At 58.2% G+C, this 115,343-nt stretch carries 104 protein-coding genes, 1 tRNA gene, 1 pseudogene and 2 riboswitches; of the genes and pseudogenes, 66 read left to right on the top strand and 40 right to left on the bottom strand.

Annotated features, from left to right (window positions below):
* Window positions 1–298 precede the first annotated feature (298 nt).
* The 7 genes from CR155_RS16850 to CR155_RS16820 all read left to right on the top strand — a co-directional run bounded on the left by CR155_RS16850 (window position 299) and on the right by CR155_RS16820 (window position 7,815).
* Complete coding sequence (locus CR155_RS16850) at window positions 299–499, top strand: heavy-metal-associated domain-containing protein (protein WP_011633156.1); 201 nt, start codon at window positions 299–301, stop codon at window positions 497–499.
* A gap of 385 nt (window positions 500–884) precedes the next feature.
* On the top strand, window positions 885–1,568 hold the full coding sequence (locus tag CR155_RS16845; protein WP_011633155.1) for a heavy metal response regulator transcription factor: 684 nt from the start codon (window positions 885–887) through the stop codon (window positions 1,566–1,568).
* Between the two features lie 5 nt (window positions 1,569–1,573).
* Window positions 1,574–2,986, top strand: coding sequence for a Cu(+)/Ag(+) sensor histidine kinase (locus CR155_RS16840; protein WP_102071240.1), 1,413 nt, complete (start codon window positions 1,574–1,576; stop codon window positions 2,984–2,986).
* A gap of 98 nt (window positions 2,987–3,084) precedes the next feature.
* Complete coding sequence (locus CR155_RS16835; RefSeq protein WP_233214381.1) at window positions 3,085–3,336, top strand: DUF805 domain-containing protein; 252 nt, start codon at window positions 3,085–3,087, stop codon at window positions 3,334–3,336.
* 121 nt (window positions 3,337–3,457) lie between these two features.
* Window positions 3,458–5,080 (top strand): multicopper oxidase family protein, encoded by a 1,623-nt coding sequence (locus CR155_RS16830; RefSeq protein ID WP_102071196.1) that lies wholly within the window; start codon window positions 3,458–3,460, stop codon window positions 5,078–5,080.
* A gap of 705 nt (window positions 5,081–5,785) precedes the next feature.
* The gene (locus CR155_RS16825) at window positions 5,786–6,694 is read left to right on the top strand and encodes a LysR family transcriptional regulator (protein WP_102071195.1); all 909 of its coding nucleotides are present in this window, start codon (window positions 5,786–5,788) and stop codon (window positions 6,692–6,694) included.
* Between the two features lie 287 nt (window positions 6,695–6,981).
* Window positions 6,982–7,815, top strand: a complete 834-nt coding sequence (locus CR155_RS16820; protein ID WP_011633148.1) for a TlpA disulfide reductase family protein — start codon at window positions 6,982–6,984, stop codon at window positions 7,813–7,815.
* A gap of 568 nt (window positions 7,816–8,383) precedes the next feature.
* Here the strand turns inward: CR155_RS16820 and CR155_RS16815 are convergent.
* On the bottom strand, window positions 8,384–8,686 hold the full coding sequence (locus CR155_RS16815) for a helix-turn-helix domain-containing protein (RefSeq protein WP_011633147.1): 303 nt from the start codon (window positions 8,684–8,686) through the stop codon (window positions 8,384–8,386).
* 368 nt (window positions 8,687–9,054) lie between these two features.
* Between CR155_RS16815 and CR155_RS16810 the strand changes: the two genes are divergently transcribed.
* The gene (locus tag CR155_RS16810; RefSeq protein WP_011633146.1) at window positions 9,055–9,714 is read left to right on the top strand and encodes a LysR family substrate-binding domain-containing protein; all 660 of its coding nucleotides are present in this window, start codon (window positions 9,055–9,057) and stop codon (window positions 9,712–9,714) included.
* Between the two features lie 307 nt (window positions 9,715–10,021).
* Here CR155_RS16810 and CR155_RS16805 read toward each other — a convergent pair whose 3' ends face one another.
* Window positions 10,022–11,470 (bottom strand): aminotransferase-like domain-containing protein, encoded by a 1,449-nt coding sequence (locus CR155_RS16805; RefSeq protein ID WP_102071194.1) that lies wholly within the window; start codon window positions 11,468–11,470, stop codon window positions 10,022–10,024.
* A 108-nt stretch (window positions 11,471–11,578) separates the two neighbouring features.
* On the opposite strand from CR155_RS16805, the gene CR155_RS16800 reads away from it, so the two are divergent.
* Window positions 11,579–12,187: a LysE family translocator gene (locus tag CR155_RS16800; RefSeq protein ID WP_233214380.1), complete on the top strand. Its 609-nt coding sequence runs from the start codon at window positions 11,579–11,581 to the stop codon at window positions 12,185–12,187.
* A gap of 23 nt (window positions 12,188–12,210) precedes the next feature.
* Here the strand turns inward: CR155_RS16800 and CR155_RS16795 are convergent, their stop codons facing one another.
* Together CR155_RS16795 and CR155_RS16790 are read right to left on the bottom strand one after the other, a co-directional pair.
* A complete protein-coding gene (locus CR155_RS16795; RefSeq protein WP_102071192.1) occupies window positions 12,211–13,182 on the bottom strand; it encodes a DUF6282 family protein in 972 nt (323 codons plus the stop codon).
* 138 nt (window positions 13,183–13,320) lie between these two features.
* Window positions 13,321–14,247 carry a LysR family transcriptional regulator gene (locus CR155_RS16790; RefSeq protein WP_102071191.1) on the bottom strand — a complete coding sequence of 309 codons (927 nt, stop codon included), beginning with the start codon at window positions 14,245–14,247 and terminating at the stop codon, window positions 13,321–13,323.
* 128 nt (window positions 14,248–14,375) lie between these two features.
* On the opposite strand from CR155_RS16790, the gene CR155_RS16785 reads away from it, so the two are divergent.
* The gene (locus tag CR155_RS16785) at window positions 14,376–15,926 is read left to right on the top strand and encodes a CoA-acylating methylmalonate-semialdehyde dehydrogenase (RefSeq protein ID WP_102071190.1); all 1,551 of its coding nucleotides are present in this window, start codon (window positions 14,376–14,378) and stop codon (window positions 15,924–15,926) included.
* A 50-nt stretch (window positions 15,927–15,976) separates the two neighbouring features.
* Here the strand turns inward: CR155_RS16785 and CR155_RS16780 are convergent, their stop codons facing one another.
* The 5 genes from CR155_RS16780 to CR155_RS16760 form a co-directional block, all read right to left on the bottom strand.
* The gene (locus CR155_RS16780; protein WP_102071189.1) at window positions 15,977–17,275 is read right to left on the bottom strand and encodes a PQQ-dependent sugar dehydrogenase; all 1,299 of its coding nucleotides are present in this window, start codon (window positions 17,273–17,275) and stop codon (window positions 15,977–15,979) included.
* The gene (locus CR155_RS16775; protein ID WP_102071188.1) at window positions 17,272–17,700 is read right to left on the bottom strand and encodes a DUF2231 domain-containing protein; all 429 of its coding nucleotides are present in this window, start codon (window positions 17,698–17,700) and stop codon (window positions 17,272–17,274) included. The genes CR155_RS16780 and CR155_RS16775 overlap by 4 nt, the downstream gene beginning before the upstream one ends.
* A gap of 91 nt (window positions 17,701–17,791) precedes the next feature.
* Window positions 17,792–18,703, bottom strand: coding sequence for a cation diffusion facilitator family transporter (locus CR155_RS16770; protein WP_102071187.1), 912 nt, complete (start codon window positions 18,701–18,703; stop codon window positions 17,792–17,794).
* Window positions 18,704–18,712: 9 nt separating this feature from the next.
* A complete protein-coding gene (metG, locus tag CR155_RS16765; protein WP_102071186.1) occupies window positions 18,713–20,785 on the bottom strand; it encodes a methionine--tRNA ligase in 2,073 nt (690 codons plus the stop codon).
* 187 nt (window positions 20,786–20,972) lie between these two features.
* Complete coding sequence (locus CR155_RS16760; RefSeq protein ID WP_102071185.1) at window positions 20,973–21,221, bottom strand: hypothetical protein; 249 nt, start codon at window positions 21,219–21,221, stop codon at window positions 20,973–20,975.
* A 92-nt stretch (window positions 21,222–21,313) separates the two neighbouring features.
* Here CR155_RS16760 and apbC point away from each other — a divergent pair, with 92 nt between their 5' ends.
* The 6 genes from apbC (at window position 21,314) to CR155_RS16730 (ending at window position 32,003) form a co-directional block, all read left to right on the top strand.
* Complete coding sequence (gene apbC, locus CR155_RS16755; protein ID WP_102071184.1) at window positions 21,314–22,399, top strand: iron-sulfur cluster carrier protein ApbC; 1,086 nt, start codon at window positions 21,314–21,316, stop codon at window positions 22,397–22,399.
* 4 nt (window positions 22,400–22,403) lie between these two features.
* On the top strand, window positions 22,404–24,176 hold the full coding sequence (locus CR155_RS16750) for an autotransporter assembly complex protein TamA (protein WP_102071183.1): 1,773 nt from the start codon (window positions 22,404–22,406) through the stop codon (window positions 24,174–24,176).
* A 5-nt stretch (window positions 24,177–24,181) separates the two neighbouring features.
* The gene (locus CR155_RS16745) at window positions 24,182–27,832 is read left to right on the top strand and encodes a translocation/assembly module TamB domain-containing protein (RefSeq protein ID WP_233214388.1); all 3,651 of its coding nucleotides are present in this window, start codon (window positions 24,182–24,184) and stop codon (window positions 27,830–27,832) included.
* A gap of 79 nt (window positions 27,833–27,911) precedes the next feature.
* Window positions 27,912–28,475 (top strand): dCTP deaminase, encoded by a 564-nt coding sequence (gene dcd, locus CR155_RS16740; protein ID WP_102071182.1) that lies wholly within the window; start codon window positions 27,912–27,914, stop codon window positions 28,473–28,475.
* A gap of 13 nt (window positions 28,476–28,488) precedes the next feature.
* Window positions 28,489–30,753: an arginine/lysine/ornithine decarboxylase gene (locus CR155_RS16735; protein WP_102071181.1), complete on the top strand. Its 2,265-nt coding sequence runs from the start codon at window positions 28,489–28,491 to the stop codon at window positions 30,751–30,753.
* A gap of 5 nt (window positions 30,754–30,758) precedes the next feature.
* The gene (locus CR155_RS16730; protein WP_199171800.1) at window positions 30,759–32,003 is read left to right on the top strand and encodes a BaiN/RdsA family NAD(P)/FAD-dependent oxidoreductase; all 1,245 of its coding nucleotides are present in this window, start codon (window positions 30,759–30,761) and stop codon (window positions 32,001–32,003) included.
* A gap of 57 nt (window positions 32,004–32,060) precedes the next feature.
* Here CR155_RS16730 and CR155_RS16725 read toward each other — a convergent pair whose 3' ends face one another.
* A complete protein-coding gene (locus CR155_RS16725; protein ID WP_102071180.1) occupies window positions 32,061–32,906 on the bottom strand; it encodes a hypothetical protein in 846 nt (281 codons plus the stop codon).
* A 99-nt stretch (window positions 32,907–33,005) separates the two neighbouring features.
* Window positions 33,006–33,096: riboswitch (glycine riboswitch) on the top strand.
* A 21-nt stretch (window positions 33,097–33,117) separates the two neighbouring features.
* Window positions 33,118–33,227: riboswitch (glycine riboswitch) on the top strand.
* Window positions 33,228–33,283: 56 nt separating this feature from the next.
* Here CR155_RS16725 and gcvT point away from each other — a divergent pair.
* The 11 genes from gcvT to CR155_RS16670 all read left to right on the top strand — a co-directional run bounded on the left by gcvT (window position 33,284) and on the right by CR155_RS16670 (window position 44,576).
* The gene (gcvT, locus tag CR155_RS16720) at window positions 33,284–34,378 is read left to right on the top strand and encodes a glycine cleavage system aminomethyltransferase GcvT (protein WP_102071179.1); all 1,095 of its coding nucleotides are present in this window, start codon (window positions 33,284–33,286) and stop codon (window positions 34,376–34,378) included.
* Between the two features lie 45 nt (window positions 34,379–34,423).
* Window positions 34,424–34,804: a glycine cleavage system protein GcvH gene (gene gcvH / locus CR155_RS16715; RefSeq protein WP_102071178.1), complete on the top strand. Its 381-nt coding sequence runs from the start codon at window positions 34,424–34,426 to the stop codon at window positions 34,802–34,804.
* A gap of 45 nt (window positions 34,805–34,849) precedes the next feature.
* Window positions 34,850–37,741, top strand: a complete 2,892-nt coding sequence (gene gcvP / locus CR155_RS16710) for an aminomethyl-transferring glycine dehydrogenase (protein ID WP_102071177.1) — start codon at window positions 34,850–34,852, stop codon at window positions 37,739–37,741.
* 228 nt (window positions 37,742–37,969) lie between these two features.
* Window positions 37,970–38,353, top strand: coding sequence for a hypothetical protein (locus CR155_RS16705; RefSeq protein WP_102071176.1), 384 nt, complete (start codon window positions 37,970–37,972; stop codon window positions 38,351–38,353).
* The gene (locus CR155_RS16700) at window positions 38,350–39,228 is read left to right on the top strand and encodes an alpha/beta fold hydrolase (protein ID WP_102071175.1); all 879 of its coding nucleotides are present in this window, start codon (window positions 38,350–38,352) and stop codon (window positions 39,226–39,228) included. Before CR155_RS16705 ends, CR155_RS16700 begins: the two co-directional genes overlap by 4 nt.
* A 16-nt stretch (window positions 39,229–39,244) precedes the next feature.
* Window positions 39,245–40,414 (top strand): ABC transporter substrate-binding protein, encoded by a 1,170-nt coding sequence (locus tag CR155_RS16695; RefSeq protein ID WP_102071174.1) that lies wholly within the window; start codon window positions 39,245–39,247, stop codon window positions 40,412–40,414.
* A 15-nt stretch (window positions 40,415–40,429) separates the two neighbouring features.
* A complete protein-coding gene (locus tag CR155_RS16690) occupies window positions 40,430–41,299 on the top strand; it encodes a branched-chain amino acid ABC transporter permease (protein ID WP_102071173.1) in 870 nt (289 codons plus the stop codon).
* 2 nt (window positions 41,300–41,301) lie between these two features.
* A complete protein-coding gene (locus tag CR155_RS16685) occupies window positions 41,302–42,276 on the top strand; it encodes a branched-chain amino acid ABC transporter permease (protein ID WP_102071172.1) in 975 nt (324 codons plus the stop codon).
* Window positions 42,273–43,055: an ABC transporter ATP-binding protein gene (locus CR155_RS16680; protein WP_102071171.1), complete on the top strand. Its 783-nt coding sequence runs from the start codon at window positions 42,273–42,275 to the stop codon at window positions 43,053–43,055. The genes CR155_RS16685 and CR155_RS16680 overlap by 4 nt, the downstream gene beginning before the upstream one ends.
* Window positions 43,042–43,755: an ABC transporter ATP-binding protein gene (locus CR155_RS16675; protein WP_102071170.1), complete on the top strand. Its 714-nt coding sequence runs from the start codon at window positions 43,042–43,044 to the stop codon at window positions 43,753–43,755. Before CR155_RS16680 ends, CR155_RS16675 begins: the two co-directional genes overlap by 14 nt.
* A 5-nt stretch (window positions 43,756–43,760) precedes the next feature.
* The gene (locus CR155_RS16670; RefSeq protein WP_102071169.1) at window positions 43,761–44,576 is read left to right on the top strand and encodes an N-acyl homoserine lactonase family protein; all 816 of its coding nucleotides are present in this window, start codon (window positions 43,761–43,763) and stop codon (window positions 44,574–44,576) included.
* Here the strand turns inward: CR155_RS16670 and CR155_RS16665 are convergent.
* Window positions 44,573–45,547: a Bug family tripartite tricarboxylate transporter substrate binding protein gene (locus CR155_RS16665; RefSeq protein WP_233214379.1), complete on the bottom strand. Its 975-nt coding sequence runs from the start codon at window positions 45,545–45,547 to the stop codon at window positions 44,573–44,575. The genes CR155_RS16670 and CR155_RS16665 overlap by 4 nt on opposite strands.
* Before the next feature lie 290 nt (window positions 45,548–45,837).
* Between CR155_RS16665 and CR155_RS16660 the strand changes: the two genes are divergently transcribed.
* The 3 genes from CR155_RS16660 to CR155_RS16650 all read left to right on the top strand — a co-directional run bounded on the left by CR155_RS16660 (window position 45,838) and on the right by CR155_RS16650 (window position 49,106).
* Window positions 45,838–47,319, top strand: a complete 1,482-nt coding sequence (locus CR155_RS16660) for an aldehyde dehydrogenase (RefSeq protein WP_102071168.1) — start codon at window positions 45,838–45,840, stop codon at window positions 47,317–47,319.
* A 71-nt stretch (window positions 47,320–47,390) separates the two neighbouring features.
* Entirely contained in the window at window positions 47,391–48,284 is an 894-nt protein-coding gene (locus tag CR155_RS16655; protein WP_102071167.1) for an NAD(P)-dependent oxidoreductase, read from the top strand.
* A 111-nt stretch (window positions 48,285–48,395) separates the two neighbouring features.
* A complete protein-coding gene (locus tag CR155_RS16650) occupies window positions 48,396–49,106 on the top strand; it encodes an IclR family transcriptional regulator (RefSeq protein ID WP_102071166.1) in 711 nt (236 codons plus the stop codon).
* Window positions 49,107–49,141: 35 nt separating this feature from the next.
* On the opposite strand, the gene aptA is transcribed toward CR155_RS16650, so the two are convergent.
* On the bottom strand, window positions 49,142–50,467 hold the full coding sequence (gene aptA / locus CR155_RS16645) for an omega-aminotransferase AptA (protein WP_500796514.1): 1,326 nt from the start codon (window positions 50,465–50,467) through the stop codon (window positions 49,142–49,144).
* Window positions 50,468–50,690: 223 nt separating this feature from the next.
* Here aptA and CR155_RS16640 point away from each other — a divergent pair, with 223 nt between their 5' ends.
* Entirely contained in the window at window positions 50,691–52,112 is a 1,422-nt protein-coding gene (locus CR155_RS16640; RefSeq protein ID WP_102071234.1) for an aminotransferase-like domain-containing protein, read from the top strand.
* A gap of 36 nt (window positions 52,113–52,148) precedes the next feature.
* Here CR155_RS16640 and CR155_RS16635 read toward each other — a convergent pair whose 3' ends face one another.
* The 3 genes from CR155_RS16635 to CR155_RS16625 are packed head-to-tail and all read right to left on the bottom strand — an operon-like array spanning window position 52,149 to window position 53,902.
* Window positions 52,149–52,643, bottom strand: a complete 495-nt coding sequence (locus CR155_RS16635; RefSeq protein WP_102071165.1) for a dihydrofolate reductase — start codon at window positions 52,641–52,643, stop codon at window positions 52,149–52,151.
* 28 nt (window positions 52,644–52,671) lie between these two features.
* The gene (locus CR155_RS16630; RefSeq protein WP_102071164.1) at window positions 52,672–53,466 is read right to left on the bottom strand and encodes a thymidylate synthase; all 795 of its coding nucleotides are present in this window, start codon (window positions 53,464–53,466) and stop codon (window positions 52,672–52,674) included.
* Window positions 53,467–53,479: 13 nt separating this feature from the next.
* On the bottom strand, window positions 53,480–53,902 hold the full coding sequence (locus CR155_RS16625; protein WP_199171799.1) for an OsmC family protein: 423 nt from the start codon (window positions 53,900–53,902) through the stop codon (window positions 53,480–53,482).
* Between the two features lie 221 nt (window positions 53,903–54,123).
* Here CR155_RS16625 and CR155_RS16620 point away from each other — a divergent pair, with 221 nt between their 5' ends.
* The 15 genes and pseudogenes from CR155_RS16620 to CR155_RS21395 all read left to right on the top strand — a co-directional run bounded on the left by CR155_RS16620 (window position 54,124) and on the right by CR155_RS21395 (window position 70,963).
* Window positions 54,124–55,791, top strand: coding sequence for a cbb3-type cytochrome c oxidase subunit I (locus CR155_RS16620; RefSeq protein WP_102071163.1), 1,668 nt, complete (start codon window positions 54,124–54,126; stop codon window positions 55,789–55,791).
* A gap of 2 nt (window positions 55,792–55,793) precedes the next feature.
* Window positions 55,794–56,387 (top strand): cbb3-type cytochrome c oxidase subunit II, encoded by a 594-nt coding sequence (locus CR155_RS16615; RefSeq protein ID WP_102071162.1) that lies wholly within the window; start codon window positions 55,794–55,796, stop codon window positions 56,385–56,387.
* A 56-nt stretch (window positions 56,388–56,443) separates the two neighbouring features.
* On the top strand, window positions 56,444–57,040 hold the full coding sequence (locus CR155_RS16610) for a c-type cytochrome (protein WP_102071161.1): 597 nt from the start codon (window positions 56,444–56,446) through the stop codon (window positions 57,038–57,040).
* 9 nt (window positions 57,041–57,049) lie between these two features.
* Window positions 57,050–57,679 carry an SCO family protein gene (locus tag CR155_RS16605; protein ID WP_102071160.1) on the top strand — a complete coding sequence of 210 codons (630 nt, stop codon included), beginning with the start codon at window positions 57,050–57,052 and terminating at the stop codon, window positions 57,677–57,679.
* Window positions 57,672–58,325, top strand: coding sequence for a hypothetical protein (locus tag CR155_RS16600; RefSeq protein WP_199171798.1), 654 nt, complete (start codon window positions 57,672–57,674; stop codon window positions 58,323–58,325). Before CR155_RS16605 ends, CR155_RS16600 begins: the two co-directional genes overlap by 8 nt.
* A 7-nt stretch (window positions 58,326–58,332) precedes the next feature.
* The gene (gene coq7 / locus CR155_RS16595) at window positions 58,333–59,031 is read left to right on the top strand and encodes a 2-polyprenyl-3-methyl-6-methoxy-1,4-benzoquinone monooxygenase (RefSeq protein ID WP_102071159.1); all 699 of its coding nucleotides are present in this window, start codon (window positions 58,333–58,335) and stop codon (window positions 59,029–59,031) included.
* A gap of 497 nt (window positions 59,032–59,528) precedes the next feature.
* Window positions 59,529–60,668, top strand: a complete 1,140-nt coding sequence (locus tag CR155_RS16590; protein WP_199171797.1) for an MraY family glycosyltransferase — start codon at window positions 59,529–59,531, stop codon at window positions 60,666–60,668.
* 60 nt (window positions 60,669–60,728) lie between these two features.
* Entirely contained in the window at window positions 60,729–62,003 is a 1,275-nt protein-coding gene (gene tviB / locus CR155_RS16585; protein WP_102071158.1) for a Vi polysaccharide biosynthesis UDP-N-acetylglucosamine C-6 dehydrogenase TviB, read from the top strand.
* Window positions 62,004–62,026: 23 nt separating this feature from the next.
* Complete coding sequence (locus tag CR155_RS16580) at window positions 62,027–63,052, top strand: SDR family oxidoreductase (RefSeq protein ID WP_102071157.1); 1,026 nt, start codon at window positions 62,027–62,029, stop codon at window positions 63,050–63,052.
* Window position 63,053: 1 nt separating this feature from the next.
* The gene (gene murJ, locus CR155_RS16575; protein WP_102071156.1) at window positions 63,054–64,403 is read left to right on the top strand and encodes a murein biosynthesis integral membrane protein MurJ; all 1,350 of its coding nucleotides are present in this window, start codon (window positions 63,054–63,056) and stop codon (window positions 64,401–64,403) included.
* Between the two features lie 50 nt (window positions 64,404–64,453).
* Complete coding sequence (locus CR155_RS16570) at window positions 64,454–65,548, top strand: glycosyltransferase family 4 protein (RefSeq protein ID WP_102071155.1); 1,095 nt, start codon at window positions 64,454–64,456, stop codon at window positions 65,546–65,548.
* A gap of 2 nt (window positions 65,549–65,550) precedes the next feature.
* On the top strand, window positions 65,551–67,467 hold the full coding sequence (asnB, locus tag CR155_RS16565) for an asparagine synthase (glutamine-hydrolyzing) (RefSeq protein ID WP_102071154.1): 1,917 nt from the start codon (window positions 65,551–65,553) through the stop codon (window positions 67,465–67,467).
* On the top strand, window positions 67,464–68,609 hold the full coding sequence (locus tag CR155_RS16560; RefSeq protein WP_102071153.1) for a glycosyltransferase family 4 protein: 1,146 nt from the start codon (window positions 67,464–67,466) through the stop codon (window positions 68,607–68,609). Before asnB ends, CR155_RS16560 begins: the two co-directional genes overlap by 4 nt.
* Window positions 68,552–69,631: pseudogene (locus CR155_RS21400) on the top strand (glycosyltransferase); the annotation flags it as partial. The gene CR155_RS16560 and the pseudogene CR155_RS21400, both read left to right, overlap by 58 nt.
* Before the next feature lie 213 nt (window positions 69,632–69,844).
* Entirely contained in the window at window positions 69,845–70,963 is a 1,119-nt protein-coding gene (locus CR155_RS21395) for a glycosyltransferase family 4 protein (RefSeq protein WP_369406186.1), read from the top strand.
* A gap of 20 nt (window positions 70,964–70,983) precedes the next feature.
* On the opposite strand, the gene CR155_RS16550 is transcribed toward CR155_RS21395, so the two are convergent.
* Window positions 70,984–72,378: a phosphomannomutase/phosphoglucomutase gene (locus CR155_RS16550; RefSeq protein WP_102071151.1), complete on the bottom strand. Its 1,395-nt coding sequence runs from the start codon at window positions 72,376–72,378 to the stop codon at window positions 70,984–70,986.
* A 144-nt stretch (window positions 72,379–72,522) separates the two neighbouring features.
* On the opposite strand from CR155_RS16550, the gene CR155_RS16545 reads away from it, so the two are divergent.
* Window positions 72,523–73,938 carry an FAD-binding oxidoreductase gene (locus CR155_RS16545; protein WP_102071231.1) on the top strand — a complete coding sequence of 472 codons (1,416 nt, stop codon included), beginning with the start codon at window positions 72,523–72,525 and terminating at the stop codon, window positions 73,936–73,938.
* Between the two features lie 890 nt (window positions 73,939–74,828).
* Here the strand turns inward: CR155_RS16545 and fahA are convergent.
* The 6 genes from fahA to mutM form a co-directional block, all read right to left on the bottom strand.
* Window positions 74,829–76,148, bottom strand: a complete 1,320-nt coding sequence (fahA, locus tag CR155_RS16540; protein ID WP_102071150.1) for a fumarylacetoacetase — start codon at window positions 76,146–76,148, stop codon at window positions 74,829–74,831.
* 22 nt (window positions 76,149–76,170) lie between these two features.
* Entirely contained in the window at window positions 76,171–77,472 is a 1,302-nt protein-coding gene (gene hmgA / locus CR155_RS16535) for a homogentisate 1,2-dioxygenase (protein WP_102071149.1), read from the bottom strand.
* Window positions 77,473–77,494: 22 nt separating this feature from the next.
* Window positions 77,495–77,701, bottom strand: coding sequence for a DUF2783 domain-containing protein (locus tag CR155_RS16530; protein ID WP_102071148.1), 207 nt, complete (start codon window positions 77,699–77,701; stop codon window positions 77,495–77,497).
* Window positions 77,698–79,395, bottom strand: coding sequence for an FAD-dependent oxidoreductase (locus CR155_RS16525; protein WP_102071230.1), 1,698 nt, complete (start codon window positions 79,393–79,395; stop codon window positions 77,698–77,700). The genes CR155_RS16530 and CR155_RS16525 overlap by 4 nt, the downstream gene beginning before the upstream one ends.
* Before the next feature lie 56 nt (window positions 79,396–79,451).
* A complete protein-coding gene (locus CR155_RS16520) occupies window positions 79,452–80,405 on the bottom strand; it encodes an MBL fold metallo-hydrolase (protein WP_102071147.1) in 954 nt (317 codons plus the stop codon).
* A gap of 87 nt (window positions 80,406–80,492) precedes the next feature.
* Complete coding sequence (mutM, locus tag CR155_RS16515) at window positions 80,493–81,320, bottom strand: bifunctional DNA-formamidopyrimidine glycosylase/DNA-(apurinic or apyrimidinic site) lyase (protein ID WP_102071146.1); 828 nt, start codon at window positions 81,318–81,320, stop codon at window positions 80,493–80,495.
* An 86-nt stretch (window positions 81,321–81,406) separates the two neighbouring features.
* On the opposite strand from mutM, the gene CR155_RS16510 reads away from it, so the two are divergent.
* The 12 genes from CR155_RS16510 to CR155_RS16455 all read left to right on the top strand — a co-directional run bounded on the left by CR155_RS16510 (window position 81,407) and on the right by CR155_RS16455 (window position 93,126).
* On the top strand, window positions 81,407–83,185 hold the full coding sequence (locus CR155_RS16510; protein ID WP_102071145.1) for a tetratricopeptide repeat protein: 1,779 nt from the start codon (window positions 81,407–81,409) through the stop codon (window positions 83,183–83,185).
* On the top strand, window positions 83,182–83,769 hold the full coding sequence (gene lolB / locus CR155_RS16505; protein WP_102071144.1) for a lipoprotein insertase outer membrane protein LolB: 588 nt from the start codon (window positions 83,182–83,184) through the stop codon (window positions 83,767–83,769). The genes CR155_RS16510 and lolB overlap by 4 nt, the downstream gene beginning before the upstream one ends.
* A 12-nt stretch (window positions 83,770–83,781) precedes the next feature.
* Window positions 83,782–84,705, top strand: a complete 924-nt coding sequence (gene ispE / locus CR155_RS16500; protein WP_102071143.1) for a 4-(cytidine 5'-diphospho)-2-C-methyl-D-erythritol kinase — start codon at window positions 83,782–83,784, stop codon at window positions 84,703–84,705.
* Window positions 84,706–84,707: 2 nt separating this feature from the next.
* Window positions 84,708–84,784: transfer RNA gene (locus CR155_RS16495), tRNA-Gln, on the top strand.
* Between the two features lie 113 nt (window positions 84,785–84,897).
* Window positions 84,898–85,848 (top strand): ribose-phosphate pyrophosphokinase, encoded by a 951-nt coding sequence (locus tag CR155_RS16490; RefSeq protein ID WP_199171796.1) that lies wholly within the window; start codon window positions 84,898–84,900, stop codon window positions 85,846–85,848.
* 101 nt (window positions 85,849–85,949) lie between these two features.
* Window positions 85,950–86,555: a 50S ribosomal protein L25/general stress protein Ctc gene (locus tag CR155_RS16485; protein WP_102071141.1), complete on the top strand. Its 606-nt coding sequence runs from the start codon at window positions 85,950–85,952 to the stop codon at window positions 86,553–86,555.
* Window positions 86,556–86,664: 109 nt separating this feature from the next.
* Window positions 86,665–87,261, top strand: coding sequence for an aminoacyl-tRNA hydrolase (gene pth, locus CR155_RS16480; protein WP_102071140.1), 597 nt, complete (start codon window positions 86,665–86,667; stop codon window positions 87,259–87,261).
* Window positions 87,251–88,006, top strand: a complete 756-nt coding sequence (locus tag CR155_RS16475) for a CPBP family glutamic-type intramembrane protease (protein ID WP_102071139.1) — start codon at window positions 87,251–87,253, stop codon at window positions 88,004–88,006. Before pth ends, CR155_RS16475 begins: the two co-directional genes overlap by 11 nt.
* Window positions 88,007–88,074: 68 nt before the next feature.
* Entirely contained in the window at window positions 88,075–89,166 is a 1,092-nt protein-coding gene (ychF, locus tag CR155_RS16470) for a redox-regulated ATPase YchF (protein WP_102071138.1), read from the top strand.
* 277 nt (window positions 89,167–89,443) lie between these two features.
* The gene (locus tag CR155_RS21290) at window positions 89,444–91,420 is read left to right on the top strand and encodes a methyl-accepting chemotaxis protein (RefSeq protein WP_304528521.1); all 1,977 of its coding nucleotides are present in this window, start codon (window positions 89,444–89,446) and stop codon (window positions 91,418–91,420) included.
* A gap of 53 nt (window positions 91,421–91,473) precedes the next feature.
* Window positions 91,474–92,673: a phosphoglycerate dehydrogenase gene (serA, locus tag CR155_RS16460; RefSeq protein ID WP_102071137.1), complete on the top strand. Its 1,200-nt coding sequence runs from the start codon at window positions 91,474–91,476 to the stop codon at window positions 92,671–92,673.
* Window positions 92,674–92,688: 15 nt separating this feature from the next.
* Entirely contained in the window at window positions 92,689–93,126 is a 438-nt protein-coding gene (locus CR155_RS16455; protein ID WP_102071136.1) for a MarR family transcriptional regulator, read from the top strand.
* Window positions 93,127–93,147: 21 nt separating this feature from the next.
* On the opposite strand, the gene CR155_RS16450 is transcribed toward CR155_RS16455, so the two are convergent.
* From CR155_RS16450 to CR155_RS16435, 4 genes are all read right to left on the bottom strand, one after another.
* Window positions 93,148–93,603 (bottom strand): RrF2 family transcriptional regulator, encoded by a 456-nt coding sequence (locus tag CR155_RS16450; RefSeq protein WP_102071135.1) that lies wholly within the window; start codon window positions 93,601–93,603, stop codon window positions 93,148–93,150.
* Between the two features lie 20 nt (window positions 93,604–93,623).
* Complete coding sequence (locus CR155_RS16445; RefSeq protein ID WP_102071134.1) at window positions 93,624–94,871, bottom strand: NnrS family protein; 1,248 nt, start codon at window positions 94,869–94,871, stop codon at window positions 93,624–93,626.
* Window positions 94,864–95,295, bottom strand: a complete 432-nt coding sequence (locus tag CR155_RS16440; protein ID WP_439650455.1) for a group III truncated hemoglobin — start codon at window positions 95,293–95,295, stop codon at window positions 94,864–94,866. Before CR155_RS16440 ends, CR155_RS16445 begins: the two co-directional genes overlap by 8 nt.
* A 153-nt stretch (window positions 95,296–95,448) precedes the next feature.
* Window positions 95,449–96,042, bottom strand: coding sequence for a GNAT family N-acetyltransferase (locus CR155_RS16435; RefSeq protein ID WP_102071132.1), 594 nt, complete (start codon window positions 96,040–96,042; stop codon window positions 95,449–95,451).
* 130 nt (window positions 96,043–96,172) lie between these two features.
* Here CR155_RS16435 and CR155_RS16430 point away from each other — a divergent pair, with 130 nt between their 5' ends.
* A complete protein-coding gene (locus CR155_RS16430; RefSeq protein WP_102071131.1) occupies window positions 96,173–96,514 on the top strand; it encodes a protein tyrosine phosphatase family protein in 342 nt (113 codons plus the stop codon).
* An 86-nt stretch (window positions 96,515–96,600) separates the two neighbouring features.
* Complete coding sequence (locus CR155_RS16425; RefSeq protein WP_102071130.1) at window positions 96,601–97,068, top strand: universal stress protein; 468 nt, start codon at window positions 96,601–96,603, stop codon at window positions 97,066–97,068.
* A 281-nt stretch (window positions 97,069–97,349) separates the two neighbouring features.
* Here the strand turns inward: CR155_RS16425 and CR155_RS16420 are convergent, their stop codons facing one another.
* The 5 genes from CR155_RS16420 to CR155_RS16400 are packed head-to-tail and all read right to left on the bottom strand — an operon-like array spanning window position 97,350 to window position 103,505.
* A complete protein-coding gene (locus CR155_RS16420; RefSeq protein WP_102071129.1) occupies window positions 97,350–97,613 on the bottom strand; it encodes a formate dehydrogenase subunit delta in 264 nt (87 codons plus the stop codon).
* Window positions 97,610–98,470 carry a formate dehydrogenase accessory sulfurtransferase FdhD gene (gene fdhD, locus CR155_RS16415; RefSeq protein ID WP_233214377.1) on the bottom strand — a complete coding sequence of 287 codons (861 nt, stop codon included), beginning with the start codon at window positions 98,468–98,470 and terminating at the stop codon, window positions 97,610–97,612. Before fdhD ends, CR155_RS16420 begins: the two co-directional genes overlap by 4 nt.
* Before the next feature lie 6 nt (window positions 98,471–98,476).
* A complete protein-coding gene (fdhF, locus tag CR155_RS16410) occupies window positions 98,477–101,419 on the bottom strand; it encodes a formate dehydrogenase subunit alpha (RefSeq protein ID WP_102071128.1) in 2,943 nt (980 codons plus the stop codon).
* Between the two features lie 11 nt (window positions 101,420–101,430).
* Window positions 101,431–103,002, bottom strand: a complete 1,572-nt coding sequence (locus CR155_RS16405; protein WP_102071127.1) for a formate dehydrogenase beta subunit — start codon at window positions 103,000–103,002, stop codon at window positions 101,431–101,433.
* Window positions 102,999–103,505 (bottom strand): formate dehydrogenase subunit gamma, encoded by a 507-nt coding sequence (locus tag CR155_RS16400; RefSeq protein ID WP_102071126.1) that lies wholly within the window; start codon window positions 103,503–103,505, stop codon window positions 102,999–103,001. The genes CR155_RS16405 and CR155_RS16400 overlap by 4 nt, the downstream gene beginning before the upstream one ends.
* 195 nt (window positions 103,506–103,700) lie before the next feature.
* On the opposite strand from CR155_RS16400, the gene CR155_RS16395 reads away from it, so the two are divergent.
* From CR155_RS16395 to mobA, 3 genes are read left to right on the top strand one after another with little or no spacing between them, the layout of a single operon-like run.
* Window positions 103,701–104,846: a substrate-binding domain-containing protein gene (locus tag CR155_RS16395; protein ID WP_102071125.1), complete on the top strand. Its 1,146-nt coding sequence runs from the start codon at window positions 103,701–103,703 to the stop codon at window positions 104,844–104,846.
* The gene (gene moaA / locus CR155_RS16390) at window positions 104,843–105,934 is read left to right on the top strand and encodes a GTP 3',8-cyclase MoaA (RefSeq protein WP_102071124.1); all 1,092 of its coding nucleotides are present in this window, start codon (window positions 104,843–104,845) and stop codon (window positions 105,932–105,934) included. The genes CR155_RS16395 and moaA overlap by 4 nt, the downstream gene beginning before the upstream one ends.
* Window positions 105,931–106,548: a molybdenum cofactor guanylyltransferase MobA gene (mobA, locus tag CR155_RS16385; RefSeq protein WP_102071123.1), complete on the top strand. Its 618-nt coding sequence runs from the start codon at window positions 105,931–105,933 to the stop codon at window positions 106,546–106,548. Before moaA ends, mobA begins: the two co-directional genes overlap by 4 nt.
* A gap of 6 nt (window positions 106,549–106,554) precedes the next feature.
* Here mobA and pcaD read toward each other — a convergent pair whose 3' ends face one another.
* The 7 genes from pcaD to moaC form a co-directional block, all read right to left on the bottom strand.
* The gene (pcaD, locus tag CR155_RS16380; RefSeq protein ID WP_102071122.1) at window positions 106,555–107,343 is read right to left on the bottom strand and encodes a 3-oxoadipate enol-lactonase; all 789 of its coding nucleotides are present in this window, start codon (window positions 107,341–107,343) and stop codon (window positions 106,555–106,557) included.
* A gap of 44 nt (window positions 107,344–107,387) precedes the next feature.
* Window positions 107,388–107,672 (bottom strand): muconolactone Delta-isomerase, encoded by a 285-nt coding sequence (catC, locus tag CR155_RS16375; RefSeq protein WP_102071121.1) that lies wholly within the window; start codon window positions 107,670–107,672, stop codon window positions 107,388–107,390.
* Between the two features lie 101 nt (window positions 107,673–107,773).
* A complete protein-coding gene (locus CR155_RS16370; RefSeq protein WP_102071227.1) occupies window positions 107,774–108,979 on the bottom strand; it encodes a molybdopterin molybdotransferase MoeA in 1,206 nt (401 codons plus the stop codon).
* Window positions 108,980–108,993: 14 nt separating this feature from the next.
* Window positions 108,994–109,518, bottom strand: coding sequence for a molybdenum cofactor biosynthesis protein B (gene moaB / locus CR155_RS16365; RefSeq protein WP_102071120.1), 525 nt, complete (start codon window positions 109,516–109,518; stop codon window positions 108,994–108,996).
* Window positions 109,515–110,003, bottom strand: a complete 489-nt coding sequence (locus CR155_RS16360) for a molybdenum cofactor biosynthesis protein MoaE (RefSeq protein WP_102071119.1) — start codon at window positions 110,001–110,003, stop codon at window positions 109,515–109,517. The genes moaB and CR155_RS16360 overlap by 4 nt, the downstream gene beginning before the upstream one ends.
* Window positions 110,004–110,006: 3 nt before the next feature.
* Window positions 110,007–110,258, bottom strand: coding sequence for a MoaD/ThiS family protein (locus CR155_RS16355; RefSeq protein ID WP_102071118.1), 252 nt, complete (start codon window positions 110,256–110,258; stop codon window positions 110,007–110,009).
* Window positions 110,239–110,736 carry a cyclic pyranopterin monophosphate synthase MoaC gene (gene moaC / locus CR155_RS16350; protein ID WP_102071117.1) on the bottom strand — a complete coding sequence of 166 codons (498 nt, stop codon included), beginning with the start codon at window positions 110,734–110,736 and terminating at the stop codon, window positions 110,239–110,241. Before moaC ends, CR155_RS16355 begins: the two co-directional genes overlap by 20 nt.
* Before the next feature lie 145 nt (window positions 110,737–110,881).
* Here moaC and CR155_RS16345 point away from each other — a divergent pair, with 145 nt between their 5' ends.
* Complete coding sequence (locus CR155_RS16345; RefSeq protein WP_102071116.1) at window positions 110,882–111,388, top strand: peroxiredoxin; 507 nt, start codon at window positions 110,882–110,884, stop codon at window positions 111,386–111,388.
* 25 nt (window positions 111,389–111,413) lie between these two features.
* On the top strand, window positions 111,414–112,844 hold the full coding sequence (locus CR155_RS16340; protein WP_102071115.1) for an MFS transporter: 1,431 nt from the start codon (window positions 111,414–111,416) through the stop codon (window positions 112,842–112,844).
* Here the strand turns inward: CR155_RS16340 and CR155_RS16335 are convergent.
* Together CR155_RS16335 and bioB are read right to left on the bottom strand one after the other, a co-directional pair.
* Window positions 112,841–113,704 carry a hypothetical protein gene (locus tag CR155_RS16335; RefSeq protein WP_102071114.1) on the bottom strand — a complete coding sequence of 288 codons (864 nt, stop codon included), beginning with the start codon at window positions 113,702–113,704 and terminating at the stop codon, window positions 112,841–112,843. The two genes, CR155_RS16340 and CR155_RS16335, sit on opposite strands and share 4 nt — an antisense overlap.
* A gap of 13 nt (window positions 113,705–113,717) precedes the next feature.
* Window positions 113,718–114,713, bottom strand: a complete 996-nt coding sequence (bioB, locus tag CR155_RS16330) for a biotin synthase BioB (protein ID WP_102071113.1) — start codon at window positions 114,711–114,713, stop codon at window positions 113,718–113,720.
* Window positions 114,714–115,343: the final 630 nt, after the last annotated feature.

Genomic DNA, 115,343 nt, shown 5'->3' with positions numbered 1-115,343 from the left:
TTATATCCGCCCGGCAGTGATGAGTAGGCGGTGACAAATACACTGTAGCCAACTAGGGCTGTCAGTTCGATTACGTTGTCATTACATTTTTGTCATGTCCGTGCCAAGTTTCACGGTAGTCAAGCAACTGGCTGTTACTTAAAGGAAAAAAGAGATAGCAACTGCGGTCGCTCGAGTGGCGCAAGTATTTGATCTTAATGCAGAAAATGCTCGGTAAATGCGACGTTGGGCCAGCTTGACATTGTCGTCGTGGGAAGGTTTAGTATTGTCATGCTGCACTACCTAAGGAGATAGCAGAATGATTGAATTTGAAGTGAAAGATATGACTTGTGGCCACTGTGTGGATACCATCACGCGCGTGATCAAAGAAACGGCACCGGCGGCCAGCGTTGGCATTGATCTTCCCGCTCATTTGATTCGGATCGATGGAGTTCTCAATGCAGATACCATTGAACGCGCCATTCGAGAAGTTGGATATACGCCGAAACGTGTATCTTAGAGGGCCCGGCACCGTTAAACTGCTGAGCCCTAGCCCATTTTTTGACATGCTTTAGGGATTTTTCGGCACAATACTCGTGATAGATCATCTGAGGCCAGCGATATTATTGGTCACGTGCTTGGCAGATGTTCATAACTATCTGGTAAAACGCTTGGGTAAAATCACTGCCGTGCGCCAAGTAACTGGCCGCGCAGACGGAACGTCTGCGCGCTGTTCATAAAAGAATTCCTTCGAATTATCGGTATATTACAATTTTGTAATTCATCCGTCATCGTGCTGTCAGCTTGCCACGGGTAGAGTCTCGTCATGAGTTCTGACGCTTCTAGGTCAGGGGGCAATCCCTTAAGTCAGGCACAAAACAGAAGCCTATCGCAGGAGCGATCCCATGAAATTGCTCGTCGTTGAAGATGAGATAAAAACTGGCGAATACGTACGCCAAGGGCTGGTTGAGTCCGGTTTTATAGTCGATCTGGCCCGTACGGGTCTGGATGGGCACCACCTCGCCCTGACAGAGGACTATGATTTAATCATCCTAGATGTCATGCTGCCAGATGTTGACGGTTGGCGTATTGTTCAAGCCTTGCGTGAAGCGAAATCGGCGACACCGGTATTGTTTTTGACGGCGCGCGATAGCGTGGAGGACCGGGTTAAGGGTTTGGAACTAGGCGCCGATGATTATTTGATTAAACCTTTTGCATTTTCGGAGCTGCTCGCACGAGTGCGTACACTGCTGCGCCGAGGCGCAGCGCCCGCTCTGAGTGATCAATTGCAAGTGGCCGACCTGGTGCTGGACATTCCACGTCGGCGGGCGAGGCGGCAAGAGGTACGCATTAACCTGACAAACAAAGAGTTTGCGCTTCTGGAGCTTTTGGTGCGCCGCCAAGGTGAGGTGTTACCGCGCTCTCTGATTGCCTCACAGGTGTGGGACATGAATTTTGACAGCGACACCAACGTCATTGACGTGGCGATTCGGCGCCTGCGCGCCAAAATCGATGATGCCTTTGAACCCAAGCTGATCCATACCGTTCGCGGTATGGGATATATGCTTGATGTCAGCAGCGTAGGTTGAAAAGAGTGGCACGCCGCCCTGCGTCGCTGGCCCTGCGTCTGACCGTATCCATTGGAGCGGTCATCACAGTGGTGCTTCTCACGTTTGGATGGATGGTCCAACGATCCATTAATAGTCACTTCGTTCAGCAGGATGTCGATGAGCTTAATGCTGTTGTTCAATCGCTGACGCAGTCGCTCTCTGAGCCGTCAGCCAGTCAAGAGCCGGATGTATTGAAGCGTCGGCTGGCGGCTGCGATCTCAGGCCATCGTAATGCACAATTTCGAGTGTCGGATAGTCATGGCAATGTGATTTACGCTACGCCTAATTCGGATCTGGATGGTTTTACACGGTTGGTTCCCTTTACCGGCGTAATCACCATTGACTCGGTGAAAATCTGGCGGGATAAGGGAGAGACCTATCGAGGTGCTGTTGTGCAGCTAATGAACAAAGGTCTTCAAGGCGCCGAGCCTTTAACCTTAGCCGTTGCCACTGGCATCAATTTTCACTTGCACTATCTTGAAAGCTTTCGCAGTTACCTGAGAGTTATTACGACCGCAGCCTGTCTGATTGCTATTCTGGCGACATGGTTTGCTGTGTATCAGGGTCATGCGCCGATACGGCGCATCAGCCGAGAGATTCGTCGAATCAAATCTGATCAGCTTTTTATTCGGCTCGCACCTGGTACCGTTCCGGTGGAGTTAACTGAACTGGCCGTGTCATTCAACGACATGCTGGATCGCATCGAAGATGGTTTTCAACGCCTGTCGAACTTTTCGGCTGATATCGCTCATGAGCTGCGTACGCCCATAACGAATCTGAAAACGCAGACGGAAGTGGCACTCTCTCAATCGCGCGATGTCGAGCAGTATCGAGAAATTTTATATTCGAATCTGGAAGAATACGAACGTATGGCCAAAATGGTCGGCGATATGCTGTTTTTGGCGCAAGCCGATAATAATCAGCTCAAACCGGAACTGGTCAGCGTGAATTTGGTTACTGAAGTCCAGGAGCTATTTGATTACTTCGAGGCATGGGCCGAAGAACGCTCCGTTTCATTGATATGTAAAGGTCCAGTTATATGTGTTCAGGGTGATAGATTGATGATGCGCCGCGCGCTAAGCAATCTTTTATCCAATGCCATACGTTACACCCCTCCAGGGAGAGCAGTTACAGTCTCGCTAGCTGCTAACAGCAACGACACGATTGCTATTAGTGTAGAAAACCCGGGACATACGATCAATTCCGAGCATCTACCAAGATTGTTTGACCGGTTTTACCGCGCGGATCCTTCACGTCAACGTAAAGGGGACGGAGCTGGTTTAGGTCTAGCTATTGTCAAGTCAATTATTGACGCACATGGCGGCACCATTACTGCAAAAGAGGTGGATGGACATATGATTTTTGAGGTCGCTCTTCCTAAAGCGACGGCCAAGTAAATTTTTAACTAGGTATCGCTGATTAACAATGTGCTACACGCTGTAGCGGCTCTGGTTATAGCGGTGGGTACAGAAATAATTTGGCTGAGGAATACAACATGATGCACGGAATGTATATGAATGGGATGGCGTGGGGGTTTGGTCTCCATTGGTTAGTTATGCTGCTCGTGGCAGCTCTCATTTTGCCGCCCTTTTGGAAAATATTTTCTAAGGCTGGTTTTTCGGGCTGGCTCAGTCTGCTGATGCTAATTCCAATGCTCAATTTGATTGTTCTTTATGTGATTGCGTTTTCAGACTGGTCTTCCCTTGGGCACGGGCATCAAAAGAGATACAGCGACCGGAGGGAGTAGGGTAGAGATGCTTTATAGCTCCTACCTCGCCGGTACCTCTTATTGTTTGCACTGAGCCCGACCGGCGAGCTCTTGAGGGTTACTTTCACATTGCGACAAAAAATGACGTCAGGAGATTACAGTGACAACCAATCATTTAATTAACCGACGCAGCTTTCTGCGTTATGCAGGTTTGGGATCGACTGCATTGCTGCTTGGACTTCCAGAGCCAAGTACTGCCACCCAGATACACAACAGCTTCGAACCGGATCTTTGGATCGAATTGACGGCCGCACCGAATAGCGCTGCGCTACGCCCTGGGTTGGCCACTAATGTGTGGTCCTATCGAGCCCGCGTACTCAAGGGAGATCCCGCAAGTGTCCAGGTGTTGCATGGCAGTTACCTTGGGCCGACCTTACACGTCCAACGCGGACAGAAACTGCGCATCGATTTCTTAAATCAACTCGACCAAGCCAGCAACGTACACTGGCACGGTTTGCATGTGCCAGACACCATGGACGGGCATCCACGCTTCGCGATTGGACCGGGCGAACGTTATCGCTACGAATTTGAAGTGCGCAATCGTGCCGGCACTTATTGGTATCACCCACATCCCCATGGTCAAACGGGTGAGCAGGTGTACTTTGGGCTCGCTGGCTTACTTCTGGTGAGTGACGATGAGGAACAGGTGCTACAGCTGCCACGCGGCGAATATGATGTTCCGATCATCATTCAGGATCGGAGCTTCGATGACGATAACCAATTCCGTTATCTGAGCGGCACCGGCCCTGCTGCCGCAGCGAGTAGCGCCTTCGGCGCGCGGCAGGCGTTGGGTGGCATGATGGGTGGTGGAGGAATGATGTCGGGCGGTATGATGACGTCAATGATGGGGTTCTTTGGTGACACCATTCTGGTTAATGGTCGCTCTGATGCATCACTGGAAGTTGCTAGGCACCCTTATCGATTGCGTATTCTTAATGGCTCTAATTCGCGGATCTATAAGCTAGCATGGCAGGACGGACGGCCGCTCACTGTAATTGGAACGGATGGTGGATTGCTTGAGCGTCCTGTGCATAAGAACTACGTGATGTTGGCCCCCGCTGAACGTATTGAGTTGTGGGCCGATTTCAGCAACGATGATGTTGGCACAAAGATCACACTCATGAGCCTTGCGTTCGAGGGGTCGATGAGAGGCATGATGGGGGGCGGCATGGGGCGGATGATGGGCACATCATCGATGGCTGCTGGAGCGCAGTTTCCGATCTTTATGATCGAAGTGACGCGCGAGTCGAATGGATCGCTTGAGCTACCCGAGCAGTTGTCCAAAATCACCTGGCTACCAGTTGAGGATGCCGTCAATCGTACAGCGCCGAGAACATTCCGAATTACGATGGGGCATATGCAATGGGGATTTAACGGACGCACCTTTGAAATGACGGCCGTGGCGCCCGATGAGCTTGTCAAGCTGAATACCACAGAAGTCTGGGAGTTCGTTAACGATAGCGGCATGATGGCGATGGCACATCCGATACATGTCCACGATCAGCAGTTTCAAGTGTTGGAGCGGCGTAATGGAAAAGGTAGCGATGATGTGCGTGATGGTTATGTCGATCAGGGCTGGAAGGACACGGTACTGGTGATGCCAGGTGAGCGCGTGAAACTTCTGATGCGTTTTAGTGACTATACGGGACTTTATCTCTATCACTGTCACATGCTGGAGCATGAGGACTTTGGGTTAATGCGTAACTACCGGATAGTGGCGTAGTGACTACATCGAAGAGGGCATCTTCAATCTAGTGTCTGCATGGTCAAAGATTCTGACCGAAGATGCATGTACGAGAAATAATGCCGAAAAATGATGTGGCCTGAGTTAGCTTCTTTAGATGTTTTATGTCTCTTTATTGATGGTATAAAAAACTCATGAAAAGCTCGTCTCAGCAGTTTAGGGATACTTCGAATGAGCTCATTACATTTTTGTAATTGATGCGTCATCAAACTGTCATCATCGTGTGGGTAGAGTCTTGAAGTTAACATTGCCCGTCTTTAATCAGGGCATTGTAACTTTGAAGAGCCGAGTAAATAGTATATGGGCGAATGCACAGTTGATGAGGTTTTGTGGATATCTCCCTCCTTCCCTTATAAGCAGATACACATTATTTGGTCTTAGTGTCAGGACCTGTTGCTTACGCTATTTCACTGCATTGACTGAGAACCTACTCCTTTCAGCAAGTGGCAAATTATTTTGATATCGAATATCACTCAGATAGTGGGTTTGTTGTTATTTCTCGAAGCTATTCAGCATAAGCGTGCTGTTATAGCCTTTGCTAGGAATTCATGGTTTTGAATCGTTTGTTTTATCCTCTATTTGTTTACTATAAAGATGGTTGGGTGCGTGATTGGTATCGGCGTAGTGCTAGTGCGGCGTTAGATCAACGTATCATGCGGGATCAGCAGCTGGAGGCGGTCTAGAATGGAATTACGCCATTTACGTCGCTTTATCGTACTGGCTGAGGAGTTACACTTCACTCGCGCAGCTGAGCGGCTGCACATTGAGCAGTCGCCGCTGTCGCGTTCCATCAAGGAGCTGGAGGGCGAGTTGGGTGTCGCGTTGTTTAAACGTGATCGAAGTGGCACGTCCTTGACTCCTGCAGGTGAGGTTTATTTGCTGAATCTGCGTCGGGTATTTGACAGTCTTGACCAAGCTGCGGTGAGTGCTAAGGCCGCAGCAGCAGGTTATCGCGGTATGCTGCGTATTGCAGTCTCTGATGGAGCAGCCGAACCCCGATTAGCAACATTGCTGGCGCACTGCCGTGAGGAAGATCCTGAAGTAGAGATCCACTTGTTTGACGTACCACTAGCCGAGCAGTTGAGGGGGCTGCGAGAAGGCGTGTTTGACGCTGGCTTTGCTCACTCGTGCGATACGGGAAACGATATCGTTGCTGGTTTTGTCTGGAGTGATCCGCTGGTAGTGGTTATGGCCGCACGTCATCCCTTGTTGGTGCACGCACAAATCCCGCTGGATAAATTGCTGCGTTACCCGCTGGTGATGGGTCATCCTTATGAGTGTGAAGGTTACCTACAGCAGATTGTCAAATTGTTGAGTGAGGTTAATGCCGAACCTATTGTGGTCGGACAGGCTAGCTCCTTGGGGATGGCCTTGACACTGGTGGCAGCAGGCTATGGCCTGTGCTTTGTCACCGCCTCCCAGATCGGCATGTACGGACACCCGGATGTGGTTGCCCGAGAATTGCAAATGCCTCAGGGAGAAGCGAAATTGATGACTTACCTTCTATATCCTCGGACTGGCGTTTCTGAACCGTTAAGTCGATTTATTAAACGAATTCAACCTAGAGGGTCTGACAACACGCAGTTTCTGTAGCCGGTTTCGAGCGCTGCAGCATTGTCTATTGGCGGTGTCTTGGTGAAAAAACAGCCTGGGGCGTCTCAACTCAAATTGGCTTAAGAGAATGAGTGTTATTTGGCTAGTAGATTTTTGGGTGTCAGTGTAGACGGATATATAGCGCTACTTAAAATATATTGAAGCATCATGGAGTTGCTTATGCTTATACAGGTGGAATCGGATGGCACGAAACGCCAAAGTCTGCACGTGGTGGGTGAGATTGGTGCGTACGGATTACTGGAGCGCTTGGACGGGAAGAGTGTGTCATGATCGGTGTAGGTCCATTTCCCATACAAGTTTTCACCATTATCGGTGCTGTGCTGCTGGGCTGGATGACAGCTCGCTTCGTGGCTCGGCGAATGCCTGAAGTGTCTTATAAGACTGCAGGATCAATGATTCTCGATGCCGTAGTTTGGGGTTTGTTGGCGGCTCGTTTGATATACATTGCTCAATGGTGGGATGAGTACTCGGCAAAGCCCATGTCCATGCTTGCAATTGGCGATCGTGGGTTCTCTTGGTGGGCTGGCATTGTAGTAGCGGTTGCTTACATTTGGTGGCGAACCCGTTTGACCCAGGCGTTGCGTGGTCCTGTGTTGGCGGGCGTCATGGTCGGGGTTGTAGCCTGGGCTGTCGCGGGTGGTGTGTTGAACCTGATGCAAAGCTCCGCACCACCTTTGCCAGACTTGCAGTTGGCCACACTGGATGAGCGTTCCATTTCACTGAGTGCGTATGCGGGGCGCCCGATTGTGCTAAATCTTTGGGCGAGCTGGTGTCCACCATGTCGCCGTGAGATGCCAGTATTCGAACAGGCTCAGACGGAGTTTCCTGGCGTTGCTTTTGTTTTGGTCAATCAGGGGGAAAACCCGAAGCAGGCGCAGGCGTTTCTTGAGAGTGAGGGTCTGAAGTTAACGGACATCTTACTTGACCCCGCTTCTGAGCTCATGCGACTAATGGGGTCGCGCGGCTTGCCAACCACATTGTTTTTTGATGCACAAGGGCGCATGGTTGACTCGCATTTAGGTGAAATTACAATGCCCAGCCTAAAGGATAAGATATTGCGTCGTTTTGATCGATCATCCGTATCTGGTACAGGTAAGTAATAACCGTATTTGCACAGTCCTTACGTTTTTCCCCCATTGTTGCCGTCAGTCATCTTGCTGATGATTGGCGGCAATCAAGTGGGCAGCTTAGAGGGTCTATCAGTAGTCTACGCACCGTAAATTGACAAGATGATGCAGCGTCCCAAATTTTGACCACCGACACGCTTTTCGAATTGGAGAGTTTGCTAAAGTGGCGGGAGGTTGTGAGGTTGGCCCTGGGTACAAGTGGCTACGGATGAAGGTTTGATGGCTGTACAAGTTGTCTGACTCAGCTTGTGTGGAGAGCAGTGACAGGTCGTATTTTGCCAATGTTTCTTTATGTTTCTACTAGAATGAACGTTACTGTTCGCCAATGTGCATGGTTACGTGCCACTGCAATACTGGTGCTCGCAGGCGGCATGCATGCCTGATATTCTCGCTATCGTCTCGTGGAAAAGAAGCTGATTGATGACTGGATTAATCATCACACTGGAAATGAACTATATATTTAGTTGTGGAAGCGGTTCAGCCAACTGATCGGCTTTAGCTCCCAAAGGCTCTTCAGACATTGTCGCAAATTGTTCACGAACTATCCTTTGGATGTGATCGCTGCAGCCTGGAGGTTTTGCTCGGTGACCGCTATCAGTTCACTCGCGCTTTTGTTCAGTGCCCTGGCGATACGCAGAATAATCGCGAGGTTCGGCATATGCTCTCCACGTTCGATCTTCCCCATATGCGAACGTTCGATGCCTGCTAGGTGGGCGAGTGTCTCTTGCGCGATGCCCAGCTCTGTTCTTGCTGCCCGAACGGCCATGCCAAACGCAATGGCTGGTCCTGCTTCATAGGTGGTGGTGCCGGTTGGCCGGCCTCGTTGGATAGTACGTTTCTGCATTAGCAAAAGCTTCGTACGACACCACAAATTAAACCACGTTAAATTTAACTCATGATAAGATTTAAGGCTTGTTTTGGAAGTTGCGCTGCCGTTTTCAGCTAATTCTTGGGCCGTTGCCGTTAAGTGTGGGGTCGTCCGTTAAATCCCAAACTCGGGAATTGAGCGGAGAGGATACGAGCGAAGTGTTGAACCAGACTCTTGTTTTGAAGAGAAGGTATTAAGCAGTAGTTGAAGGCGTGAGCTTTGATGCAATACACGCAGTTCTATCAGCCAGGTAGCCGTTCGGCTAGTTCAGCCATAGCGAAAACTTTGGCATGATTCCGGCTTTTAGCGAAGAGCGATAGTCCTTTGCAAATAAGGAGAACAACATGCCCTCCAACGCTGATCGGCGACCTTTGCGAATCGCCGTATCATTCGGCGCGATCCACGCACAGCTGGCAACACTGCTGGCCCGCCAGCGCATAGAGGAACCTGAAACGCCCGTAGCACTGTATGAGGTTGACCCTGTAGAGCAAATCGCGGGTCTCAAAGGCAGACGCTACGAACTTGGATTTACTCTTGATGCGAGGGCCGAGCACGGCCTGAAGATGCAGCCGCTCTGGTATGACGAACTGGCGGTCATGCTGCCAGTGCGCTCGCCATTGTTGGCCTATCCAGTCATCCCTCTGTCTGCACTTGTAGACTATCCAGTGGTGATGTGGCATTCCGAGGTCTGCGCGGCCATGCATTATTACGTGCAAGCTTTGTTCGTGGAGGCTGAAATAACACCATACGTTACGGCCCAGGCGCGCAGTTTTGAGTTCATGGCAGCTGTGGTGGCGGCCGGGTATGGTGTCGGCCTGGCCGCACGCTCCCGGATTGATGAGGCGCAAGAAGCCGGGATTGTCGCGAGACCTCTTCACGCAGACGGTCACACGATTACAACGTTTCTGATTTATTGCGACGAGGTTTCGGAGAGGGTCAAGCGATTTATTGAGCGGGCGCGGCGCTGTGCTGGCACGGTCTCGCATCGTGGGGTGGTAGGTTAAAGTGGCAGTTCTCCCCGTTTGCTCCGAGATAGACTACGAGCTTATTCTCGCGCAATAAGGCTCAATAAGACTGTGCGTCGTTGTGGCATTAGTCTGCATGTTTTCGTAAGCGTTGTGTAGAGCTCGACGGCTCTCTATGGCCTTCGCCAGACATCGCGTATTATAGTCGTCACGGATGGGTACATTATTGGGTACATCCGTACTACACGAATTGAATAAAGCTTTTATTAATCAAGGGAGTAGGCGGGCTTTACTGTTTCCTTCACCCGCTCCATACAACCGTAGGTTGATGTAGCGCCCATCTGCATCATGTATCCGGATGGCGTCGGCTGGCCTGCAACAGATTCTCCAAGACCTTCCAGTCATGCCGGTTGTCCACCATCGACACGGCGATCCGAAGATGGGAAGAGGGCGCCTGACGCGGCGAAAACAGTACGCCAGGCGCAAACAGCACGCCCAGCGCGGCCGCTTTGCGCGCGAGCGCTTCGGTATCGACGCCGCAATCCACCCACACAAACATGCCGGCATGGGGTTCGTGCGCAATCGAGCACTCCATCGCCAGCAAGTTTTTGATGCATTTGTCGCGCGCCTGATCGACGCGGGCGCGCAGCCGCTCGACATGGCGCCGGTATTGCCCTTCGACCAGTATGCGGCACACCACCTGTTCGCCGAGCTCCGGCGTCGTAAGCCCGCCCAGCAGTTTCAGATCGACCAGTTTTTCTATCATGGCGGGTGCTCCCGCCACATAGCCCACGCGCAGGCTGGCTGCCAGTGTCTTGGAGTAGCCACCCACCAACATTACGCGGTTCAGACGGTCCAGCGCGGCAAGGCGCACCGGACCACCTGGATGAAAATCGGCATAGGTATCGTCTTCGACCAGCAGAAAGTCGTGCCGCTCGGCAATGCGCAGGACTTCGTAGGCGATGCCAGCCGACAAGGTGTGGCCGGTGGGGTTATGGACGGCGGTATTCAATATGAACAGCTTTGGGCGATGCGTTTCGGCCAGGCGCGCCAGGGCTGCCACATCGGGGCCATCTGCCAGGCGCGGCACACCCACGACGCGTGCGCCCAGAGCTGTAAGCCGCCCGAAAATCAAGAACCACCCTGGATCTTCCACCAGCACTGTGTCACCCGGCCGAACGACCAGGCGGACGATAAGATCAAGGCCATGCGTGACACCCGCCACCGTCATCAGATGGTGGTCCGGATGCGCGGGGACATCCTGCGCCTGTAAACCTGAAGCGATCTGCTGGCGCAGTGCCCTGAGCCCATGGGGCACGCCGTAGCTCAACATGCTGCGACCGATGCTGCGGCCGACCGAACGCACGGCCGCTGAAACCATTTCTTCATCCAGCCACGCGGGCGGCAGTAGACCCGCGCCGCCCGGCATGTCCTGCGGAGCGCCGTCCCGGAACATGCTGCGCAGCAGGAAAGCCGTGTCGAACGCGGCACCGGGCGCCAGTGTGCTGTTGACGGCGGGCAGGGCCGCGACAGAGGAGGGCGGGCAGACATAAAAGCCCGCGCCTCGGCGCGACTGCACCAGCCCTTGCGCGACCAGGCGGTCGTAGGCCTGCACCACGGTGAACCGGCTGAGTCGGGCTTCCTTGGCCATGGCCCGCACCGATGGCAGGCGCATGCCGGCGCGCAAACCGTGGTTGCGAATCCGTTCGCTGAAATGCTCGCTCAGCTGATCGGCGAGCGATATGCCCGACTGGCGCAGCGGTGCCCAGGGGGACACGGGGAATGAGTGTGTCATGGTGAAATGACCAGGCCAGTTTTTATAGTGAACAGGATAATTGTACCGGTACTGTATTGGTTTTGTCGCGTAGCATGATGCCAGAGCCAACCTGCGACTATGCGAAACATGACCTTGAACCTTTTACTGCCGCTGGCCCTGTTTGCCTTCGTCAGCTCCATTACGCCCGGCCCCAACAATGTGATGCTGACCGCATCGGGAGCCACCTTCGGTTATCGCCGCACATTGCCCCATATGTTGGGCATCAGCGCTGGGGTGGCGGTGATGTTGTTGATGGTCGGCGCCGGTCTGGGCACGGTGTTCGAGACCGTGCCCATGCTGTATACGATGTTGAAATACGCCGGTGCGGCCTATCTGCTTTACCTGGCCTGGCGTATTGCAAGTGCAAGCGGCATGGACGGTGACACGTCGCGTAGCCGGCCGTTCACCTTCTTTGAGGCGGTGGCCTTCCAATGGGTCAATCCCAAGGCGTGGATCATGGCTGTGGGCATTGTGGCCACTTACACGCCGCGTGACGGATTTTTCCAGAACCTGATTGTGGCTACGCTGGTGCTGTCGATGATCAATTTTCCAAGCATCAGCGTATGGACGCTCTTCGGCAGCGCATTGCGCCGGCTGCTGCGCAAGCCCAGGGCGATCCGGTGGTTCAACGTCGGCATGGCCCTGTTGCTTGTCGCGTCGCTTTATCCCATCGTGCTTGAACACTTCGCAACGTAGTGCGCCGCATGAACCTCCCCCGCTTAGATACCCAATAGCTTCGCCGGGTTCTTACGCATCATCTTGTCGATGTCTTCGTCCGATACCCCAGCGGCCTTGACCGCAGCGATCTGGTTTTCAATGCCGTCCGGCGGTGTCATCATGCCTTGCTGGCCCAAGTCGCTTGAAAGCACCAGATGGTCGGCGCCTATCTCTTTGACGGCCTTGGCGACGCTTTCTGCGTCCACTTTATCCCAGTGTGTCATCCACTTGTACTGCGCCGCCGGGCCGGTGAGGAATTGCAGGTAACACAGCTCGATCATTGCCCCCATTGAGGTGACTTCCCTGGCCTGTTCCATCGTCAGGCCGGGGATATTGGTGAGCCCGTGCGTGATCAGGATGTTGTTCACGCCAAGCTCCTTGGCGCGCTTGACGACGGTGAGCACCTCGTCGGCCGACACATGGCCAGTGGCCAGGATCAGGTTCTCGCGGGCAATGATCTTCAGAATTTCTTCCATCTCGGGCGTCACCTTGCCGTCCACCGCCACGACCAGGCCCGATTTTTCTTTGTCTACCAGCGTCTTGACATGTTTGTCTGAGTCAAACGTGGGCAACCAGACGACTTTTCCCCTGCCTCCCGACATGCGGTGCATCCATTCCACGGCCGAGGGGTTGAGGCCGCCCACAGACTTGTTCAGCACGATGCCGCCCCACACTTCTATGCCGGGCACTTGTTGCATGGCAATCGCCGCACGGTCGTTGGTGGTGACCACATGGTTCTTGATGACAATGCCGCGCATGCCTTTGCGCTTGGCTATGGTTGCAAGCTCGAAGTCGGTCAAGGCCCTTCCGAAGACATCCGGGTCGGGATGCACGTGCATGTCGATCACGCCCGCGGCGGGGCTGACTTTTGGAGGGGGCGGGGGAAACCCGACTTGGGCATTGGCGAGATTGACGGCTCCGATGAAGCCGGCTCCAATGAAGCCAACAAGCACCTTCTTATTGATTTTCAACATTGACGTCTCCTTTAGCAGTGGGTGAACTTTGCTCGGACATGCAGCGTGAATCGGGGGATGAAGTGCAGCTGATGTGGAGTGTAGTGAAGGTCCGACTGCGCAAGAAGTAGCTGTATTCAGCTTTGCACGATAATATTTTTATGCTTTCGCCTGCAGCTCGCTTTTCAAGTGGTCGACAAACGCCCGCACGGCTCGCGGAACATATGCGCTATAGGGCCTTATTGCATAAATGGCGTTGCCAAACGCGCCTACCGGTTCCCAATCGGGCAGCAGGTGTACCAGTCGTTTTGCGCTGACATCTTCCTGGGCGCTGAAGTCGGGCAGCAATGCTATGCCCTGGTCGGCCATCACGACGCCGCGCAGCGCCTCGCTGTTGTTGGCGCTGAAATTGCCGCGCACGGCGACGCTATGGCGGTCGGCATTCCTCCCAACCGGAACGAAACTCCAGGCTGGCAAGGCCGCGGAACGCAGGTAATACAGGCAGTTGTGCGTGCTGAGGTCGTCGGGCGTCTTGGGGACTCCGCGCTTTGCCAGGTAGGCGGGAGTGGCGACCAGCAGGGTGCGCGAGGGTTGCAGCAGCCATGCCACGTGCGTTTCGGGCACGCTGCTGGTATGGCGTATGGCCAGATCGAAACCTTCTTGGGCCAGGGAGCTGACGTGATCCGACAGCTCGATTTCGATGCGCACATCGGGGCAGTTTTCCAGGAACTTGCTCATCAGGGGGACGATTTTCTGGCGGCCCAGTGCGACGGGCACGGTGACCCGCACAACGCCCCGGGGGATTTCGGCCAGGTCCAGAATGTTGTCAAAACTGCGCTCGATGGCGGTAAAGGCCTGCTCGGACCCATCCACCAGTGCCTGGCCCGCTTGCGTCAGGCGCACGCTGCGCGTGGTGCGCCGCACAAGCGCGACCCCCGCAAGCTGTTCCAGTTCCGCAATGCGCAGACTTACCGCGCCCTTGCTGACACCCAGGCGTTTGGCCGCGGCGGTGTAGCTGCCTGAGACGCCCAGCATGCTTAGCCAGTAGATGTGCGACCATGGCAACTCGGTCTTGTGTTCTTTCATGGGGCTTCCCAGTTTTTATCTCCATTGTCTATTAATTTAAACAATGAATCCAGTGATCTGGACTTGTGGCAGTGGCTTTCGATACCTATACTTTTTCCCATCGAGCACCCTTATGCAAGGACATGAAAATGAAAGATCAGCACGCCAGCGTCGCCATCCCGGTCAACCCCCAGGCCGCCTATACCGATGGAACTGACATCGTCAATTTTATCGCTGGCCAGGTTCGAGCCAGCAGCAGCGACCGCAAGCAGGGGGTTTACAACCCGTCAACCGGGCAGGTCGCCCGGCACGTCGTGCTGTCCACCGTCGAGGACGTGAATGAGGCGGTGGCGGCGGCCAAAGCGGCCTCGCAAGCCTGGGCAGATACTCCGCCGGTGCGGCGTGCGCGCATCATGAACCGGTTTCTGCAGTTGATGAACCAGAACACCGACGTACTGGCTGCGATGATCACCGCCGAACATGGGAAAGTGTTCACCGATGCGCAGGGCGAAGTCGCCCGCGGCATTGATGTCATCGAGTTCGCCTGCGGCATACCCCAATTGCTCAAGGGCGACTATACCGAGCAAGTTTCCACTGGTATCGACAACTGGACCATGCGCCAGCCGCTGGGCGTGGTGGCGGGAATCACTCCTTTCAATTTCCCCTGCATGGTGCCTTGCTGGATGTATCCAGTAGCAATCGCTGCCGGCAATACCTTCATCCTCAAGCCCAGCGAGCGCGACCCCAGCGTGTCCATCCTGATGGCCAAGTTGTTCAAGCAGGCAGGTTTGCCGGATGGGGTATTCAACGTAGTCCAGGGCGACAAGGTGGTGGTGGACGCGCTGCTTGAGCACGCAGACGTGGCGGCCCTCAGCTTCGTGGGTTCGACGCCTATTGCGCAGTACATCTATGAACGCGGCGCGCATTTTGGAAAGCGTGTGCAGGCGCTGGGCGGGGCGAAGAACCATATGGTCATCATGCCCGATGCCGATATCGAGCGCACGGTCGATGCGCTTGTGGGCGCGGCCTATGGTTCGGCCGGCGAGCGCTGCATGGCGATTTCCGTTGCAGTGCTGGTGGGCGAGGTGGGCAAGAAGATCGTGCCTATGCTGCAAGAGCGTGCCCGTTCGCTCAAGATCAAGGATGGCATGGCGCTGGACGCTGAGATGGGGCCGGTCGTGACCAAAGAGGCTTTGCAGCGCATCGAAGGCTATATCGCCACCGGTGTGGAAGAGGGCGCCGAGCTATTGGTTGACGGCCGCGGCTACAAGGTCGCCGGTAATGAGTCGGGCTTCTATGTCGGCGGCACCTTGTTCGACAAGGTCACTCCGCAGATGAGGATATACAAGGAAGAGATCTTCGGCCCCGTGTTGGTCTGCGTTCATGTCGATGATCTCGGCGGCGCCATCGACCTGGTCAACAAACATGAATTCGGCAACGGCGTTTCGTGTTTCACCAGCGATGGCCATACGGCCCGTGAATTTTCTCGCCGTATCCAGGTCGGGATGGTGGGTGTGAACGTGCCCATTCCTGTTCCGATGTCCTGGCATGGTTTCGGCGGCTGGAAGCGCAGCCTGTTTGGCGATATGCATTCCTACGGCGAAGAGGGCGTTCGTTTCTATACCAAGCAGAAGTCCATCATGCAGCGCTGGCCGGAAAGCATCAACAAAGGCAATGAGTTCAACATGCCTACCATGTAGGGTGTGTCGACATGGCGCCAAACCAGCGCCATGTCGGTCAAATGGCGCTGCTAACCGGCTTTTGCCGGCGTCACGCGCCAGATGGTGTTCGACAGGTCGTCGGCAACGATAAGGGCGCCGCGCGGATCAACCGTCACGCCAACCGGGCGGCCGCGCGTCGTGCCATCGCTGTCGCGGAAGCCGGCAACGAAGTCCACCGGCGGGCCGGCAGGGGTGCCATTCTGGAACGGCACGAAAACCACTTTGTAGCCTACGGGATCCTTGCGGTTCCAGCTGCCGTGCTCACCGACGAAGACGCCGTCAGCGAACTTTTCGCCCATGGCTTCGCTGGAGAAGTCCACGCCAAGCGCGGCGACGTGCGCGCCCAGACTGTAATCAGGCTTGATCGCCGCGGCGACTTTTTCAGGATTCTGAGGGCGGACGCGCTCGTCCACGTTCTGCCCCCAATAACTGTATGGCCAGCCATAAAAGCCGCCTTCGCGCACCGCGGTGAGGTAGTCGGGGACCAGATTCGGCCCAATCTCGTCGCGTTCGTTCACAACCGCCCACAGCTGTCCGGTATCGGGCTGGATGGTCAGCGCAGTCGGATTGCGCAGTCCCGTCGCATAGGGTTTGTGTTCCCCGGTGCTGGCATTGACCCTCCACACCAGGGCCCGATCAACCTCGGCCGTCATGCCGCGCTCGGTGATGTTGCTGTTCGAACCGATGCCGACATACAGGTACTGCCCGTCCGCACTCGCGGTCAACGCCTTGGTCCAATGGTGATTGATCGCCGACGGCAGCGCAGTGACCGTCTCGGGGGCAGACTCCGCTTTGGTCTGGCCTTCTTTGTAGTCGAAGCGGACCAATGCGTCTTGGTTGGCAACGTAAAGGCTGTTTTCCACTAGCGCGAGCCCGTACGGGGCATTGAGATTTTCGGCGAAGACGGTTTGTAGTTCGTAGACCCCGTCGCCATCCGCATCGCGCAGCAGCGTCAAGCGGTTGCCGCCCTTGACAGCGGTGTTGCCCTGAGCCTTGATGCGTCCGGCGATTACATCTTTCGGCTTGAGATTCGGTGCGCCGCCGCCTCTGCCTTCGGCCACCAGGATGTCGCCATTGGGCAGCACCAGCGTCTGGCGCGGAATTTTCAGGTCTTTGGCGATGGCACTGATCGAGTATCCGTCTGGTACCGTCGGCAGCTTATCCCCCCATTCCGCCGGTTCTGCGATGACCATGTCCGGCATTATTCCGCGTTCCGGCTTGGAAAGGTCGGGCGAGGCGCCGTACTGTAGGGGTTCCGACTCGCCGCCGCTGCATGCCGCAAGCAGTGCGGAGAACGTGGCGGTCGTGATCAGGTATGCGCTTCTCATTTCCTTCCTCCGATACGCGGCGTGCAAAAGCCGTACCATGTGGCCATGATGGCGAGCACGGTGACAATCACCGACATGATCAAGCCGCCGGGCATGCTTGCCCATGCGTCGCGCGCATGCATCAGGGCATTGAAGAAGCCCAACACCCACGTGATCAATAATAGTGCGGCATACATGAAGATGCCCGGAGCGCGTCGATGGGAAAAGCACAGGTCGATGATCGCGAATATAAGTGCGATGCCCGTAAGTACCAGCCCGCCGGCGATCAGCCAGGATGCGAAGTTGTTCCATTGGATTTCATAGGATGAGGCGTAGGCCGCATCACTGAGAGCCGCACCCAGGAAAAGGGGTAGGGCGCCCGCGAGTAATACCGCATGTAGCGGATAGATGGTCTGAGAATACCGAGGTACGATGGTATGGGCCACTGATGAACTCCTTTCCGGATGGCGCTTGATGCGTGACGGTTGCGAACGGCAGCCAAGCAAGTGGCGTGCCTGGCGGTATCAGTGCGTGGTCTTAGAGGGGCTGCCGCAGCACAGCGGCATTGACGACGACGGGGTCGAAGTGCGTGGTCACGTCCAGTACCGGCTCATATTGCATGACCCGCTTGCGCGCCTCGGTCGCAATGATGTGTCCCTGGGCTATAGTCAGGGCGCCGTCCATTTCCAGGTCAACCTCCACCCAGATCATGTCGCCCAGCTTGCGGGTCTTCAAGGCATGGATGCCTTCCACGCCAGGCGTGGACAGCAAATGGTTACGGATGCGCTTTTCGGTATCTTCGTCCACGGCCTGATCCATCAAGTCGTTGAATGACACGAAGAAAAACTTCCATCCCATGCGAACAATCATCAGCCCCACGATCAGCGCGGCTAATGGATCGGCCAAAGGGAAGCCGCTAATGTTGGCCAGAATGCCTATGGCCACGACAAGGGACGATGCGGCATCGGAGCGGGCATGCCAGGCATTCGCGGCCAGCATGGACGATCTCACCCGCTTGGCCACATGCAGCAGGTAGCGGAACAGAACTTCCTTGGACACGAGCGCCAGCAGGGCCACGGCCAGCGCACTGCTATGCACCTCGGGGATAAGGCCCGGACTTTGTAGTTTCTGGAAGCTGGCCCACAGCATGCCCAGGCCCACCGACAACAGCAGGGCGCCAATGATCAATGCAGCAGCAGTCTCGAAGCGACGGTGACCATAGGGGTGGTCGGCGTCGGGGGCTTTCATGCTGTGCTTGTTGGCCACCAGTACCACGCCATCGGACACCAGGTCAGACAGTGAATGAACGGCATCCGCCACCAGGGCGGTGGATTGGGCAAACACGCCGATGACAAGTTGGGCCACGGTAAGCACGATATTGACCACGACACTGACCATCGTGCTGCGATGACCTTCCATCTGGCGGTCGGGGTCGACGTGTACACCCATAATCTTGCCTTAGTTGATGCGCATGCCTGGCTGGGCGCCCGGCCACGGTTCCAGGATATAAATGCCGCCGTCCACCTTGTCGTCGCCATGGCTGGCAGCCAGCACCATTCCTTCAGACACGCCGAAACGCATTTTGCGCGGCGCGAGGTTTGCGACCAGAACGGTCAACTTGCCGATAAGGTCGGCCGGCTGGTAGGCCGCCTTGATGCCAGAAAAAACTTGGCGATGGCGGCCTTCGCCCGCGTCCAGTGTAAGGCGCAACAGTTTGTCGGAGCCTTCGACCGACTCGCAGTTGACGATGTGTGCAATGCGTAGATCGACCTTGGCGAAGTCCTTGATGTCGATGACCTCGGCAATGGCTTCTCCGCCCGGGACCACTATGAGTGCTGCCGGTGGTTCGAACAAGTCGTCCAGCATCTTGGGCTCGACACGCTGCATCAGATGTTTAAAAGGGGAAATCTGGTCAGGCAGTTTGCCGGCATCGGACCACAGGTAAGCCGTGTCGCCGCCGAACAGGTCGCGTGCGACTCTGTCGGTCAGTATCGGCAATACGGGCGTCAACATGACTGAAAGGGCCTTGAAGCCGGCCAGCGCCCGCGAACATACGTCTTGCAGGACCGCCTTCTGTGCGGCGTCGGCATCTGCCATGCCTTTGGCCATGACCCACGGTTGCGCGGCGTCGAATGCCTGGTTGATGTGATCGGCATGCGTCATGATCTGGCGGATGGCGCGGCCATACTCACGGAGTTCGAAATCGGCCCGCACGTGTTCCGTGACCTGTTTAAGCTCTGCTACCAGCGCTCCGGCATCGCCCAGATAAGCCAGTTTTCCGTCGAAATGCTTGCTGATGAAGTTGGCGGCGCGGCTTGCAATATTGACGTATTTGCCGATCAGGTCGCTATTGACACGCGCAATGAAATCATCCGGATTGAAATCCAGGTCTTCGACGTGCGCATTGAGCTTGGCGGCAATGTAGTAACGCATCCATTCGGCATTCATGCCCAGTTCCAGGTAGCGCAGCGGCGAAATACCGGTGCCTCGGCTCTTGGACATTTTCTCGCCGCTGACGGTGATGAAGCCGTGCACATGTAGTCCGTCGGGGGTTTTGCGCCCTGAGAACTTCAGCATGGCGGGCCAGAACAGGGCGTGGAAGTACACGATATCTTTGCCGATGAAGTGTACTTGTTCGGTATCGCTTTCCGGATCCAGCAGCGCGTCGAAGTCGATGCCCAGTTGCTTGCAGTAGGCTTTCAGCGAGGCCAGGTAGCCGACGGGCGCATCCAGCCAGACGTAGAAGAATTTGCCGGGTGCATCAGGTATGGGTATGCCGAAATACGGTTCATCGCGAGAGATGTCCCAGTCGGCCAGGTTTGCCTCGCTGTCGGCCGTGCCGGTGCCCAGCCACTCGCGGGTCTTGGCCAGGACCTCGGCCTGCAGGCGCTTGTTGCCGCTGGCATTGCTGCCAGTGGTCCAGGCTTGCAGGAATTCAACGCAGCGCGGATCGGACAACTTGAAGAAAAAGTGCTCCGACGACTTCAATACCGGGGCGGCATTGGTCAGGGTTGAATAGGGATTGATCAACTCCGTGGCCGCGTACACGGCGCCGCAGACTTCGCAGGAATCGCCGTATTGATCTTTGGCGTGGCAGCGCGGACACTCGCCCTTGATGTAGCGATCGGGCAGGAACATGCCCTTGACCGGATCGTAGAATTGCTCGATGACCCGGGAGTTGATGAAACCGGCGGCTTTCAGGCGCTTGTAGATGTCTTGCGACAACTCCACGTTCTCGACGGAGTCCGTGGAGTGCCAATGGTCGAACTTGATATGGAAGCCGTTCAGGTACTGCGGCCGTTCCGCGGCGTAGCGAGCCACCAGCGCCTGGGGCGTGATGCCTTCGCTTTCGGCCTTGAGCATGATGGGCGCGCCGTGCGCGTCGTCGGCACCGACGAAATGCACCGTATGCTGCGACATTCGCATCGACCTCACCCAGATATCGGCCTGGATGTATTCCATGATGTGGCCGATATGAAATGATCCATTGGCGTAGGGCAGGGCAGTTGTGACGAATATCGTGCGCGGCATGTCGAATCGTTATAAAAGACTAAAGAAAACGATTTTAGGGCTTTCGCGCGTATATTGCTCGGACAACGGTAACGATTCCAACGCGGGCCGCGCTGGCGGGGACATTATTGTGTGAAAACGTAAGTGGCGGTGTGCAGAGGGACGCCGGGGCGTCAATACCCTGGCTGCCGGGCGGCCTGCCGGGCTGTTACGGAATTTCCCTCATTTCGATGTCGGTCACATCTTTGTTTTTAAAGACATTATTGGTCTCGGAGGCCCTGCGCCTATCGGCCCAGTACGCCTTTACTCCGAACGGACGACCTTTGACGCGGGCCACCACATAGAGGATGCCGATGGCAATGGCGGTAGACACCATGAACACAATCGCCATCGCCATGCCGAAAATGGCCAAGACAAAGAAAAGGATGCCGCGGATAATTTGATTAAATATATTCATCGTAACTATGTAGACCCCGTGAGGGGAAAATAATTCCCTCAATCCGCTATTCTTGAGGCTTCGGTACATTTTTCCACGTAAAGGCTATTGATATGAGCTTGAACCCCGACCAACTAATCGCTACGCTGTCCGAAGTGATAGACCCCAATACGAAGAAAAAACTGGCGGTCACTTCAAAGAATTGCGAAATCCAGCTTGAGGGCATGGATGCAACTATCACTGTACCCCTCGGTTATCCATCGCACAATGGGCATCCGGAGCTGCAGAAACGTATTGAAACCGCTTTGGCGGAACAGGGCGTCAAACTCAAGTCCCTGCGCTTTACGACACGCATTGCCACGCATGCGGTGCAGCCTGGCCTCAAGCCCATGCCCAACATTCGCAATATCATCGCGGTTGCGTCCGGGAAAGGCGGGGTTGGCAAAAGCACGACGGCGGTGAATATTGCCTTGGCGCTGGCAAGCCAGGGCGCCAGGGTGGGTCTGCTCGACGCCGATATCTATGGACCCAGCGTGCCGATTATGCTGGGTTTATCGGGCAAGCCGAAAAGCCTGGACGGCAAGACCATGGAGCCTTTGGTGGGCCATGGCTTGCAGGCCAATTCAATCGGTTTCCTGATCGAGGAAGATTCACCCGCCATATGGCGCGGCCCTATGGTTACGCAGGCGCTCACGCAATTATTGACGCAAAGCAACTGGAACGACCTTGACTACCTTATTGTCGACATGCCGCCCGGTACGGGGGATATTGCCCTGACCATGGCGCAGAAGGTGCCGCTCACCGGCGCCATCATAGTCACCACGCCCCAGGACCTGGCATTGGCCGATGCGCGGCGCGGCTTGCGGATGTTCCAAAAGGTCAATGTGCCGGTGCTGGGCATTGTCGAGAACATGTCCGTGCATATTTGTTCCAACTGTGGCCATGCCGAACCTATATTCGGCGAGAACGGAGGTCGCAATATGGCTGCCGAATTCAATCTGCCCTGGTTGGGCGCGCTGCCCTTGCAATTAAGCATCCGCACCCAGACCGATTCGGGCACGCCCAGCGTCGTCGCCGAGCCGCAAGGCGAGCCGGCACGCGCCTATCACGCCATCGCCTCGGCGCTGGCGGCCAACGTGGCGGCATTGCCGCTCGACGTGGCTGCCAAGATGCCTGGCGTGGTCGTCCGGAAGACTTGACTGAATGCGGCGTGGCATTGCCTGCGTGATCTGGGCCCTGGGCGTGGCGCAAGGCGCGTACGCAGCCAAGCCCGAGGTTGTCATAGACCCGGGTGGCGTTTCGCCCGCGGCATTGCAGTCGATCAACGGCGCCATTGAAGCCATCACCCGACTGGCCGAAGACCAGGACGGCGGCGAAGTCACGCGGCTGCGCCGGCGTGCGCGCGATGCCACCTTGTCGGCGCTCCAGACACAAGGCTACTACGACCCGAAGGTCACGCTGGAAGTAGGCCAGGATATACGCGGAGAAACCTGGGACATCATCATCGAGCCGGGTGACATTTCCCGGGTGGATGACGTACAGCTGGGGTTCAGCGGCCAGATTACGCGTCCGGAGTTCGCCGGCCGCGTCGCCTCGCTGAAAAAACAATGGCCTCTTGAAAAAGGCATGCCGTTTATCAACGAGTCCTGGAGCAAGGCAAAGTCGACCTTGCTGGATGATGTCAGCCGGAAAGATTTCTTTTTTGCCCGCTTGACCAACACCCAGGCCACGGTGGACGCGGAAAATGCGCAGGCCGATCTCTTCGTGGAAGTCGAAAGCGGCCCCCGGGTCCGGATGGGCGAGATCACCATGATAGGGCTCAAGCGCGTGCCGCCCCAGCTCATCAATCGTTATATTCGATACACGCCGGGCGACCCCTATGACCAGGACAAGCTCGATGAATGGCAGCAGGCGTTGCAGTCCACCTCATTCTTTCGCGGCGCCTTTGTCACGCTGAACCAGGACCAGGCCGCGCAGAAGGTGCTGCCCAATGGCGAAATGGAGTTGCCATTGCGCGTCCAGGTGTCCGAGGCGCCCGCACGGCGTGTGACCACATCCATAGGGGTAGACAGCGACAATGGGCTGGGTGTTGAAGGCCTGTACCGGCAGAACGTCGTGTTCGGGAAGCCTGTCTGGATCGAAACCGGTCTGGGGCTGGACAGGAATCGCCAGCGGGCCTTTTTCGATGTGCACCTGCCGCCTACCAGCAAAGGTTACAAGGATGCAGTGGGTGTACTGTACGAGCACAGTGATATCGAAGGGTTGGACAACTCACGGCTGGGACTGGGCTGGAAGCGCCGCCAGGAACGCAAGGCCGCTGGTGACAGCCGGGTGGAATACGAGACCCAGTGGGGGCTTGTTGCCGCCTACGACAAGACCGATATCAGCGGCGCCGAGACCTTTGAAGTGCCCACGATGGTCGGCACCTGGCAGTGGCTGCGCCGCGACGTGGATGCGAAATACGACCCGCGCGAGGGCAACCTGGTTGACTTCGGCCTGGGCGCTGGCGTGACGATGGACAAGGGCGAACCTTTCTACCGCAGCGGCCTGCGTGTGCAGCAGTGGTGGCCCGTCGGCGCGCGCGATGTGCTGACCCTGCGCGGCGAAGTGGGCAAGGTCTGGTCGCAAACCGACAGGCTACCGCAAGACTTTGGCTACCGCACGGGCGGCGCGCGGTCCATACGGGGCTACCGCTATCAAAGCATAGGGCTGGAGCGAGGCGATGCTATTATCGGCGCGCCTGCATTGGCTGTACTCAGCGTGGAGTACACGCACTACTTTACCGAACAGCTGGGCATGAACTTTTTTGTGGATGCCGGCGATGCGGCGGAATCTTTCGGGGAGATGGACGTGGCACTGGGCTATGGCCTGGGACTTGCTGTCAGAACACCGGCCGGACCATTTTTTGTTGACGTCGCATACGGACAGCGCGAGCGCCGCCTGCGTCTGCATTTCTCCCTGGGTATTGCGTTTTGAGCATTGTGTTGCGCTGGCTGCGCGGGATTCTTATCTGGCTCGGTCCCGTTATCGTCGTGCTGCTGTTGGTATTCAGCAGTTTCCTGTATTGGGTTCTGGCCACGCCTGCCGGCAGCCGGTGGGCCGTCGTCACGGCAGCCGAGCAGCTTGGCGGCAAGGTGGCGGGGGTGTCGGGCAGCATCTGGAACGGACTCTATGTCGATGACTTCGACGCCGGCTTTCCCGGCGCAAATGTAAAGCTGGGTCGCTTTCACCTGCAGGCGCGCTGGCCCGAATTGCTGCAGCGGCGTTTGCATCTGCAGGCGTTGACGGCGGACTCGGTCACGCTCAACCTTGCGCCCAGTCCTGACGACACGCCGGGGCAGCCTTTTTCCATGCCGACACTGCCTTTCAGTATCGTCATTGACCGCCTGGCCTTGGACGAATTGATTGTCCACCAGGACGGCGACCCGATTCCAATGAGCATTCGTGATCTCGACACGTCGATCACCGTGGATCAGAATGGCGGCAAGTTGGTCATCCAGAGCGTAGAGCTGGGACACGAACAAACGCTTGCCACTTTCAAGGGCGAACTCGATGTTTTAAGCCTTGCTGATCCGTGGCCGAGCCAGGCGCACCTGACAACCCAGGCGGTGGGGTTGACCGCCGATTCCCCACTGTGCCTGAATCGTTACCTGCCGTCCTTGCCGGCCAGGAAAACCGAAGGGCAGGCGGGCACGGTGATTGCGCCCGCGCAGCCCGGAGAAAGCACCCCTTGTTCCCTTGATATCGATACGACGATCGACGGCAGCATGGAAGCGCTAGGCGTCGTCATCAAAGGAAGTGGCCAGGGGATGAGTCTGGACGCCGATATATCGCTGGCGCCGCGTGCAGCGTTTCCACTCAAGGCCGGGAAGGTTGCCCTGCAGCTGGCAGACGGTTCGTCCTTGCATGCCGACCTGGAGTGGTCGTCCAGCACGGACGGCAATGCCATCCTGGACCGCGTGGTGGGAACCCTGCGCATGGATAAGCTGGATGTGGGCCAGCTTGTGGGCGATGCCATACCGCCTGCCGTCATCACCACGTCAGCCGATTTCGATGTGCAGCTGCGCGGGCACAGTGAACTGGTCTCGGGCAACGTGGCCTTGAACTTTGCCGAGGGCTCGCGCTGGAACAAGCAGCCGCTATCGGGGGAGCTGAAGGGCACGATACGCAATTCGGCAATAGTGAGGGGGGGCGTACCCCAGGGGCCATCGGCCGGGACATCTGGGCCCGAGGTGCCCACGCCCGGCGAACCCGCAGCGGCATCGGCCGTGCAGCCGTCCGCCGCGCCGCTGTGGCAATCCCTGCAACTGGCTTCGCTGAACATGGACTTGCGTCTGGGCAAGAACCACCTTCGTGCGCAAGGCGGGCTGGGCTCGGTTCACACTGACTTGAAGCTGAACATGGCGGCGCCCGAGCTCGCAGCGTTCTGGCCGGGTCTGACGGGCGGCGCAAGCTTGATCGGGCAGGTCGCCGGCACGCCAGCGGATCACAAGGCGGAGCTCACTGCCCACTATACGCCGGACAAAAGCAAGCCACAGCAGGTTGGCAGCGCCGCCGCCAAAGCGACGCTGAAGCTGGAAGGCGCCTGGGGACCCGGCCCCAAGGAGCTGGGCAGCATCCAGGGCTGGCGCGGAAAGATATCATCGCTGGACGTCGATCATGCCGGGCTGGGCCTGCACTCGGACACCAGTACCGACATCAGTTTCCTGCCGGGCCAGACGGCCCCCGCATGGCAATGGCAGGTCGGCAACACCCGCATGGATTTCGTCATGGGTGCGCGCACACTGTTCACATTGAATCACCAGGGTTCGCGAGGCGGGCCGGGACGCTGGGAGACAAAAGGCGCCATTCCCAGCTTGCCGGTCTCGGCACGCCTGATCGAAGACCTGCGCAAGAAACTGGATCTGGCTGCCAAGGAGAAAGCTGATCGGGGCGGGATCACGATCAAGGCCAACAAAGGGGATGACAAGTCCGAGGTCGTGTTCGCCCTGGACTGGGATCTGAAATTCGCCGGCGCCTTGCAGGGCCAGGCCCATATCGAGCGCGTTTCCGGCGACATCATGGTGCCTGCCGAGCCCGCATTCCCGCTGGGTATGCAAGCATTTTCCCTGGATTTGGACGCCAAAGCCACCAATGGCGCAACCAGCCGGCTGACGGCGGATCTGAACCTGAAAACGGCGCGCATGGGCAAGGTGTCGGCCAGCGCCCAGACCTTGATACATGCCACGCCGGGCGGAGGCATTGTGCTCAACCCCCGGGACGCCAAGACAGTGAGGATCAACGCCACTATCGACGACCTGGGCTGGACCAGTCTTTTCCTTGACGATACGATGGAGCTTGGGGGGGCGGTGCAGGCAGACGTGCAACTGCAAAGCAAGCCTGATGGCACATGGAACAGCTCGGGCACCATTTCAGGCCAGAAAATACGCCTTATTCGAATCGACGACGGCATACGCTTGCTGGATGGCACGCTGTCGGCCAGGCTGCAGGATGAGCGGCTGATCCTCGACAGCCTCAGCTTCCCTGCATTGCTGCGGGTCAAACCCAAGGAATGGCGAACGGCGGAATGGCTGACCACGAACCCGGAGGCCAAAGACGGCACGCTGACAATCACCGGTGACTGGAATTTGTTCGACTCCAGCGGAATCATTGACGTGGACCTGTATCGCTACCCCATTTTGCAGCGTTCTGACCGCTACGCCATGATCAGCGGCAAGTTGCGTCTTGCCATCGCCCTGCCCAAGATTGCCATCAATGGCGCCGTGACGGCCGATGCCGGCTGGTTCGACCTGGACATGCTGGGCGGCATCCCCACGGTGGACAGCGACGTGGTAGTGATGCGCCCTGGCGACGAGAAGAAGGCGCCGGTCGTGCCCATGGACATTTCCATGGATCTGGATGTGGATCTCGGGCGTCGTTTCTACCTGACCGGCTATGGCTTGAATTCCGGTCTGACCGGACAGATGCACATAACAATGCGTCAAGGCAAGCTGACCGGTGTAGGTGCCTTGACTACCCGCGGCGGAGCAATCGAGGTTTATGGCCAGCGCTTGCAGTTGCGCCGGGGAACGGTCACCTTCCAGGGCGATATCACCAGCCCAGTCCTGGACATCGAAGCCTTGCGCACTGGCCTGGCCGTCGAGGCGGGGGTACGCGTGGCGGGAACGGCCAAGCGGCCGCGCATAGACCTGGTCTCTTATCCCGCGGTCAGCGAAATCGAAAAGCTCTCCTGGCTATTGCTGGGGCACGCGGCGGACGAATCGGGTGGCGATGTGGCCTTGTTGTTCTCGGTCGGCACGTCTTTCCTGGGCAGCGGCGAGCCGTTCTACCGCAAATTTGGCATTGACGAAGTGGGCTTGAAGTCGGGCGAACTCGGTAGCGCTGGCAGCATCCTGCCTGCCGAAAGCGTGGTCAGCGGCCTGGATAGCGGCACCAGCGATATCGAGCGCAAATTCCTGTCGGTCAGCAAGACGCTGACCAGCGGTATTACCTTGAGCATCCAGCAGGCACTCTCCGATACGGGTACGGTCGGTCGGGCCAGCTACCGTCTGGCGCGCGGGCTTACCGCCGAGCTCAGCCTGGGAACGATAAACGGGCTCGCCCTGGTGTATCGATGGTTCTCGCGGGACTGATTTTTGTTTTTTTTCCACTGGGGACATGCTGGCTGCGTAAGAGCGATAAAATACGCGCCACTTCAATAAGGTCAGGGCTATGAGCATTAAACATGATGGCTGGATCCGGCGCGTTGCCGCCGACGGCATGATTGAACCTTTCGAGCCGGGCCAGGTGCGATCGGTCAATGGCAACAAGATTGTCAGCTATGGCACCAGCAGCTATGGTTACGACGTCCGTTGCGCCAACGAATTCAAGATATTCACGAATATCAACTCGACCATCGTCGACCCCAAGGCTTTCGACGAAAAGTCCTTTGTCGACTTCCAGGGCGACGTGTGCATCATTCCACCAAATTCCTTCGCCCTGGCCCGTACTGTCGAGTACTTCCGCATTCCCCGGAGTATTCTTACTATCTGTCTCGGGAAAAGCACATATGCCCGTTGCGGCATCATCGTCAATGTGACGCCTCTGGAACCCGAGTGGGAAGGGCACGTCACGCTGGAATTTTCCAACACTACGCCACTGCCCGCCAAGATTTACGCGGGGGAAGGCTGCGCACAAATGCTGTTTTTCGAAGGCGATGAAGTGTGTGAAACCTCGTACCGTGACCGCGGCGGCAAATATCAGGGTCAGCTCGGCGTGACCCTGCCTCGCACCTAGCAGGAGCTATTGCATGAAATTCCGATTCCCCATCGTCATCATCGATGAAGACTACCGCTCCGAGAACGCTTCCGGCTTTGGCATCCGTGCGCTCGCGGCCGCCATTGAGACTGAGGGCGTCGAGGTGCTGGGCGTGACCAGCTACGGCGACCTCAGTTCTTTTGCGCAACAGCAAAGCCGCGCCAGTGCGTTTATCTTGTCGATCGACGATGAGGAATTCGACGTCGATTCGCCTGAGGACGTGGCCAATGCCATCAAGAACCTGCGTTCCTTCATCGGCGAATTACGCTTTCGCAACGAAGACATCCCCATCTACCTGTATGGTGAAACGCGGACCTCCCAGCATATCCCCAACGATATCTTGCGCGAACTGCACGGCTTCATCCACATGTTCGAGGACACCCCCGAATTCGTGGCGCGCCACATCATACGCGAGGCACGCTCCTACCTGGATGGACTGGCGCCGCCGTTTTTTCGCGAACTGGTCAAGTATGCATCCGACGGTTCATATTCCTGGCATTGTCCTGGGCACTCGGGCGGCGTTGCCTTCCTGAAGAGTCCGGTCGGACAGATGTTTCACCAATTTTTTGGTGAAAACATGTTGCGTGCAGACGTCTGTAATGCGGTGGACGAACTCGGGCAGTTGCTGGACCACACCGGGCCGATTGCGGAATCGGAGTTGAACGCGGCGCGCATCTTCCACGCCGACCACTGCTTTTTCGTCACCAACGGCACGTCCACGTCCAACAAAATCGTTTGGCACGCCAACGTGGCATCCGACGACGTGGTGGTGGTGGATCGCAATTGCCATAAGTCCATCTTGCACGCCATTACCATGACGGGCGCCATTCCCGTGTTCCTGCGTCCCACGCGCAACCACCTGGGCATTATCGGACCGATACCGCTGGCCGAATTCGAACCGGAAAATATCCGCAAGAAGATCGAAGCCAATCCGTTCGCGCGCAATGCCAAAAACAAGAAGCCGCGCATTCTGACGCTGACGCAAAGCACGTATGACGGCGTCATCTACAACGTTGAGATGATCAAGGAAAAGCTGGGTTCCGAAATCGATACGCTGCACTTCGATGAAGCCTGGCTGCCGCATGCCTCGTTCCACGAATTCTATAAAGACATGCACGCCATCGGCGAGAATCGCCCCCTTAGCGAAGACGCCATGGTGTTTGCCACGCACTCGACCCACAAGTTGCTGGCCGGGCTGTCCCAGGCCTCGCAAATCCTGGTGCAGGACTCCGTCAATCGCAAGCTGGATCGTAACGTGTTCAACGAGGCTTACCTCATGCACACGTCGACATCGCCCCAATATTCCATTATTGCGTCCTGTGACGTGGCCGCCGCCATGATGGAGCCGCCCGGCGGTACGGCGCTGGTCGAAGAGAGCATATCGGAAGCCCTGGATTTTCGCCGCGCCATGCGCAAGGTGGAATCCGAATTCGGCAAGAATGACTGGTGGTTCAAGGTCTGGGGCCCGAATCGCCTGGTGGCCGATGGCATAGGCAATCGCGATGACTGGCTTCTTGTGTCGAACGATGAATGGCACGGTTTCGGCGACCTTGCCGAAGACTTCAATATGCTGGACCCGATCAAGGCCACGGTGGTGACGCCCGGACTCGATATCTCTGGCACCTTCGCCGAGACCGGCGTGCCGGCGGCGCTCGTGTCCAAGTATCTGGCTGAACATGGCGTGGTCATCGAAAAGACGGGCCTGTATTCCTTCTTCATCCTGTTCACCATCGGCATCACCAAGGGTCGCTGGAACACGCTGGTGACGGCGCTTCAACAGTTCAAGGACGATTACGATCTGAACCGGCCGCTGTGGCGCATATTGCCCGATTTTTGCAAGCAGCACCGCATGTACGAGAAAATGGGCATGGGCGACCTGTGCCAGCAGATCCACGAAACCTACCGCAAGTACGACCTCGCCCGATTGACGACAGAGGTGTACCTCAGCGATATGGTACCGGCCATGAAGCCGTCGGATGCGTATGCCAAGATGGCTCACCGCGAGGCCGAGCGGGTGTCCATCGACGATCTCGAAGGCCGCGTGACCGGCGTACTGCTTACGCCTTATCCGCCCGGTATTCCCTTGCTGATTCCGGGCGAGCGGTTCAATAAACGCATCGTCAACTATCTGCAGTTTGCCCGCGAATTCAATGCCAGGTTCCCAGGCTTTGAAACCTATGTCCATGGTCTGGCGCACGATATCGACGCCGACGGCAAGGAAAGGTATTACGTCGACTGCATCAAAGAAGAAGAATAGCGCGCGTGACCAGTAGTTTCGATGTGGCTGTAGTCGGCGCGGGGGCGGCGGGCATGATGGCCGCCGCCGTGGCCGGCCAGCGCGGCCTGCGCGTGGTACTGATCGATCATTCGGCCAAGCTCGCCGAGAAGATACGCATTTCTGGCGGCGGGCGATGCAACTTCACCAATGTCGGCACCAGGCCTGCCAATTTCCTGTCGCAGAACCCGCATTTCTGCCGCTCGGCACTGGCGGCCTACACGCCGCGAGATTTCATCGGCCTGGTCGAGAAGCACGGCATACGCTGGCACGAGAAACATCGGGGGCAATTGTTTTGCGACGAGTCCAGCGAGGACATCATCGCCATGCTCAAGCGCGAGTGCGATGAAGGCCGCGTGGCGTGGCGCATGCCATGCGCGGTCAGCGAGATCGCGCAGGATCGGGGCGCATACCTGTTGCACACCAGTCTGGGCACGATCTCGGCGCGCCAGCTGGTTATGGCAACCGGCGGCATGGCCATCCCGCAATTGGGAGCGACCGATTTCGCCCTGTCCATAGCGCGCCAATTCGGGCTGAAGGTGGTCGAACCCCGTCCGGCGCTGGTGCCCTTGACCTTCGACGCCCAGCAGTGGCAGCCCTTTGCCGCGCTTAGCGGCCTTGCGCTCGAAGTCATCGTGAAGAACGACGTCGGTACACGCAAGGAACGCCCTGGCGCCAAAGTTCGGCAAACTGAATTCCTGGAAGACCTGTTGTTCACGCACCGGGGCTTGTCGGGCCCGGCCATCTTGCAGATATCCAGTTTCTGGAATCCCGGCGAACCCATACACGTGGATCTCGCCCCGCATCAGGACCTGGAGCGTGATCTGCTGGACGCCAAGTCCGGCAGTCGCCAGCAACTGAGCACCGTTCTGGCCAGCTTGTGGCCCAAACGTCTCGCGGAGCAGTGGCTGGCCACTTTCGACGGCATGGGAGTCGATCCGGGGGCGATGCGCCTGGCGGATACGCCCGACAAGACGCTGCGGCATCTCGCGCAGCACATCCATTCCTGGACGCTGGTGCCCGATGGCACTGCCGGCTATAAAAAGGCCGAGGTGATGCGTGGCGGCGTGGACACACGCGCGCTGAATCAGAAGACCATGGAGGTCACCGCCGTGCCCGGCCTGTATTTCGTGGGCGAGGCGGTGGACGTGACGGGCTGGCTGGGCGGCTACAACTTTCAGTGGGCATGGGCATCGGGTGTTGCCTGCGGAAGGACCGTTTCGGGCAGCTAGCGCATTTTCGGCTTCCCGGCCCCTGGCGTCGCCAGGGGCCGGGAAGCCACAGACACTTCATTCCGCTGACCCTGATCGCCCAGCGCGCACTTCGGCAAGCGCGATGGTGAGGTGCTGGACTTTCTTTTTCAACTGATCGCGCTCTTCTGTCACTGCGGCAAGTAACTGGTTGAGACGGTAGATTTCCATCTCCTCGGGCGTCGCGTCGATGGGCGCTGCTTCCACTAGCGGCCTGGGCTTGGACGCCATGCGCGACTCGCGGACCTGGCGTGCCGCCTCGCGTAACTCTTTTTTCCCTCCGGCAACGGCTGCCACCTGTTTCTCGCTGGGTAGGGAGGCCACGGCGGCTGCAGCGTTGATTGATACGACGCCTGACTTTACGGCGCTGACCAGCTCGGGCGCCGCCGTTTTCTGGATCTTTTCAATCTGCCCCAGTGTGGCGCTGCTTACACGCGCGGCGCGTGCGACGGCTTCGCGGGTCCAGGGCGGTTCGGTTTCGGACTGGCGCCCGGTCTCCGTTCCGGTATCAGACGCGCCCGCGAGTTCCGCAGCGGTTTTCTCTGCCTGCTGCTGGGCCAGCCGCGCCGATACGATTTCTTTCTTGCGCAGCGCCAGCACGCCTCGCTGAAAATCCGATACGCTGCGCCGTCCAAGATGATTGTCTATCATCCACAGGTGAACGTCGTCCATGGACCGGAATGTGGTGTTCTGGATGGTGTTGAATGCTATGCCATGCTTCTGGCAGATGCCATAGCGATTGTGTCCGTCCACCAGGACATCGCCCCATACCACCAGCGCATCGCGGCACCCTTCGGCGAGCAGGCTTCGTTCCAGCGCGGCATATTCGTCGGGAGTGAGCGGGTCGATATAGGCGCGTAGGCTTTCGTTGATGGTGATAGTCATGTGCAGGTGGAAGATAGCGATAGCGAAACAGTGTACACAGGCAACGATAATCCGTTTGTCGTTCTGGCGCTTTCGCGTTATGCTTTGCGACTGCTGTCATTACACAGAGTGGGAGAGTGCCGGGGTTTGCCGGCCACCGAAGGCGCAATTCGCCCAGAATCGCTCAGGTACCCTGTACCACTCTTGTATTGTCTGGTTCTTGAAACATACAAGGCAGCACTCTGGAGAGACTCGCGCTGCCGACACGGCAACATTGCGGGCGCCGAAGGTGAAATCCCTGTACAAGGGCCAACTCTCAGGCAAAAGGACAGAAGGGCGGTGGTGGCCACAAATCGGTGGCCGGCGTCCTTCCCTTTTCTGTTCCGCCTGGAGTCCCCATGCCGCCCGTCCTCAAGCATACCCCCCTGCACGCCGTTCATATCCAGTCCGGTGCCAAAATGGTCGACTTTGGCGGATGGGACATGCCCGTCGCCTATGGTTCGCAATTGGAAGAGCACCACGCCGTGCGCCAGGATGCGGGCATGTTCGACGTTTCCCACATGTTGAATGTCGATATCGCAGGCGCCGATGCCGAAGCCTTCCTGAAGCACCTGCTTGCTAACGACGTCAGCAAGCTGACCATACCCGGCAAGGCGCTCTATTCCTGCATGCTCAACCACCAAGGCGGCGTCATCGACGACCTGATCGTTTATTTCTTCAGTTCCGATCAATGGCGCGTGGTCGTCAACGCCGGTACGGCCGATAACGATGTCGACTGGATACAACAGCAGGTGCATGCCGGAAAATTCGACGTCACTGTGACGCCGCGCCGCGATCTTGCCATGGTGGCCATCCAGGGGCCCAATGCCCGCAATAAAGTATGGGCCACTCGTCCGGCCTGGGAAGCGGACACTTACGCGCTGGCCGCGTTTACGGGGGCTTTTGTCAGCGATGACATACTGGTCGCCCGCACCGGTTATACCGGCGAAGACGGCTTTGAAGTAGTGCTGCCCGCCAACCAAGTCGAAGCCTTCTGGCGCGACCTGCAAAAGAACGGGGTGCGCCCTTGCGGACTGGGAGCGCGCGACACTTTGCGCCTGGAAGCCGGCATGAATCTGTATGGCCAGGACATGAACGATCAGGTAACGCCGATGGTGTCCGCGCTAGCCTGGACGGTGGCGCTCAAAGACGCAGAACGCCGGTTCATTGGCCGCGAGGCGCTAGAGTGCTCCACTGCCGATTGCACGCTGGTCGGCCTGAAGCTGCTCGAACGCGGGGTAATGCGCAGCCACATGAAGGTGCGCACACAGCAGGGCGATGGTGAAATCACCAGTGGTTCCATGTCGCCGACAATAGGCGTGTCTATAGGAATGGCCCGTGTTCCCCTGGGCGTCAAGCCCGGCGATCCGGTCCAGGTGGAAATCCGCGGCAAATGGCTGCCGGCCGAAATTGTGAAAATGCCATTTGTGCGCAATGGCAAAATTGTTGCCTAATACGGCTTCCAATTACGAACATTTTTCTTTTATACGGGGTTAATCATGAATCTTCCCAGCGATCGTAAATACACGTCCTCGCACGAGTGGGTAAAAGTCGACGGTGACGTGCTGGCTGTTGGCATTACCGACAACGCGCAGGAACAACTGGGCGACCTGGTATTTGTCGGCGATGTGAATCCTGGCACTACGCTGGCCCAGGGCGAAACCGCCGGAGTCGTCGAATCGGTCAAGGCGGCCTCCGACATCTACGCGCCGGTCAACGGCGAAATCGTCGCCTTCAACGAAGCCCTTGCCGATGCGCCCGATCGCATCAATGAAGCCGCCTTCGACACCTGGATTTTCAAGATCAGACCCAACGACATGGCCGACTTCGATGGCCTGCTCGACGCCGATGGCTACCAGGCCATTGCCGACAACGGCTGATTCCATTAACGCATTTGCGGCGCACCCGTACTGTTAGGTTGATTTATGTTGCGTGAACTAGACCCACATACCGATTTTATTCCCCGCCATATCGGGCCGGCTGCGGCCGATCAGGCAAAAATGTTGTCCGTCATCGGTGTTGCCGACCTGCATTCGCTCGTGCAGGAAGTCGTGCCTCCCAGCATCCTGAAGCGTGGGGCCTTGAAGTTGCCCGCATCGCGCAGCGAAGCCGACGCATTGGCCGAGCTCAAGGAAATTTCCGGACGGAATCAGGTATTTCGCAACTACATCGGCCAGGGCTACTACGGTACCCATGTGCCCAATGTCATTCTGCGCAACATCCTCGAGAATCCGGCCTGGTATACGGCGTACACGCCCTACCAGCCCGAGATCTCCCAGGGCCGCCTTGAAGCGCTGCTGAATTATCAAACCATGGTCGTCGATCTGACCGGCCTGGATATCGCCAACGCATCGCTGCTCGACGAAGGCACTGCGGCCGCCGAGGCCATGGGTCTGGCACGGCGCGGTTCGCGCTCCAAAAGCAAGGTGTTTTTCGCGTCCGTGCACTGTCATCCTCAAACGCTGGAGGTCCTGCGTACCCGTGCCGTCGGCCTCGATATCGACGTTGTCGTAGGCGATGAAGCACAGGGCCTGCCTGACTGCTTCGGCGTCTTGCTGCAATATCCGCACAGCCTGGGTGGCATTGCCGACTACCGGGTGCTGACCGAAACCGCTCACGCCCACGGAGCGGTCGTGACTGCGGCAACCGATCTGCTGGCGCTGGCGCTGCTTGTTCCTCCAGGGGAATGGGGCGCCGACATCGCCATCGGATCCGCGCAACGCTTCGGCGTGCCACTCGGATTTGGCGGCCCGCACGCCGGTTTCATGGCCTGCAAGGACGCGTTCAAACGCAATATGCCAGGCCGCCTGGTGGGCGTGTCCAAAGACAGCCAGGGAGGGCCGGCCCTGCGCCTGGCCCTGCAGACGCGCGAGCAGCATATCCGCCGCGAAAAAGCCACCTCCAACATTTGCACCGCGCAGGTCTTGTTGGCGGTCATGGCCGGCATGTATGCCGTTTGGCACGGTCCGGTCGGGCTGAAGCGCATCGCCGAACGCGTGGCCTACCTTACCGCTTTCCTTGGCAAGTCCTTGGGCGAACTGGGCATCGGCACCTCGGGCAGCGCGTATTTTGATACCTTGTTGCTTGATACCGGCGCTCATACATCGGCTATCGTGCAGGCGGCACAAGCCGCGTGCATCAACCTGCGCCAGGTCAGTGCCACTAGCCTGGCCGTGTCGCTGGATGAAACTGTCACCGTGGCCGATGTGCATGCCTTGCTCCAGGTATTCGCCGCCGGCGTGGGCAAGTCCTGGGATGCCGCCGGGCAGCACCAGCTGCCTGCCGACCATGGCATTCCAGCGGCACTGTTGCGTGCGTCTCCCATCCTGTCGCATCCTGTGTTCTCACGCGTGCGCTCCGAAACCGACATGCTGCGCTATTTGCGTGGACTGGCCGACAAGGATCTCGCCCTGGACCGGACCATGATCCCCCTGGGTTCATGCACCATGAAGTTGAATGCCACGGCCGAGATGATTCCGATTACCTGGCCCGAATTCGGCGCCATGCATCCATTTGCTCCCACCTCGCAAAGCCAGGGCTACAAGGAACTCATCGATCGTCTTTCAGCCGCGCTGTGCGAAATCACAGGCTACGATTCCATCAGCCTGCAACCCAATTCCGGGGCGCAGGGCGAATTTGCCGGCCTGCTGGCGATACGTGGGTATCATCAGGCCAGCGGCCAGCATCAGCGTAACGTCTGCCTGATACCCGCCTCGGCCCATGGCACCAATCCCGCCTCGGCTCAGATGGCCGGAATGGACGTCGTAGTGGTTGCCTCCGATGAAAACGGCAACGTCGATGTGGCCGACCTCAAGGCCAAGATCGCCAAGGTCGGCGACCGCCTGGCCGCTTTGATGATTACCTATCCGTCCACGCATGGGGTGTTCGAGCTGGCCATTACCGAGATCTGCGCGCTGGTGCACGAGGCCGGCGGTCAGGTCTACCTGGACGGCGCGAACATGAATGCCATGGTCGGCCTGGCGCAGCCAGGCAAGTTCGGCTCCGATGTCTCGCACCTGAATTTGCACAAAACGTTCTGCATCCCCCATGGCGGCGGCGGACCGGGCGTAGGACCGGTGGCGGTTCGCTCCCACCTGGCGCCTTACCTGCCCGGCATCGTCAACGAGGCCGGGCAGTTGCCGTCCGGTGCGGCGGTTGGTCCGGTTTCGGCGGCGCCTTTTGGATCCGCCAGCATTTTGCCGATACCTTATCTGTACATCACGCTGATGGGGTCGGAAGGCTTGCTGGAAGCCACCGAGGTGGCCATCCTGAACGCCAACTACATCGCGGCAAGGCTGCAGAAGCACTACCCCATACTCTACGCCGGACGCAATGGCAGGGTGGCGCACGAATGCATTCTGGACATCCGGCCCATCAAGGACAGCTGCGGGATTTCTGCCGAAGACATCGCCAAGCGCCTCGTCGACTACGGCTTCCATGCCCCCACCATGAGCTTTCCAGTCGCGGGTACGCTGATGGTCGAACCTACGGAATCCGAAGGCTTGGCTGAACTCGATCGTTTCATCGACGCCATGATTGCCATCCGCGGCGAAATCGATGCCGTGGAAAAAGGCCTCAGCGACGCCCAGGACAATGTGCTGAAGAACGCGCCCCACACGGCGCAGATGCTGATGGTCACCGAATGGCATCACGACTACACGCGCGAACAGGCGGCGTATCCACTGTCCAGCTTGCGTGACGGCAAGTACTGGCCGCCGGTTGCGCGCGTGGACAATGCTTATGGCGACCGCAACCTCATATGTTCTTGCCCGCCGATTGAAAGCTATATCGAGGACGCGGCAGCGACGCCAGTCTAGGCTGTAGCGGCTGCTCCAGCAGCCATGCGACTAAGCAGAGAACCTGCACAGGCGCTGTCAATGGGATCCGCGACTTCCATTGACAGCGGCTGTTTTTCCCGGCCGCATAAGCGTTATCCCCCATTACAGAATATTGACACTTTCCTAATCCTGCATCTAGAATGTTCTATCAGAAAGAATAAGCGTTCTCTTAAAGAGAACTTCAAAGATGACGCAGGAGACAAGGTCATGAGGCCTGCACACTCGGATAGCGGTTTCCGTCTGGCACAGCAATTCAAGCTTGCTGCGTTGTCCTATTCCCGAAATCGCGCTGTCAGTGCGTTGGTTCTGGTGCAATTTGGCGATACGCCTTTGCTTTTAAGCATTGCGCAGGGCCGTGTCGTCGACGTGGCAGAGGCTATCGCACCCTTGAGCAGTTGGGATTTCTCCATAAAAGCTTCCGTCGATGCATGGGTGCGCTTCTGGCAGACTACCCCAGAGCCCGGAAGTCACGATATTTTTGCGTTGATCAAGAACGGCGAAATGTCGGTGGAAGGCAATCTTCATCCATTCATGGCCAACCTGCAGTTCATGAAAGACCTGCTGGCCCTGGGCCGGGAGTCCTCCATATGAAGGCCGACCTCGAACCTATTGTCGGTCGCTACGTTTCTTTTGACGTGGCGGGCCGTCGCTGCAGGGTTTACTTTGAGGAAGCCGGCAGCGGCATACCGCTGGTTTGCCTGCATACGGCCGGCGCTGATAGTCGCCAGTATCGCCATATGTTGTGCGACGACGAAATCACATCGCGTTTCCGTGTCCTGGCATTCGACATGCCTTGGCACGGCAAGTCTTACCCGCCCGAAGGTTGGCAGGACGAGGAATACGAACTCAGTACGGATCTCTACGTCCAGACGATACTTTCCTTTTGTCGTGCCCTCGACCTGGATCGGCCGGCGCTTGTTGGATGCTCTATCGGCGGACGCATAGTGCTGCATCTTGCCCATGAACACTTCAATGAATTCCGTGCCCTGATCGGTGTGGAAAGTGCGGATTATCAGCAGCCTTGGTACGACACCTCGTGGTTGCATCGTGGCGATGTCCATGGTGGCGAGGTATGCGCGGCGCTCGTGTCCGGATTGATTGCGCCACAGTCGCCCGATGAGTACCGGCACGAAACCCTTTGGCAGTATATGCAGGGCGGCCCTGGCGTTTTTCGCGGCGATCTGTATTTCTATCGCGTCGACAGCGACCTTCGAGGGCGCCTGGCCGGCATACGTACCGACCTCTGCCCCCTGTACTTGCTCACTGGTGAATATGACTTCTCGTGCACGCCTGACGACACACTCCGCACGGCGCAATCCGTACCGGGCGCCAAGGTGACAATCATGCGCGAGGTGGGTCATTTTCCCATGAGCGAGAATCCCCATCAGTTCCGTACGTATCTGTTGCCTGTGCTGAACGAAATCTGTTCATTGCAGGCGTCTTGCCACCGGCATAAGCCGGGTTAATTCAGGAGACGATCAAATGAAAATCAAAAACACGTTGGGACTATTGGCCTGCCTTGCAACGAGCCTGTCTGTGTCTGCCCAAGAGACGCAAACGCTCAAAATTGGCGCTCTGGTGACCTTGTCCGGGGCCGGCGCATCGTGGGGGCAGGGCATGAAAAATGCCGCCGAAATTGCGGCAGCGCAAGTCAATGAGTCCGGCGGACTCGAAGTGGGTGGAAAAAAATACAAAGTGAGCGTCGTGGCTTACGACGACAAGTACCAAGCCAACGAAGCGGTAACCGTGGCCAATCGCCTGGTCTTCGAGGACAAGGTGAAATACATTATCGGACCTGTCGGTTCAGCCCCTGTCCTTGCCATCCAGCCGATTACCGAAAAGAACAAGGTCATTGTCCTTACCTTGGGTTTTACTTCCAAGGCGCTCCAGAAAGACAAACCTTATACGTTCCGCCCCAACGTAACGACTGCTGAGGTTTCGCAACCTCAGATCAACTGGCTGGTCAAGACACAAGGCGTCAAGAAGGTGGGGGGTTTGTTCCCCAACGACGAGACAGGGCAGCAAATTGCCAAGGACCTGCGCACCGCTTATAAACAGGCCGGGGCCGATCTGGTCGCCACCGAGTTTTTCGAAAGAGACCGTGTTGATTTTGTTCCGCTGCTCACGCGGATGGGAGCGCGTGGGATCGATGCCATCGAACTCGACGGCAACTCGCCAACCACTGCCGGTCTGATCGTCAAACAGGCCAGGGAAATCGGCTTTACCGGAAAAATTCTGCGCACTGGCGGGCCGGCCACGCAAGAAATTGTGAACGTGGCAGGGGTCGAAGCGGCCCAAGGCATGTTCGTACACACCCCTATCGACCCGGGTCTGGCTTCGACCAAGGCTTATGCGGATCGCTACGCGGCTACCTACAACCAGCCCATGAACGGCTTCAGCCCGGCTTTCTATGATGGCACGAACATGCTGTTCGAAGCCATGCGCCGCGCCGGCTCGGTCACCGATACGGATGCCGTGCGCGACGAAATGGTAAAGCTGGCCGATTTTCAGGGCTCCATGGGAACATTGAATTGGACCGGTCAGGAGGTGTACGGCATTAACCATCAGCTGAATGCGCCGTTCTATGTCGCTGAAGTCGTCGACGGAAAAGAAGTCATCCGTGCTCGATGCACTGTGAAGCTTTGCGAATAAGCGCAAGGAGCAATCGTGGATTGGGGCATTCTTCTGGGGCAGGCAACGGTCAATGGGCTGATTATCGGTCTGCTGTACCTGTTGATGGCGGTGGGCTTTACGCTGGTGTTCGGCGTGATGCGCATGGTGAATTTCGCGCATGGCGAGTTCTATATGCTGGGGGCGTTTGGCGCGTATTTCCTGACAGCCGTACTGGGAATCTCTTTTCTCCCGGCGTTGGCAATCACCTTTGTCGGCGCGGTGCTCTTTGGGGCTGCCGTAGAGGTGGCCATACTCAAGCCGTTCAGGCATGACGAACTCAATGGCATGATCGCGACCATAGGCCTTGCAATGATCCTGCAGAATCTTGCCCTGATGTTTTTCGGGCCCGACCCGCACTCAATGCCATCGGTCGTGCGCGGTGCGACCACGCTGGGCAAGATCACCGTCCCGACGTCGCGCATATACGTGGTCGTTTTCGCGCTGGTGGTGCTCGCCTTGCTGTATATATTCCTGAAGCATTCACGGCCGGGGCGGGCATTGCGTGCCGTCGTGGAAGACTTTCAGATCGCGTCAATACAAGGCATACGTTCGCGCATCTATTACCCCTTGGGGTTTGGCATCGGAGTAGGGTTGGCAGCGATCGCAGGGGCGCTCATGGCGCCGCTGTTTTCGGTGTCGCCCTTTGTCGGCGCGGCACCTCTATTGAAGGCCTTCATTGTGGTGATTCTTGGCGGACTGGGCAGCATACCCGGTGCGGCGGTGGCCGGTCTGGCACTGGGCCTGATTGAAAGCTACAGCAGTTTGTTCCTTAGCAGCAGTACCGCCGACATGTTGATCTTCATGATCGTCATTATCATGCTGGTGGTCCGTCCCAAAGGCTTGCTTGGCCACGGAGAAGCCTGATTATGAACGCTACCCGCACGTTTGCCTATGTGCCTGTGCCTACCGGAAGCGGGATTGCGGCCCTGGCAACTTTGGCTGTGATCGCGCTGGCTCCCTGGTTTGGTGGCCAATTCGTGCTGCACCTGGCCGTCCTGACGGCCCTGAACATTGTGGTTGTCAATGGCCTGGCCCTGATCAGTCGATCCGGCCAGCTCTCGTTGGGCCATGCAGCGTTCATGGCGGTCGGCGCGTATGTCGCTGTCTTGGCAACCAATAGCCTGGGCCTATCCTTTGTCACGTCGACCTTGGCGGCAACTGTTGTGACGGCGGTCGTGGCATTCGTACTGGGATGGATCATTCTTCGATTACGCGGCGTTTACTTTGTGCTGGTCACCTTCGCGTTTGGCGAGCTGGTTCGCCTGGTCTTGCTGGATTTTTCCGAAATCACCGGCGGCGCGAATGGCATAACGGGCATTGGGGCGGCGGAAATACTGGGATTTGCGTTTGACACGCGCGCCAGGTTTTATGGCTTGGCGTTGTTCACTGCGCTGGCGTCCACGCTGTTCATGCTTGTCTTGTTTCGCAGGCCGATAGGACAAGCCATAGATGCCGTTGCCGATAATCCGTCGCTTGCGGAATCTTCCGGCCTCAGCGTGCATCGCCTCCAGCTGTTTTCCTTCGTCGTCGGTTGCGCACTCGCCGCCATCGGAGGCGCCCTGCAGGCAAGGTATATCGGCTACATCTCGCCGGAATCCTTTAATACCGGCATATCGATCGGTTTGATCGTCATGCTCGTGATTGGTGGTCGCCTGTCGGTATGGGGGCCGCTGGTGGGCGCCATCGTGCTCACCCCATTGCCCGAACTGTTTCGTGGTGCTGTCCAGACGCAGCATATTTTCTATGGGGCGGCCTTGATACTGATATTGCGTTTTCTGCCGGGCGGCCTGGCCGAGCTGCCCAGGCTCTGGGCACGCATCACCAGTCGGGAACAATCATGAGTGAAAATATGTTGATGATCCAGAACCTGTCGCGCAACTTCGGCGGCCTCGCCGCATTGCGCGATCTCACGTTCTCGGTGGCGAAGGGCGAGATCGTTGGCCTGATCGGTCCGAATGGCGCAGGGAAGACCACGGCTTTCAATGTCATCACGGGCACGATGCCGCCGTCGTCCGGCAAAGTGATGTTTGACGGCAGGAGTATTGCCGGCGGTCCGCCCAGCCGGGTCGTGGTGGCAGGACTGGCCCGTACCTTTCAGTCTACGTCGACCTATCCCAACGTGTCGGTCGCAGGGAACGTCTACAGGGGTCTGCTGTCCCGTATCCAGGGTTCAACCGTGGGGCGTTTGGTGGGCCGGCGCATCGACATGCTGGCGGCCTCGCAGGTTGACGCCGAGATCGACCAGATCCTGCATATCACTGATCTTGCCTCGTGGCGCGATGCGCCGGCTGGCAGCTTGCCCTACGGATTGCAGAAAAAGCTGGGCATCGCGATTGCGCTTGCCACGCGGCCGCGGATGCTGCTGCTCGACGAGCCGGCCGCGGGATTGAATCATGAAGAATGCAAAGACCTGGCACGCCTGTTGCGGCACTTGCGCGACGATCATGAACTGACTCTTTTACTGGTCGAGCATCATATGGCCCTGGTCATGGAGTTGTGCCAGCGCATCGTCGTCCTGGTACAAGGAGAGAAAATCGCCGAGGGCTCGCCGCAGGATATACGGCAAAACGAAGCCGTGATAGAAGCCTATCTTGGAGCACCCGATTATGCCCATGCTTGATGTGCGAAACCTGACGGTATCGTATGGCCGACTGGAAGCGGTGCGGAACATAAACTTTTCAGTCGAAGCCGGCCGGATCGTTGCCCTTGTAGGTTCCAACGGCGCCGGAAAAAGCACAACACTGAAATCCATTATTGGGCTCGTGCCTCCGTCGGCCGGACAGATATTCATGGACGGCACGGACATCTCCCGAATGGGCGCCGCGGCGAGGGTGCATGCTGGCGTGGCGCTTTCTCCTGAAGGTCGACGCTTGTTCGGCCGTATGTCGGTGCGGGACAACTTGCTTACCGGCGCGCACGGCGTCAGCTCGCGCGCCACGGTGCGGCGCAGCCTGGACGAAGTCTATGCATTGTTTCCGCGCGTACTCGAACGGCGCGCCCAGCTCGCCGGTTCGCTTTCAGGAGGCGAGCAGCAGATGGTGGCCATAGGTAGGGCGCTAATGGCAAACCCGCGTCTGCTGATGCTGGATGAACCCTCATTGGGCATCGCGCCGAAAGTGGTCGCCGAGATTGCAGGCGCGATCGAGCGCATCAACCGCGAGAAAAACATGTCTATCGTGCTGGTCGAGCAGAATGCGCGGCTTGCCTTACGGATATCGCACCATGCCTACGCATTGGAACATGGCGAAATCATCCGCAGCGGGAAAGGTGCCGAACTATTGGCCGATCCCTTTGTTCAAAAAGCCTACCTGGGAGTGTGAAGAGCATGATTGCAGACAGTATCGATACCTTGCCCGACTACGAGGTTTATGCGCTCCGATACGCTCATTTGCACCGCGAACGACGCGAAAACTTTCTAGGCGGCGATCCACATGATGGCCCGATGCCCATGGACTTTTTCGTGTGGCTGATCCGTTCGGGCTCGCGCATTGTCCTTGTCGATACAGGCTTCAATGCAATCAGCGCTCAGCAACGTCAACGAGAAATGATACGCTGTCCTATCGAGGCCCTGAGCTCTCTGGGTATCAGTGCCGGGGACGTCGGCGACGTCATCCTTACCCATCTGCACTACGATCATGCGGGCAACCTGGACAAGCTTCCGCGGGCGCGTTTCCACATACAGGACGCCGAAGTCGACTATGCCACTGGCCGATGCATGTGTTTTGAGCCAATGCGGCACGCTTACTCGGTCGACGATGTGCTGACGCTGGTGCGCAATGTGTACGAGGACCGCGTCGTATTCCACGACGGCGACCAGACTATCGCGCCTGGAATCAGCGTGTTGAAAATCGGCGGACATACCAAAGGGTTGCAAGCGGTCAGGGTACATACGGCAAGAGGCTGGGTGGTGCTGGCCTCCGACGCTTCCCATTACTACGAGAACATGGAAAAGCACCGCCCATTTCCGATCGTGCACAACGTGGCCGATATGTTGGCGGGCTATGGCCGGCTATCGGCTGCTGCCGATAGCCCGGATCATATCGTTCCAGGACACGACCCTATGGTCTTGAACTCCTATCCGTGCTTGAACGGCGATACGGACACGGTGTTGCTGCACACCGCGCCAGCCCCGGCTGCTTAATCGACCTTGGCGCCGGAAGCTTTCACCGCTTTGGCCCATTGTGCGGACTCTTCCTTCACATAGCGTTGAAAATCCTTGGGGCCAATGTTGACCACTTCACCACCCATCGATTCAATCCGATCAACGAAGGGCTGGGCAGCGACAACCTTGTATGCCGACTTGTAGATGGTTTCCTGGATCTGTTCTGATATGCCGGAAGGGGCGAAAAGCCCAAACCATGTTGCCGCATTGAAGTCCGCCACACCGGCTTCATTCATCGTCGGTACGTCGGGTATGACGTTGATGCGGGTCGGGTTGGCAACGGCAATCGCTTTGAGCTTGTTCGCCTTGATATGAGGCAGTGCGGCCGATAAGGTGATGAATGCGGACTCTACCTGACCAGCAATCAGGTCGGTGATCAGCGGGGCATCGCCACGATAAGGAATATGCACAAAGTTGGCGCCGGTGCGTTCCTTGAACAGGGCTTGAGCAAGATGTTGTGGCGAACCGTTGCCAGGCGAACCAACGGATATTCCCTCTGGCTTGCTCTTTGCATGTTCGATGTATTGCGCCAGTGTCTTGATGCTGGCCGACGGCGTGGTCACCAGCACAATGGGAATTTTTGCAACCAGCGTAATAGGAGCGAAGTCGGCGATTGGGTCATAGTTCAGTTTGTTGTACAGGCTCGCGCTAATGGTATGGGCAGCGGTGGTCATATACAAGGTATAACCATCCGGCTTGGTCCTGGCGATTTCCGCTGCCGCGAGGGTGGTGCCCGCGCCCGGTTTGTTGACGACCACTATTGTCTCGTCCAGTGCGCTGGACAGGTCGGTTGCGACCAATCGTGCAATCACGTCGGTTGCACCACCTGCGGCGTAGGGAACCACCAGATTGATTGGTCGTTCGGGATAGGCTTGCGCCTGGGCGCTGCCTGCCGCGCTCAACGCGCTGAAACCGACGCTGACCGCGCCCAGCAATAATCTCATTTTCATCTCTCGTCCTTGCGCCGCGTCGCGGCCGTCTCCGGTTTGAAGGCTGTTCTGTTTAGAAGAACAGATGTTCTGTTAATTGATATTTTGTCGGTTCCATGGAAATATGTCAATGGGACCGCGTGGCAAGTTCATGTGGGAGGGTGCGGACCGGTGCGTGCTAAATGCAGGTTTGGCTTGACAAGCTTTCTCAGCTTGCAGATAATTAAAACAGAACGATTGGTGCATCTAGCAGAACAAGAGTTGGATGAGGCTGATCATACGTCCTTGTATACAATCCGGAGTACTTATCTATGTCGCAACTGCCGGCTACTGAGCCCAGGCCTTTTCTTATTAATGGGAAGTGGATTTCAAATCCCGAAGACGCTTTCGACTCAGTGAATCCTGCATCGGGAGAGCTTAACTACCGGGTATCCGTGGCAACGTCGAAGCATGTGGAAGACGCCGTGGCCGCAGCCAGGACGGCCGCCGCACAGCCTGCCTGGAAAGACATGTTGCCACACGTACGCGCACAGATACTGATGCGCATCGCTGCACTCATTGTGGAGCGCGGCGATGAGCTGGCCAAGTGTCAGATGATAGAAAACGGCAAGGTATGGAAGGAATGCAAGGCGCAGGCGGGGAGTGCCGCCGCGACATTCCGCTACTATGCCGCAGTTTGCGAAACATTGACCTCGGAGGTTACACCATCTCGTGGCAACTATCTGACGATGACCTCATACGAGCCCTATGGTGTCGTCGCGGCGATTACGCCATGGAATTCACCTTTGACGATGGAAGCGCAAAAGGTTGCTCCGGCACTTGCGGCGGGCAACGCGGTAATTCTCAAGCCTTCGGAAGTAACGCCGTCCGCCGCTCTGCTGCTGGGCGAAATTGCGCTGCAAGCTGGCTTGCCCCCTGGAATTTTGAACGTACTGACTGGTAATGGCGCGACGACTGGAAAGGCGCTGGTTCAGCACCCTGGTGTACGCATGGTCTCATTCACTGGCGGCACCGCCAGCGGCCGCGCTATCGGCATGATGGCGGCCGAGCGGCTCATACCGGTTGCCCTTGAACTCGGTGGCAAATCGCCGCACATAGTATTTGAAGACGCCAACCTGGACGCGGCCGTCGAGAACATCATAGGCGGAATTTTCGAAGGTAGCGGGCAATCCTGCGTGGCCGGCTCCCGCCTGTTCGTACAGCGATCGGTGCACGATAAGCTGCTGGATCTGCTGATCGAGCGCAGCCGGGCAATCAAGGTCGGCGCGCCCACTGAGACGGATTCCGAAATGGGTCCGGTCTCCAGCTTTGCCCATAGGTCGCGCATTGAACAGTTCATCGAATCGGCCACTGCGGAAGGCGGCAAGGTGCTGCTGGGCGGCAAACGTCCCGAAGGAATCGAGTTCGAGCGGGGTGCATATTTCCTGCCGACCATACTGGGTGGACTGGATAATCAGGCGACTGCCGTGCGCGAAGAGATTTTTGGACCGGTTCTATGCGTCCTGCCTTTCGACGACGAAGCCGATCTTATCAAGCAGGCGAATGATAGCGCCTTCGGCCTGGCGTCAGGCATCTGGACGGCTAACTACCAGCGAGCCTGGCGCGTTGCGAGGGCACTGGAAACCGGCCTTGTATGGATCAATACATATAAGCAATTGTCGATCTCCACACCGTTCGGCGGGTTCAAGGACAGCGGTATCGGACGAGAAAAGGGGGCCTCCGGACTGCGTCTTTACCAGCAAAGCAAAGGGATTTACTGGAGCATGGACGCCGCCAACTTTCCTGCGTCATAGGCCCATCACGCTTGCTGGCAAGGTATGGCCGCGCATATTCGAATTGCACTTAACAACTTAGGACAAAACTCATGTCGACACTGAGTACCATTGGCTTTATTGGCGTTGGCGTAATGGGCGAGCCCATCTGCCGCCACCTTGCCATCAAAAGCGGCATGCGCGTGATTGCGCATGATCGCGACCTTCAACCACTGCAACGTCTGGCGTCTCACGGGGTGAGCGCGGTCACCATGAAGGACATCGCAGAGCAGGCCGACATCATATTCATGTCGTTGCCATCGGGAGCGATCGTGGACAACGTCGTACGCGGCGATGGCGATGGTGCCAATGGATTGCTGGCGATGTGTCGTCGGGGACAGATCCTCGTCGATCTGAGCACGTCGCCGGTCGAACTTACCAAAGCGCTGGCTCGCGATCTTGAGCAAGCGGGGATTCTGTTCGCCGATGCGCCGGTCATGCGCACGCGGGCGGCCGCTGAAGCGGGCACACTTGCGGTGCCGGTGGGAGCGCAAACCGAATTGTTCCTGCAACTCGAACCGCTATTGCGCACATTCGCAGCGGATGTCATTCACGCTGGCGCGGTAAGTACCGGTCAGGTGGTCAAGATACTGAACAATATGGTGCTCTACGAAACGGTTCTTGCCTTGTCCGAGGCCCGGGCAATTGGGGTGCGGGCAGGGGTAGAACCGGACCGTCTATTCTCCGCGCTGTCGGTCGGATCTGCCGATAGCTTCGCCTTGCGCAACCATGGCATGAAGGCCATCGCGCCCCAGCAGTTCCCTGAAAAGGCATTTCCAGTCGTCTACGCGAAAAAGGATTTGCAATATGCGGTGGACCTGTCCGAGCAGGTGGGCGTCGATGCCACTGGCGCAAAGAATCTCATCGCTTGCTTCGACAAAGCCATTGCGGCCGGGCATGGCGACAAGTATGCCCCTGCAATCAGTCTCGTCTTCGAAGGTAAATGAACCGGATGGACGCAGAATTCCTTCCAGCGCCTTCAAAACCTGTGAGCCTGCAGCATAAGGGCATGGCATAATCGGCCACTGTAATCATTATTTCTCAATCAACCGCCCGTTATGAGTCCCACTCCCGCTCAAGGCGATGACGGGGTCGCCGCCGTAGACCGCGCCCTGGCCATCGTCGACGTTATCGCCCACAGTAGCGATCCCATTACATTGGCAGACCTGTCGCGTGCCACGGGATACTACAAAAGCACATTGCTGCGCCTGATCGCGTCGCTGGAAAAGGCGTCGCTGGTCATCCGGCGCAGCGACGGGCGCTACGCGCTCGGGCGTTATGCGCATGAGCTGGGACGCTCGTACGAGGCGGCTTACCGGCTTACCGAAGTATTGCTTCCTGTGCTTCAGGACTTGGTCGACCGGGGGAGTGAAAGCAGCTCCTTCCATGTGTACCACGACGATCAATCGCGCGTGTGCCTGCTGAGGGTTGACTCTCATCACTCCACCCTGGACCGCATTCGCGTAGGCGACCTTCTGCCGCTGGAAAGAGGGGCTGCGGGGAAGCTGATCAAGGCCTATTACGGTACCGGTATGCCGCCGTCGAAAGACCACCTTATTGCAATCTCCATGGGTGAACGTGATCCCAATTGCGCGGCCGTCGCCAGTCCAGTCTTCGGATTGGGCAACGAGTTCTGCGGTGCAATTTCCTTGTCAGGCCCGCAGGAACGGTTTACTCCCAAGGCCGTCAAAGAGATGTCTGGAATGGTCCAGGAGGCAGCCAGGGATGTCACCAATGCCTTGGGTGGGGCCTGGCCTGCCAGAAAATAAAACGCGTGTGACGGATGGTGTGACGGCCGCCTTTTTTATTCAACCGTCTTCAGCACGTCGCCGATCTTCTTAAATATCTCGCTGATCTGGGCTTCTTCAATGATGAGCGGTGGCGACACGGCAATGATGTCGCCGGTGTATCGCACCATGACGCCCTGATCGAAACATTTGCGGAACACCTCAGCCGCGCGTGCGCCAGGTGCATCCGGGCGCGGTGCAAGTTCAATGCCGGCGACCAGGCCCAGGTTGCGCACGTCGATGACATGACGCGCGTCGGCAAGTTGGTGCGCTGCGTCCTCGAATGCCGGAGACAAGTTGCGAGCACGCTGGAATAATTGGTCGCGCTCGTAGATGTCCAGCGTGGCCATGATGGCCGCAGTCGCCAGGGGATGAGCCGAGTAGGTGTAGCCATGGAAGAACTCGATGCCATTTTCCGACGCGGCCAGAATGGAATCATGCACATTGCGTCTGACCGCCACTGCGCCGGCCGGCACGCTGGCGTTGCTGATGCCTTTGGCCAGGGCCATGATATCGGGCGTGATGCCGAAGTATTCGCTGGCTGTCGCGGCGCCCAGCCGGCCAAAGGCCGTGATGACTTCGTCGAAAATCAGCAGAATGCCGTGTTTCTCGGTGATGGCGCGCAGCTTTTCCAGATAGCCTTTGGGCGGGACCAGTACGCCGGTCGAGCCGGCAAGGGGTTCCACGATGACAGCGGCGATGGTGGAGGCGTCATGCAAGGCAATGATGCGTTCCAGGTCGTCGGCAAAGTTCTCGCCATGCACCGGTTGTCCGCGGGAGTGGGCGTTTCTCGACACGTCGTGCGTATGCGGAAGGTGATCTACCGCCGGCAACAATGCACCCGAGAAGGTCTTGCGATTGGTCGAGATGCCGCCCACCGAAATGCCGCCGAATCCGACGCCGTGATAACCGCGCTCGCGACCGATCAATCGTGTGCGCTGGCCTTCGCCACGTGCCCGGTGGTAGGCCAGTGCAATTTTAAGCGCCGTGTCGACCGATTCCGACCCCGAGTTCGTGAAGAAGATGCGGTCCATGCCGGCGGGCATCATTCTGGCTACGGCGGTGGCGGCGGTAAAGGAGTCGGAATGGCCCAGCTGGAAGCTGGGCGCGTAGTCCAGTTCTGCCGCCTGGCGCGAGATGGCGTCGACGATTTCCTGGCGACCATGGCCGGCATTGACGCACCATAAGCCTGCCGTCCCGTCCAGGACCTGCTTCCCATCGGGGGTTGTGTAGTGCATGCCCTTGGCTTTCGCAAGCAAGCGCGGCTGCTCTTTGAACTGGCGGTTTGCGGTGAAGGGCATCCAGAGATTGGACAGATCGGGAATGTTGGCTTGGTTGGTCATGAGTACCTTGATGAGCAAGTAATAGGAGTCGTAGCAATAAGCTATTCTCGCCGCGGCGGACGGCTAAGGAAATATACAGTTGTTCTAAAAATCCATAACCGTATTGGTCATGTGCGTTAATCTGTACTTGGATTCGGGCAGCCATGAACGGCTTCAAGCGATTGCAACATTTCATAATCGTATTGGCGATACACATATAAAGCAGGTGACCGTGGAGTCGAACATGAATTTTTTCGAGCCAGTGCGGGACAGAACGAAGGCTCTTTCGCTGGTGGAGCAGACGGTTGCGGCAATGGAGCAGGCCATCCGGCAGCAGGTGCTGCGTCCGGGCATGGCCGTGCCGTCGGTACGGCAATTCGCGAAGACGCATGGCTTGAGCACCTTTACGGTATCGGCCGCCTATAACCGCTTGGTGGCGCAGGGGTGGCTGACTGCCCGGCCCGGTTCGGGTTATTGCGTGGCCGTACCGCTGCGGCCTGAACCGGCCGCCTCTACTCCGCCAAGTTGGAAACCGCCGCAGATAGGCGCGTCCTGGCTATTGTCGGACGTGTTCGCGGATCATTCCATCCCTATCAAGTCCGGTTGCGGATGGCTGCCGTCCGAATGGCTTAACGAAACAGGCCTGGAGCAGGCGCTGCGGCAAGCGGCCCGTGTTCAAGCCAATCAAGTAGCGGGCTATGGCCATCCCTATGGTTATTTTCCGTTGCGCGAGCAGATAGTTCACGAACTTGGGCGACATGGCCTCGCTCTCGATATTGACCAGGTGCTGCTGACCCAGGGAGCGACGCAGGGCTTGGATATTGTCGTGCGCACCCTATTGCGCCCTGGGGATGTGGTCGTAGTCGAACTGCCTTGCTATGCGAATTTGCTGCAAACGCTGCGCCTGGCCCATCTGACGGTTGTGGGTGTTGCGCGCAACGAAGATGGTTTGTGCATCCCATCCCTGCAAGCCGTGGCGCAGACTCACGCCGTCAAAGCCTTGTTTCTGAATACGGTGCTGCAAAATCCCACGGGCACCAGTCTTAGCATGGCAAATGCGTTCCGCGTGCTGCAGCTTGCCGAACAACATGATTTCTGGGTCATAGAGGACGACGTGTCTCGCGATCTGCTTCCTGGTGTGGGTCCTATGCTGGTAGCGTTGGCGGGCACCGACCGCGTCGTGTATGTATCGGGATTCTCCAAGAGCGTTGCGCCGTCCATGCGCGTCGGCTACATCGTATCGTCATCATCGCTGGTGAAAGGATTTGCGCAGACCAAAATGACCATGGGGCTTACGACTCCCGAGATCATGGAACGCACGGTCTATCAAGTATTGCGACTGGGGCGTCATCGAATGCATTTACAACGTGTCCAGGAACGCCTGAGACAGGCGCATGACGAGCTGGTCGGCCTTATGGACCGACATGGTTTCGAGGTGTTTTCCCGCCCCCGGGCGGGCCTGTTTCTATGGGCGCGGCCGCCAGGGCGCTGGCGTGAGCAGGGGACGGCTTGTCTCGCGGAGCAAGCCTTGCAGCATGGCATCTGGCTTGCTCCGGGATCGTATTTTTATCCCGACCAGGCCGACCTTGGATGGTTGCGCTTCAACGTTGCTTATTCCCTGCATCCCGGTCTATGGCAGTTCATGCGGCGTATAGGAAACGCGTGAGGCTATCTGGATAGACCTTTTAGGAGGTTAGGACCATTACGCCGACTTGCGCCGGTACACCACGAAGTCAAAGGAATAACCGTTTTGATCAGGCTGCGGCAGCCTTTCGGCCTCCCGCCAGTTCGCAGGGTCCACATCCGGGAAGTACGTGTCCCCGGCAACATCAGCATGAACCTCGGTCGCGATGATCTCATCAGCAATCGTCAGCGCATGCTTGAATATCTGTTCGCCACCGATGATGCAGATACGTTCGGCACCCGCACAAGCCGCAAGGGCGGCTTCCAGCGACGGATAAACGGTCGCGCCCTCGGCCCGGTATTCAGGGTTGCGGCTGACCACCAGGTTCGGGCGCCCCGGCAAAGGTCGTCCCAGCGATTCCCACGTATTGCGCCCCATCAGTATGGGTTGTCCCAATGTGACACGCTTGAAATGCGCCAGGTCCGCCGGCAGGCGCCAGGGCAGGACATTGTCGCGGCCAATGACGCGGTTGGTGGAGTAGGCAACGACGAGCTGGATGGTGGGTGTGGACATGCTTCAGTCAATTGATGGGCGACCCGGTTCAAACCGCAACCGGCGCCTTGATGTGAGGGTGGAACTCGTAACCCTGGATCTCGAAATCCTCGTATTGATAGTCGAAGAGCGATTCGGGCTTGCGCTTGATCTGCAGCGTCGGGTACGGGAATGGCTTGCGCGACAGCTGCAAGGCGACCTGTTCCATGTGGTTGCTGTATAAGTGGCAGTCGCCACCGGTCCAGACGAAGTCTCCCACGTCCAGGTCGCATTGCTGCGCCATCATGTGAGTCAGCAAGGCATAGCTGGCAATATTGAAAGGAACACCCAGGAAAATGTCGGCACTGCGCTGATATAGCTGGCACGACAGTTTGCCGTCCGCCACATAAAACTGGAAGAAGGCATGGCAGGGCGGCAATGCCATATTCGGTATGTCGGCCACATTCCAGGCCGACACAATCAGGCGCCTTGAGTCGGGATTGCTTCGGATCTGGTCCAGCACTTGCGATATCTGGTCGATATGTCCGCCGGCGGGCGTGGGCCACGAACGCCATTGCACGCCATACACAGGGCCAAGATTGCCTTGTGCGTCTGCCCATTCATTCCAGATGGACACCCCTTGCTCCTGAAGCCACCGTACATTGGAATCGCCTCGCAGAAACCACAGGAGCTCGATGAATATGCTTTTAGTATGGAGCTTCTTGGTCGTTACCAGCGGAAAGCCTTCCGACAGGTTGAAGCGCATTTGATGGCCGAATACTGATCGCGTGCCGGTACCGGTTCTGTCTGTCTTGGTAAGGCCATGTTCTTGTACATGGCGCATGAAGTCTTCGTACTGATGCATTGAGAGCAGATCTTTAGGTGTCGATTATCGTGACGGAATGCGTGATGTCGGCGGTCTTGGCCAGCATAGCCGAGGCCGAGCAGTATTTTTCGTGCGACAGCTGGACGGCGCGTTCCACCGCCGCAACCGGCAGGTTCTTGCCGCTGACCTGGAAGGCGAAATGGATTTTCGTAAACACCTTGGGGTCGGCATCGGCCCGCTCGGCGGTCAGTTTAACCTGACAGTTGCTTATCGCATGCCGTCCGCGTTTCAGGATGAGCACAACATCGTAGGCGGCACAGCCGCCGGTTCCGGCCAGCACCATCTCCATCGGCCTTGGCGCAAGGTTATTGCCTCCGCCATCGGGAGCACCGTCCATCGTGGCCACGTGCCCGCTACCCGTGCGGGCCACAAACAACATGCCTTCCGGACCGCCCCAATCGATTGTGCATTCCATGCTAATTAATTCCCGTGTCTCGTCGAAACAGTAATCATTGCCCATTCAGAGCCATTGTGCAATGGCGGGAGGCGGTGGAATCGCTTGCACCACAGCTGGAAGGTGTGGGTAAATTCCAGTCGGGCGGGCACGGCTGCATATCAACAACCGATATAGGGATATCCCTGTGTTCTTGATGTGCATCAGTTAATATCCAACGGTTTATATCGTAAGCCGATGCAATGAATACGCTCACCATTCTTCTCCTGACCTTTATCCTGTCCGTCACAGGTTTGTTCGTCTTTGTCTGGTCATTGCGCAAGAATCTGTTCGATGACAATCCTTCAGCCGCCAATGTCATTTTCTCCGAAGGCGAAATCGGCACCATTGAAGAGCCGGCCGCGACCGCGCAGCAGCATAAGGCCTTGCAACACGCGGTAGACGCTACCCACGCTCCGATTGCAGATGTGTCCCGCGATGCGCGGATGAGGCTCGAGCTTGCGGATCGCATCGAAGCGGATCGGTCCACGGCTTATGTCACCTTCGTCTTTCTTGCCTGTGCCGTGGCATGGCTGATCCTTGCGTCGGTGGCCGGCCTGATCAGCTCCATAAAATTGCATGAACCGGATTTCCTGGCGCAGTATGCCTGGCTGACCTTCGGGCGTATCCGCACTTTGCATTTGAATTCCGTGGCCTATGGGTGGGCGCCGATGGCAGCCTTCGGCATTGCCATCTGGACCTTGCCGCGGCTATTGAAAACACCACTCATGGGCGCGCGCTTCGCGCTCCTGGGCGCCATGTTGTGGAATGCAGCGCTTATCGCGGGGCTGGGAAGTATTGCGGTGGGTATCAGCGATGGGCTTGAATGGCTGGAGATTCCGTGGCAGATCGATGTTCTGTTCGTCATTGGGGGCGCACTCATCGGCTTGCCCATGGTGTTCACCTTGCAAAACCGCAAGGTCCAGCATTTATATGTATCCATCTGGTATATGGGTGCGGCGCTGTTCTGGTTTCCCATTTTGTTTTTGATCGGCAATATTCCCGGCCTGCATTTCGGCGTGGAGCAGGCTACGATGAACTGGTGGTTCGGGCATAACGTGCTGGGTCTTTTCTATACGCCGGTGGCCCTCGCTACCGTTTATTACTTCCTGCCCAAGATTATCGGGCGACCCATCCAGTCATATAACCTGTCGCTGCTGGGCTTCTGGGCACTGGCATTTTTTTACGGGCAGGTCGGCGGGCACCACTTGATAGGGGGGCCGGTACCCGCTTGGCTGGTCACGCTGTCCATCGTGCAGAGCGTGATGATGGTGGTGCCTGTACTTGCTTTTTCGGTGAACCAGCATATGACCATGCGGCACCATTTCAAGACGCTGATTTATTCACCGACGCTGCGCTTCATCGTGCTGGGTGGAATGATGTACACGCTTAGTTCGGTGCAGGGTTCGATGGAAGCCTTGCGCAGTGTGAATACCGTTACGCACTTTACGCACTTCACGGTGGCGCACGCACACCTGGGCCTGTATGCCTTCTTTTCCCTGGTGATGTTCGGCGCGATCTATTTCGTCATGCCGCGCGTCATGTCGTGGGAGTGGCCTTACCCTCGGCTGATAGCGCTGCACTTCTGGCTTGTCGTCCTGGGCTTCGGCATCTATTTCGTGGGCCTGACCATAGGCGGATGGTTGCAGGGCGTGGCCATGCTGGATGCCTCACGCAGCTTTATGGAATCCGTGCAGCTGACGATGCCTTATCTGCAATCCAGGTCGGTGGGCGGTGCGCTGATGACCCTCGGCCATTTGGTGTTTGCCGTACATTTCGGCGCCATGGCCTTGCGCTACGGACCAAAGCGGGTGGGGCCTGCGCTATTTCACAAGCCCGTAACGGCTGGCGCCGCATTGGCGGAGGCCTGATCATGGAAAGCGAATATAAATTGCTGGGTGGCGCCATGGTGACGCTGGCGTTGGCGACCGCCACGCTGGTCGTCCTTCCCTATATGCAACTCGCCGACGTACCGCCTTCCGAAGGGCTTGAGCCATATACCTCGCAGCAGTTGCGGGGTCGCGAGGTCTATATCAAGAACGGCTGCGTCTATTGCCATACTCAGCAGCCGCGCGCCCAAGCCCAGGCGCCCGACTTCAAGAGAGGCTGGGGGCGGGCGCCCGTCGCGGGCGACTATTTCTATGACAAACCGCATTTACTGGGCACCATGCGCACCGGTCCGGACCTGCTCAATATCGGCGCACGCCAGCCGAGTGCCGATTGGCATCTTGGCCACCTGTATCAACCCCGGGCGTACACGCCCGGCAGCAACATGCCGTCGTATCCTTTTCTGTTCGACATCAAGGAAAAAGCGGAGTCCGGCGACAAGGTAGTCGCACTGCCGCCGGAGTATGCGCCGGTGGGCGAGCAGGTCGTTGCCAAACCCGAAGCCCTGGACCTGGTCGCCTACTTACTGGCGCTGGATCGTACCTACCCGGTCAATCCTCTACCGGACGGTACGAAGTGAATTGGCGCAACGCCGTGGCTGCCGGCACGGCGTAAGAAAATAGGTTGGAGAACTGAATGTCGGACCGAACAAAGAAAATTCAAGCGCAGCAGCGGGAGATGCCGGAGCCGTACGAGGGCAATCGTCCGATTCCGTGGCTGGTGATCATCATTGTGGCTGCGCTTTTCGTCTTTGCTGTTGCCTACATGTGGGCAACCTATCAGAACAGTCCCGCTTCATATGGCGATCGGCGAACGGTTGCTGATTTTGCGGTAGCCGAATCCAGTGTCACAGGAGTCGTGGACGGCGCACAGCTCTACGCGTCGCAATGCCTGGCGTGTCACCAGGCCACCGGCCTTGGCTTGCCTGGTGTGTTTCCGCCGCTGGCCGGTTCCGATTGGGTGACGGGCAAGGCGGCGCTGGCTGTGCAGATTGTGCTGCACGGAATCTCTGGCGACCTTACTGTCAAGGGCGAGCATTACAACGGCATGATGCCCGCGTTCAAGGACAAGCTTAACGATAGCGAGGTTGCGGCGGTGCTGAGTCATATACGGACCAGCTTCGGCAATGCGGCCGGGGAAGTCGACGTGGCGACCGTGAAGGCACAGCGTGCCGCGACCGCGGCGCGAACGCAGCCATGGAATGGCGACGCCGAACTCCAGGTCATGAAGTAGGTTCGCCTCATGAGGTTGCTTTCCGCCATTCTTGTCGTCTGCGTTCTGGGGCTGGGTGCCATCCACCGGCAGACGGACGGCTTCACGATACTGACGACTGAAGCGGCGCGTCGGGCCGACATACTGCGGAGTCCGCGTGCAATACCCGATGCAACGTTGCGGCTGAGCAGTGGCGCAACGACCTCGCTATTGCATGACTTGCGCTCGGATGGGCGTATCGCAATCGTCAATTTCATGTACACGCAATGCTTTTCGGTGTGCCTGGCAATGGGAACGCAGCTTCAGCAGCTTCAGGATGCGATACAGCGGCGAGGTCTGGGCGAAAAAGTGCGATTGCTGAGTCTTAGTTTCGATGGTGCCGACACGGCCGGACTACTGCGTCAATACGAGCAAGGCATGCGATCCGACCCTGCCGTCTGGCAGTCCATGGCCATAGAAAAGTCCGCGCAAAGGCAGGCCCTGCTGAATGCGTTTGGCATCGTGGTGGTGCCGGCGCCTTTGGGCCAGTATGAGCACAATGCCGCTTTCCATATCCTTACCCCTGAGGGTCGTCTGGTACGTGTGATGGATCTGGACAATACCGAGTCCCTGCTCGAACATGCCGTAATACGGGCCGGAGCAGGTGATCCAAATGAGTAAGCTCCCGCCACGGCTGGGGGCGTGTCTTCGGACGGTATCCACGCGGCGCCTTTGTGCCGTGGCGAGCACTGCGCTATTGGTCATCGCGGTGTTTTTCCGGCAAAGTATGACGGCCACGATGGTGCTGCATATGCTGGTGCATATACCGGTCATCCTGGTGGCGGGGGTGCTGGCGGGGCAGGCCGGCCTGCTTGACGTCAAACCTGGTGCACCGGGCGGCAAGGTCCATTGGCTTGCCAAATATAATGGCCACGGGATTCCAGGATTGCTGGCCGTCGCGTTCATGATGGCCTATTGGATGATCCCCCGTTCGCTCGACAATGTCCTGGTATCCGATATCGCAAGTATTGCGAAGTTTGCAGGTCTGTTTATTGCTGGGCTGCTATTGCTTGATTCGCTGAGCCGTGCCGACAGCGTCATAAAGTTGTTTTTCTTGGGAAATTTCGTGTGGATGACGGCAATTGTCGGGTTGGTCTATCAGGAAAATCCAGCCAGATTATGCAATTCCTATTTGATGGGAGATCAAGAGGCAACGGGTTTCGGGTTGGTCATCGTAGCGGCGGTGTTGCCGATGCTATGGTTATGGGCCGAATACCGACAATCGCGTCAACGCACGGTGCAACAGGCCAGCGGTTTCGTACAATAAGGGTTTTATGACCATACACACTACGATGCAGAACCAATCCAGTTTTTCGCGCCGCATGAGCGTGGTTGACGGACTATTGTCCGAAGTGGGCCGGGCCATACAAGTACTCGATGGTTCCGTGCACGCGGGCCGTCCCAATCCGGCCGGCAAGCGTCGAGTCCCGACAACGCCGGTCGCGGCCAGGCCGGAATTGACGGCAGCCGAACAAAAGCATGCGGCCGGACTTATGCGGGTTAACCACGTGGGCGAAATTTGCGCACAGGCTTTATATCGCGGCCAGGCATTATTATGCGGCGACGCAGCAATTCAGAAATTATTCGTCAAGGCGGCGAACGAAGAGGTTGATCACCTGGTCTGGTGCCGGCAGCGTCTGGTCGAGCTTGAGAGTCGCCCAAGTCTTTTGAACCCTTTATGGTATGCGGGCTCGTTCTCGCTTGGCTTGCTTGCAAGTCGCGCCGGCACGGCCAAGAACCTCGGTTTCATGGCCGAGACAGAACGGCAGGTGGAAGAGCATCTGGACGAACACCTTAAAGAATTGCCTCAGACGGACGAGCGTTCACGTACTATTGTTGCGCAGATGCGCGATGACGAAATCGGGCATCGCACCACGGCCGAAACGAACGGCGCCGACAAGCTTGGTCCCATACTCAGGCTGGCGATGCGTGGAATGTCGAAAGTCATGACCGTAACGGCGTATCGAATCTAATTTTTGACCGCTCATTTGTAAGCAAACAAGGACGAGGGTTTACACCGAATTACTTTTTCATGTTTTTATGAATGAAAAAGTGCACGAAAAACCACAGAAGTTCAGATTCTTAATTTTTTTGCCGCTTTACCTTGCGCCGCACAAAAAAATTCTATACACTTCAGTTATCGGATGTCGAAACGTGATTGCAAGGGAAAACCCCAGTCACCCAGGTCTCAAGCAGAACAAGCTTTTGTAGCCCGACATGCCAAGGTTGTCTCCTCCACCCTCCTCCTTTGGTGGATTTAGCCCAAGATCGCAAGATCTTGGGCTTTTTTTTATCTTTCAGCCCATGGTTTTATTTTGTACGTTGTGTAATGTATGGCGTGGCTGGCGTATGGAACATAAATTACCCCGCAAGCCGGTAACATTTCTTGTTGCATCTATTTCCCGCAGCGACGATGTACTGTTACAAAAACATCCGATAATGTATTGCTGACTTTGTTTTTGGGGATCTTGTGATTTCGCCTCACCTTTGGGGATCTTTTACCTGGCTTTATATTTGTATCGTGGCGTTCACGGTGGGCGGGCTCATTGTTGCCTCCGAGCGCTGGCACGGGTCTTTTACCGGCGACTCCGATATGTCCAAACCGCAAGCTTCGCATTCCCGGCCCACGCCGCGTGTAGGCGGACTGGCTGTGCTGGCGGGAACGCTCGCCGGACTGCTGGTGCTGGGGCCCAGCAATATGACGCTTACCTGGCTATGGCCGGTGCTGTTCATTGCGGCCATGCCTGTGTTTGTGGCCGGTCTGCTCGAGGACATCACCAAGGACGTGGGGTCGGGCAAGCGCCTGATGGCAGCGTTCCTGTCAGCGGCAATCGCCTGGTGGCTCCTGGGCGGCGTGTCCCGCGTCGGCCTTGGCTGGGCTGACTGGATTCTCTCATTCTGGCCCATCTCCCTGTTCTTCACCATGATCGCGGTAGGCGGCTGTACACATGCCCTGAACATTGTCGATGGCATGAACGGGCTGGCCGGCATGATTGCCACGCTGATGGCAATTTCGCTTGCACTGGTTGCTTTGCAGGTCCAGGACATCCCCATTTTCCTTATCGCGGCTGCCTTGGCGTCGGCCACGCTCGGTTTTCTCGTCTGGAACTTCCCATTTGGCCGCGTATTCCTGGGCGACGGCGGCGCATACTTCCTGGGCTTTATGCTGGCTGAACTGGCTGTGCAGCTCGTTGTGCGCAATCCCAGCGTGTCACCTTTCTATGCACTGGCTGTGCTGTTCTATCCCGTGTTCGAGACCCTGTTTTCCATCTGGCGCCGCCGCTTCAAACGGGGTGTGCCGGTGGACCAGCCCGACGCCTTGCATTTGCATCAACTGGTTTTCCGGCGCCTGGTCCGTGTCACATTCAGCCGGGACGGCCGTCATGCCGTGCCCGCCTTGTGTAACGCCATGGCCTCGCCTTACCTATGGGTTCTGGCGCTGATCGGCTTGGTGCCCGCCACGATATTCTGGGACAACGCCTGGGCGCTGTGCGCCAGCCTGGTCGTTTTCGTATGGGTGTACATATGGCTGTATTCCCGCCTGGTGTCATGGCGGGGTCCGTCATGGTTGCTGTTGCCGTCGCTGGGCCGCCACAGCCACCGCAAGTAGGCGGTTCGTTGTCTACGCACCCGGTTTTTTTTCTTTACGCACATAGCCTCGGAGAATAAGTTGGAAATTCAAGAAATCAAGCTTGCAGTCGTTGGTCTGGGCTATGTAGGCCTGCCCCTGGCAGTGGAATTCGGTAAGAAACGGTCGGTACTGGGTTTCGACATCAATGCCCGCCGGATTGCCGAATTGAAAGAAGGCCAGGATCACACCCTGGAAGTTGATTCAGACGAACTCGCCGAGGCCGCGCAGCTGCGCTTCACCAGCGAGGCGGCTCATCTGGCCGAAGCCAATGTCTTCATCGTCACCGTGCCCACGCCCATCGACGAGTACAAGCAGCCGGATCTCACTCCATTGGTTCGGGCCAGCGAAACGATAGGCAAGGTTCTCAAGCGTGGTGACATTGTGATCTACGAATCCACTGTTTACCCGGGAGCCACCGAAGAAGAATGCGTGCCGGTCCTGGAACGCATTTCGGGGTTGCGGTTCAACGAGGACTTTTTCGCCGGCTATAGTCCCGAAAGAATAAATCCAGGCGATAAACAGCATCGGGTGGCTACGATCAAGAAAGTTACTTCCGGCTCGACACCGGAAATTGCCGATCTTGTCGATGCGCTCTATGCACAAATCATTACCGCCGGCACGCACAAGGCCCCCTCCATTCGCGTCGCCGAAGCGGCCAAGGTCATCGAGAACACACAGCGCGACGTCAATATCGCGCTGATCAATGAACTGGCTCTCATCTTCAACAAGATGGGCATCGACACCCAAGCCGTACTTGAAGCCGCCGGCACGAAGTGGAACTTCCTGCCGTTTCGGCCAGGTCTGGTTGGCGGCCATTGCATAGGCGTGGATCCCTATTACCTTACCCACAAGGCGCAATCCATTGGCTACCACCCGGAAATTATCCTTGCGGGGCGCAGGTTGAATGATTCGATGGGCGGCTACGTGGTGTCGCAGTTGGTCAAGCACATGACCAAGCGGCGTATCCAGGTGCAAGGTTCCCGTGTGCTGGTGATGGGTCTTGCGTTCAAGGAAAACTGCCCCGACCTGCGCAACACCCGTATTGTCGATATCGTGAACGAACTGGGCGAATACAACATCGACGTCGATGTCTACGATCCGTGGGTTGATCCCGAAGCGGCCGTTCACGAATATGGCATTACACCGATTGCAAGTCTGGAGGCTGGGACCTACGATGGAATTATCCTGGCTGTGTCGCATCAGCAATTTGTGGCAATGGGGTGTGAAGGCATTCGTGCCCTGGGCAAGGCCGAGCATGTGCTCTACGACCTTAAGTATGTATTGAGCGCCAGCGAATCCGATTTGCGGCTGTAAACCAGAAAGTTCAAAGGTGGAATATGAGTACTCGTTATCAAGAAGTCACGGCAAGCCTGCAGACCGATCCTAAGACCTGGCTGATCACAGGTTGCGCCGGGTTCATAGGCTCCAACCTGCTCGAAGCCTTGCTGAGCATGGATCAGAAGGTCGTGGGACTGGACAACTTCGCCACCGGACACCAGTACAACCTGGACGAAGTTGAAAGAACCGTGACGCCGCAGCAATGGGCCAATTTCACGTTCCAGGAAGGCGACATTCGCGACCTCGACGCCTGCCACGCAGCGGTAAAGGGCGTGGACTATGTGCTGCATCAGGCGGCGCTGGGTTCGGTGCCGCGCTCATTGCAGGACCCCATCACCACGAACGCCGTGAATATCGACGGCTTCCTGAATATGCTGGTGGCCGCGCGCGATGAAGCCGTGCAGTCGTTCGTCTATGCGGCATCCAGTTCAACCTACGGTGATCACGAGGCTTTGCCCAAGGTCGAAGAGAATATCGGTCGACCCCTGTCGCCCTACGCGGTGACCAAGTACGTGAACGAGCTCTACGCCGACGTATTTACGCGCTCTTACGGGTTCGGCAGTATCGGCCTGCGTTACTTCAATGTCTTCGGCAAGCGCCAGGATCCCAACGGTGCCTACGCGGCAGTCATTCCCAAGTGGGTGGCGGCCATGATACGTGGCGAAGACGTCGTCGTTAACGGCGACGGCGAGACCAGCCGCGATTTCTGCTTTATCGACAATGTGGTCCAGGCCAATATCCTGGCCGCATTAGCCCAGCCGGAAGGCATCAATCAGGTCTACAACGTGGCGTTCAATGCGCGCACCAGCCTGACCGAGCTGTTCGAGTACCTGGCCAAGGCGCTGGGCAACAACGGTATTGTGTACGACAAGCCGCCGGTCTACAGCGATTTTCGTGCTGGCGATGTCAGGCATTCCCAGGCCGACATCAGCAAGGCGAAACAGCTGCTTGGATACGAGCCCGTACATAACATCGTGCAAGGGCTCGAAGTCTCCATGCCCTGGTATACGCAATTCTTGCGTTAACTTGAAAAGCCTGAAACAGCGTCTTTCCGGCCTGCATTCCGACCACAGACGCATTGCACAGGGTGCAATGCGCGTGGCCTTTTTTTTGTTGCTTGGCAAAGCGGCGGGTGCATTCAAGGAAATGGCGGTTGCCTACCGTTATGGCGTGAGCAATGCCGTCGATGCCTACCAGTTCACCATGACCATGGCGAACTGGCTGCCTATTACCATCGTCGGCGCATTGTCTGTCGTCCTGATACCGGTACTGGTGCGCACGCGCTCGGAAGACCGGGGCAGCAGGGCGCGCTTTCTGGGCGAGCTGCAGGGCTGGGTGATAGGCATAGGAACGGTCCTGGCCGTGTTCATCTATGTGGCGTGGCCATGGGTGCTGGATTTTGCAGGCCAGGGCCTTGCACCCGAAGCCAGACAGATGAGCGCACAGCTTACATTGGCGTTCGCGCCAGCCGCGTTGCTGACCCTCATGACCGGTATCAGCGCGGCGCGATTGCGTGCCCACGAACGCCATATCAATACCCTGCTCGACAGCGTGCCGGCCGTGGTCATCCTGGTCTGGGTGCTGCTTGCAGCCACCGTCGATGACGTAGGTCCGCTGTTGTGGGGTACGTTGGTGGGTTACCTGATCCAGTCGATCTGGCTGCTGTGGTTGGCGGCCCGGGCCGATGGTATGTGGGGAAGGCCGCGGCTGGGCTTCACGTCGCACCAGTGGCCCGACCTGGTCAAGGCGGCGGGCGTGATGTTGATCGGGCAAGTGGCCATGAGCTTTGTCGGGCCGATCGACCAGTACACCGCAGCGAACCTGGGTGCCAATGCCAACTCCACGCTGGGGTACGCAAGCCGGCTATTATCATTGCTACTGGGCATAGGCGCGGCATCGGTCGGGCGCGCGGCCTTGCCCGTACTGGCCGATATCCAGAGCAGGGGAGACGCCGGGCGGGCAAGGACAACAGCGCTCAAGTGGTCGGTACTGATGCTGCTTGGCGGCGGCGTGGTGACTGTGCTGGGTTGGTGGCTGGCGCCGTGGGGGGTGGCCTTGTTGTTCGAGCGCGGGGCCTTCACCGCGCAGAACACGGAAACCGTTGCCCATGTGCTGCGCTGGGGCCTGTTGCAGATGCCGTTTTATTTCGGCGTGCTGATATTGGTCCAGTTGCTGGCCAGCCAGAACCGCTACCGGATCATGGCCGCCATTGCCGTGGCGAATTTTATTTTGAAAGCCGTCATGAACCTGGTTCTGGCCCCGGTGATGGGGCCTGCTGGAATCATGCTGGCGACCAGCATGATGTATGCCTTGTCCTATATTTGCTATGTTGTCGTGGCCTTGCGGCCCGCTCCGGTGATGGTCAAGTCCAAATAGTTTCTTCTACAGGTATTGCCTTGAGTTCCTCGCGTTTCCAGCCCCATCTGATGATCGTCATACACTCCCTGAGCGGTGGGGGAGCCGAACGTGTCGCGGCGGATCTTAGTGCCTATTGGGTGCGGCGCGGCTATCGCGTTACGCTGGTGACCCAGGCGGATGCCAGTACCGATGTCTACGCTTTGCATAATGCCGTGAAGCGCTATGCATTGGGTACGGCAACGTTCAGCAAGGGCAAGATCAGCGCCATCCTGTCCAATCTGCGCCGGGTATGGACTTTACGCCGTCTCATCAAGCGTGAGCGTCCCACTATCGTGCTGGGCATGATGACGACCGCATCGATCCTGGCCATTTTGGCGGCCCGCGGCCAGTCCTGCCGTGTCATCGCTACGGAACATACCCATCCTCCTTCCCAGGATCTTCCAGATATGTGGTCGCGTCTGCGCCGATGGGCTTATCCCCAGGCGTCGGCAGTGGTTGCGCTTACGTCAGGCACGGCCGCATGGCTGGAACAACATGTACCCGGGGCGCACGTGACCGTCATTCCCAATGCCGTGCGCTGGCCGCTGGAAAATGATGAGCCGCTGGTGGTTCCGCCCGCCAGGGAGGGGCGCTACCGTCTGCTGGCAGCGGGTCGCCTGCATCCCCACAAGGGCTTCGATTTGCTCATCAAGGCTTTCCAGGCGATTGCCGGACACTTCCCTGAGTGGGACCTGATCATTCTCGGCGAGGGTGATAGTCGTGAAGCCCTGCAGGACCAGATCGATGCCGCAGGGCTTGCCTCGCGCATCAGCATGCCGGGCCGAGTCGGCAACGTGGGTGAGTGGTATGCGCAGTCCGACCTGTATGTGCTCAGCTCCCGCGTCGAAGGTTTATCGAATACATTGCTTGAGGCGATGGCCAGCGGGCTGGCGCCGGTCGCCTTCGACTGCGAGACCGGCCCGCGTGAGATCGTTCGCAATGGCATTGATGGCGTATTGGTGAATCCGCCTGAAGACGACGAAGCGTTGGCAGCCCATTTGTCCGATATGATGGCCCATCGGCAACAACGGGAGGCGTACGCGCGTAGAGCGACCGACGTGCGTGACCGGTTTTCCACGACGCGTGTCATGGCGTTGTGGGGCCATTTGTTTGAAGCGAGCTGATTATGTGCGGAATTGTTGGATTATGGGGCCCACTGCCCGACAAAGAAGACATTATCCGGAAGGGCTGCCACCGCTTGCGGCACCGCGGACCCGATAGCGAAGGCTATTGGGAAGACCAGGGTGCCGGCCTGGCGCTGGGTCACGTGCGCCTGGCCATCCTGGACCTGACGGCGGCCGGCCACCAGCCCATGGTATCGGCCTGTGGACGCTATGTCCTGATACTGAACGGCGAAATTTACAATCACCTCGACATGCGCACGTTGCTGGAAGGCCAGGGACACGCGCCCGTTTGGCGCGGCCATTCGGACACGGAAACGGTGCTGGCCGGATTTGCGGCGTGGGGCGTCCAGAAGACCCTGCAGGCGGCCACCGGCATGTTTGCCATCGCTTTGTGGGACCGGCAGGAACGAACGCTGACGCTGATGCGCGACCGTATGGGCGAGAAGCCGCTGTATATGGGATTCGTGGCGGGCAATTTCGTGTTTGCGTCCGAGCTCAAGGGCTTGACCGATATCCCAGGCTTCGACAAGCGCCCCGATCGCAAGGCCTTGTCCCTGCTTGTACGGCACAACTATATTCCGGCCCCTTACAGTATCTACAGCGCCATCCGTAAGCTGGCGCCCGGCTGCTGGGTACAGCTTTCGGAAGAACAGCGCCAGCACGCCACGCTTCCTGTGCCCCAGCACTATTGGTCTGCGCAGGAAGTCGCCGATCATGCACGTACCGATCCGCTGTCTTTCGGTACGGACGCCGAGGCGGTGGATGCGCTGGAATCCGTGCTGGGCACGGCAGTGAAAGGCCAGATGATTTCCGATGTCGACCTGGGTGCCTTTCTTTCCGGAGGCATTGACTCGTCGGTCGTCGTCGCCTTGATGCAAAAAAGCAATGCACAGGCGGTGAAGACATTTTCCATCGGTTTCGACGAACCCGCTTTCAACGAAGCCGAACATGCCAAGGCGGTGGCCGGACACCTCGGCACCGAACACACCGAGCTCTATGTCAGCTCAGCCGATGCCCTTGCCGTCGTGCCCGGCCTAGCCGGCATCTACGACGAGCCATTTGCCGATTCCTCGCAGATTCCGACCATACTTGTCACGCGCATGGCGCGTCGTCATGTCACGGTTGCCTTGTCCGGCGATGGCGGTGACGAATTGTTCGGCGGCTATTCCCGGTATTTTCGAGCCAGGCAATGGTGGGACAAGCGCGAGTCCATGCCAGGCTTGTTGCGCATGCCTATGGCAGCGGCGGCCGGTGTGGGTGCGAAGCTGTGCGGGGTAGGCCGCAGGCAGGATCAGTTCCAGAAGCTGGCCCAGGTACTGCGCGCCGAGCATGCGGGTACTTTCTATCAACAATTCGTATCGTACTGGAACGATCCGTCCCAGGTCGTGATAGGCGCCGAGCTGCCGTCCACGCCATTTGACGAGTCGTCTGGCGATGCGATTTTCGAGCGCATGATGTTGCTGGACGCCTTGACCTATCTGCCTGACGATATTCTCGTGAAAGTTGATCGGGCGGCCATGGCCAGCAGTCTTGAGACGCGTGTTCCGATGATCGATCACCATGTGTTCGAGTTCGCTCAACGCCTGCCTCGCAATTACAAGATACGTGACGGACAGGGCAAGTGGCTGCTGCGCCAGTTGCTGTATCGTCACGTGCCGCGCCAGATGATCGATCGTCCGAAAAAAGGCTTTTCAGTTCCGTTGGCCGTATGGCTGCGCGGCCCGCTCAAGGACTGGGCGGCGGCCCTGCTGGATCCCGCAGCCCTGCGCCAGCAAGGTCTGTTTCATGCGGAACCCATAGAACGCAAATGGCGGGAGCATCAATCCGGTACGCATGACTGGAGCACCCACCTATGGAGCATCATCATGACCCAGGCCTGGCTCGAGCATGGCCAGGCGCCCGATCCGGGACAGCCATGAAGATATTGTTTTTTGTCAGTTCCATGCACGCCGGAGGCGCCGAACGGGTGGCCGCGACGCTGGCCAGCGCCTGGGCCCAGCGCGGCGATCACGTTACGCTCGTACCCAGCTATACCAAAAAAGGCAGTCTTTTCTATCCGCTCGACGCCGGCGTCGAATTGACATGGCTGGCCGACCGCATGGGCTGGCTGGGCAGGACATGGTTTGCCAGTGTCGCCAAGTGGTTTGCGATGCGCCGCCTGATCAAGGAGACCCGGCCGGATGTCGTGGTCTCCTTCCTGACCAACGTGAATGTAATGGTATTGCTGGCGGCACGCGGGCTCGATGTGTCCACGATCGTGTGCGAACGCACCAACCCGTCGGTCAGCAGCAGTGCGGGCAGGGCCTTGGTGTGGCTGCGCCGCCACACCTATCCATGGGCAAGCCTGGTTACGGTGCAGTCCCAGGACAGTGTGGCATCCTTTCAAAAAATGGTGCCGACCCTACGACGTATTGCAGTTATCCCGAATCCCTTGCCGCCCGAATTGGCCGGGGCGCTTCCGGTTCGCGATGTACAGAGACTGGAATCGGCCCCCAGGCGTCGTCGGATGGTCGCCATGGGCAGGCTGATGCCGGTAAAGCGCTTTGGGCCGCTTATCCTTGCCTACGGCACCCTTGCCGGAGATTTTCCGGAGTGGGATTTGTACATCTGGGGTGAAGGTCCGCTGCGACCGGAACTGATGTCCATGGTGCAGACGGCCGGACTCGAGGGCCGCGTGTTTCTCCCAGGCCGTACCAGTACGCCGTGGGAGGAACTCGCTGCGGCGGACGTGTTTGTACTGGCATCGGAAGTGGAAGGTTTTCCGAATGTGTTGCTTGAGGCGATGGCGCTGGGCGTTGCCTGCGTCACCGTCGATTGCCCCAGCGGTCCGCGCGAGCTGAGCCGCGACGGCGAAGATGCGTTGCTGGTGCCCTTGGGCGACGACCAGGCGCTGGCTGCCGCCATGGCGCAGTTGATGACTGATCCAGTCTTGCGCGGCGTATTGGGCAAGCATGCGGCCGTTTCGGTTCGCGATCGTTATGCACTGCCAGAAATATTGCATCAATGGGACGGGTTGATTGCCAGCGTCCAGCAACCCAACAGCCAGGAAGTTCAGGTATGAGTGACTACGAATTCAGTAACCGGGATCCCCTGCATGTTGTGCATATCATTTCGGGCCTGGGACACGGCGGCGCCGAAACAGTGTTGCACCGGCTGCTTACCGCCCCGATCCAGAGCGACCGGCATTGCGTGATCAGCATGGGCGACGCCGGGGTTTTCGGGCCGCGCCTTCGTGCTGCCGGCATTGCGGTGTACACACTGGACATGAAGTCTCCCGTGGGGGCGGTCAAGGGACTGTGGCGCATGCATCAGTTGCTGCGCCAGCTTAGACCCGACGTGGTGCAGACCTGGATGTACCATGCCGACCTCATCGGAGGGGTGGTGGCGCGTCTGGCAGGTATCGAGGCGGTCTCATGGGGTATCCGCAACTCCGGCGCAGACCTCTCCAAGAGCAGCCGGTCTGCCCGGGTATTGTCGTGGCTGTGCGCCCGCGTTTCGCGACTCGTGCCTGCGGTCATCGTAGCGTGTGCCGAAAACGCCGCACAGCGCCATCAGCAATGGGGATACCGGGCCGACCGCATGCTGGTCATTCCCAACGGTTATGACTTGACATGCTGGCAACCTGACCCGGCCGCGCGCGCCGCCTTGCGTACCGAATGGGGTTGGACCGGAAACGAGATCGTCATAGGCAGCGTGGCGCGCTGGAACCCGCTGAAGGACCATACCAACTTGCTGGCGGCCTTTGCTCTCAGCGCGCAACATAATCCCACTCTGCGATGCGTGCTGATCGGTCACGGCGTCGATACGTCCAATGCCGAACTCATGGCGCTGATCGCCCGTCACGGCATCGTCGACAAAGTGAAGCTGCTGGGCAGGCGCGATGATGTGCCCCGCCTGATGAACGGGCTGGATATTCACGTGCTATCTAGCCTGGCCGAAGGTTTTCCGAACGTCGTGGCCGAAGCAATGGCGACCGGCGTTGCATGCGTCGTGACCGATGTGGGCGATGCGGCGCGCATCGTCGGCGACTCCGGGTGGGTGGCTGTACCGCAGAATCCCCTGGCCTTGTCGCAGGCCTTGAACCAGGCGGTGGCGCATCTTGGCACAGAGGACATGCAAGAGCGCCTGCAGGCGGGGCGCGAACGGGTGGGGCGGCTGTTCAGCCTGGAGGCCATGGTCAACGCTTATCATGTGGTCTGGCGTCGTCTGGCGGCCGACTTTCCCGTCCGGCACGATGCCGCGCCGAGGGCCTCGTACGTCCATGACGGCCAGTCCGACGGAGGCGGCGCACCGCGGTTGCTGTTTGTCGTCAACAATCCCGCATTTTTTCTATCGCATCGCCTGCCCCTGGCCTTGGGCGCGCAAGAGGCGGGTTTCGAGGTGCATGTTGCCACCATGGCTGGCGCCACGGTGCCGGAAATCCTCAGCCATGGTCTGGTGCACCATATCGTTCCCATGTCGCGCAGCGGGAAAAACCCGGTCGAAGAGATTCAGAGCATCTACGCTTTATGGAAGCTCTTGAGGCGTTTGCGGCCAGATGTCGTGCATGCCGTGACTATCAAGCCGGTGTTGTACGGCGGAATCGCGGCCAGGCTTGCCGGCGTGCCGGCCTATATTGCGGCTATTTCCGGTCTTGGCTTTGTCTTCAGCAAGCGCGACGGAGGTTTCGATTTCCTGAGATCGGCCGCGACACTGCTCTACCGCGTGGCGCTGGGCCATCCGAACAGTCGGGTGATCTTCCAGAACACCAATGACCGCGACGTATTGCAGGAAGCCAAGGTAGTCAGGCCAGGACAGGTCGTGTTGATACGCGGTTCGGGCGTGGATCTGGAGGCGTTCCAGCCGGCCCCTGAACCTGAAGGGCCGCCGGTGGCCATCATGGCGGCGCGTTTATTGCACGACAAGGGCGTGATGGAATTCGTCGAGGCGGCACGCCTGACGGCCGGCCATGCCAGCGGCTTGCGTTGGGTGCTGGTGGGCAGTCCCGATCCGGGTAATCCGGCCAGCATCAGCCAGGCGGACTTCGAACGTTGGCGCACGGAAGGGTTGGTCGAATGCCTGGGCGAACGGTCGGACATTGCGGCACTGTATCAGCGCTCGCACATTGCCGTGCTGCCTTCCTATCGTGAAGGTCTGCCTAAATCGCTGGTCGAGGCGGCCGCATGCGGACGTGCCGTCGTGACCACCGACGTGCCGGGGTGCAGGGATGCCATCGAGCCGGGCGTATCGGGACTATTGGTGCCCCCGCACAATGCCAGGGCGCTCGCCGATGCCGTGGTCGGCCTGGCTACAGATGACGCCTTGCGCCGCAGGATGGGTGCGGCGGGCAGGCAATTGGCCGAACAGGAGTTCGATATCCATAAAATCGTGCAAAAGCACGTGGGCCTGTATCAGGTACTGAGCCGGCCTGCCTAGACCGGCCCGACTGCCCTGTATCAGAAAGGCAGGGCGATGTCGGGAATCAGTCTGTTCAGGGCCAACCGGAACTCCGCCTGGATATCATCCAGGGCCTCCTGCGTATCGCCTTCGAAACGCAGCACGACCACCGGTGTGGTGTTCGATGCGCGCGCCAGGCCGAAACCGTCTTTGTACTCGGCGCGCACGCCATCAATCGTGTTGATGCTGGTCGCTTTCGGGAAGCTGGCTTCTTTTTGCAGCCGGTTGATCAGGTCGTGAGGCTGGCCTTCTTGCATTTCCAGCTTGAGTTCCGGCGTGGAGATGTCTTGCGGAAGCGCTTCCAGCAGAGCGGACGGATGCTCATGGCGCGAGAGGATTTCAAGCAGGCGCGCACCGGTATAGAGCCCGTCGTCAAAACCGTACCAGCGTTCCTTGAAGAAGATGTGGCCGCTCATTTCTCCCGCCAGCGGCGCACCGGTCTCGGCCAGCTTGGCCTTGATCATCGAATGCCCGGTTTTCCACATCAATGCCGTGCCGCCGGCCTCTTCAATGGCGCGAGCGACGTGCCGGCTGCATTTCACGTCGAAGATGATGGTGGAGCCGGGCTGGCGTTGCAGGATATCGCGTGCATACAGGATCAGCTGGCGGTCCGGCCAGATGATGGCGCCGGACTTGGTGACCACGCCCAGGCGATCAGCGTCGCCGTCAAAGGCCAGGCCGAGTTCGCAATCCGTTTCTTTGACATGTCGGATGAGGTCTTCCAGATTGTGCGGATCGGCGGGATCGGGGTGGTGATTGGGAAAGCTGCCATCCACATCGCAAAACAGTTCGTCGACGGTGCAACCCAGGGCTTTGAATAACTGCGTGGCGATAACGCCGCCTACGCCATTGCCGCAATCGATCGCGATCTTCATGGGACGGGCCAGCTTTACATCGCCGCTCACGCGCTCCACGTAGGTATCCACCAGCTCGAGGGCACTGCGACGGCCGGGCGTGGCCTGCGTTGCGCTTGCATCAAGGCGCGTCATGATCTGCTTTAGCGCCTGGATATCGTCGCCGTGCAACGTCTTGCCGCCCATCATCATCTTGAAGCCGTTATAGTTCGGTGGGTTGTGACTTCCGGTGATGGCGACCCCGGAGCCGGTTTTTTCGGTGTGCGTGGCGAAATAGACCAGCGGCGTGGGCACCATGCCGACGTCAATGGTATTTATCCCGCCCTGCATCAGGCCCTTTTGCAACGCCAGGGACAAGTCCGGGCTGCTGAGCCGACCGTCGTAGCCCACGACCAGCGTGGTGATGCCTTCGCTGCGTGCCCGCTCGGCCAGGGCCAGCCCCAGCAAATGGGCGAATTGAGGGTTGAGCTGTTCCGGTACGGTACCGCGAATATCGTAGGCCTTGAATACGGCGCTGGGCAGTGGCTGGGAGTCGGTCACGATGCATCCTTGAAAAACATGTGTATTGAGCAGATTATGGCGGATTCCTGACGACGATGCCGGATTGTCTGCGGACGCCGTGATGGCGCGACCTTATCTGTCTTAAAATGAGCCTCCGGGCATTTTATTCGCAGAAGGTAGATGATGAGTCGAGTAGACGAACTAGTACAGCTGTTGGGCCAACAATATGTATTGACGGGTGAAGAGGCGCAGCCCTACATCGTCGACTGGCGCGGCCGTTATCGCGGCAATGCGCTGGCGGTCGTCAAGCCCGGCTCCACCGACGAGGTGGCTCAAGTGGTGCGGTGGTGCGCCGCCAATAAAGTGCCCATGGTCCCTCAAGGCGGCAATACGGGCTTGTGCGGCGGCGCTACACCGGACTCAAGCGGCCAGGCCGTCGTCCTGTCGCTCACAAGGCTCAACCGCGTGCGCAGTGTCGACACCGAAAACGACACGATGGTGGTCGAAGCCGGCTGCGTGCTGCAGTCCGTACAGCAGGCGGCTCGCGATGTGCAACGTCTGTTTCCCTTGAGTCTTGCCGCCGAAGGCAGTTGCACTGTGGGCGGCAATCTGGCCACGAACGCGGGTGGCACCCAGGTGTTGCGCTACGGAAACACGCGCGACCTCGTTTTAGGTGTCGAAGTGGTTACTGCGCAAGGCGAGATCTGGAATGGCTTGCGCGGCTTGCGCAAAGACAATACCGGTTACGACCTGCGCAATTTATATATCGGCAGCGAAGGCACGCTGGGGATCATTACCGCAGCCACCCTGAAGCTGTATCCCATGCCGGTTGCCCAGTGCACGGCTCTGCTTGCGCTGGAATCCATCGAAGACGCCGTGTCGGTGCTCTCGGCCGCTCGCAACGGTTTCGGCGCCGCGCTCACGGGTTTCGAGCTGATCGCCGGAAACTGCCTCCAGGGCGTGGTGGAATGTTATCCGCAGCAGCGCATCCCTTTCGAAGGCGATGCCGCCCGCATGCCTTGGTATGCGTTGCTCGAATTGTCCGACAGCGAAAGCGCCGACCATGCGCGCGAGCGTTTCGAGGCAGTGGTCGGAGCCGCTATCGAGGCCGGACTGGTGCAGGATGCCGTCATTGCGGAAAACATCACACAAAGCAAGGCGCTTTGGCATTTGCGTGAAAGCATACCCTTGGCGGAAAAGGCATTTGGAAAAAGCATCAAGCACGACGTCTCGATTCCCGTGTCGCGCATGGCGGACTTTGTTCAAACCACAAATGCGGCCCTGCAGGCCAATTTCCCGGGCATCCAGCACGTCATCTTTGGGCACCTGGGCGATGGCAACCTGCACTACAACGTGGCCAAAGGCCAGGCCCGCACTGAAGAGGAACTACTCGCGCAACAGGACGCGGTTTACCAATTGGTGCACGACAGCGTTCATGAGTTTGGCGGTTCGATCAGCGCCGAACACGGCGTGGGGCAGTTAAAGCGCGACGCCTTGCCGCGCTATAAAGACCCTGTCGAACTGGCGCTGATGCGGCGCATCAAGCAGGTACTGGATCCCGACGGTCTGATGAACCCGGGCAAGATGCTGGTACCGTAATCCTGGCGCCGTAATGCCGCGCGAAGGCGTTGCGGACGGCTATTCGTTCATCGGGGCGGCTTTTCGTTCATCGGGACGGCTTTTCGCTCTTTAGAAAGGCGGGTGTGTGGGGGAGGACTTTTCGTTCTTTAGAAAGGCGGGTGTGTCGCGGCCTGTTTCGGCTTCGCGCGCTACGCCCGTGGCGTTGCCACGGGTACCCGTTTCGGCCAGCCCCATCGAGGCGACCGCGGAACTCGCCCGGTCGGGCCAGTGGCCCGACACCCGCCGGGCTCAGACAGCCGCGGTCTTGCCTCCTCGATGGGACTGACCGAAACGGCGTGCGCGAGGCGCCTGCACAGTCCCCGACACACCCACCTTTTTGCAGGAGCGAGGCTTGGACGAGCGCGCTAACCATCGTGTACGCCAAGCCAACCACGGATTCCACTTCTAGAGATAGACCGGTTCAATCAACGCGGTTGGCCTAGCCAAGAGACCGATTGCACCCATCTCGGCGAGAAGTCCTTCACGACGGGTTTGCTGGCCTTTGACAGCGTAAGGCCGGCAAGTTTCCTATTGCGCAGTTGTACGGGGTGGATGGGGGGCAGTCCGGCGTGTAGGCGTGCGCCGCGGGCTGACGAAGGGAAGCCGGGGGGTGTCGTCGGTCGCTGTCTGACCGGAGCGAAGCGCAGGGAGTTCGGCCGACGCCCGGCTGGACGAGGCAGACGCGGAAACAAGCACGCCGTGCCGGACTGCCCCCCATCCACCGCGGGCAACGTCATCGGAGCCAGACAACGTCATTAGCACCAGACAACGTCATCGGAGCCAGACAACGCCATTAACACCGGACAACTCATCAGAACAGAACAGCCTCACTGAAGCAAAGTGCCGTAAACACTTGAACCGAAAATACTCTAAACCTTGGCAGGCAGCACGGTACCCGCGCATTCGCCCAGGCTGATGGTGGGGTAGCCGGGCTTGCTGCATCTTGCCCTCAAGATGACTTCGTCGTTGTCCTGCAGGAATAGACGTTCTTCGCCCCAAGGCAGTTTGACAGGTTTCTTTCCACCCTGATTCAGCTCCAGCAGCGAACCTTCCTGGCCTTGTTCGGGACCCGATAGGGTTCCCGTGCCCAGCAGGTCGCCCGGCTGCAGGTTGCACCCGTTGACCGTATGGTGCGTGAGCAACTGTGCGATGCTCCAGTACGCTTCCTTGAAATTGCTGCGGGAAAGAAGGGCTGGTTCCGCGTTGGAGGCGCGCGACTGCTGCGTGCTGAGCAGTACGTCCAGCCCAATATCGAAAGCGCCCGACGCCTTGTTGTCGGCGGATGTGAGGTAGGGCAAGGGCTGGGGATCGTCGGGGTTGCGCTGGAAAGCGGTCCGGAAAGGCGCGAGCGCTTCCAGAGTGACCACCCATGGAGAAATGGTGCTGGCGAAATTCTTGGCCAGGAAGGGGCCCAAAGGCTGGTATTCCCAGGCCTGCAGATCGCGCGCCGACCAATCGTTCAGTATGCAGAGTCCGAACACATGAGATTCAGCTTCGGTGATGGCGATGCGTTCACCCAGATCGTTGCCTTGTCCGACAAATATGCCCAATTCCAGTTCGAAATCTAGGCGTTCGCAAGGTCCGAAGCCCGGTGTGCCGCCATCGGTGCCGGGACGCGTCTGGCCAACTGGACGGGCAAACGCCTGGCCCGAAACCCCGATGCTGGAAGCGCGGCCATGGTAGCCGATAGGCACCCACTTATAGTTGGGCAGCAATGGGTTATCAGGGCGGAACTGTTTACCGATGGCTGTGGCGTGATGCAAGGAGATATAGAAATCGGTGTAGTCGCCGATATGGGCGGGCAGTTCGAAGTCGAGCTCTGACTGATTGTGCAACATCGGTTCGAGCGTGTGCTGCAATGGCGAACCGGTGCGCAGCGCGCGCGAGAGTTCCAGGCGCAATGCCGACCAGTGCGCCTTTCCCAGGCCCATCAGGCCATTCAGTTGGCCGGCCCGGCAGGCGTCCAGGGCTTCCTGGGCGATGCCCTTAAAGGGCCGTATCTTGGCGAGCGCCGCCAGATCGAGCGCCTGGTCGCCAATGGCTACGCCCGGACGAAACGCCTGTGAACTGCCGGCTATGCGAAAGACTGAAAATGGCAGGTTCTGAATGGGGAAGCCATTCTCGGCCACGTTGGCCGAAGCGACCCAGCTTTGGAGGGATGGGTCGTGCGTTTCATTCAAATAAGCCATGTAGATAGGTGTCCTTGATCGTTTACGGTTTTGCCGGATTGAAATGTTTCTTGAACCCCAACCATGCCGCGTCGTAATCAGTTTGCAGCGTGCTTGCCGACAGGGCAGCGGCGGTGGGTCGGATTACCCGACGTGTCTCGAACATGAACGCCATGGTATCGCGTATGTAATGCGGCTGGCTGATGTCGGCATTCGAGGCTTTCTCGAAGGTCTCGACATCGGGACCATGGGCTGTCATGCAATTGTGCAGGCTGGCGCCGCCGGGTGAAAAGCCCTCGGCCTTGGCGTCGTACACGCCCCGGATCAGGCCCATGAACTCGCCCGCGATATTGCGATGAAACCATGGCGGACGGAAGGTGTTTTCCATGGCGAGGACGCGCGGCGGAAATATGGCGAAATCCATGTTGGCGGCGCCCGGCGTGTCTGAGGGCGATGTAAGTACTGTGAAGATGCAGGGGTCCGGATGGTCGTAGCTGATCGAGCCTATGGTGTTGAAGCGGCGCAGGTCGTATTTGTAGGGCGCATTGCTGCCGTGCCAGGCCACGACGTCGAGTGGCGAGTGAGGCAGCGCCGTACGCCAGAAGGCGCCAGTAAATTTGGCGATGAGCTCGAAATCGCCTTCGACATCTTCGTAGCAGGCAACCGGGACCTGAAAGTCACGCACGTTGGCCAGACCGTTGGAACCGATGGGGCCCAGCTCCGGGGGGCGCAATACCGAGCCAAAATTTTCCAGCATATAGCCGCGAGCGATCGTGCCATGCAGTTCTACACGGAACCGCAAGCCGCGCGGTATGACGGCGATCTCGCAGGGCTCGATGTCGATAAGGCCGAGCTCGGTGGCCAGCCGCAGCCGGCCTTCCTGCGGCACAATCAGCATTTCGGCGTCTGCGTTATAGAAGTAACGATTTTCCATGGACCGATTGGCCGCATATAAATTGATGCTGACACCACTCAGGTCGTTGCTGTTTCCGTTACCGGCCCAGGTGATCATGCCTTCGATAAAGTCGGTGGGTTCGACGGGAATTTCGACAGGGTTCCAGCGCAGCCGGTTCGGGGTGACAGGCCCGTCTCCAAATTGCTGTGTCCATGACCGGGCGCCATCGAAGGGTTCGAACGGTTTTTGCAACGCGGCAGGGCGTATGCGATATAGCCAGGATCGACGGCCTTCGGCGCGGGGAACGGTAAAGGCGGTTCCCGATAACTGTTCGGCGTACAGGCCATAGGGGCAAACTTGCGGCGAATTGCGTCCCACCGGCAAAGCGCCCGGCAGGGCTTCCGTGGCGCAATTATTGCCGAAGCCGGTTTGATAATCGAGTTTCGTCATTTGAATGGCTCCTGAGCGGGTTTCAGTCCGCGTGTTCAACAGTGGCGCGCGCCTTGATAAGTGCGTCGCGGATCACATTCATATCGCCGATGTGATTCGACAGCAGTAAAACCAGGGCGGCGTTCATGGCGTGGCTTTGTTCTGCTGATAAATCCCGGTGGGCGTCGATAAGGCATTCATAGAATTCATCTGGAACGGCAAAGTTGGACTGCGTGGAAAGTTGTGTCATAGCGTCACCGCCTCAAGCGTGCCGGTGGCGCGCCGTAATGCGTCCAGAATTTGCGGTGTATTGACTTGGCGCCAACGCGCGGCAATGTGCTGGTCCGGGCGTAAGAGATAGCAGGCGCCATCCTGCACGTCGTAGCGGCGTTCCAGAAGCGCATCGCGGTCGACGACGGCCGTCATGCCCGCAGGCGCCGAGTCGGCCAGGTCGCGGTGCAGCACGAGTACGATATTCACCGCGATGGGAAAATCTTGCAGGCAGGCGAGTTCCAGCAAGGTTGCCGGGTTGGGCACGGCTGTCGTGCAGAACACCGCCAGTGTGAAACCCTTATGCAGTTGATCCAGCCACCAGCCCGGTCGGCCGTTGAACGATACAGGGCCGTCCGGCGCGGCGGCGCCCGGCACGGCGGCGCCCAAGGGCTGGGCAGTGGGAAATTCGTCGCCGTCGGCGGTGGTCAGGCTGGAGCCGATGTACGAACATGGCAGTGAAAGCCGGCCGCTGTTAACCAGCCTTCGGGCGAATTCGTAGTGGTTGGCCAGCCTTAGCGTGGTATTCCTGAATAACAGGCTCATTTCGCTTTTGGGTGTGATGAAATCGGTGGATCGCGAGGAGCAAAGAATGTTCTCGTCTGCCGCTTGCTCGCGTTCGCTGGCGTAGGTATCCAGCAGCGATGGCGGTGAGGCCCCGCGCAGCACCAGGTCCAGTTTCCAGGCAAGATTGTCCGCGTCCTGCACGCCGCTATTGGCGCCGCGCGCGCCAAAGGGCGATACGCGGTGCGCGGCGTCACCGGCGAAGAGCAGGCGGCCGTGACGGAATCTGTCCATGCGTTCGCAGGCGAAGGTATAGACGCTTACCCACTCAAGCTCGAACTGGGTATCCGGACCCAGCAGCGCGCGGATGCGCGGAATCACTTTTTCGGGCTTGATCTCTTCGGCGGGATCGGCATCCCAGCCTAGCTGGAAGTCGACGCGCCACACATTGTCGGGCTGGCTGTGCAGCAGGACGGATTGGTTCGGATGAAAGGGCGGATCGAACCAGAACCAGCGTTCGTGCGGATATTCAGCCTGTGTCTTGATGTCCGCGATAAGAAAGCGATCCCGGAAGATCCGGCCGCGGCTTTCCTCGCCTATCATTTTCCGTATGGGTGAACGCGCACCATCGCAGGCGATGAGCCAGTCGGCCGCCAGGATGTAGGAACCATCGGGCGTGTCGACGGTGAGCTCGACGTGATCGTCATGGTTTTGCACCGCCGACGCCTTGTGCTTCCAGCGCAGCTCGATGTTGGGATCGTTGTCGGCCTGCTCGTAAAGATAGCCTTCGCAATAGTATTGCTGCAGATTGATGAAGGCGGGCCGACGGTGCCCGGGTTCGGGCAGGAGGTCAAAGCTCCAGACCTCTTTATCCTTGAAGTACACCCGGCCCACATTCCACGAGATCCCCTTCTGCACCATGCGCTCGCCCACGCCCAGCCGGTCCCAGATATCGAGGGTGCGCTTGGCAAAGCATATGGCGCGCGAGCCGGTGGAAAGGCGGTTGTCGTCGTCAATGACCACGACCTTGTGGCCGTGCGCAGCGATGTCCAGCGCCATGCTGAGCCCCACCGGCCCGGCGCCGACCACCACTATTCGGTGCGGGTCAGGCGCATGCGCCGGGCGTGCCTTGTAGTCAAACGCCAGGGCTTGATAGTCGATGTCTCCCACCCGCTGCTCCTCATGTTGGTGGCTGCTCGTTATTGTTTTGATGTAGTCGGCGGCAATCAGCCTTCCAGCTGCTTCCACATTTCAATGTCGCGTTCCGCTGTCCAGATGCGCGGGTCGTCGTAACCAGTGGCTTCGTCGTACGCACGCGAGACGTCAAAGGGCATGCAATGGTCGAAAATGACCCAGTCGGCATAGCGCGGCTTCATGAAGTCATAGGTTTCGCGATAAATGGATTTAAGGTCCCTGCCTGCCGCCACGCCGTTGTTCACGCAGGAATACAGGTCGGTGAGGAAGGCGCGCGTGCCGGCCAGGCCCTTGCGCACTTCATCGGCCGATTTCAGCGCAGGGCCACGCCCAGGCACCATTTTTTCCGCGTTGAACTCGGCGAGCGTGTCGAGCGTATGTGGCCATTCGCGGAAGTAGCAGTCGCCGGCATAGGGGGTGGATTGATATTCCACCAGGTCGCCGGCGAACAGAATACGTTGGTCTGGCAGCCATGCGATGGTGTCGCCCTTAGTATGGCCGCGGCCAACCTGAAGGATCTGGACTTCGAGGTTGCCCAGGTTGACCGTCATTTCGCCGTCGAAGGTGATGGTGGGCCAGGTAAGGCCGGGCGGTACTGATTCGACATTGCGGAACAAGCGCGGAAAACGGCCGATTTCACTGGCCTTGTCTTGCTCGCCGCGCTCCACGATAAGGTCGTAGGTGTCGCGGCTTGCGATGATTTCCTGGGCGTTATATGCCGAGGCACCCAGCACGCGCACGGCGTGGTAGTGCGACAGCAGGATGTACTTGATGGGCTTGTCGGTGACTTCCTGGACTCGTCGGATAACGTCTTGCGCCATGATGGGAGTGGCCTGGGTGTCGATCACCATGACGGCGTCGTCGCCAACAATGATGCCGGAGTTCGGATCGCCTTCGGCCGTGTAGGCATAGGCATTGTCGGATAGTTTCTCGAAAGAAACGGCCTTGTCGTCGAGATCGGCGTGCGAGGCAAATTGTTTGCTCATGAGTAGGGAGTCTCCGTTAAGTTGCTGAAAATATATCTCACTATTTGTTTATATGCAATCCGTTCGTTATAGGCAAATGAAGGGTTATCAGCGTCGTTGGCATGTCGGGCAATAGTAGGTGGCTCGTTGTCCCTGGACTATCCGTCGTATGGGCGTCCCGCAGGCGCTGCAGGGACGGCCCGCCTTTTCATAGACCGCTGCATAGATGTCGAAGTACGCACCGGCTTCGCCGGTGGCGTTGACATAGTCCCGCAAGGTGCTACCGCCGGACGCCAGCGCTTCGCTCAGCGTTTGCCGTACGGCTGCCACCAGCCGGTGGCATCGCTGCAGCGAGATTGTTCCGGCCGCGGCAAGGGGGTTGATGCCCGCGCGGAATAGCGACTCGGACGCATAGATATTGCCGACGCCCACCACGATGGTTCCGGCCAGCAGGGCCTGCTTGATCGAGAGCGTCCTGGCGTGCAAGCGTCGATGCAGGTACGCACCGGTGAACAGGGGGTCGAATGGCTCTATGCCGAGCTTGTGCAGCAGGGCGTGCGTGCCGACCGGCCCCCTGGCCTTGTCGTGCCACAGTATTGCTCCAAAGCGGCGCGGATCATGCAGCAGGAATCGGGCATGGTCGAATAGCCACTCGGCGTGATCATGCTTGCGACGCGGCTCGTCCAGCCCGGCCCGCCGCAGTGATCCCGACATTCCCAGATGTATGATTTGCGTTCCATGATCAAAGTTGATCAACAGATATTTGCCGCGGCGCTCGCAGCTGACGACTTCATGTCCGCTGATGGTCTGTTCGATATCGGGGGGGACGGGCCAGCGCATGCGGGGCTCATACACGAAAAACTGTTTTAATACATGGCCCGGCATAATCGTCGCTATTCCGCGACGCGTGGTTTCGACTTCTGGTAGTTCCGGCATAAGGGGGTGATAACATCCTTAAATCTGAGTATGTAATTTTGCCATCTGACGCTTTATTTCCGGCGCAGCGGCGGTGGTTCTCTTTAATGAAACGTCAAATTCCCCTGCTGTTCATGCTGTTTGCGCCTGTCTTTGCATCGTGGTCTGTTCCAGCCCATGCGGCCCAGACCGTCAAGACACCGGAACAGGTTGAACAGATACGCTTGCGCGCGGGTGAACTTCCTGCGGTCAAGCTTACTGCCGATACGCTTTATCGGATACTGGCGGCCGAGATCGCTGCGCAGCGCGGACATTTCGATATGGCCAGCCAGACCCTGCTCGACCTTGCACGCGAGACGTCGGACCCCCGCCTGGCGAAACGGGCATTTCAGATATCCATGGCCGATCGAGACTTGGCGCGCTCCTTGAAGGCAGCGCGCGAGTGGGCTTTGCTTGCACCCAACGATCCCGAAGCCGTGGCCTCGTCGCTGGCACTGGCGGCGTCCAACGGCCAGACGGCCGGCCTGGCGGCAACGTTGCGGGCACGCATAGAACAGGCCGAAGATAAAGAGCAGGCCATCATCCAGGCAGCAGCCATTGTCGGCAAGATGGCAGACAAGCGTGTTGCACTCGACGTAATGGACCAGGCATTACCGGCTTCCGCCCGGTCCTTGCCTATTGCCCACCTGGCCTTGTCCGATGCGGCGTGGGCAGCCGCCGATGCCGTGCAGGCGGTAGCCGAAGCCAAGCAGGCACTTGCGCTGGATCCTAATTCCGAGATGGCCGCGCAGCGCATTCTGGAATACGGCCTCAAGGTGGATCCCGTTGTCGCCGTGCACGAGACGCGGGCCTATATCGCCAAGCATCCCGAAAATCGAAAGCTCCAGCTCATGCTCGTCAATCGCCTCGTCGAACAACGTGAGTTTGATGCCGCCCTGGCGCAGGTCGACACCATGCGTCAACATGCACCCGAAGATTTCGACCTGCTCTACACCGAGGCCGAGGTTCACATGCGCGCCGGTCAATATCCGCAGGCCAAGGCGCTGCTTGAGGAATATATCAGTGTGCAAACGCAGCGGCGCAAGTCGATCAATGACAAGGCCAGCAATGCCGCCGCCGATGCCTCGGACGCCCGTTTGTTGCTGGTCCAGATCGCCGAAAAGGAGAACAAGCTGGACGAAGCAATCGTCCAGCTGGACCTCATCGACGACAGTATGCTGCGTTTCCAGGCACAGGTTCACAAAGCTGTGCTTCAAGCCAAGAAAGGCGATCTGGCGCAGGCTCGTCGCAGTATCGATAGGCTTAAGCCCCAGGACCACCACGAGCGTTCGGTTGTCGCGCTCACCCTTGCATCCATCTATCGCGAGGCGGGCCGCAGCGATACAGCTGTCGAGGTCCTTGTCAAGGCCGATGCGCAATTGCCGGACACACCCGAAATCAAGTACGACCTGGCCATGCTGTACGAGCGCCAAGGAAATATGGACAAGTTCGAAGAACTCATGAAGCGCGTCATCGAACTGGATCCAAATAATGCCAACGCCTTTAATTCGCTGGGTTATACCTACGCGGATCAAAATCGCAAATTGGAAGAGGCGCAGGATCTCCTCGAACGCGCCCTTGAACTCGATCCCGACAATCCCTTCATACTCGACAGCGTTGGTTGGTACCTGTACCGTACCGGGGACTACGAGGCTGCCCTGGAGTATCTGCAGCGTTCCTACGATCAGCTGCCGACAGCCGATGTGGCTGCCCATTTGGGCGAGGTGCTGTGGGTCTCCAAACGTACTGCCGAAGCCAGGCGCATTTGGCGTGCCGGCATGGAAAACGATGGGAAAAACGCAACCCTGCTTGGCACGTTGAAGCGGCTTGGAGTGACGCTTAAATGACCGCCACACCATTCCGTTTCGTTTACCTGCGGTGGTTATGTGCGGCACTCACCTGTCTGGTGCTCGCGGCGTGCGCCACACCCCCAGCAATCACCAGTGCCACACCCGGTGCGTCGTTCGACCGCAGCGGACGCTTTGCATTAAGCGTGAATTATGCCGATGGCAAGCAAGAGGCTGTGCAGGGCGGGTTCTCCTGGCACGACTCGGGAAACATGCTTATGCTCGACCTAGCCAACCCCCTGGGCAATACGTTGGCGCGCGTGCAGGTGGAGCCTGGCACTGCAACGCTTATCCGCAGCGACGGCTCGACGGAACAGGCGGTACATCCCGACGCATTGGTAGAGCAGATACTTGGCAGCCCGATACCGGTTGCAGGATTGCGCGATTGGCTGCGGGGCAACACCGGCAGCGACAGTGTGCAGGGCCTGAAGGCCGGCCCCGACGGCAAGCCCGCAACGTTCTCCCAGAACGGGTGGCGAGTGCAATTGTCGCGCTACGATGCCTTGGGGCCTGGCCTGCTCCAGCTTAATCGCCACGATCCGAATCGGACCATCAGCATGCGTCTCGTCGTGGATGGCGGCTGAGAGGGGCGCTTAATGGCTTTATACGATGTGCCGGCTCCGGCCAAGATCAATCTGTTCCTGCATGTCACGGGGCGTCGCGACGATGGCTACCATCTGTTGCAGACCGTTTTTCGTTTCATTGGTTTTTACGATACGCTGGATTTCGACCTGCGTGATGACGGCCGTATCATGCGCGAAGGCCAGCATGCGGGACTGGATGCCGAAGACGACCTGGTCGTGCGCGCCGCCCGGGCCTTGCAGCACGCGACCGGCACAAAGCGCGGTGCACAAATACGCTATACCAAGAGAATACCGCCGGGTGGCGGCCTGGGAGGCGGCTCCAGTGATGCCGCGTCCACGCTTATTGCATTGAATCGTTTATGGCAGACGAATTTATCGCGTTCACAGTTGATGCGTTTGGGTCTTGCGCTTGGCGCCGATGTACCGGTGTTTATACACGGGGAACCGGCCTTTGCCGAAGGAATAGGTGAGGTGCTCACGCCCGTGAGTTTGCCCGAGCGCGCCTATGTTGTCGTGCAGCCTGCGCAAAGTGTTCCGACGCAGGGGGTTTTTCTATCGCCTGAGTTGACAAGAGATTCACCTTCGGTCACAATATCGGTCTTTACTGATTGGTACACAATCGATGCAGCAGAAAACGGCAATAGGGTCGCCGGTTTTTTCGGACGCAACGATCTTGAACCAGTAGTTCTTGCAAAGTACCCCAGGGTCAAGGCTGCGGCAACGTGGCTTGCACAGCAAGGTTTGAACGCAAGAATGACCGGATCCGGTGCCTGCTTTTTCGTTGAATTTGTAACGATCGAACAAGCGGCAGTGTGTCAGAAGCAAATAATCGGTAGAATGCTGAATCGTGAAAACGACGACGCAGCGGTTATTCAAAATGCCTGGGCTTGCCCTGGTTTGTTTGAGCATCCGCTACGACACTGGACAAGCAGTTGAATTGGGGAATCGCCAAGCTGGTTAAGGCACTGGATTTTGATTCCAGCATGCGAAGGTTCGAATCCTTCTTCCCCAGCCACTTTTTCAAGCCATACAGGCTTGCAGTCAACGTAAAGCTGTTGAGTCGGCCCCTAACGGCGGTGCTGGTCAGCAGCTTTTTTGTTTAACGCAACGCCACATTTAGCGTCCATCATGACACACGACAGATTCATGATTTTTACCGGCACAGCTAACACCCGGTTAGCGGTCGATGTTGCAAATCACCTTGATATGTCGCTCGGAAAAATGACGGTTGGTCGTTTCTCCGACGGCGAAGTCATGGTCGAAATCAATGAAAATGTTCGCGGTAAGGACGTCTTCGTATTGCAGCCTACGTGTGCGCCCACCAATGATAGCCTGATGGAAATAATGGTGATGGTCGATGCCTTGCGCCGCGCTTCAGCGGGCAAGATCACGGCAGCCATTCCCTATTTCGGATATGCCCGGCAAGATCGCCGGCCGCGTTCCGCTCGTGTCTCCATATCGGCCAAGGTCGTGGCCAATATGTTGCAGGTCGTGGGTGTCGATCGCGTCATGACCATGGATCTGCACGCCGATCAGATTCAGGGCTTTTTCGATATCCCGGTCGACAACATCTATGCCGGTCCGCTTTTGCTGGGCGACATCTGGCGTCGCAACTACCAGGACCTGGTGGTTGTGTCTCCCGATATCGGCGGCGTGGTCCGCGCCAGGGCGCTGGCCAAGCAGCTTGAGGCCGACCTGGCCATTATCGATAAGCGTCGTCCCCGCGCCAATGTTTCCGAAGTCATGAACATCATCGGCGAAGTCGATGGCCGCACTTGTATCATCATGGACGACATGGTCGACACTGCCGGTACCTTATGCAAGGCGGCGCAGGCCTTGAAAGAACGCGGCGCGGTAACCGTCTACGCCTATTGCACGCACCCCGTGCTTTCGGGCGGCGCCGTGCAGCGCATTGCCGAATCCGAACTCGACGAGCTGGTTGTCACCGACACGATTCCGCTTTCCGAGGCCGCCCGGGCATGCAAGAAAATTCGCCAGCTTTCTTGTGCGTCGTTGCTGGGCGAAACCATATTACGTATTTCCCACGCCGAATCGGTCAGTTCCCTTTTCGTCGATTAAATCCATACCGTTGCTTGCTGGTCGCGGCAGGCAACAGTCGCTCGCAGCCTTTCGGCTGCGTTTTCCAACGGGCATAAAGCCCCCAGTTTTTGGAGTTTTCCATGAAATTCAACGCCACTTCGCGTAGCGATAAGGGTACGAGTGCGAGCCGCCGCCTGCGCCACGCTGGCCGTGTTCCAGCCATCGTTTATGGTGGTACCGCCGAGCCCGCAAGCATCGAACTCGACCACAACGAAATCTATCATGCTCTGCGCAAGGAATCGTTCCACGCTTCCATCCTCAGCATGGACCTCGACGGCAAGTCGCAACAGGTGTTGCTGCGCTCCGTGCAATGGCACCCGTACAAGCAGTTGGTGCTGCACGTCGATTTTCAACGTGTCGATGCTTCGCAAGCCTTGACGACCAAAGTGCCATTGCACTTCATCAATGCCGAGAAATCGCCAGCCGTCAAGCTTAGCAGTGCCATCATCAGCCACGTGCTGACCGAAGTCGAAGTCGTATGCCTGCCCGCCAATCTGCCCCAGTTCATCGAAGTCGACCTGGGTGGGATGCTCGCCGGTGCCACGGTGCACATGTCCGACATCGTCATGCCCAAGGGTGTGGTGCTTACCCCCCACGCCGGCGACACCAGTCCTGTTGTGGCAACGGCCTACGTGAAGGCCGGTAGCGCAGCGGCAGACGAAGAGGCCGCCCCGGAAGCCCAGTAATTGGCTTAGTTCCAAGCAAGGTCCCGATGCAGCGCTGATCGGACCTTGCGCGGCAAGACCCCTGCCTAGCGTAAGCTGACAGGGGTTTCTTTTATTGCAGGCATGATTCATGACCCCACCCATACGCCTTGTCATCGGCTTAGGAAATCCCGGCCCGGAATATGAAGCGACGCGTCACAACGCCGGCTTTTGGCTGGCCGACCATTTGGCAGACGACCTCAAAGCCGACTTTTCGCTGGAGAAGAGCTTTTCCGCATGGGTGGCCAAGGGACGTTTTGAAGGCGAGGCCGTCATTATCGCCAAGCCCACGACCTTCATGAATCGCTCCGGCCAGGCGGCGGGCGGGCTGATGCGGTTCTACAAGCTGGTTCCCGAGCAAGTTCTCGTTTTACACGACGAGCTCGATCTGATGCCGGGCAATGTGAAGTTGAAGCAGGGCGGCGGGCATGCCGGGCATAACGGATTGCGCGATATACAGGCGGCGCTCGCCAGTCCGGCATTTTGGCGCTTGCGCCTGGGAATAGGGCATCCACGTACATTGGGACTGGCGCAGCAGGTTGCGGCCTTTGTGCTGAACATGCCCAAGCGCGACGAGCTGAAGGACATCGAGTCGGCAATCGACCGCTGCCGCGCGATCATGCCCGCACTGCTGCGCGGCGAATTCCAGCAGGCCACCAGTCAATTGCACGAGGCAAATCGTGCCTGAGCGCTTTCGCGGCGAATTGCGCGATTTCGTACGGTTTGTGTTGCGTCCGCGATTCGGGCCGCGCCTGCCAGGCCGCCGTGTCGGCGACGGATGGTGGGAAGACTGGTTTCCCGGACTGCCGGTAGGGCGGCTGTTCAAATGGGCCTGCTTCCTCTGGGCGGTGAATCTGGTCTTTCTCGGACCGATCGCCGTGATGGCCGCGGGCGCGGGTGGCGCCACCCATCGTCTGGATATACAGAATATTCCCTGGTTGCAGGCGCTGCTGTGGGCGCCTGTCGTTGAAGAGCTGGTATTTCGCTACGCCTTGCGCCGACCGGCTTTGGCATGGTGGCTAATCCCGGCGGCGGTGGGTGCGATGTTCATGGGCGCTACGTGGGGGGCCATGCTGCTTGTGGGCGCCATTCTGGCGCTTTGCTGGCTCCCCTACCTGCTGGGTTTGTCCTATGCGCGACGCAGTTTGCCATGGCGTTACCGATTGAAGTACCGCCGCTGGTTTCCATGGATATTCCACTCGGCGGCATTGCTGTTTGCCGGCGTGCACCTATACAACTTCAATCTGCATCAGACGCCCTTGTGGTTGATGCCCTTGCTGGTTTTGCCCCAGTGGTTGACCGGTTTGGTCTTGTCCTGGCTGCGTGTAATGCGCGGAATAGGCGCCAGCATGCTATTGCATGCCATCTTTAATGGCGGGCCTCTATTGGTGGTATGGCTGGTGCTGCGCTTCGTGCCTGAAATGGCGGTGTAATCCGCGACCAATGCATTCCGACCTACAATAGTGGGCGTTTTCGTTTATTTTTTTATTCCAGGACACTCATGGCTTTGCAATGTGGCATTGTTGGTTTACCCAACGTCGGAAAATCAACCCTTTTCAATGCGTTGACCAAGGCTGGCATAGCCGCCGAGAACTATCCCTTCTGCACGATCGAGCCCAACGTGGGCGTGGTGGAAGTACCCGATTCGCGTCTGGCCGCGCTGGCTGAAATCGTCAAGCCCGAACGCATACTGCCTGCCGTGGTCGAGTTCGTCGATATCGCGGGCCTGGTGGCCGGAGCCTCCAAGGGTGAAGGATTGGGCAACCAGTTCCTGGCCAATATCCGCGAGACGGACGCCATCGTCCACGTGGTTCGCTGTTTTGAAGACGAAAACGTCATTCACGTCGCCGGCACGATAGACCCGCTGTCCGATATTGAAGTAATTAACACCGAACTGGCCCTGGCCGACCTTGCCGCCGCTGAGAAAGCCTTGCATCGTCACCAGAAGACGGCGCGTGCGGGCGACAAGGACGCCATCAAGATGGTTGCGCTGCTTGAAAAAGTCCTCCCCGTGTTGAACCAGGCACGTCCCGTACGCTCGATGGGCCTGGACGAAGACGATATGGCATTATTGAAACCGCTGTGCTTCATTACGGCCAAGCCTTCCATGTACGTGGCCAACGTCAAGGAAGACGGTTTCGAGAACAATCCGCATCTGGCGGCGGTGCAGAAATATGCCGAGGCGGAGAATGCGCCTGTGGTAGCGGTGTGCGCCGCGGTCGAAGCCGATATCGCCGATCTCGATGAAGAGGACAAGGCCGTCTTCCTGGCCGATATCGGCATGGAAGAGCCCGGCCTCAACCGCGTCATCCGCGCCGGTTACCGCCTGTTGGGCCTGCAGACCTACTTCACTGCCGGCGTAAAGGAAGTCCGCGCGTGGACCATCCACATTGGCGACACCGCACCAAATGCCGCCGGCGTAATCCATACCGATTTCGAACGTGGTTTCATTCGAGCCCAAACAATCGCATTTGAAGACTTCGTCGCCTTCAAGGGTGAGCAGGGCGCCAAGGAAGCCGGCAAGATGCGCGCCGAAGGCAAGGAATATGTCGTCAAGGACGGCGATGTATTGAATTTCCTGTTCAACGTCTGACGGTTTTTCTGAATTCAGTAGCGTTCGGTGAGGCGCATTAGGGGTTTCATCCCTTACCCACATGGCCTCTGGCAGCTGATGGACGTCGCGTTAGCGACGCATTGAGCCGTTACGGCGGTGGGTAAGTTCGTTGAGTTTGATAACGATCAACTAGATGACGGACTGCGGGACGGTCAATCCGCTTGCCCCACCCTGCGCGCCTTACAATTCCTTTCATTCTGTTGTGGCGCACTCCGCGGCCGTCGCGGAACTTGGAAAGAATGGAAAGGTGGCAGCGATGCGCGGTCTTGTAGCGAATTTGAAATTGTGGCAGAAATTCGCCCTCATTGGCGCCCTGGCGTTGGGAATGCTGGCCATTCCCACGACGTTGGTGGTAAGTTTGCATATGGATTCGGTCCGTACGGCACTTGCCGAAGCCGGCGGAATCGGGCCGGCGGGCGAGGCGCTCAAGCTGCTGCAACTGACTCAGCAGCATCGCGGGCTGTCAGCTGCCTCCGTCGCCGGCGACAAACACCAGGAACCTGCCCGGCAAGCGGCGCAGGGCAAGGTGGATGAAGCGTTGAGTCGGACCACGCAAAGCGTGACCGTCAACTTGGACGACACCGCACTGTCGGCGGAACTTCAAAAGATCAAACGAGAATGGCAGGCCTTGGCCACGGCTGTCAATGGCGGTGCCGTCGACGGTCCGCAGAGCTTTGCGCGCCATACGGCACTGATCCAGCAGCAGATGACACTGCTCGAGAGCATCGTGGAGTCCTCCGGGCTTGCATTCACATCAGACCCGGCCAGTCATCACATGGTCAGCGCCGTGTTCGGCAGTTTGCCTGAATTGACCGAGATTCTGGGCCAGGCCCGCGCACTGGGCTTGGCCGTCCTGGTCAAGGGCGAGGCCGCGCCGGTGCAGCTCAGCCGCATCGACGTCCTTCACAGTGCGGCCCGGCGTGCCTTCCAGAATACCTATGGAAGTTTCGACAAGGCCGCCAACGATCCCGATCTGAAACAGCTTATCGCCAGTCCGGTGGCGGCTGCCCGCAAGGCAGCCGAATCGGGTCTCGCAATGCCAAACGAGAAAATCCTGCAGGCAGTACGCCTGGACTTTCCGGCGCAGGATTATTGGGCCGGCATGAGCAGCGCCATCGACGCACAATTCGACGTGATCGGCGTTGCGTTCGCGGTTCTTGAAGCGAGGATTGCAATGCGCGTCAGCGAGAAGCAACAGGCATTGTGGAGTATGGTCGCCGCTATCGCGGTATTGGGCGTCGTGGCTTTCCTGATCAGCTTGATGGTGGTGCGCATGACGGTTGGATCAATTGGTCGGTCGCTGCACATTGCCCAGACCGTCGCTGGCGGAGACCTGACGTCCATCATAGACGTATCCAGCACCGACGAAACCGGGCAATTGCTGCTGGCGCTGAGCCGCATGAATAATAGCTTGACGGGCATCGTTACGAAGGTGCGCAGCGGTACCGACAGCATCGCCACCGCGTCCAGTCAGATTGCGGCGGGCAATATCGATTTGTCGGCCAGAACCGAAGCGCAGGCAAGTTCCCTGGAAGAAACTGCCGCCTCGATGGAGGAGTTGACAAGTACCGTCAGCCAGAATGCCGGCAACGCGCAAATGGCGAACGAACTGGCGCTGTCCGCCTCCGCGGTGGCCGTCCGGGGCGGCGCCGTCGTCAGGCAGGTGGTCGAAACGATGGCGTCCATCCACGTTTCCTCGCGGCGGATTGTCGATATCATAGGCATCATTGACGGTATTGCTTTCCAGACGAATATCCTTGCCCTGAACGCCGCCGTGGAAGCCGCGCGCGCCGGTGAGCAAGGGCGCGGGTTTGCCGTCGTTGCGTCTGAAGTGCGCAGCCTGGCTCAGCGGTCCGCCGCGGCAGCCAAGGAAATCAAGGACCTCATCGACGAATCGGTGAACCAGATGGGTACCGGGAGCGAACTGGCCAGCGTGGCTGGCCAGACCATGGATGAAGTCGTGGACAGCATCAAGCGCGTCACCGATATCATGGGTGAAATCACGGTGGCCAGTCAGGAGCAGACTTGTGGAATCGAACAAATAAACCAGGCGGTGGCGCAGATGGATCAGGTTACGCAACAGAATGCCGCCCTGGTCCAGGAGGCTGCCGCCGCAACGCTTGCACTGCAGGACCAGGCCGATGAACTGGTCACGGCGGTGAGCATTTTCAGGACGCCAGCCATGTTCGGGCATGGTGTTGTCCCTGCTCTAAGCAGGGCCGTGTATGTGTAGAACGCCAAGATGCGTCACAATACTGATTTGGTGTTTGACGGAGCCCTGATTTAATGACCCGTATCGTCCTTTTTGAAAACATACACCCCAGCGCAAAAGAAGTCTTTGTCGCGGCCGGATTCAACGACATCGTCACGCATGCGTCATCGCTGCCCCATCAAGCGCTCAGCGAAGCATTGCGCGGCGCGAACCTCGTGGGCATCCGGTCCCGTACCCACCTCGATGCCGCGCTGCTTGCCGATGCGGTCGATCTACGCGCTATCGGTTGTTTCTGCATCGGAACCAATCAGGTCGATCTCGACACCGCCATGCTACATGGCGTGCCTGTATTCAACGCCCCATTTTCAAACACGCGTTCGGTTGCCGAAATGGTGCTGGGTGAGGCCATACTGCTGTTGCGGCGTATCCCCGAAAAGAACGACCGCGTGCACCACGGCCATTGGGACAAAACGGCCGACGGCGCTTTCGAAGCACGCGGCAAGACGCTCGGAATCATCGGCTACGGCAATATTGGATCGCAAGTGGGTACCCTGGCCGAAGCGGCCGGCATGCGCGTCATATTCCACGACGTCGAGGCCAAGCTTCCGCTGGGGAACGCCCGCGCCAGCACTGCTTTGCTGAAGCTGCTTGCGCAGTCCGATGTGGTGACCCTGCACGTGCCTGGGGGCAATGCCACCCGCAACATCATGGACGCCACGACCATCGCCGCCATGAAGCGCGGCTCCATTCTAATCAACGCCTCGCGCGGTACCGTGGTCGACATCGACGCGTTGCACGATGCCCTCGAATCGGGCCACCTTTCCGGTGCGGCCATCGATGTGTTTCCTACCGAGCCCAAAGGGGTCAACGAACCCTTGAACAGTCCGCTTATCGGTATGCGCAACGTGATTCTCACGCCGCATATCGGCGGCAGTACCCAGGAATCCCAGGAAAACATCGGTCGCGAAGTCGCCGAAAAGCTCCTGCGCTTTGTACTAAGTGGGACCACAAAGGGCGCCGTCAACTTCCCGGAAATTCCGTATCAGGAAGTGGCAGGCACCGCGCGCATTCTTCACGTGCACCGAAATCTGCCCGGCGCAATGGGTACGCTCAGCAACATGATGGCCGAGCATGGCCTGAACATTGTGAGTCAGCAATTGCAAACTCGCGGCGCCATCGGCTATGTCATCTCGGATGTCGAAGGCAAGGTTGACGACACGGTAATTTCCGTATTGCGGTCCCATCCGATCACAGTACGTTGCGACTTGGTGTAAACCAGTGCACCTGCCATGACGTCATACAACGATCCGGGGCGTACCGACGGAACGCCCACCGCCGCCGATTACCGGGCGCTGGCCACGTTCCGTTTTACGTTGCGCCGGTTCATTGCATTCAGCGAATCGGCTGCGGCCCAGGTCGGACTTATGCCGCAGCAGCATCAGACCTTGCTTGCCATCAAGGCGCTAAGCCTGGAATCCTCGCCCAGCGTTGGGAACGTGGCTGAGCAATTGCTTATACGTCACCATAGTGCTGTCGAGCTGATCGACCGTCTGGTCCGAATGGGCTTGTTGCTGCGTTGTCGCGACCAGCAGGATCGCCGCCGAGTGCGCGTCGCCCTGACGCCGCTGGCGGAACAGAAGCTGGCCGTCCTGGCCAGCGCTCACCTTAATGAACTGCGTGCGGTGCGGCCGCTGCTGGTCGACCTTCTGAATCACTTCCACGAATGACGCCTGTGTTCAGTCTTCCGGTCATTTGATATTCACGAGCTTGATCATGTGCTCGGACCGTGCGGGTCCACAACCGGCGTGTTCGGGCAGGATGTCGGCAAGCGTATAGCCATCGAGATGGTCCATGAACTTCTGCAGCGCACCCTCGATAATGCCCGTCAGCCCACAATAGCCGCTCAATGTGCAGCGGCTTCCCGTTGCAAAACATTCGACAAGATCAAGGTCGTTTTCGGTGTCGCGCAGTACTGCGCCCAGAATGATGTCTTCGGGGGGGCGTCCCAGCCGCATGCCGCCATTTTTCCCCCTCACGGTTTCGATCCAGCCACGCTGCGCAAGCCGGTGCGTGATCTTCATGAGATGCGGTTCGGAGATATCGTATGCGTGCGCAATCTCGGAGATTGTGCACAGGCGGTCAGGGTGCCTGCCGACGTACATGAGCAGGCGCATGGCATAGTCCGTCATGGTGGTCAGGCGCATATTGTCTCGAATTCCAGGGACTATTGTTTCTTCAGTACGGTGGTTGCCACCGGGTCTTTGGCCACGGGCGCGATATAGCGCGGGCGGATAAGCATGGGCACAAAGCGCCAAAGATAAAGTGCCATGGCCAGAATCCAGCACGCCGCGGCAGCATGCAGCATGCCGCCGCTTGCGACGGATGGCCACAGTGCCGCCAGACGAAACACCACCGAGGCGATCATCAGGTAATAGCTGGCGAGCATGCTGCCATCCAACGCGAGAGGCCGGCCGAGATGGCCCAGAGCTGTGCGCGTAAGCATGCCTATGATCAGCAGTGCAAATCCACCCATTCCGATGATATGAACGTGCACGGCCGATCGTGCCAGTACGCCGACGCCCAGGCCGCTACTGTGCAATGCCGCAAACAGCAAGCCTATGCCCATTCCCACGTAGCCCAGATACAGTATCCATAACATGGGCTTATGCAGTACGGCCACTGGCTTCCAGCTCGTTACCTGCCAAAGGCTGATGACGCCGACAACGCCAAGCGCCATTGCCATGTACACGGGCAGGCCCGCAACGCCCAATGCCACGGCGATTGCACTCAGCACCAATTGCGCCTGGCCACTGCGCACTTGCATCGGAAGTTCAAGGCCCGGAACCATGCGCATGGCGAAAAAGGGAATAACGCGCCGCCCGATCAGCAAGGCGATGATCGCCATGAAGATCAGGCCAAGATCAAAACGCTGCATGAGCAATAGATAGTCGCCTTCCAGCGCTGCCTTCAGATACAGCGCGTTGGCGACACCCAGACCCAGAATCAGCCACGGCACCCCATAATTGCGTCGGCTTTTTCCTTTCAGCATGACGCGCATAAGGCAAACAGCGCTGATGGCAAAGAATGCGGATTCGCTCAGGGCAGCGATCCAGAATCCCGTTGTGCCACCGAATAGATAGCCAAGCCGTGCGACGACCCAAAGCACGGTGACCAGTGCCAGCGGCGTTCCCTTCAACGGATTGAAACCGGTCCATGTGGCGCTGGCGGTAAGGAGAAATGCGACGGCTATGGTGGCAATGAATCCCCACAGCATTTCGTGGGCGTGCCACGCCACGGCTGATAAGGGGTGGCCAATGAATTGCGGAGCAAAGATCCATATTGCGATGGAGATCAGTGCCCAGGCCGCGCCGGCAATGTAAAGGGGACGAAACCCGAGAGCGAGGAAGGCTGCCATGTCGGGGCGGCTGCCGGGCGCGGCGATACCTTTTTTAATTTGCTGCAGGTCAGACATTTCCTAGCTCCGAGGGGATACGATTAGGTTGGTTATTCATTTGGTAGCCGTACCAGAGGCTGCGAGCGATGCGTTGCGCGTATTCTTCGGCGCGGTCGGCCAGCGCCCGGTTTGGCAACTGCATGGTGGTTTCGTGGAACAGCGCCAGCCAATGCTTGAACATGTCTGCGTTTAGCTCGGGTAGGGCGACATGTTTGGGCATCGGGGTGCCGCTATAGGTGCCAGCGCCTATCAATAAGGAAGACCAGAACCGGACCATGATTTTCAGGTGTGTATCCCAATCGGAAATATGCTGGTTGAATATGGACCCTAACAGGGCATCGGCCCGGACGCGATCGTAAAAACCATAGACGAGAGTGCTGATTTCTTCTTCGGTACAGAGTTCGGATCTTTCCACGGAGTCGTCCTGCGTAGGGGTGAGCATGTCCGGCGTGTGGACATGAATTAGGGTTTATAAGATATATTGTAGAGTAATCTTATAAAAAAATCGAGGCAACGCAATCCGCAGCGAGAATGGGATGAACTCGGGAGACTGGCAAGGGCGAAAGAAATGGTGTGCGGCACCTTGATCGACGTATCACCGATCCGGGAGACTGTTTTTTCCCGCCCCCAGCGCACGCTGCATGAATACGACGTCGATCCATTCATTGAACTTGAATCCGGTGGCGACTTGCGTGCCCGCATGCGTGAAGCCCATGCTTCGATGCAATCCAATGGAGCTGAAATTGTTATTGCCGGCGATTACAGCGATCATTTGTCGCCATGGGCCTTGCTCGCACCGTTCTATGAGGGCGGCGAGCAGGGGCTTGCCCAGGCCTTTTCCGGCCTGGTTCTCCGCGAGGTAGATGGAATCTTCAATCGTGTACCGGTATGCGACCCGGGGGCGATATTGCGTGGCGTAGCAGTATCCGACCACTTCATCATTAAGCACTGCAACCAGATAGGGCATGCCGGCTTCTAGAGTCCGCGCGCGGCGCTCGCGCATTTCGTCCACAGAGGGAGGAACTTCCTCGAATGTTGCCGTACCATGTAGTACATGCTCGGCATAGATGCGTTGTACGGCTGCCATGTCGTCGGGCGTCGCATCACGAATGATCAGTGCCGGATGGGCGGTGGTCGCTACCACCCGGCCCGCACGTGCTGCCGCTTGCGCTATGTTGGCACTGGACATACTATTTTCCTCAATTCTATCGATGGCGGCTTGTACTGGTTTGTTGTGGGCTCGTTGGGCCCGAACGGCCCTCGCCAGATCAAACCGGCTTTTTCTTGCCAGTAGCTAGTATAAACATCAGGAGTCAACAATGTCTTTGCCCATCAATTCCCTTAGCCCAACCTTCGCCGTTGCGCCGCAATTGGCGCCGGAGGACATGCAGGCGGTCGCCGAGGCCGGCTTCAAGAGCGTGATCATCAATCGCCCTGACCTGGAAGGCGGGCCGGATCAACCGTATTCAGCAGACGTCATTGCGGCGGCACGGGCGGCCGGCTTGGCGGTGGAGTATCAACCGGTCGTCTCCGGATCCATGACTGCCGACGACGTGGCGCGTTTTGCTGAGCTACTGAAAGAGCTGCCCGAACCGATCCTGGCCTATTGTCGTACGGGTACGCGTTGCTCGCATCTGTTTCAGGCCGCCACCACACTTTGATCTCGATCAATTGAGGGTGTATACCCGATGTTTTTTCAGTCACTTCCGGTTAAGCTCTACGTATCCGTTAACAAAAGGACAACTCCATGTTCAAGAAAATACTTATTCCAACCGACGGTTCCGCCTTGTCCGCACAGGCTGCTAACAAAGGTGTGTGCTTTGCTCGCGAAATGGGTGCGGAAATCGTAGCGCTTTATGTGACGCAGCCGTTTGCCGCCACGGTCGGGTTCGACGGCATGGCAGCCGCTTATGCGATCACTGACGAAGATTACGACAAGACTGCCCGCGAACAGGCACAAAAATATCTGAAAGCGGTGCTTGATCGTGCGGAAACCGCAGGTGTAAAAGCCACCGGCAAGGCCGTCTCCAATTTCAACGTCGCCGACGGCCTGGTACAGGCTGCCGAAGATGAAGGCTGCGATCTTATCTTCATCGGCAGCCACGGCCGCAGCGGCCTGTCGCGATTGCTGCTGGGCAGCGTCACCGTGAAGGTGCTGGGTCTGGCCAAGACCGCAGTCCTGGTTTATCGCGTCAAAGAATCCGACAAGAGCTAGAAACTGCAAGTATCAAAAAACACCCCCGTTCAGTGAAAGCTGAATGAAAGACACCCCAAAGGTTGGATAGCATTCCAAGCTTTGGGGTGTTTTTTTACGACCTATTGCATACTATTTGAATAAGGCGCCGGCCTCGATCAGGGTTTCCCATATCCCGATGGCCAGCTGGTCATGGGGTTGTTGAATACAGAAAATGTATAGGCTTGGCCTATGCATAATTGAACTGCCAGCGCCGCCGCCTGTTATACATGCATGCGGATTTGGTGTTTTGGGGCGAAAAATTAGTCCATCATGGCGGGTTTGGGCGTAAGTCTTTCCTTATTGCGTGTAATAGCGGTAAGCACAAGTTCGCTCAGGGCGGTTTCTCCGTGGCGGCCATCGGGGTGGGTCTCGAGAAAGCTGAGCATCGCAACCCGCATGCGGGGCGCCCAGAACTTTTGTATATGGTTGCTTATGCCTTCAATTCCCTCCTCGCGATCAGGCATGGCCTCGAAGAAGCTGCCAATGCGATTGGCCAGGCGGATCAAGTGGTCGACATTGTTCAAGGGTGATCTCCTTTGTTGCCGAGATATTCGGGATGGCTGTATACGGTAAAAAGACTGCCCCGGGCAAAGCCGGCCAGCAACAGGTTCAATTCATCCGCCATGGCCACTGCATAGGTGGTCGGCGCCGAAACGGCTACAAGCACAGGCATGCGCGCGGCGGCAGCCTTCTGCACCATTTCGAAACTGGCGCGACTGGATATGACGGTGATTCCGTCTGCCGCGTCGAGGGAGTGGCGCAGCATATGACCAATGAGTTTATCCAGCGCGTTATGTCGTCCGACGTCCTCGCGAACGAAAAGGACTTCGCCGGTATTGGTGGCCCAACCCGCGCCGTGCGTGGCGCCGGTCAATAAATGCAGTGGCTGCAAGGCGCGCAACTGATCCGCCGCTTTGACGATTGCGGCAGGATCATGGCCACCGACCAAGGAAACGACGGGAGGTAATACGCGGCGTACTTCGTCCAGGCTTTCGATGCCGCATAGTCCGCAGCCGGTACGGCCGGCCAGGCTGCGCCGCCGGAGCTTGAGTTCATTCAGGCAGGCGCTTGCAATAGTGACCTGGATGATGAGGCCTTGTTCCGTTTCGACGATGTCCATGTCGTAAATGTCGGAGGTCTTGCGGATAATGCCCTCGGTGAAGGAAAATCCATAAGCGAGGTCTTCGAGGTCGGCGGGGGTGGCCAGCAAGGTGGCATGGCTGATACCGTTGAATTCCAGCGCAACCGGCACCTCTTGCGCCAGCTCGTCGAGTTCGGCACGATAGGCGATGTTCGGGCCGGCACGTATCACGTGGCGGGTGGCGTGCCCCGCAGGGGAAGCGGGGCACGATTGCGCTCGGGGCGGCTCCTTCAGTTCCACCTTTGGCTATTCCTGAGAGCTTAATATGGGAGCCGGCTCGGTGATTGGCTGTGCAGGCTGTGCCGGTGTTGCGGCAGGCTGCTCCAATTTCTGCCCTTCGCGCTGTCGTCCATCGAGCAAGCTTTGTTGAACGTCGCTGAAGCGTGACCAACCGGCTTGCCAGGTCGAGGGTTCGGAAACGAGCCTTGCCTGCACCGCCGTGACTTTGTACTCGGGGCAGTCCGTGGCCCAGTCGGTATTGTCGGTGGTGACCACGTTGGCACCGGATTCCGGGAAGTGAAAGGTGGTGTAAACCACGCCCGGTTGCACGCGTTCGGTGATGTCGGCGCGCAGCACGGTTTCTCCGGCCCGGCTTTGTATGGCCACCATATCGCCGTGACGGATGCCCCTGTCTTCGGCGTCGTGAGGATGCATTTCAAGCACATCTTCACTATGCCAAAGCACATTCGGAGTGCGCCGAGTCTGGGCTCCGACATTGTATTGCGACAGGATGCGTCCTGTGGTGAGCAGCAAGGGGTACTTGCGCGTGCTGCGTTCGTCGCTGGGCACATACTTGGTGATCATGAACCGGCCCTTGCCCCGTACGAATTCGTCCACGTGCATAATGGGCGTGCCGTCGGGAGCTTCGGCGTTGCATGGCCATTGCACGCTGCCGCCGAGCTCGTCTATTTTCTTGAACGACACGCCTGAGAATGTAGGAGTGAGGCGAGCAATTTCGTCCATGATCTGGCTGGGGTGGCTGTAGTTCATGGGGTAGCCCAACGCGTTGGAAAGGGCGCACGTGACTTCCCAGTCGGCCAGGCCGGCTTTCGGCTGCATGACTTGCCTTACACGCGATATCCGCCGCTCGGCATTGGTGAATGTGCCGTCTTTCTCCAGGAACGAGGAACCAGGCAGGAATACGTGCGCATACTTGGCCGTTTCGTTCAGGAAGATGTCCTGGACGATGATGCATTCCATGGAAGCCAGTGCTTTGGCCACATGCTGTGTATTGGGGTCGGACTGTACGATGTCTTCGCCCTGGCAATACAAGCCCTTGAACGAGCCGCTGATGGCGGCGTCGAACATGTTCGGGATGCGCAGCCCGGGTTCGGGCTGCAGCTTGACGCCCCAGTCTTGTTCGAACTGAGCGCGCACGGTGTCGTCGGATATGTGTCGATAGCCGGGGAGCTCGTGAGGGAACGAACCCATGTCGCAGGATCCCTGGACATTGTTCTGGCCACGCAGCGGGTTGACGCCCACGCCTTCGCGCCCGAGGTTGCCGGTGGCCATGGCCAGGTTGGCGATGGCCATGACAGTGGTCGAACCCTGGCTGTGCTCGGTGACGCCGAGGCCGTAGTAGATGGATCCATTGCCATGGGTGGCGAACAACCGGGCCGCGGCACGCAGGTCCAGCGCTGAAACGCCGGTTACGTCTTCCATGGCTTCCGGTGAATTTTCGGGTCGGGACACGAAGTCGCGCCATTGCTGGAACGCCGGGGCTTCGCAGCGCTCGGCAACGAAGGCTTCGTCGACGAGGCCTTCGGTGGCGATGACATGAGCCATGGACGTGAGCAGCGCGGTGTTGGTGCCCGGTCGGACCGGCAAATGGTAGTCGGCCTTCACATGCGGCGCATTGACGAATTCGATCTGGCGCGGGTCGATGACGATGAGTTTCGCGCCCTCACGCAGCCGGCGTTTCAGGCGCGAGGCGAACACGGGATGGGCAGCACTGGGGTTGGCGCCCATGATGATGATGACATCGGTATGCATGACCGAATCGAAAGTCTGGGTGCCCGCCGATTCGCCCAGCGTGGTCTTGAGCCCATAGCCGGTGGGTGAGTGGCACACGCGCGCGCAGGTATCGACGTTATTGGTGCCAAAAGCGGCCCGCACAAGCTTCTGGACCAGGTAGGTTTCTTCGTTGGTGCAGCGCGAAGAGGTGATTCCGCCTATGGAATCGCGCCCGTACTTGGACTGTATGCGCTTGAGTTCGGATGCTGCATAGCCGATGGCTTCGTCCCAGCTGACTTCTCGCCATGGCTGGGAGATATCGCTGCGTATCATGGGTTTGAGCATGCGGTCCTGGTGAGTGGCATATCCCCAGGCAAAACGCCCCTTGACACAGGAGTGTCCGTGATTGGCCTTGCCATCTTTCCAGGGGACCATGCGAACTACTTCCTGGCCCTTCATTTCGGCCTTGAAGGCGCACCCGACACCGCAGTAGGCACAAGTCGTGATGACCGAATGCTCGGACTGGCCCATGTCGATCACCGTCTTTTCGATGAGCGATGAGGTCGGACAGGCCTGGACGCAGGCACCACATGAAACGCAGTCACTTTCGAGGAAGGAATCGTTTTGGCCCGCGGCAATGCGCGACGCGAAACCCCGCCCGTCCACAGTCAGCGCAAAAGTGCCCTGGACTTCGTCGCAGGCGCGAACGCAGCGGCTGCAAACTATGCACTTGGACGGATCATAGGCAAAATAGGGATTGGAGTCGTCGGTGGCGTCGTGAAGGTGACTGGCGCCGTTGTAGCCATAGCGTACATTGCGCAGGCCCACGACGCCTGCCATGTCTTGCAATTCGCAATCGCCATTGGCGGGGCACGTAAGGCAGTCCAGTGGGTGGTCGGATATGTACAGCTCCATGACGCCGCGACGCAGTTCGTGCAGCTTGGGCGTTTCGGTCCAAATGACCATGCCGGCTTCGACTGGCGTGGTGCACGATGCAGGATAGCCGCGGCGGCCTTCGATTTGCACAAGGCACAGGCGACAAGAGCCGAATGCCTCCAGATTGTCGCTGGCACAGAGCTTAGGAATGTTGATGCCAGCTTCCGCAGCCGCGCGCATGACAGATGTGCCTACGGCCACGTCGACTTCGGTGCCATCGATGGTGATTTGAATGGTCTGCGTGCTGATCGAGGCGGGAGTGCCGAAATCGCGCTCGCGTTTGACGACGGTTTCTAACATGGCGGGCTCCGTTAGGCGGTTTGTTCTGTAGCGGGGACGGTGCTTGGCAGCCCGAAGTCTTCGGGGAAGTGCTCAAGCGCGGAAAGCACTGGGTAAGGCGTCATGCCGCCCAGGGCGCACAACGAGCCTGCTAGCATCGTGTCGCATAAATCGCGCAGCAGGTGCACGTGCTGCTCACGTTGATCGTTGTGACGGATTTTTTCGATGACCTCGGTGCCGCGCACGGCACCGATACGACAGGGTGTGCACTTGCCGCAGGACTCGATGGCACAGAATTCCATGGCGTATTCCGCCATCCTGGACATGTCTACCGTGTCGTCGAAAGCCACCAGGCCACCATGGCCGACCATGGCGGAAATGGCGATATAGGCTTCGTAATCCAGTGGGACGTCCCATTGCGATTCAGGCAGGTAGGCTCCCAGGGGGCCGCCGACCTGAATGGCGCGCAAAGGACGGCCAGAGGCGCTGCCGCCGCCGAAGTCATACAGGAGTTCGCGTAGGGTGACGCCAAAGGCTTTTTCCACCAGGCCGCCCTGCTTGAGATTGCCCGCGAGCTGGAAGGGCAGCGTGCCTTTTGAACGCCCCACGCCGTAGTTGCGGTAGAAGTCGGCGCCGCGGGCAAGAATAGTGGGCGCGGTGGCAAACGAAATGACATTATTGATGACGGTTGGCTTGCCGAAAAGCCCGCGTATGGCAGGCAGTGGTGGCTTGGCGCGAACCAGGCCGCGTTTGCCCTCCAGGCTTTCCAGCAATGACGTTTCTTCGCCGCAGATATAGGCGCCCGCGCCGACACGTACTTCAAGGTCGAAGGCCTGTCCGCTACCCTGGATGCTGTCGCCCAGCCAGCCCGCCGCCCGGGCATGACCGATGGCTGCCTCGAGCGTGGCAATGGCGTAGGGATACTCGGAACGTATATAGATATAGCCGTAGCTGGCTTGCACGGCGAGCCCCGCAATGGTCATCCCTTCGATCAGGGCGTAGGGGTCGCCCTCCATCAGCATGCGATCGGAGAATGTGCCGGAATCGCCTTCGTCGGCATTGCAGACAATGTATTTCTGATCGGCGGCGGTAGCCAGGACGGTTTTCCACTTTATTCCGGTGGGGAATGCCGCGCCTCCGCGGCCCCGCAGACCGGAATCGACCATGGTGTCGACGATGGCCATGGGCTCCATGGAAAGCGCTTTTTCTAGTCCCTGGAAGCCTCCGTGAGCCTGGTAGTCGTAAAGGCTCAAGGGATCGATGATGCCCACGCGTGCAAAAGTGAGCCGTTCCTGGTTCTTCAGGTAGGGGATCTCTTCGGTGAGGCCTTGGCACAGCGCATGTTCCTTGCCCTCCAGCCAGCCGGCTTCGAACAGTCCCGTGACATCGGCAGCTTCGACGGGGCCGTAGGCCACGCGGCCCGCGGGGGTTTCGATTTCGACCAGTGTTTCGAGCCACAGGAGTCCGCGCGAGCCGTTGCGCACGATTTTTATATTGGCGTCGCGGCGTTGGGCTTCGTCCGTGATGGCGTGAACGACCGAGTGTGCGCCTACGGCGATGGCCGAGGAATCGCCGGGGACGAAGATTTTGATGGCTGGGGTCATGGTTGTACCCCTTCGGCCAGAAGCAATTGGTCGAGCTTGTCGGGTGTCATGCGTGCGTGCGGCTGGCCGTTGATCATGACTGTGGGCGACTGTGCACACAAGCCCAGGCAATAGACGGGTTCGAGCGTGACGGCGCCGCTGGAAGCCGTACCATGGAAGTCGCAGCCCAGCCGTTGCCGGGCATGCTGGGCCAGCGCTTCGCTGCCCATGGCCTGACAGGATTCCGCGCGGCATATTTCAAGCACCACGGCTGCGGCCGGGGTATCGCGAAAGTGTGGATAAAAGCTGATGACGCCATGTATTTCGGCACGCGACAGTTGCAAGCCTTCAGCCAGCAGGGGAACAATTTCAGCCGGGATATAGCCCATGGCGTGTTGAACGGCATGCAGGATGGGCATCAGATTTCCCTGTTGACCTTCAAAGCGCTGCAACACCTGCCGCGCAAGCTGTGGCACGCCTGGGCCGACGGGGCTGGCATCGTTGATAACGGGCGGCATGTGCATGGCGCTGTCCTTGTCTGGTAGAGATGTGGGCTGAAGTGATTTGTCTCTTATATGCTTTAGTATGCATATATATTGCTTATGTATTTGGAGTAATCTACCCCTGTTAAGTCATTCTTTCAATAAGAAAAATATCGCATATAAGGTCTACCCTTATATGCAATCATAAACATATTAAAAAGACAAAACGATATTGCCATGGCGAACCAAGTAAAGGCATACAAGTTCAAGGCGCGACTACGTTCGGAATGGGCGCTTGAAAAAACGTCGGGCGAGATCCTGCCGCTCAGCGAAGTCATCCGCTTGCTGGCCGCTGTGGATGCCACTGGTCATATCGCCGGGGCCTGCAAGGCCTGTGGTGTGTCGTACCGGCATGGCTGGGGAGTGTTGCGCAACGCTGAAAAGGAATTCGAGGCTCCATTGCTCGATACGTCGCGGCGCCTGGGCACCAAGCTGACCGCTTTCGGGCAACACCTGATCTGGGCCAATCGGCGTGTGGACGCGCGCTTGATGCCGACCTTGGAAAGCATGGCATCCGAACTGCAGGAAGAGCTTGAGGGCCTGTATCCTCAAAGCGAGCGGCGCTTGCGCCTGCATGCCAGTCATGGTTTTGCGGTAGAAGGCCTTACTCAGTTGGCCAATGGGCTTGACATGATGCCCCTGGAACTCCGCTATCGCACGGCAATTGAAGCATTGGCATCGCTGAATCATGGTGATTGCGATCTTGCCGGTTTCCAGGTTCCTGTCGGTGAATTCGAGAGTGCCATTCTTGATCGTTATAGCGAATGGCTGGATCCCGACCAACACAGGCTGATTTATCTGGCTGTGCGCAATACCGGCATGTTTATTCAGCCGGGAAACCCCAAGGGCATAGTGTCCATTGCCGATCTTGTGAAACCCGATGTGCGCTTCGTAAATCGACAGATCGGCTCGAGTACGCGTTCGCTGGTCGGCTTAATGCTGCAGCAGCTCAATATCGACTCATCACGCGTGCAAGGTTTCGACAACAGTGAATTTACCCATATGGCCATAGCCGCGCATATTGCCAGCGGCATGGCCGATGTGGGCATTGGGGTCGAAACGGCCGCGTGGCGTTGCGGTTTATCGTTCATTCCGCTGGCCAAGGAGCGGTATTTCCTCGCCGTACACAGGGATACACTGCAAGCGCCGCAGATGCGGCATTTGCTGGATTTGATGAAGGGTGAACAGTATCTGCAATATATGTCTCAGCTGGTGGGTTACGATGCTACGGGTATGGGCAGTGTGCAGACGATGGAGGCGGCGTTTGGTCAGGCGTTCGCCAGAACTCTCCCTGCCTCACGGAAAGAGTCGAGCAAGTCATGAGCAGAGTAATTTTCAATACAGCTAACAGTTCCAGGAATTCGTCGGCCAGCGCATCGGCAGGCATGAGCGCTGCGCCGCTCGATGCACGGCGCCGGCCCTTGCGCGACCTGCGCATTTCGGTGACTGATCGTTGCAATTTCCGCTGCACCTATTGCATGCCCCGCGAGGTATTCAATAGCAGCTACGAGTTCATGCCGCATAGTGCGCTGCTCAGCCTCGAAGAGATCGCACGCGTCGCGGGCGTTGCGGCAAGGCTGGGAGTGCAGAAGATCCGCCTTACCGGCGGCGAGCCCCTACTGCGCAAGAATATCGAAGGGCTGATCGAGATGCTCGCACGCCTGCGCACTCCCGACGGCCAGCCCCTACAGTTGACGCTCACCACGAATGGCACGCTGCTGGCGCAAAAAGCGCAGGCTCTGAAAGACGCGGGGCTGAATCGCGTAACCGTGAGCCTGGATGCGCTGGACGAGCGGCTCTTCGAAAGCATGAGCGACAGTCAGGTTAGCGTAAACCGGGTGCTGAAAGGCATCGACGAGGCCGCGCGGGTCGGTCTGGCTCCCGTGAAAGTCAATATGGTCGTACGCAAGGGGATGAACGACGAGCAAATCCTGCCCATGGCACGGCACTTTCGACATTCCGGCCATATTCTGCGTTTCATTGAGTTCATGGACGTCGGCAGCACCAACGGATGGAATCTGGATCAGGTCCTTACCGGTCGCCAGATTCTGGCGCGTATCGCTGCGGAATTTCCGCTGGAGCCGGTGCAGGCGGATTATCGCGGCGAAGTCGCCAGCCGCTGGCGTTATGTCGATGGCGGCGGCGAAATTGGAATTATCACCAGTGTGTCGCAACCCTTCTGCGGCGACTGTACACGCGCGCGCTTGTCGCCGGAAGGCAAGTTGTTTCTATGCCTGTTCGCAACGCAGGGGCATGACTTGCGTGGGCTGATTCGCGATGGCGCAAGCGACGACGACCTCGCCGCACGGCTGGCTGGAATCTGGTCGGCGCGTGACGACCATTATTCAGAGTTGCGGGGGCAGCATACTCCCGACCAGCCGAAGATAGAAATGAGCTACATAGGCGGATGAAAGGGCGCGATTCGCTGACCGGCCTGATTCTTGCAGGCGGCCAGGGTCGGCGCATGCAGCGGGCCGGACACGGCGGCGAGGTCGAAAAAGGCCTGCTGGTGTTGAATGGCTTGCCTTTGGTTGAGCACGCGCGGCGTTACCTGGGACGGCATGCGGACACGATTCTCATCAGTGCGAACACGCATCTGAATGACTTTGAGAGCTATGGCACGGTCGTGCCCGACGAACCGCAGCTTGGCGCGTATTCCGGTCCGCTGGCAGGCGTGACCAGTGCGCTGGCGCGCTCGACGACGCCCTGGATGGTTGTCCTGCCGGTCGATGTGACGGGGTTGCCTGAAGACCTTGTGGTCCGCCTGCTGGAGGCGGTCAGCGATGACGGCGCCCACATCGCCTATGCCAGGACACAGAATTCCGTGCATCCCTTGTGCATGGTGCTGCACCGAGCATCAAGACAAAGTCTGTACGAATTCTTGTTGGCGGGCGAACGCAAGGTGCAGGCGTGGCAGCGCCAGAATGACGCCGCCGCCGTGCTGTTCGATGACACGGATCATGCCTTCTTCAATATCAATACGCCGCAAGATCTGTTGCGGGCCGGCGGTAGCCTGCGGGATTAATGCAATTCAGGCTGGTTTAGCGCTGAGGAATTTGATGAGCGCATCGGTGTACTTTGAAGCTTGCTGCTGATTCGATAAATGCGCGGCCTCCAGTTCCAGGTATTCAGAACCCTTGATCTGGCTGTGCAGGAACTTGCCGTCGGAGGGTGGCGTCGGCATATCGCCGTTACCCGATATGACCAGTGTGGGAGCGCGGATGCCGTCGACTTCCTTGCGCAAGTCGTTATCGCGTATCGCGATGCAGTTTGCGGCATAGCCGTCCGCCGGCGTCGACGTAAGCATGGCCTTCAAGTGCTGGACCTGGTTTGCATGCTCCTGTGCATAGCCCGGGGTAAGCCAGCGTTCCACCACGGAATCTGCGATGGCAGTCATGCCGTTTTTCTGTACTGCCGTGGCGCGGTTCGTCCAGTTCTCGGGCGGGCCGATGTAAGCGGCCGTGTTGCTGAGGACGAGCTTGTTGATCCGATCTGGATGGTTCAATGCCAGCCACATGCCGGTGATGCCGCCCATGGATAAGCCGCAGAAATGCACCCGATCCAATTTCAAATGGTCCAGCAGTCCAATGACGTCGCCGCCCAGCTGCGCAATGGAGTAGGGTCCTGGCGGGACAGAGGACAGCCCATGGCCTCGCGTGTCATAGCGCAGCACCTGGAAATGCGTGCTGAGTTCGGCGAGCTGCGGTTGCCACATGTCCATGGTGGCGCCCAGCGAATTCGAAAGCACCAGAACTGGCGCCGATTGATCCCCGGCCAGCGCGTAATGCAGGTCGACGTCCTTGAGGGTTGCGTGTGGCATGTTCGGTTCTCCCATTGCGGCATGAAAAGGTATCGGCACCGGAATCAAATGGCAGCAATTGCCGATGGGTGTTGTGCCAGAGGCGTTACCGTGATGTTCATGAAAGGATAAAGGGGTAGCGCGCTGAGCATCTGATGCAGCTCGTCATTGCTGTCAGCATTGAAAACGCTGACATTGGCATATTGGCCTACGACGCGCCACAAATCGCGCCACTTGCCTTCGCGTTGCAGTTTTTGGGACATTTCCTTTTCTTCTTTTTTTAGCGCATCGGCTGTCGCCTTATCGAGCGTCGAAGGAATATTTACCTGCATTTGGACCAGAAACAACATAGTGATACTCCTAGAGTGAGGGAAAGTCGGCGCGTCAGGGCGTGCCGGTAGCGCGGCCACGACGGCCTGTAAGAAAAACTCAACAAGCAACAGGCCCGGCCTCAGACCAGCCAGTGCCGCAAATCATAATAAGGGACGACATCCCCATTGCCGACCTGGATATTGGCAGGAATGCGCGCGAGGCCGCTGGCCCATGGCAGGGAACTGATCACGCCGGATCCCTGTTTCGGGAAGGCGTGCAGCTCCAACGTGGCCTGTGCGTTGTAGCAGGCTTGTACACGCAGGAATTCGTCGCGTTTGTCGCACAAGACCTTGTCGGTGGCGATCCGGCCGAACTGGATGTCCGGAAAAACCTGAGCACGGCCCTGCATGCCGCGGATCAACGGAGACACCAGGACGGTGAACACCGCGAATGCGGAAGCGGGATTTCCTGGCAGGCAGACGATGGGTTTGTCATTTGCATAGGCCAGGGCGACCGGCTTGCCCGGCTTCATGCAGACGCGCCACATGTCCAGTGTGCCGCCGAACTGCTCGATCGCAGGTTTCACCAGGTCTTTTTCCCCTACCGACACGCCGCCCACGGTCAGCACCAGGTCGCAGTCGGCCAGCAAGGTGCCAAAGGCCGCGTCCAGGGATGCTTCGGTGTCCGCCGCATGCATTACGTGCACAATCTCGGCGCCCATGTTATTGACCAGGCCGGCCAGCATGGGGCCGTTCGAGTTGTAGATCTGTTCGGCACTGCGCGGCTGGCCGGGCTGGATGAGTTCGTCGCCAGTAGTCAGGATGCCGACTTTCAGCCGGCTATATACGCCTAATTCGGCATAGCCCTGGGATGCCAGCAGGGCGAGTTCCGCCGCACCCAGGCGGGTGCCTTTCGCGAGCAATTGGTCGCCGGTACGCACGTCTTCGCCCTGGTGCCGTACATGGGCGCCCTGAGCTGGCAAATGGTGGATCTGGAATTCATTGCCGAATTCCTCGCCGTCTTCCTGCATGACTACGGTATCGGCCCCTTCCGGAATCAGGCTGCCGGTGAAAATTCGTATAGTCTTGCTTTTTTGCAAGGCCTCGGGTGCAAGGCCCGCGTAACAGCGCTGCTGTACTGGAAACCGATGTCCCTCGGCGTAATCGGCATAACGGATTGCATAGCCGTCCATGGCACTGTTGTCGGCGGGCGGCAGATCGAGGGTCGCAAAAAGGGTTTGTGCAAGAACCCGGCCCTGAGCCTGGTGCAACGGGCAGCTTTCGCTGATGCTGGGCGGCTTGCCGGCGGCGGCCAGGCGCGCCTGCGCCTCATCAAAGTCCAGCAAGGGTGGGAACTGGCTCATGGGTTCACCGCGTACTGTGTGCCGAAATTGCACGGGCGATGGGTACTGTCGAGTTGTTCTTTGATGATGCGATCCCAGGCCAACTTGCAGGCGTTCGTGGAACCGGGCATGCAAAAAACCAGCGTATTGTTTGCAGAGCCTGCAAATGCGTCGGACTGCAGGCTCGATGTGCCGATATCGAGAAAGGACAGGTGCCTGAACAATTCGCCGAAACCCGCCACGGTCACGTCCAACAAGGGAGTGATGGCCGCAGCGGTCGATTTCTGATGTGTGAAGCCCGTGCCGCCGTTGGTCAGTATGACTTGAATGCCATCGTCGGCGATCCAGTCGCTGATGACTTTGCGCAGCTGATACAGGTTTCCGCTGCTGATTGCCCGGGTAGCGCAACGATGCCCGGCGTTGACGACCCCGTCGACCAGATAGTCGCCCGAGGTGTCGTTTGAAGCGTTGCGGGTGTCGGAAATGGTGAGGACGGCGCAGTTCAGGGAAACTGGCGGCGTGCGTGTATCGGTTTTGCTCATGGTTTCTCTTTGTTCTCTTCAGGCAGTGGCACTTCATTCCAAAGTGCTGTTTTGCGCGTGTCGCTGTCACGCCGCTGCACCCAGAATTGCTCGCCGCTGGTCAAGGTTTCCCGTTTCCAGAAAGGGGCGCGAGTTTTTAGCGCATCGATAATATATTCGCACGCTGAAAATGCGTCGCCGCGATGGGCGCTGGCAATTGCAATGAAAACAATCTGGTCTTTCAGATGCAATTCCCCCACGCGATGCACGACGATGCTGTCAAGCACGTTCCAGCGGGATCGTGCTTCAGTGCACAGCGATTCGATTTCGCGTTCGCACATGCCGGGATAATGTTCGAGAAACAGCGCTTTAGTCGAGGCATCCTGGGCATAGTCGCGCACGTAGCCGGTAAAGGTGACGATGGAGCCAGCCCGGCCTTCGGTACTGGAGCGCAGGTGGGCCGTCAACGCCGCGGCATCAAAATCGGCTTGCTGGACGACAATCATGGCTTATCCTCCGGTGACAGGTTCGAAGACAGCGACTTCGTCACCCGGCTGGATAAGCGTGCCGTGGCTGACATGATATTGGTTGACCGCAAGCTTGAGCCGTTTGACCGGAGCCAGTTGCGGGTAACGCGTTTCCAGCTGACTAAGCCAAGTGGTGCCGCTTACCGGTTGGGGGAGCGGCCACTGTTCTTCCCGCATGCCGGTCAGTTCGGCCACCTGGGCAAAATACAGGACTTTAATCGTTGTGCCATTCACCACTTTTGCCTCCTGACTTGTAGCGCAACCGGATGTGCTCCAGCACAATACCCTTGTCGGCCGCCTTGCACATGTCGTAAATGGTCAGGGCGGCCACGCTGCAGGCCATCATCGCTTCCATTTCGACACCGGTTGTGTGGTCGGTGCGACACGTGGTCTTGATTGCAATGCTATGCGTGGCATCGTCGGGAAAGAATTCGACGCCGACGAAGCTAAGGGGCAGTCCATGGCATAAGGGGATCAGTTCTGCGCAGCGCTTCGCAGCCAGCACACCCGCCACGCGGGCGGTATTCAGAACCTCGCCCTTGGCGTTCTCATGGCCGGAAAGCAGCTTGTAGGCAGTGGCACTCATGCGCACGAGGCCTTCTGCGATGGCAGTACGCCGGCTGGGCGTCTTGCCGCTGACATCCACCATGCGCACCTGACCGGATTCGTCCAAGTGGCTGAGAGAGGGGGGGTCCGTTGGTATGTTGCTCATTGCGTGTATCGATAAGGCATGTTGACGTCCTATGATATACGATTACAGCTAAACTCCCCGTTCGGAGCCAGCGTATGATTGGACCTTCCGAAGGCGCCTGCCAGGCGCTTTTCCATTTTCCAGCAAGAATTCTCGGAGAACATGTATGTCTATTCAAATCGGTGATCGCGTGCCCGACGGCACGCTGGCTGAGTTCATAGAAACACCAACTGAAACATGCGCCATCGGGCCAAATAACTTCCAGGTCGCTGATCTGGTCAAGGGCAAGACTATTGCGTTGTTTGCCGTGCCCGGTGCTTTTACGCCTACGTGTTCGGCCAAACATCTTCCCGGATTTCTCGAACTCAGCGAACAGCTCAAGGCCAAGGGCGTCGATGAGATCTGGTGCGTTGCGGTGAACGATCCATTCGTCATGGGCGCGTGGGGCCGTGACCAGGGTGTTGACGGCCGCGTTCGCATGCTGGCCGATGGCAGTGCCGCCTGGACCCGTGAATTGGGGCTTGATTTCGACTTGTCGGCGCGTGGCCTTGGTGTGCGTTCGCAGCGTTATTCGGCACTGATTGTCGATGGCGTGGTCAAGCATTTGAATGTCGAAAAAAGCGGACAGCTGGAAGTCAGTGACGCCCAGACACTATTGAACCAACTGGCCTAAAACTACCTAGCTCCGCCCGACACCTGTGATCACGACAATTGCTTCATTTTTCTCGCTTTACCTGGCAACCTTGTTGCTGTTGGTCGGGTCGGGGCTCTTCAATACCTATCTAGGCTTGCGCCTTACTGCCGTTTCGGTCTCGGAACTCTGGGTGGGTTCCCTGATTGCCATCTATTACCTCGGGTTGGTGTTTGGTGCCCGGATCGGGCATAAAGTCATCATACAGGTGGGCCATATACGCGCCTACTCGGCCACGGCCGCCATCGTCACGGTGACGGTGCTGGCCTTGGCTTTGATCGACAATCTCTGGGTTTGGCTGGGCTTTCGTTTCCTGGCAGGCGTTGCCATGGTGACCCAGTTCATGGTGCTTGAAAGCTGGCTGAATGAACAAACCGAGAACCATCAGCGCGGACGTGTTTTCGCGTTCTACATGGTTTGCTCCAGCTTGGGAACGGTGCTGGGGCAACTTGCGCTGATGATCTTCCCCAGACTCGACTACGAGCCGCTGGTTTTCGTGGCCATATGTTCCGCGCTGTGCATGATACCGGTCGCATTGACACGCCGGCTGCATCCTGCATTGCAAGTGCCCGCGCCGATACATATCAAATATTATGTCGCACGCGTGCCGCTGTCGCTTACCGTGCTTTTCGTGGCAGGCGCGATCGTCGGTGCTTTCTATGGCCTGGCACCTGTCTACGCGGTGAAACAGGGTCTTTCCAGTAGCGAGGTGGCCATCTTCCTGGCCGCTGCAGTGGCTTCAGGCCTGGTGTTCCAGTGGCCTGTGGGGTGGCTCGCCGACCGCATAGACCGCATCGGTATGATACGGTTGAATGCACTGATCTTATGCGTATTGTCTGTCCCCCTGTGGGGTTGGTGGGTATTCCCATATTGGGCGCTGCTGGCGTTTTCCTGTGCCTTCGGCATACTGCAGTTCACCTTGTATCCTCTCGGGGCCGCGTTTGCGAACGACAACGTCGAACCTGAACGTCGCGTTGGTCTGAGCGCCATTCTGTACATGGTCTACGGTCTGGGCGCCTGTGTGGGCCCATTGGTCGCCGGCCTGTTGATGCGTGAGCTGAATCCCAGCGTCTATTTTATTTTCGTGTCGGCCTGCGCCGCCATCCTGGTGATTTTCATCCGGCCGCAAAAGGTGACGGGCGTCAATCTCAGCGAAGACGCGCCGACTCATTTCGTGCCCATGGCCGACAGCCTCCAAAGTTCTAACGTGGTCGCCACGCTGGACCCCAGGGTGGATATGGAAAGCGATGTATCGTACGAGCCCGTGGAAGGGTTCCGGGACGGGGCGCAGACGGCTGAGCCAATGGGATCGGGCGGCCCTGAGCCAGTCGTTCCTGTAACGCCTATCGAACCTGTGCAAACGCCCAACCCAGGACAGGCAGCACAGCAGGACGCTTCGCCTGCGACCGGGACGCCCAAAGGCTCGTCGCCGTCCTAGGGACTGACGGTCTCTCGGGGAATGAGTGCGACGATAGCCGCAACGGCCAGTGCGATGCCCAGTGCGTTCACCCACGACAATTTTTCCTTGAACATCCCGGCGCCGACCACCGTTCCCAACGAGATCACCCCTATATTCATCGCGGAAAACACCAACGTCGGGTTTTGCGGAAAGACTTGATGTGCACGGATGTAAAAGTAGATATTGCCGAAATTGAGTACCCCCAGTACAAGCCCAGCCACCAGGCTACGGCGTGTCCATACCGTGCGTCTGGTCAGCAGGAAAAGGAAAATCAGTATGCCGGCCAATGCGAATGCTACGAACAGGCTGCTTGAAAATGCGGCACCGCTCTTGGCCAGTTGCTTGAAAAGTATGTCTATGGTGCCGTATCCCAGCCATACCGCCAGCAAGAGCGAAACCGTCTTGCCGGTTTCTCCGGTGCTGGTTTGGGTGTTCTTCCGGGACAGCAGACAAGCAAGCGCGACCAGCGCAAGCGAGATGCCAGCAAGCTTTCCAGTGGTCGCCGTCTCGCCAAACAGAACAAAGGCGGCGATCAATGGAATGAAGAGGGATAGGCGTTGCGCCGCGTCGCTCAGCACGATTCCAGCATGGCGTACCGCGCCCGCCATAGCGAGGAAAATCGTAGGCAAGAGCACGCCCAGTGCTCCCAATACCCACCACGGTGTGCTAGGACTTACCAGGGATGTCGGGCTGGGCTGGAAAATGAGCAAGCACAGACTGGCCGCCACCAGATAATTGACGGCGATTGCCTGGTCTATATGAATACTTTTGCGGCGGGCGAGCTTCAATAAGACTGAAACGGCAACGCTGCAGGCGATACTGATAATCAAGGTGTACATGGCACGATCCGGTTCAGCATGGGACGGGGGCGCCGGCGGGCCGCAGGCCCAGGCGTTGGAATAAGGCCTGGTCCTCCAGCCACTGCGGATTCCCCGTGGTGAGCAACATGTCACCGTAGAAAATGGAGTTGGCCCCCGCCATGAAGCAAAGCGCCTGCATCGTATCGGTCATTGCGTCGCGTCCCGCGGACAGGCGTACGACGGCGCGCGGCATGGTGATGCGGGCGGCGGCAATCGTACGTACGAACTCGAAAGAATCCACCGCTGGCGTGTTCTCAAGCGGGGTGCCTGCAACGCTGACGAGGTTGTTGACAGGTACGGATTCAGGATAGGGCTTCAGATTGGCCAGCTGTGCGATCAGCCCTGCCCGTTCTCGGCGCGATTCGCCCAGTCCGATTATGCCGCCGCAACACACGTTGATGCCGGCAGATCGTACGCGGTCCAAGGTATCCAGCCTATCCTGGTAAGTGCGGGTGGAAATAATGGAGCCGTAGAATTCCGGTGATGTGTCCAGATTGTGGTTGTAGTAGTCCAGGCCGGCGTCGCGCAATTGTTCAGCCTGGCCTTCTTTTAGCATGCCGAGCGTGACACAGGTCTCCAGGCCCATATTTTTGACCGCTTCGATCATGGCACTGACGGAATCCAGTTGCCTCGCTGTGGGTGAGCGCCATGCCGCACCCATGCAAAAGCGTTGTGCTCCACCTTCCTTGGCAGCGCGAGCTGCATCGAGTACCTGCTCCATAGGCATGAGTGCTTCGCTATCGACTTCGGTGTCATAGCGGGACGACTGCGGACAATACGAGCAATCCTCGGGACAGCCTCCTGTCTTGATCGATAGCAGGCTGGACAGCTGGACGGCGTTCGGCTCGTGGTGTTGGCGGTGCTCGTCCTGCGCTCGCAACAGTAGATCCAGGAGGGGCAATTCGTATAGATCCAGTATGTCCTGAATTGTCCAGTTCAATTCAGCATTGCGGGCCAAGGGTGCGGGAGTGGTGGGAGTGGATGCCATGCTGAGGAGAGAGGTTGTGATTGATGAGGCGCCAATCGTAGCCTCACCGCCAAGCCCCAGCAAGCTACGACATAGGACAAATGTGGCTAATGCCCTGCTATTAACGGGGGATATGTCATCAACGTCGGCGAATCGTTCGCCATCATTCTCCTGGAGCCGGCAAACAGCCGCTTAGCCGGAGTTGTATCTAATTGTTATGATGGTAGGCTCCATGCCAGTGCGGGCTGGCATGGGCGTTTGCATACACAAATGTCTGTTGTCTAAATGTGTGGGTCGGTTGTCCGGACCACTCTCTGATAATACCGGAGGTAATAACGTCCGGCTCAAACGGCCGATCGCGGTATACATACTATCGGGTCCGCCAAAGCATCTGCCACGCGCAACACGCCTGCAGTGGGTAGCACTTCCTGCTGGAAGCCAGCGTCTTGGGCCTGCACGTGTCGCGTGGTTAGTCTGAAAAGAAAAAAGCCTTGCCATCTTTCGATGACAAGGCTTTGAATTCTGGCTCTTCATCATTAACGGGGGACGCCGACATTCATTAGACTTGTTTTTGCGAAGAAACACGTTTAATGGAAGCAATGCCGATGTCCCCAGTAAATTCTATCTTAGGAATCAGAGATCTAGTCATCG

It is taken from the genome of Pollutimonas nitritireducens (assembly GCF_002849615.1).
GTDB classification, from domain to species: domain Bacteria; phylum Pseudomonadota; class Gammaproteobacteria; order Burkholderiales; family Burkholderiaceae_B; genus Pollutimonas; species Pollutimonas nitritireducens.
The sequence above is the reverse complement of the archived record's forward strand: the minus strand, read 5'-3'. Positions and strand labels throughout refer to the sequence as shown.

Bases quoted from the DNA above. Each gene is read 5' to 3' on its own strand.
- CR155_RS21290 (WP_304528521.1), top strand. From the start codon at position 89,444: ATGCGCGGTCTTGTAGCGAATTTGAAATTGTGGCAGAAATTCGCCCTC.
- CR155_RS16510 (WP_102071145.1), top strand. From the start codon at position 81,407: ATGAAACGTCAAATTCCCCTGCTGTTCATGCTGTTTGCGCCTGTCTTT.
- CR155_RS16835 (WP_233214381.1), top strand. From the start codon at position 3,085: ATGATGCACGGAATGTATATGAATGGGATGGCGTGGGGGTTTGGTCTC.
- CR155_RS16675 (WP_102071170.1), top strand. From the start codon at position 43,042: ATGCCCATGCTTGATGTGCGAAACCTGACGGTATCGTATGGCCGACTG.
- fdhF (WP_102071128.1), bottom strand. From the start codon at position 101,419: ATGTTAGAAACCGTCGTCAAACGCGAGCGCGATTTCGGCACTCCCGCC.
- ychF (WP_102071138.1), top strand. From the start codon at position 88,075: ATGGCTTTGCAATGTGGCATTGTTGGTTTACCCAACGTCGGAAAATCA.
- catC (WP_102071121.1), bottom strand. From the start codon at position 107,672: ATGTTGTTTCTGGTCCAAATGCAGGTAAATATTCCTTCGACGCTCGAT.
- gcvP (WP_102071177.1), top strand. From the start codon at position 34,850: ATGTTGCGTGAACTAGACCCACATACCGATTTTATTCCCCGCCATATC.
- ispE (WP_102071143.1), top strand. From the start codon at position 83,782: ATGGCTTTATACGATGTGCCGGCTCCGGCCAAGATCAATCTGTTCCTG.
- CR155_RS16345 (WP_102071116.1), top strand. From the start codon at position 110,882: ATGTCTATTCAAATCGGTGATCGCGTGCCCGACGGCACGCTGGCTGAG.
- CR155_RS16635 (WP_102071165.1), bottom strand. From the start codon at position 52,643: ATGTCCACACCCACCATCCAGCTCGTCGTTGCCTACTCCACCAACCGC.
- CR155_RS16800 (WP_233214380.1), top strand. From the start codon at position 11,579: ATGACCTTGAACCTTTTACTGCCGCTGGCCCTGTTTGCCTTCGTCAGC.
- CR155_RS16780 (WP_102071189.1), bottom strand. From the start codon at position 17,275: ATGAGAAGCGCATACCTGATCACGACCGCCACGTTCTCCGCACTGCTT.
- mutM (WP_102071146.1), bottom strand. From the start codon at position 81,320: ATGCCGGAACTACCAGAAGTCGAAACCACGCGTCGCGGAATAGCGACG.
- CR155_RS16805 (WP_102071194.1), bottom strand. From the start codon at position 11,470: ATGACACACTCATTCCCCGTGTCCCCCTGGGCACCGCTGCGCCAGTCG.
- CR155_RS16810 (WP_011633146.1), top strand. From the start codon at position 9,055: ATGCCCTCCAACGCTGATCGGCGACCTTTGCGAATCGCCGTATCATTC.
- CR155_RS16770 (WP_102071187.1), bottom strand. From the start codon at position 18,703: ATGGGTGTACACGTCGACCCCGACCGCCAGATGGAAGGTCATCGCAGC.
- CR155_RS16440 (WP_439650455.1), bottom strand. From the start codon at position 95,295: ATGCTCACCCCTACGCAGGACGACTCCGTGGAAAGATCCGAACTCTGT.
- CR155_RS16400 (WP_102071126.1), bottom strand. From the start codon at position 103,505: ATGCACATGCCGCCCGTTATCAACGATGCCAGCCCCGTCGGCCCAGGC.
- CR155_RS16395 (WP_102071125.1), top strand. From the start codon at position 103,701: ATGGCGAACCAAGTAAAGGCATACAAGTTCAAGGCGCGACTACGTTCG.
- mobA (WP_102071123.1), top strand. From the start codon at position 105,931: ATGAAAGGGCGCGATTCGCTGACCGGCCTGATTCTTGCAGGCGGCCAG.
- CR155_RS16785 (WP_102071190.1), top strand. From the start codon at position 14,376: ATGAAAGATCAGCACGCCAGCGTCGCCATCCCGGTCAACCCCCAGGCC.
- pth (WP_102071140.1), top strand. From the start codon at position 86,665: ATGACCCCACCCATACGCCTTGTCATCGGCTTAGGAAATCCCGGCCCG.
- CR155_RS16825 (WP_102071195.1), top strand. From the start codon at position 5,786: ATGGAATTACGCCATTTACGTCGCTTTATCGTACTGGCTGAGGAGTTA.
- asnB (WP_102071154.1), top strand. From the start codon at position 65,551: ATGTGCGGAATTGTTGGATTATGGGGCCCACTGCCCGACAAAGAAGAC.
- CR155_RS16450 (WP_102071135.1), bottom strand. From the start codon at position 93,603: ATGCGCCTGACCACCATGACGGACTATGCCATGCGCCTGCTCATGTAC.
- CR155_RS16445 (WP_102071134.1), bottom strand. From the start codon at position 94,871: ATGTCTGACCTGCAGCAAATTAAAAAAGGTATCGCCGCGCCCGGCAGC.
- CR155_RS16630 (WP_102071164.1), bottom strand. From the start codon at position 53,466: ATGCATCAGTACGAAGACTTCATGCGCCATGTACAAGAACATGGCCTT.
- metG (WP_102071186.1), bottom strand. From the start codon at position 20,785: ATGCCGCGCACGATATTCGTCACAACTGCCCTGCCCTACGCCAATGGA.
- CR155_RS16490 (WP_199171796.1), top strand. From the start codon at position 84,898: ATGACACACGACAGATTCATGATTTTTACCGGCACAGCTAACACCCGG.
- CR155_RS16405 (WP_102071127.1), bottom strand. From the start codon at position 103,002: ATGACCCCAGCCATCAAAATCTTCGTCCCCGGCGATTCCTCGGCCATC.
- CR155_RS16560 (WP_102071153.1), top strand. From the start codon at position 67,464: ATGAAGATATTGTTTTTTGTCAGTTCCATGCACGCCGGAGGCGCCGAA.
- CR155_RS16665 (WP_233214379.1), bottom strand. From the start codon at position 45,547: ATGAAAATGAGATTATTGCTGGGCGCGGTCAGCGTCGGTTTCAGCGCG.
- CR155_RS16670 (WP_102071169.1), top strand. From the start codon at position 43,761: ATGATTGCAGACAGTATCGATACCTTGCCCGACTACGAGGTTTATGCG.
- CR155_RS16660 (WP_102071168.1), top strand. From the start codon at position 45,838: ATGTCGCAACTGCCGGCTACTGAGCCCAGGCCTTTTCTTATTAATGGG.
- CR155_RS16485 (WP_102071141.1), top strand. From the start codon at position 85,950: ATGAAATTCAACGCCACTTCGCGTAGCGATAAGGGTACGAGTGCGAGC.
- CR155_RS16750 (WP_102071183.1), top strand. From the start codon at position 22,404: ATGCGGCGTGGCATTGCCTGCGTGATCTGGGCCCTGGGCGTGGCGCAA.
- CR155_RS16520 (WP_102071147.1), bottom strand. From the start codon at position 80,405: ATGAGCAAACAATTTGCCTCGCACGCCGATCTCGACGACAAGGCCGTT.
- CR155_RS16815 (WP_011633147.1), bottom strand. From the start codon at position 8,686: ATGCAGAAACGTACTATCCAACGAGGCCGGCCAACCGGCACCACCACC.
- CR155_RS16760 (WP_102071185.1), bottom strand. From the start codon at position 21,221: ATGAATATATTTAATCAAATTATCCGCGGCATCCTTTTCTTTGTCTTG.
- serA (WP_102071137.1), top strand. From the start codon at position 91,474: ATGACCCGTATCGTCCTTTTTGAAAACATACACCCCAGCGCAAAAGAA.
- CR155_RS16735 (WP_102071181.1), top strand. From the start codon at position 28,489: ATGAAATTCCGATTCCCCATCGTCATCATCGATGAAGACTACCGCTCC.
- CR155_RS16820 (WP_011633148.1), top strand. From the start codon at position 6,982: ATGATCGGTGTAGGTCCATTTCCCATACAAGTTTTCACCATTATCGGT.
- CR155_RS16605 (WP_102071160.1), top strand. From the start codon at position 57,050: ATGAGGTTGCTTTCCGCCATTCTTGTCGTCTGCGTTCTGGGGCTGGGT.
- dcd (WP_102071182.1), top strand. From the start codon at position 27,912: ATGAGCATTAAACATGATGGCTGGATCCGGCGCGTTGCCGCCGACGGC.
- moaA (WP_102071124.1), top strand. From the start codon at position 104,843: ATGAGCAGAGTAATTTTCAATACAGCTAACAGTTCCAGGAATTCGTCG.
- aptA (WP_500796514.1), bottom strand. From the start codon at position 50,467: ATGACCAACCAAGCCAACATTCCCGATCTGTCCAATCTCTGGATGCCC.
- CR155_RS16685 (WP_102071172.1), top strand. From the start codon at position 41,302: ATGAACGCTACCCGCACGTTTGCCTATGTGCCTGTGCCTACCGGAAGC.
- CR155_RS16790 (WP_102071191.1), bottom strand. From the start codon at position 14,247: ATGAAAGAACACAAGACCGAGTTGCCATGGTCGCACATCTACTGGCTA.
- CR155_RS16705 (WP_102071176.1), top strand. From the start codon at position 37,970: ATGAGGCCTGCACACTCGGATAGCGGTTTCCGTCTGGCACAGCAATTC.
- CR155_RS16680 (WP_102071171.1), top strand. From the start codon at position 42,273: ATGAGTGAAAATATGTTGATGATCCAGAACCTGTCGCGCAACTTCGGC.
- CR155_RS16360 (WP_102071119.1), bottom strand. From the start codon at position 110,003: ATGATTGTCGTCCAGCAAGCCGATTTTGATGCCGCGGCGTTGACGGCC.
- lolB (WP_102071144.1), top strand. From the start codon at position 83,182: ATGACCGCCACACCATTCCGTTTCGTTTACCTGCGGTGGTTATGTGCG.
- coq7 (WP_102071159.1), top strand. From the start codon at position 58,333: ATGACCATACACACTACGATGCAGAACCAATCCAGTTTTTCGCGCCGC.
- CR155_RS16335 (WP_102071114.1), bottom strand. From the start codon at position 113,704: ATGTACACCTTGATTATCAGTATCGCCTGCAGCGTTGCCGTTTCAGTC.
- bioB (WP_102071113.1), bottom strand. From the start codon at position 114,713: ATGGCATCCACTCCCACCACTCCCGCACCCTTGGCCCGCAATGCTGAA.
- CR155_RS16600 (WP_199171798.1), top strand. From the start codon at position 57,672: ATGAGTAAGCTCCCGCCACGGCTGGGGGCGTGTCTTCGGACGGTATCC.
- CR155_RS16640 (WP_102071234.1), top strand. From the start codon at position 50,691: ATGAATTTTTTCGAGCCAGTGCGGGACAGAACGAAGGCTCTTTCGCTG.
- CR155_RS16545 (WP_102071231.1), top strand. From the start codon at position 72,523: ATGAGTCGAGTAGACGAACTAGTACAGCTGTTGGGCCAACAATATGTA.
- CR155_RS16700 (WP_102071175.1), top strand. From the start codon at position 38,350: ATGAAGGCCGACCTCGAACCTATTGTCGGTCGCTACGTTTCTTTTGAC.
- CR155_RS16615 (WP_102071162.1), top strand. From the start codon at position 55,794: ATGGAAAGCGAATATAAATTGCTGGGTGGCGCCATGGTGACGCTGGCG.
- CR155_RS16430 (WP_102071131.1), top strand. From the start codon at position 96,173: ATGTCTTTGCCCATCAATTCCCTTAGCCCAACCTTCGCCGTTGCGCCG.
- CR155_RS16845 (WP_011633155.1), top strand. From the start codon at position 885: ATGAAATTGCTCGTCGTTGAAGATGAGATAAAAACTGGCGAATACGTA.
- gcvT (WP_102071179.1), top strand. From the start codon at position 33,284: ATGCCGCCCGTCCTCAAGCATACCCCCCTGCACGCCGTTCATATCCAG.
- CR155_RS16795 (WP_102071192.1), bottom strand. From the start codon at position 13,182: ATGTTGAAAATCAATAAGAAGGTGCTTGTTGGCTTCATTGGAGCCGGC.
- CR155_RS16580 (WP_102071157.1), top strand. From the start codon at position 62,027: ATGAGTACTCGTTATCAAGAAGTCACGGCAAGCCTGCAGACCGATCCT.
- CR155_RS16455 (WP_102071136.1), top strand. From the start codon at position 92,689: ATGACGTCATACAACGATCCGGGGCGTACCGACGGAACGCCCACCGCC.
- gcvH (WP_102071178.1), top strand. From the start codon at position 34,424: ATGAATCTTCCCAGCGATCGTAAATACACGTCCTCGCACGAGTGGGTA.
- hmgA (WP_102071149.1), bottom strand. From the start codon at position 77,472: ATGACGAAACTCGATTATCAAACCGGCTTCGGCAATAATTGCGCCACG.
- moaC (WP_102071117.1), bottom strand. From the start codon at position 110,736: ATGAGCAACATACCAACGGACCCCCCCTCTCTCAGCCACTTGGACGAA.
- CR155_RS16655 (WP_102071167.1), top strand. From the start codon at position 47,391: ATGTCGACACTGAGTACCATTGGCTTTATTGGCGTTGGCGTAATGGGC.
- CR155_RS16725 (WP_102071180.1), bottom strand. From the start codon at position 32,906: ATGACTATCACCATCAACGAAAGCCTACGCGCCTATATCGACCCGCTC.
- moaB (WP_102071120.1), bottom strand. From the start codon at position 109,518: ATGAGCAAAACCGATACACGCACGCCGCCAGTTTCCCTGAACTGCGCC.
- CR155_RS16610 (WP_102071161.1), top strand. From the start codon at position 56,444: ATGTCGGACCGAACAAAGAAAATTCAAGCGCAGCAGCGGGAGATGCCG.
- CR155_RS16850 (WP_011633156.1), top strand. From the start codon at position 299: ATGATTGAATTTGAAGTGAAAGATATGACTTGTGGCCACTGTGTGGAT.
- CR155_RS16425 (WP_102071130.1), top strand. From the start codon at position 96,601: ATGTTCAAGAAAATACTTATTCCAACCGACGGTTCCGCCTTGTCCGCA.
- CR155_RS16620 (WP_102071163.1), top strand. From the start codon at position 54,124: ATGAATACGCTCACCATTCTTCTCCTGACCTTTATCCTGTCCGTCACA.
- CR155_RS16650 (WP_102071166.1), top strand. From the start codon at position 48,396: ATGAGTCCCACTCCCGCTCAAGGCGATGACGGGGTCGCCGCCGTAGAC.
- pcaD (WP_102071122.1), bottom strand. From the start codon at position 107,343: ATGCCACACGCAACCCTCAAGGACGTCGACCTGCATTACGCGCTGGCC.
- CR155_RS16695 (WP_102071174.1), top strand. From the start codon at position 39,245: ATGAAAATCAAAAACACGTTGGGACTATTGGCCTGCCTTGCAACGAGC.
- CR155_RS16530 (WP_102071148.1), bottom strand. From the start codon at position 77,701: ATGACACAACTTTCCACGCAGTCCAACTTTGCCGTTCCAGATGAATTC.
- CR155_RS16435 (WP_102071132.1), bottom strand. From the start codon at position 96,042: ATGTCCAGTGCCAACATAGCGCAAGCGGCAGCACGTGCGGGCCGGGTG.
- apbC (WP_102071184.1), top strand. From the start codon at position 21,314: ATGAGCTTGAACCCCGACCAACTAATCGCTACGCTGTCCGAAGTGATA.
- CR155_RS16625 (WP_199171799.1), bottom strand. From the start codon at position 53,902: ATGGAATGCACAATCGATTGGGGCGGTCCGGAAGGCATGTTGTTTGTG.
- CR155_RS16570 (WP_102071155.1), top strand. From the start codon at position 64,454: ATGATCGTCATACACTCCCTGAGCGGTGGGGGAGCCGAACGTGTCGCG.
- fahA (WP_102071150.1), bottom strand. From the start codon at position 76,148: ATGGCTTATTTGAATGAAACGCACGACCCATCCCTCCAAAGCTGGGTC.